Annotated in this window: 97 protein-coding genes, 1 tRNA gene, 1 pseudogene and 1 riboswitch (1 of these 100 running past the window's edge); of the genes and pseudogenes, 55 read left to right on the plus strand and 44 right to left on the minus strand. The window is 68.1% G+C overall.

The window, feature by feature from the left end; translation table 11 throughout:
* Positions 1–119: 119 nt before the first annotated feature.
* Positions 120–368, plus strand: a pseudogene (locus tag HLA91_RS10615) (integrase core domain-containing protein); the annotation flags it as partial.
* A gap of 190 nt (positions 369–558) precedes the next feature.
* Positions 559–1311 (plus strand): integrase core domain-containing protein, encoded by a 753-nt coding sequence (locus tag HLA91_RS10620; protein ID WP_170274644.1) that lies wholly within the window; start codon positions 559–561, stop codon positions 1309–1311.
* Between the two features lie 113 nt (positions 1312–1424).
* On the opposite strand, the gene HLA91_RS10625 is transcribed toward HLA91_RS10620, so the two are convergent.
* Positions 1425–1497, minus strand: a tRNA-Ala gene (locus HLA91_RS10625).
* A 257-nt stretch (positions 1498–1754) separates the two neighbouring features.
* Between HLA91_RS10625 and HLA91_RS10630 the strand changes: the two genes are divergently transcribed.
* Complete coding sequence (locus HLA91_RS10630; protein ID WP_170274645.1) at positions 1755–2972, plus strand: alpha-hydroxy acid oxidase; 1218 nt, start codon at positions 1755–1757, stop codon at positions 2970–2972.
* Positions 2973–2997: 25 nt separating this feature from the next.
* On the opposite strand, the gene HLA91_RS10635 is transcribed toward HLA91_RS10630, so the two are convergent.
* Positions 2998–3141: a hypothetical protein gene (locus HLA91_RS10635; RefSeq protein WP_170274646.1), complete on the minus strand. Its 144-nt coding sequence runs from the start codon at positions 3139–3141 to the stop codon at positions 2998–3000.
* 46 nt (positions 3142–3187) lie between these two features.
* Between HLA91_RS10635 and HLA91_RS10640 the strand changes: the two genes are divergently transcribed.
* Positions 3188–5914: a cation-translocating P-type ATPase gene (locus HLA91_RS10640; RefSeq protein ID WP_170274647.1), complete on the plus strand. Its 2727-nt coding sequence runs from the start codon at positions 3188–3190 to the stop codon at positions 5912–5914.
* Positions 5915–6008: 94 nt separating this feature from the next.
* Here HLA91_RS10640 and HLA91_RS10645 read toward each other — a convergent pair whose 3' ends face one another.
* The 3 genes from HLA91_RS10645 to HLA91_RS10655 all read right to left on the minus strand — a co-directional run bounded on the left by HLA91_RS10645 (position 6009) and on the right by HLA91_RS10655 (position 10767).
* Positions 6009–6830, minus strand: a complete 822-nt coding sequence (locus HLA91_RS10645; protein ID WP_170274648.1) for an SDR family NAD(P)-dependent oxidoreductase — start codon at positions 6828–6830, stop codon at positions 6009–6011.
* Positions 6831–6956: 126 nt separating this feature from the next.
* Complete coding sequence (locus HLA91_RS10650; RefSeq protein ID WP_170274649.1) at positions 6957–10430, minus strand: SNF2-related protein; 3474 nt, start codon at positions 10428–10430, stop codon at positions 6957–6959.
* A gap of 115 nt (positions 10431–10545) precedes the next feature.
* Positions 10546–10767, minus strand: coding sequence for a hypothetical protein (locus HLA91_RS10655; RefSeq protein WP_170274650.1), 222 nt, complete (start codon positions 10765–10767; stop codon positions 10546–10548).
* Positions 10768–10781: 14 nt separating this feature from the next.
* On the opposite strand from HLA91_RS10655, the gene HLA91_RS10660 reads away from it, so the two are divergent.
* The 10 genes from HLA91_RS10660 to HLA91_RS10705 all read left to right on the plus strand — a co-directional run bounded on the left by HLA91_RS10660 (position 10782) and on the right by HLA91_RS10705 (position 21822).
* Positions 10782–10940, plus strand: a complete 159-nt coding sequence (locus HLA91_RS10660) for a hypothetical protein (protein WP_170274651.1) — start codon at positions 10782–10784, stop codon at positions 10938–10940.
* Positions 10941–11462: 522 nt separating this feature from the next.
* Positions 11463–13067: an N-acyl-D-amino-acid deacylase family protein gene (locus tag HLA91_RS10665; protein ID WP_204514238.1), complete on the plus strand. Its 1605-nt coding sequence runs from the start codon at positions 11463–11465 to the stop codon at positions 13065–13067.
* Positions 13068–13167: 100 nt separating this feature from the next.
* The gene (locus HLA91_RS10670; RefSeq protein ID WP_170274652.1) at positions 13168–14112 is read left to right on the plus strand and encodes an ABC transporter permease; all 945 of its coding nucleotides are present in this window, start codon (positions 13168–13170) and stop codon (positions 14110–14112) included.
* Positions 14109–15107, plus strand: coding sequence for an ABC transporter permease (locus HLA91_RS10675; RefSeq protein ID WP_204514239.1), 999 nt, complete (start codon positions 14109–14111; stop codon positions 15105–15107). Before HLA91_RS10670 ends, HLA91_RS10675 begins: the two co-directional genes overlap by 4 nt.
* A complete protein-coding gene (locus HLA91_RS10680; RefSeq protein WP_170274653.1) occupies positions 15104–16210 on the plus strand; it encodes an ABC transporter ATP-binding protein in 1107 nt (368 codons plus the stop codon). The genes HLA91_RS10675 and HLA91_RS10680 overlap by 4 nt, the downstream gene beginning before the upstream one ends.
* Complete coding sequence (locus HLA91_RS10685) at positions 16207–17064, plus strand: ABC transporter ATP-binding protein (RefSeq protein WP_170274654.1); 858 nt, start codon at positions 16207–16209, stop codon at positions 17062–17064. The genes HLA91_RS10680 and HLA91_RS10685 overlap by 4 nt, the downstream gene beginning before the upstream one ends.
* Positions 17061–18617 carry an ABC transporter substrate-binding protein gene (locus tag HLA91_RS10690; protein ID WP_170274655.1) on the plus strand — a complete coding sequence of 519 codons (1557 nt, stop codon included), beginning with the start codon at positions 17061–17063 and terminating at the stop codon, positions 18615–18617. The genes HLA91_RS10685 and HLA91_RS10690 overlap by 4 nt, the downstream gene beginning before the upstream one ends.
* A 53-nt stretch (positions 18618–18670) precedes the next feature.
* Entirely contained in the window at positions 18671–20266 is a 1596-nt protein-coding gene (locus HLA91_RS10695; RefSeq protein ID WP_170274656.1) for an N-acyl-D-amino-acid deacylase family protein, read from the plus strand.
* A 118-nt stretch (positions 20267–20384) separates the two neighbouring features.
* Positions 20385–20627 (plus strand): helix-turn-helix domain-containing protein, encoded by a 243-nt coding sequence (locus tag HLA91_RS10700; protein ID WP_170274657.1) that lies wholly within the window; start codon positions 20385–20387, stop codon positions 20625–20627.
* Positions 20611–21822, plus strand: a complete 1212-nt coding sequence (locus HLA91_RS10705) for a type II toxin-antitoxin system HipA family toxin (protein ID WP_170274658.1) — start codon at positions 20611–20613, stop codon at positions 21820–21822. The genes HLA91_RS10700 and HLA91_RS10705 overlap by 17 nt, the downstream gene beginning before the upstream one ends.
* Positions 21823–21841: 19 nt before the next feature.
* On the opposite strand, the gene HLA91_RS10710 is transcribed toward HLA91_RS10705, so the two are convergent.
* Positions 21842–22432, minus strand: coding sequence for a Panacea domain-containing protein (locus HLA91_RS10710; RefSeq protein WP_170274659.1), 591 nt, complete (start codon positions 22430–22432; stop codon positions 21842–21844).
* 338 nt (positions 22433–22770) lie between these two features.
* On the opposite strand from HLA91_RS10710, the gene HLA91_RS10715 reads away from it, so the two are divergent.
* Both HLA91_RS10715 and HLA91_RS10720 read left to right on the plus strand, forming a co-directional pair.
* Positions 22771–23415, plus strand: coding sequence for a C39 family peptidase (locus tag HLA91_RS10715; RefSeq protein WP_170274660.1), 645 nt, complete (start codon positions 22771–22773; stop codon positions 23413–23415).
* A gap of 96 nt (positions 23416–23511) precedes the next feature.
* Entirely contained in the window at positions 23512–23748 is a 237-nt protein-coding gene (locus HLA91_RS10720) for a hypothetical protein (protein WP_170274661.1), read from the plus strand.
* 44 nt (positions 23749–23792) lie between these two features.
* On the opposite strand, the gene HLA91_RS10725 is transcribed toward HLA91_RS10720, so the two are convergent.
* Both HLA91_RS10725 and HLA91_RS10730 read right to left on the minus strand, forming a co-directional pair.
* Complete coding sequence (locus tag HLA91_RS10725; RefSeq protein WP_338076788.1) at positions 23793–24560, minus strand: FadR/GntR family transcriptional regulator; 768 nt, start codon at positions 24558–24560, stop codon at positions 23793–23795.
* Entirely contained in the window at positions 24545–26209 is a 1665-nt protein-coding gene (locus tag HLA91_RS10730) for a lactate permease LctP family transporter (RefSeq protein WP_170274662.1), read from the minus strand. Before HLA91_RS10730 ends, HLA91_RS10725 begins: the two co-directional genes overlap by 16 nt.
* A gap of 398 nt (positions 26210–26607) precedes the next feature.
* Between HLA91_RS10730 and HLA91_RS10735 the strand changes: the two genes are divergently transcribed.
* The 8 genes from HLA91_RS10735 to HLA91_RS10770 all read left to right on the plus strand — a co-directional run bounded on the left by HLA91_RS10735 (position 26608) and on the right by HLA91_RS10770 (position 36491).
* Positions 26608–27414, plus strand: coding sequence for a (Fe-S)-binding protein (locus HLA91_RS10735; RefSeq protein WP_170274718.1), 807 nt, complete (start codon positions 26608–26610; stop codon positions 27412–27414).
* Positions 27411–29273: a lactate utilization protein B gene (locus tag HLA91_RS10740; RefSeq protein ID WP_170274663.1), complete on the plus strand. Its 1863-nt coding sequence runs from the start codon at positions 27411–27413 to the stop codon at positions 29271–29273. Before HLA91_RS10735 ends, HLA91_RS10740 begins: the two co-directional genes overlap by 4 nt.
* Positions 29270–29911, plus strand: coding sequence for a LutC/YkgG family protein (locus HLA91_RS10745; RefSeq protein ID WP_170274664.1), 642 nt, complete (start codon positions 29270–29272; stop codon positions 29909–29911). Before HLA91_RS10740 ends, HLA91_RS10745 begins: the two co-directional genes overlap by 4 nt.
* Positions 29912–30166: 255 nt before the next feature.
* Positions 30167–31933 (plus strand): urocanate hydratase, encoded by a 1767-nt coding sequence (gene hutU / locus HLA91_RS10750; RefSeq protein ID WP_102162266.1) that lies wholly within the window; start codon positions 30167–30169, stop codon positions 31931–31933.
* A gap of 317 nt (positions 31934–32250) precedes the next feature.
* Positions 32251–33225, plus strand: coding sequence for a zinc-dependent alcohol dehydrogenase (locus HLA91_RS10755; protein WP_170274665.1), 975 nt, complete (start codon positions 32251–32253; stop codon positions 33223–33225).
* Between the two features lie 10 nt (positions 33226–33235).
* A complete protein-coding gene (locus HLA91_RS10760) occupies positions 33236–33655 on the plus strand; it encodes a 6-pyruvoyl trahydropterin synthase family protein (protein ID WP_170274666.1) in 420 nt (139 codons plus the stop codon).
* Positions 33652–35556, plus strand: coding sequence for a glycosyltransferase (locus HLA91_RS10765; RefSeq protein WP_170274667.1), 1905 nt, complete (start codon positions 33652–33654; stop codon positions 35554–35556). The genes HLA91_RS10760 and HLA91_RS10765 overlap by 4 nt, the downstream gene beginning before the upstream one ends.
* A 113-nt stretch (positions 35557–35669) precedes the next feature.
* The gene (locus tag HLA91_RS10770) at positions 35670–36491 is read left to right on the plus strand and encodes a lysylphosphatidylglycerol synthase domain-containing protein (RefSeq protein ID WP_170274668.1); all 822 of its coding nucleotides are present in this window, start codon (positions 35670–35672) and stop codon (positions 36489–36491) included.
* A gap of 3 nt (positions 36492–36494) precedes the next feature.
* Here HLA91_RS10770 and ribA read toward each other — a convergent pair whose 3' ends face one another.
* The 4 genes from ribA to HLA91_RS10790 all read right to left on the minus strand — a co-directional run bounded on the left by ribA (position 36495) and on the right by HLA91_RS10790 (position 40620).
* Entirely contained in the window at positions 36495–37850 is a 1356-nt protein-coding gene (gene ribA / locus HLA91_RS10775) for a GTP cyclohydrolase II (protein WP_170274669.1), read from the minus strand.
* Positions 37851–37860: 10 nt separating this feature from the next.
* Positions 37861–38562 carry a CDP-alcohol phosphatidyltransferase family protein gene (locus tag HLA91_RS10780; protein WP_204514240.1) on the minus strand — a complete coding sequence of 234 codons (702 nt, stop codon included), beginning with the start codon at positions 38560–38562 and terminating at the stop codon, positions 37861–37863.
* A complete protein-coding gene (locus HLA91_RS10785; protein WP_170274671.1) occupies positions 38562–39041 on the minus strand; it encodes an SRPBCC family protein in 480 nt (159 codons plus the stop codon). The genes HLA91_RS10780 and HLA91_RS10785 overlap by 1 nt, the downstream gene beginning before the upstream one ends.
* Before the next feature lie 328 nt (positions 39042–39369).
* Positions 39370–40620 (minus strand): TM2 domain-containing protein, encoded by a 1251-nt coding sequence (locus tag HLA91_RS10790; protein ID WP_170274672.1) that lies wholly within the window; start codon positions 40618–40620, stop codon positions 39370–39372.
* Positions 40621–40925: 305 nt separating this feature from the next.
* Between HLA91_RS10790 and hutI the strand changes: the two genes are divergently transcribed.
* From hutI to HLA91_RS10815, 5 genes are read left to right on the plus strand one after another with little or no spacing between them, the layout of a single operon-like run.
* Positions 40926–42143, plus strand: a complete 1218-nt coding sequence (gene hutI / locus HLA91_RS10795; protein ID WP_165884289.1) for an imidazolonepropionase — start codon at positions 40926–40928, stop codon at positions 42141–42143.
* Between the two features lie 11 nt (positions 42144–42154).
* On the plus strand, positions 42155–43753 hold the full coding sequence (gene hutH, locus HLA91_RS10800; protein WP_170274673.1) for a histidine ammonia-lyase: 1599 nt from the start codon (positions 42155–42157) through the stop codon (positions 43751–43753).
* A complete protein-coding gene (locus tag HLA91_RS10805; protein WP_170274674.1) occupies positions 43750–45015 on the plus strand; it encodes an allantoate amidohydrolase in 1266 nt (421 codons plus the stop codon). Before hutH ends, HLA91_RS10805 begins: the two co-directional genes overlap by 4 nt.
* On the plus strand, positions 45012–46397 hold the full coding sequence (locus HLA91_RS10810; protein ID WP_170274675.1) for a formimidoylglutamate deiminase: 1386 nt from the start codon (positions 45012–45014) through the stop codon (positions 46395–46397). Before HLA91_RS10805 ends, HLA91_RS10810 begins: the two co-directional genes overlap by 4 nt.
* A gap of 1 nt (position 46398) precedes the next feature.
* Positions 46399–47145, plus strand: a complete 747-nt coding sequence (locus HLA91_RS10815; protein WP_102162280.1) for an IclR family transcriptional regulator — start codon at positions 46399–46401, stop codon at positions 47143–47145.
* A gap of 136 nt (positions 47146–47281) precedes the next feature.
* On the opposite strand, the gene HLA91_RS10820 is transcribed toward HLA91_RS10815, so the two are convergent.
* The 3 genes from HLA91_RS10820 to moaA form a co-directional block, all read right to left on the minus strand.
* On the minus strand, positions 47282–48514 hold the full coding sequence (locus tag HLA91_RS10820) for a molybdopterin molybdotransferase MoeA (RefSeq protein WP_170274676.1): 1233 nt from the start codon (positions 48512–48514) through the stop codon (positions 47282–47284).
* A 91-nt stretch (positions 48515–48605) separates the two neighbouring features.
* Positions 48606–48914, minus strand: a complete 309-nt coding sequence (locus HLA91_RS10825; RefSeq protein ID WP_170274677.1) for a MoaD/ThiS family protein — start codon at positions 48912–48914, stop codon at positions 48606–48608.
* 2 nt (positions 48915–48916) lie between these two features.
* Positions 48917–50047 carry a GTP 3',8-cyclase MoaA gene (gene moaA / locus HLA91_RS10830; RefSeq protein ID WP_170274678.1) on the minus strand — a complete coding sequence of 377 codons (1131 nt, stop codon included), beginning with the start codon at positions 50045–50047 and terminating at the stop codon, positions 48917–48919.
* Between the two features lie 90 nt (positions 50048–50137).
* Here moaA and HLA91_RS10835 point away from each other — a divergent pair, with 90 nt between their 5' ends.
* Genes HLA91_RS10835 through fdhD form a run of 5 tightly spaced genes read left to right on the plus strand, consistent with a single transcriptional unit; the run spans position 50138 to position 54905 of the window.
* Complete coding sequence (locus HLA91_RS10835; protein WP_165884299.1) at positions 50138–51427, plus strand: molybdopterin molybdotransferase MoeA; 1290 nt, start codon at positions 50138–50140, stop codon at positions 51425–51427.
* Positions 51420–51914: a cyclic pyranopterin monophosphate synthase MoaC gene (gene moaC / locus HLA91_RS10840; RefSeq protein WP_170274679.1), complete on the plus strand. Its 495-nt coding sequence runs from the start codon at positions 51420–51422 to the stop codon at positions 51912–51914. The genes HLA91_RS10835 and moaC overlap by 8 nt, the downstream gene beginning before the upstream one ends.
* A complete protein-coding gene (locus HLA91_RS10845; RefSeq protein WP_165884301.1) occupies positions 51911–52951 on the plus strand; it encodes a molybdenum cofactor biosynthesis protein MoaE in 1041 nt (346 codons plus the stop codon). The genes moaC and HLA91_RS10845 overlap by 4 nt, the downstream gene beginning before the upstream one ends.
* Positions 52948–54057, plus strand: a complete 1110-nt coding sequence (locus HLA91_RS10850; RefSeq protein WP_165884302.1) for a ThiF family adenylyltransferase — start codon at positions 52948–52950, stop codon at positions 54055–54057. Before HLA91_RS10845 ends, HLA91_RS10850 begins: the two co-directional genes overlap by 4 nt.
* Entirely contained in the window at positions 54057–54905 is an 849-nt protein-coding gene (gene fdhD, locus HLA91_RS10855) for a formate dehydrogenase accessory sulfurtransferase FdhD (RefSeq protein WP_165884303.1), read from the plus strand. The genes HLA91_RS10850 and fdhD overlap by 1 nt, the downstream gene beginning before the upstream one ends.
* Before the next feature lie 29 nt (positions 54906–54934).
* Here fdhD and nadC read toward each other — a convergent pair whose 3' ends face one another.
* The 7 genes from nadC to HLA91_RS10890 form a co-directional block, all read right to left on the minus strand.
* Positions 54935–55795, minus strand: coding sequence for a carboxylating nicotinate-nucleotide diphosphorylase (gene nadC / locus HLA91_RS10860; RefSeq protein WP_170274680.1), 861 nt, complete (start codon positions 55793–55795; stop codon positions 54935–54937).
* A complete protein-coding gene (gene nadA / locus HLA91_RS10865) occupies positions 55792–56769 on the minus strand; it encodes a quinolinate synthase NadA (RefSeq protein ID WP_170274681.1) in 978 nt (325 codons plus the stop codon). Before nadA ends, nadC begins: the two co-directional genes overlap by 4 nt.
* A 98-nt stretch (positions 56770–56867) precedes the next feature.
* The gene (locus HLA91_RS10870; RefSeq protein WP_170274682.1) at positions 56868–57761 is read right to left on the minus strand and encodes an NUDIX hydrolase; all 894 of its coding nucleotides are present in this window, start codon (positions 57759–57761) and stop codon (positions 56868–56870) included.
* 49 nt (positions 57762–57810) lie between these two features.
* Positions 57811–58593 (minus strand): NYN domain-containing protein, encoded by a 783-nt coding sequence (locus HLA91_RS10875; RefSeq protein WP_170274683.1) that lies wholly within the window; start codon positions 58591–58593, stop codon positions 57811–57813.
* Positions 58594–58734: 141 nt separating this feature from the next.
* Complete coding sequence (locus HLA91_RS10880) at positions 58735–60258, minus strand: L-lactate MFS transporter (RefSeq protein ID WP_170274684.1); 1524 nt, start codon at positions 60256–60258, stop codon at positions 58735–58737.
* A gap of 197 nt (positions 60259–60455) precedes the next feature.
* Positions 60456–61271 (minus strand): glutamate racemase, encoded by an 816-nt coding sequence (locus HLA91_RS10885; protein WP_102162292.1) that lies wholly within the window; start codon positions 61269–61271, stop codon positions 60456–60458.
* 1 nt (position 61272) lies between these two features.
* Positions 61273–62013, minus strand: a complete 741-nt coding sequence (locus HLA91_RS10890) for an HAD domain-containing protein (protein ID WP_338076790.1) — start codon at positions 62011–62013, stop codon at positions 61273–61275.
* Between the two features lie 88 nt (positions 62014–62101).
* Between HLA91_RS10890 and HLA91_RS10895 the strand changes: the two genes are divergently transcribed.
* On the plus strand, positions 62102–63541 hold the full coding sequence (locus HLA91_RS10895) for an amidase (protein ID WP_170274685.1): 1440 nt from the start codon (positions 62102–62104) through the stop codon (positions 63539–63541).
* Between the two features lie 73 nt (positions 63542–63614).
* Here HLA91_RS10895 and HLA91_RS10900 read toward each other — a convergent pair whose 3' ends face one another.
* Both HLA91_RS10900 and HLA91_RS10905 read right to left on the minus strand, forming a co-directional pair.
* On the minus strand, positions 63615–63983 hold the full coding sequence (locus HLA91_RS10900; RefSeq protein ID WP_170274686.1) for a hypothetical protein: 369 nt from the start codon (positions 63981–63983) through the stop codon (positions 63615–63617).
* A 73-nt stretch (positions 63984–64056) separates the two neighbouring features.
* Positions 64057–65529: an APC family permease gene (locus HLA91_RS10905; RefSeq protein ID WP_170274687.1), complete on the minus strand. Its 1473-nt coding sequence runs from the start codon at positions 65527–65529 to the stop codon at positions 64057–64059.
* Positions 65530–65679: 150 nt separating this feature from the next.
* On the opposite strand from HLA91_RS10905, the gene HLA91_RS10910 reads away from it, so the two are divergent.
* Both HLA91_RS10910 and HLA91_RS10915 read left to right on the plus strand, forming a co-directional pair.
* Positions 65680–66999: a TrkH family potassium uptake protein gene (locus tag HLA91_RS10910; RefSeq protein WP_338076791.1), complete on the plus strand. Its 1320-nt coding sequence runs from the start codon at positions 65680–65682 to the stop codon at positions 66997–66999.
* Positions 67000–67022: 23 nt separating this feature from the next.
* Complete coding sequence (locus HLA91_RS10915; protein ID WP_170274688.1) at positions 67023–67754, plus strand: potassium channel family protein; 732 nt, start codon at positions 67023–67025, stop codon at positions 67752–67754.
* Between the two features lie 72 nt (positions 67755–67826).
* On the opposite strand, the gene HLA91_RS10920 is transcribed toward HLA91_RS10915, so the two are convergent.
* A complete protein-coding gene (locus tag HLA91_RS10920; RefSeq protein ID WP_170274689.1) occupies positions 67827–68606 on the minus strand; it encodes a DUF4352 domain-containing protein in 780 nt (259 codons plus the stop codon).
* Between the two features lie 316 nt (positions 68607–68922).
* Between HLA91_RS10920 and HLA91_RS10925 the strand changes: the two genes are divergently transcribed.
* Together HLA91_RS10925 and HLA91_RS10930 are read left to right on the plus strand one after the other, a co-directional pair.
* Positions 68923–70374: a sensor histidine kinase gene (locus HLA91_RS10925; RefSeq protein WP_259854936.1), complete on the plus strand. Its 1452-nt coding sequence runs from the start codon at positions 68923–68925 to the stop codon at positions 70372–70374.
* 73 nt (positions 70375–70447) lie between these two features.
* Positions 70448–71161, plus strand: a complete 714-nt coding sequence (locus HLA91_RS10930; protein WP_165884314.1) for a response regulator transcription factor — start codon at positions 70448–70450, stop codon at positions 71159–71161.
* Here the strand turns inward: HLA91_RS10930 and HLA91_RS10935 are convergent.
* Both HLA91_RS10935 and HLA91_RS10940 read right to left on the minus strand, forming a co-directional pair.
* Positions 71088–72503, minus strand: a complete 1416-nt coding sequence (locus HLA91_RS10935) for a site-specific DNA-methyltransferase (protein ID WP_239557111.1) — start codon at positions 72501–72503, stop codon at positions 71088–71090. The genes HLA91_RS10930 and HLA91_RS10935 overlap by 74 nt on opposite strands.
* Before the next feature lie 200 nt (positions 72504–72703).
* On the minus strand, positions 72704–74338 hold the full coding sequence (locus HLA91_RS10940) for an HNH endonuclease signature motif containing protein (RefSeq protein ID WP_170274691.1): 1635 nt from the start codon (positions 74336–74338) through the stop codon (positions 72704–72706).
* A 486-nt stretch (positions 74339–74824) separates the two neighbouring features.
* Between HLA91_RS10940 and lhgO the strand changes: the two genes are divergently transcribed.
* Positions 74825–76057, plus strand: a complete 1233-nt coding sequence (gene lhgO, locus HLA91_RS10945; protein ID WP_170274692.1) for an L-2-hydroxyglutarate oxidase — start codon at positions 74825–74827, stop codon at positions 76055–76057.
* A gap of 113 nt (positions 76058–76170) precedes the next feature.
* Complete coding sequence (locus HLA91_RS10950; RefSeq protein ID WP_170274693.1) at positions 76171–76500, plus strand: transposase; 330 nt, start codon at positions 76171–76173, stop codon at positions 76498–76500.
* Positions 76501–76521: 21 nt separating this feature from the next.
* Here the strand turns inward: HLA91_RS10950 and HLA91_RS13685 are convergent, their stop codons facing one another.
* The 3 genes from HLA91_RS13685 to HLA91_RS10965 all read right to left on the minus strand — a co-directional run bounded on the left by HLA91_RS13685 (position 76522) and on the right by HLA91_RS10965 (position 79640).
* Complete coding sequence (locus tag HLA91_RS13685) at positions 76522–77166, minus strand: DUF4333 domain-containing protein (protein ID WP_204514241.1); 645 nt, start codon at positions 77164–77166, stop codon at positions 76522–76524.
* 260 nt (positions 77167–77426) lie between these two features.
* Positions 77427–78062, minus strand: a complete 636-nt coding sequence (locus HLA91_RS10960; RefSeq protein WP_165884321.1) for a class I SAM-dependent methyltransferase — start codon at positions 78060–78062, stop codon at positions 77427–77429.
* 66 nt (positions 78063–78128) lie between these two features.
* Positions 78129–79640: a helix-turn-helix transcriptional regulator gene (locus HLA91_RS10965; RefSeq protein ID WP_170274694.1), complete on the minus strand. Its 1512-nt coding sequence runs from the start codon at positions 79638–79640 to the stop codon at positions 78129–78131.
* Positions 79641–79864: 224 nt separating this feature from the next.
* On the opposite strand from HLA91_RS10965, the gene aceA reads away from it, so the two are divergent.
* The gene (aceA, locus tag HLA91_RS10970) at positions 79865–81154 is read left to right on the plus strand and encodes an isocitrate lyase (RefSeq protein ID WP_102162304.1); all 1290 of its coding nucleotides are present in this window, start codon (positions 79865–79867) and stop codon (positions 81152–81154) included.
* Positions 81155–81304: 150 nt separating this feature from the next.
* The gene (gene aceB / locus HLA91_RS10975; RefSeq protein ID WP_170274695.1) at positions 81305–82942 is read left to right on the plus strand and encodes a malate synthase A; all 1638 of its coding nucleotides are present in this window, start codon (positions 81305–81307) and stop codon (positions 82940–82942) included.
* Between the two features lie 153 nt (positions 82943–83095).
* Here the strand turns inward: aceB and HLA91_RS10980 are convergent, their stop codons facing one another.
* The 5 genes from HLA91_RS10980 to HLA91_RS11000 all read right to left on the minus strand — a co-directional run bounded on the left by HLA91_RS10980 (position 83096) and on the right by HLA91_RS11000 (position 89322).
* A complete protein-coding gene (locus HLA91_RS10980; RefSeq protein ID WP_170274696.1) occupies positions 83096–84067 on the minus strand; it encodes a siderophore-interacting protein in 972 nt (323 codons plus the stop codon).
* Positions 84064–86238: an iron ABC transporter permease gene (locus tag HLA91_RS10985; RefSeq protein WP_170274697.1), complete on the minus strand. Its 2175-nt coding sequence runs from the start codon at positions 86236–86238 to the stop codon at positions 84064–84066. The genes HLA91_RS10980 and HLA91_RS10985 overlap by 4 nt, the downstream gene beginning before the upstream one ends.
* Positions 86239–86297: 59 nt before the next feature.
* Positions 86298–87275 carry an ABC transporter substrate-binding protein gene (locus HLA91_RS10990; RefSeq protein WP_165884325.1) on the minus strand — a complete coding sequence of 326 codons (978 nt, stop codon included), beginning with the start codon at positions 87273–87275 and terminating at the stop codon, positions 86298–86300.
* Positions 87276–87471: 196 nt separating this feature from the next.
* The gene (locus tag HLA91_RS10995) at positions 87472–88401 is read right to left on the minus strand and encodes an ATP-binding cassette domain-containing protein (protein WP_170274698.1); all 930 of its coding nucleotides are present in this window, start codon (positions 88399–88401) and stop codon (positions 87472–87474) included.
* A gap of 87 nt (positions 88402–88488) precedes the next feature.
* A complete protein-coding gene (locus tag HLA91_RS11000) occupies positions 88489–89322 on the minus strand; it encodes a carbon-nitrogen hydrolase family protein (RefSeq protein WP_170274699.1) in 834 nt (277 codons plus the stop codon).
* 288 nt (positions 89323–89610) lie between these two features.
* Between HLA91_RS11000 and HLA91_RS11005 the strand changes: the two genes are divergently transcribed.
* The gene (locus tag HLA91_RS11005; RefSeq protein ID WP_102162309.1) at positions 89611–90000 is read left to right on the plus strand and encodes a universal stress protein; all 390 of its coding nucleotides are present in this window, start codon (positions 89611–89613) and stop codon (positions 89998–90000) included.
* A gap of 18 nt (positions 90001–90018) precedes the next feature.
* Here HLA91_RS11005 and HLA91_RS11010 read toward each other — a convergent pair whose 3' ends face one another.
* Genes HLA91_RS11010 through HLA91_RS11020 form a run of 3 tightly spaced genes read right to left on the minus strand, consistent with a single transcriptional unit; the run spans position 90019 to position 93499 of the window.
* The gene (locus tag HLA91_RS11010; RefSeq protein ID WP_165884327.1) at positions 90019–90240 is read right to left on the minus strand and encodes a hypothetical protein; all 222 of its coding nucleotides are present in this window, start codon (positions 90238–90240) and stop codon (positions 90019–90021) included.
* 58 nt (positions 90241–90298) lie between these two features.
* Positions 90299–90520 carry a hypothetical protein gene (locus HLA91_RS11015; protein ID WP_146004366.1) on the minus strand — a complete coding sequence of 74 codons (222 nt, stop codon included), beginning with the start codon at positions 90518–90520 and terminating at the stop codon, positions 90299–90301.
* 18 nt (positions 90521–90538) lie between these two features.
* Positions 90539–93499, minus strand: coding sequence for an FAD-binding and (Fe-S)-binding domain-containing protein (locus HLA91_RS11020; RefSeq protein ID WP_170274700.1), 2961 nt, complete (start codon positions 93497–93499; stop codon positions 90539–90541).
* Positions 93500–93779: 280 nt separating this feature from the next.
* On the opposite strand from HLA91_RS11020, the gene HLA91_RS11025 reads away from it, so the two are divergent.
* The 3 genes from HLA91_RS11025 (at position 93780) to HLA91_RS11035 (ending at position 96886) form a co-directional block, all read left to right on the plus strand.
* Positions 93780–94100 carry a hypothetical protein gene (locus tag HLA91_RS11025; protein ID WP_146004367.1) on the plus strand — a complete coding sequence of 107 codons (321 nt, stop codon included), beginning with the start codon at positions 93780–93782 and terminating at the stop codon, positions 94098–94100.
* A gap of 17 nt (positions 94101–94117) precedes the next feature.
* On the plus strand, positions 94118–95110 hold the full coding sequence (locus HLA91_RS11030) for an inositol monophosphatase family protein (protein WP_338076792.1): 993 nt from the start codon (positions 94118–94120) through the stop codon (positions 95108–95110).
* Between the two features lie 108 nt (positions 95111–95218).
* Positions 95219–96886 (plus strand): amidohydrolase family protein, encoded by a 1668-nt coding sequence (locus HLA91_RS11035; protein ID WP_170274701.1) that lies wholly within the window; start codon positions 95219–95221, stop codon positions 96884–96886.
* Between the two features lie 9 nt (positions 96887–96895).
* Here the strand turns inward: HLA91_RS11035 and HLA91_RS11040 are convergent, their stop codons facing one another.
* The 3 genes from HLA91_RS11040 to HLA91_RS11050 form a co-directional block, all read right to left on the minus strand.
* Positions 96896–97858 (minus strand): FkbM family methyltransferase, encoded by a 963-nt coding sequence (locus HLA91_RS11040; RefSeq protein ID WP_170274702.1) that lies wholly within the window; start codon positions 97856–97858, stop codon positions 96896–96898.
* A 201-nt stretch (positions 97859–98059) separates the two neighbouring features.
* Positions 98060–99454, minus strand: a complete 1395-nt coding sequence (locus tag HLA91_RS11045) for an MBL fold metallo-hydrolase (protein ID WP_170274703.1) — start codon at positions 99452–99454, stop codon at positions 98060–98062.
* 275 nt (positions 99455–99729) lie between these two features.
* Entirely contained in the window at positions 99730–102414 is a 2685-nt protein-coding gene (locus HLA91_RS11050) for a choice-of-anchor M domain-containing protein (protein WP_170274704.1), read from the minus strand.
* Positions 102415–102663: 249 nt separating this feature from the next.
* Positions 102664–102753, plus strand: a riboswitch (glycine riboswitch).
* Positions 102754–102895: 142 nt separating this feature from the next.
* Between HLA91_RS11050 and gcvP the strand changes: the two genes are divergently transcribed.
* The 4 genes from gcvP to HLA91_RS11070 all read left to right on the plus strand — a co-directional run bounded on the left by gcvP (position 102896) and on the right by HLA91_RS11070 (position 109105).
* Positions 102896–105937 (plus strand): aminomethyl-transferring glycine dehydrogenase, encoded by a 3042-nt coding sequence (gene gcvP, locus HLA91_RS11055; RefSeq protein ID WP_170274705.1) that lies wholly within the window; start codon positions 102896–102898, stop codon positions 105935–105937.
* Positions 105934–107076, plus strand: coding sequence for a glycine cleavage system aminomethyltransferase GcvT (gene gcvT, locus HLA91_RS11060; protein ID WP_170274706.1), 1143 nt, complete (start codon positions 105934–105936; stop codon positions 107074–107076). The genes gcvP and gcvT overlap by 4 nt, the downstream gene beginning before the upstream one ends.
* A 29-nt stretch (positions 107077–107105) precedes the next feature.
* On the plus strand, positions 107106–107504 hold the full coding sequence (gcvH, locus tag HLA91_RS11065; RefSeq protein ID WP_204514242.1) for a glycine cleavage system protein GcvH: 399 nt from the start codon (positions 107106–107108) through the stop codon (positions 107502–107504).
* 140 nt (positions 107505–107644) lie between these two features.
* On the plus strand, positions 107645–109105 hold the full coding sequence (locus HLA91_RS11070) for an L-serine ammonia-lyase (RefSeq protein WP_170274707.1): 1461 nt from the start codon (positions 107645–107647) through the stop codon (positions 109103–109105).
* A 99-nt stretch (positions 109106–109204) separates the two neighbouring features.
* Here HLA91_RS11070 and HLA91_RS11075 read toward each other — a convergent pair whose 3' ends face one another.
* Both HLA91_RS11075 and HLA91_RS11080 read right to left on the minus strand, forming a co-directional pair.
* The gene (locus HLA91_RS11075) at positions 109205–109789 is read right to left on the minus strand and encodes a DUF3267 domain-containing protein (RefSeq protein WP_170274708.1); all 585 of its coding nucleotides are present in this window, start codon (positions 109787–109789) and stop codon (positions 109205–109207) included.
* A 102-nt stretch (positions 109790–109891) separates the two neighbouring features.
* Positions 109892–110398 carry a VOC family protein gene (locus tag HLA91_RS11080; RefSeq protein WP_170274709.1) on the minus strand — a complete coding sequence of 169 codons (507 nt, stop codon included), beginning with the start codon at positions 110396–110398 and terminating at the stop codon, positions 109892–109894.
* A 112-nt stretch (positions 110399–110510) separates the two neighbouring features.
* On the opposite strand from HLA91_RS11080, the gene HLA91_RS11085 reads away from it, so the two are divergent.
* The gene (locus HLA91_RS11085; protein ID WP_170274710.1) at positions 110511–111368 is read left to right on the plus strand and encodes an AraC family transcriptional regulator; all 858 of its coding nucleotides are present in this window, start codon (positions 110511–110513) and stop codon (positions 111366–111368) included.
* Between the two features lie 25 nt (positions 111369–111393).
* Here HLA91_RS11085 and HLA91_RS11090 read toward each other — a convergent pair whose 3' ends face one another.
* A complete protein-coding gene (locus HLA91_RS11090) occupies positions 111394–112605 on the minus strand; it encodes an aminotransferase-like domain-containing protein (protein ID WP_170274711.1) in 1212 nt (403 codons plus the stop codon).
* A gap of 275 nt (positions 112606–112880) precedes the next feature.
* Here HLA91_RS11090 and HLA91_RS14100 point away from each other — a divergent pair, with 275 nt between their 5' ends.
* The 3 genes in view from HLA91_RS14100 to HLA91_RS11100 are tightly spaced (each overlapping or abutting the next) and all read left to right on the plus strand, a layout consistent with a single transcriptional unit that may run on beyond the window.
* On the plus strand, positions 112881–113309 hold the full coding sequence (locus HLA91_RS14100) for an amino acid permease (protein ID WP_275587856.1): 429 nt from the start codon (positions 112881–112883) through the stop codon (positions 113307–113309).
* Positions 113273–114331, plus strand: coding sequence for an APC family permease (locus HLA91_RS11095; RefSeq protein ID WP_338076793.1), 1059 nt, complete (start codon positions 113273–113275; stop codon positions 114329–114331). The genes HLA91_RS14100 and HLA91_RS11095 overlap by 37 nt, the downstream gene beginning before the upstream one ends.
* Positions 114328–115343, plus strand: the 5' portion of a protein-coding gene (locus HLA91_RS11100; RefSeq protein WP_170274712.1) for a serine hydrolase domain-containing protein. It continues 562 nt past the right edge of the window; only the first 1016 of its 1578 coding nucleotides appear in the window; it begins with the start codon at positions 114328–114330; the stop codon falls past the right edge of the window. Before HLA91_RS11095 ends, HLA91_RS11100 begins: the two co-directional genes overlap by 4 nt.

Here is a 115343-nt window from a genome sequence, read left to right on the forward strand (position 1 = left end):
ACGAACTCCGGCCCCACGAGGCCATCTCATGGAACCGGCCCAAGGAGGTGCACCTGGGCCTAGCCGACCCCACCACCCCGACATTCAAAACCAAGGAAATCCTGCCAACTACTTGACGCGGGACAGTCGGATCGATGGGCCGGGTCGGTGCTGCCGGTGATAATGCTGCGATGGAATCGTTCTTCGCCGTGCTGCAGAAGAACGTCCTCGACCGGGGCCGATGGGACACGCGAGCGAGCTTACGTACAGCGATCGTGCACTGGGTCGAGCGGACCTATCACCGCAAGCGTCGGCAACGGCGTTTAGGTAAACTGACCCCGGTTGAATACGAGCTTGTTCATCACAAGGCCGTCGCCCTGGCGGCATAAACCCCGGAGTCAACCAAACCTTCAGCAGTCCCCAGAGACCATCGCCTGGCACCTGCAGCAGGAAGGTCTCCAGGTCCCGTCTAAGGCCACGATCCACCGGGTGCTTAAGGACGCTGGCCGGGTCACGCCCGCCCCGCACAAGCGCCCGAAGTCCAGCTACCGACGATTCGCTGCCGAGTTGCCAAATGAGATGTGGCAAACCGACATCACACACACCTTGCTCAGTGACGGCAGCCGAGCTGACATCCTCGACTTCCTCGATGATCATTCCCGCTATCTGTTACGCATCCGCGCGTTCCTGCCCTGTACCGGTGCTGACGTTGTCGCCGTGATGGACGAGCTGATCAGCACCTTCGGCCCGCCAGCAGCCACCCTCAGCGATAACGGCTTAGTCTTCACCAGCCGCATGACCGGCCGGCCTGGAGCCAAGAACGGTTTCGAAACCCTGCTGGCAGCCCACCACATCAAACAGAAGAACGGCAAACCCGGCCACCCACAGACCCAGGGCAAGATCGAGCGCTTCCACCAGACCCTGAAGAACCGCCTACAGGCCCGCTACAGCCCACCAGCATCCCTGGACCAACTCCAGCAACAGCTCGATGCTACCCGGCACTGGTACAACAACGAACGCCCCCATCGAGCTATCGGCATGCGTACACCCCGGCAAGCTTACGAAGCACTGCCCAAAGCCAGCCCTGCCACCACTTCCCAGATCGAGTACCGCACCCGCGTCGACGCCGTCGACAAAGACGGCAAAGTCACCGTCCGATACGCCGGAAGACTGCGCCATCTAGGCATCGGCCGAGCCCACCGCGGACGCCTAATACTCATGCTCATCCACGACCGCGACGTCATCACCAGCGACCGCACAACCGGCGAAATCATCGCCTACCACCACATCGACCCAGCCAAGAACTACCAGCCCAAACGAGACACCCTGTAACGAACCCCCAGCCCAGACACGACGACGGCCCCCAGGGTTTTCCCTGAGAGCCTTCCTCGTTGTCAACGATGTCCCAAGACATCTGTCAACTATGTCCCGATACAGGACACTTGTGGAGCTAAGGGGAATCGAACCCCTGACCTTCTCATTGCGAACGAGACGCTCTACCAACTGAGCTATAGCCCCAAGCCGCCGTCATCTGGACGGCGGTGACACCAGTACTTTACTCCCTCCCACCAACTGCAGCCAAGATGGCAAGGGTCGGGGGCTGCGAAACGTACCGGTGGGCGTTCTCTGCCCGATATCTCGGAACACCGCGCCTGCCAGCTGCCTACGCGGCTAGTGTGGGAAAACAGCAGACGCCAGTCCGCCAGCGCCGGCGGCGTCTGTGCGATGATTCCCAGCGGCAGCGACGGCCGACAGTGACGAAGACAGGTGATGGCATGAAGATCTCCGAGGCGCTGAGTTTGGTGCGCATGGGGCGTCCCGAGCTCAACCGAGTGCAGCGCTTTCGCGCCCGCTGCCGCACGGTCGCCGACGTCGAGGCGGCCGCCCGCCGAGCGCTGCCGCGGCCGGTCTTCGATTACATCGCAGGTGGAGCCGATGACGAGGTGACGCTGGCGGAGAACGTAGGCGCTTATACCGCGTGGCGTTTTCAGCCGCAGGTGCTGCGCGACGTCGCCGAGGTCGACCTTTCCACCGAGATCTTCGGCCGCCGGTCCGTGCTGCCGTTCGGGCTCGCGCCGACCGGATACACCAAGATGATCGCCTCGGCTGGTGAACCCGCCGTCGCTCGTGCCGCCGCCGATGCGGGGATCCCCTATGTGCTCTCGACGATGGCCTCGACGTCGCTGGAGGATCTGGCTGCCGTGCCGCCGGCCGGCCGGGCGGACCGGTGGTTTCAGCTCTACGTGTGGAAGGACCGCGGCCTTACCGCAGGACTCATTGCACGTGCCGCAGCCGCGGGCTACCGGGTGCTCGAAGTCGCTGTTGACACCCACGTCTCCGGGTTCCGCGGCCGGGACGTGCGCAACGGCCTCACCATCCCGCCGCAGCTGACCCCTGGCGCGCTGCTCGACATCGCCAGTAGGCCCCGGTACTGGACGCAGATGCTCGCCCACCCGATGATCGAATTCGCCAATGTCGCCGGATCCGATGCCGGGTACACGATTGAGAACATCTCCCAGCAGTTCGATCCGAGCCTGGACTGGGACACGCTGGCCTGGATTCGGTCGCTGTGGGACGGCCCGCTTCTCCTCAAAGGACCCGTCAGCGCTGCCGATGCACTGCGGGCGCAGCAGCTCGGCGTCGACGGCGTCCACCTGTCCAACCACGGCGGCCGGCAGCTTGACCGCTGCGTCGTCCCCCTCGACCTCGTCCCTCTCGTTCGGGCCGCGGCCGGGGAAGAGTTCACGATCCTCGTCGACTCCGGGATCCGACACGGCACCGACATCGCCGTCGCACTCGCCCGCGGCGCTGATGCAGCATTCATCGGCCGACCCTACCTCTACGGTCTCGCGGCCGCCGGCCAGTCGGGAGTCGCCCATGTCATCGACATCCTCCGCACGCAGCTCACCCGTACCCTGCAGCTAGCGGGAGTCGCGACTGTCGACGAGCTGCGCACCCACGGCCACGAGCTGCTGAACCCGACAGGGCGATGACGCGACGGCACCGCCCGTGGTGCGCTCAACCGGTGCTCTCGCCGGGCCCGGAGGTCACGCTGAGGCTGCTGCGATCCTCCGCCCAATCGCAGAACGCATCGAGCGTCTCGAAGATGGCCGCCTCTGCGTAGTGGTCAGGTTGCCAGGGCGCCCATTCGGCTAAGGTCACCGGCCTCCCGCGGCGCTTCAGCTCCCAGGGCGGTTAAGCTCAGGCCATGAGCTCTTCTCTGCTTGACGACTGTGCCCTCAGTGATGCTCACGCCCGCACAGCCGCAGACGTCGTCTCTGCACTCGACACCTCGGCGACCGCCGGACTGACGCAGGCCGCAGCCGCTGAGCGGCTCGAGCGCTGCGGTCGCAACGAGCTGGCCGCAGCGCCCTCAGAGCCGATCTGGCGGCGGGTGCTCAGGCTGCTGAACGAACCGCTGACCTACCTGCTGCTGGCGGCGATCCTCGTCTCCCTCATCGCCTGGGCCGCCGAGGGCCGGCACGGGGCGCCGATCGACGCGATCGTCATCGCCGCGGTCGTTGTGCTCAACACCGTCATCGGCTTGGTCCAAGAGCTCAAAGCCGCTGATGCGGTCGCCGCACTCAAGCAGATGACCAGCCCCACCGCTGCCGTCACCCGATCCGGGCGCCCCCAGACCGTACCTGCTGCAGACCTCGTGCCCGGCGATCTCCTCCATCTGAGCGAAGGCGATGCGGTGCCGGCTGACGCTCGCCTGCTCACCGGCAGCCGGCTGATGGTCGCCGAAGCCGCGCTGACCGGGGAGTCCGTGCCCGTGCACAAGCACACTGAGCCCGTCTCAGCTGACACGCCGCTGGCCGATCGCCTGTCGATGGTGCATGCGGGCACCGCTGTCACACAGGGCGGCGGCACGGCCGTCATCACCGGCACCGGCGCCCGTTCCGAGATCGGCCGGATCGCCGGCATGATCTCCAGCGCTGGTGAGACCGACACGCCCCTGCAGAAGGAGATGGCGGCAGTCGGCAAGATGCTCACCATCGCCGTCATCGTGATCGCGCTGGCCGTCATGGCCACCGTCTACCTCACCACCGCCGATCATTCGACGGCTTCCCTCGTGACGATCCTGCTGTTGGGCGTCTCACTGGCCGTGGCTGCGGTGCCCGAGGGACTGACGGCGATCGTGTCGGTGATCCTGGCGATCGGCGTGCGCCGGATGGCCTCCCACGAGGCGATCGTCAAGCAGCTCGACGCCGTCGAATCGCTCGGCTCAGCCGGTGTGGTGTGCACCGACAAGACCGGCACCCTGACGCTCAACCAGATGACGATCGACCAGGTCATCACCGCCGACGGCCGCCACCACATCTCCGACCCTCAGGCCGCTGGGACCCTGGAGCTCGGCTCGATCGCCTCGAACGCCCGGCTGACTGCCGATGGCCCGATCGGCGACCCGACCGAAGCTGCGTTCCTCCTCGCCTGCGCTGACGCCGGCATCGCCGTCCCGCAGACCCACCGCTTCGACGAGCTGCCGTTCTCGTCTGAGCGCAAGCGCATGTCCGTGCTCGTCGCCGGCGACACCGGTGACAGCCGGCAGCTGGTGATGAAGGGCGCACCCGATGTGGTGCTCGCCCGCTGCACCCACGTGCGCACGGCAGAAGGGGACGTCGAGGCCACCCCCGAGGTGCTCGAACGTCTCGATGAGGAGGTCACCGCACTGGCCGGGGAGGCCTACCGGACACTGGCCGTGGCCGCGCGCGAGGTGCCCGCCGCCTCGGGCGCGGGGGAGAATCCCGAGGTGAGCCTGGGAGAGGAGATGGAGCACGGGCTGACCTTTGTGGGCATGGTTGCAATGATCGACCCGCCCCGACCCGAGGCGAAGGCGGCGATCGCGCAGGCCCAGCAGGCCGGGATTCGGGTCATCATGATCACCGGTGACCACCCGCTGACGGCCGAGCGGATCGCCGCAGACCTCGGCATCGACGACCCGAAGGCGCTCACCGGCGCGCAGCTGAGCGAACTGACCGACGCGCAGTTCGCCGAGGCGGTCGAGACCACCTCCGTGTTCGCTCGCGTCGACCCGAGCCACAAGCTGCGGATCGTCGAGCACTTACAGGACCACGGTCACGTCGTGGCGATGACCGGCGACGGTGTCAACGACGCACCGGCGCTCAAGCGCGCCGACATCGGCGTGGCGATGGGCATCACCGGCACGCAGGTCTCGCATGATGCGGCGACGATGGTCCTCGCCGATGACAATTTCGCTTCGATCATCACCGCCGTCAAACAGGGCCGCGGCATCTACTCCAACCTCAAGAAGGTGCTGCGCTACCTGCTGTCGTCGAACATGGGCGAGGTGTTCACCGTCTTTGGCGGTGTCGTGTTCGCCGGGGTGCTCGGCCTCGTCCAGGCCGACGGTGCGGTGATCCTGCCGCTGTTGGCCACGCAGATCCTGTGGGTCAACCTCGTCACCGACTCCACGCCGGCGCTCGCGCTGGGCGTCGATCCGGTCGATGAGCGGGTGATGACGAAACCGCCGCGCCGGCCCGACCAGCGAGCGCTCGACGGCCGCGAATGGGCGCGGATCCTCAGCACCGGATTCGTCATGGCTGTGCTGTCGCTGCTCGCCCTCGACGCGTGCCTGCCCGGCGGGCTCATCGCTGGTGACGACGATGCGGCCACCGGCCGGACGGTCGCGTTCACCGTGCTCGTCGTCCTGCAGCTGGTGAACACGCTGTCGGTCCGGCACGCACACACGACGATGTTCGCCGGCCTGTTCACCAACCACTGGCTGTGGCTGGCGCTGGCCACCGGCCTGCTGCTGCAGCTGCTTGTCGTCTACCTGCCGATTCTTAACACCGCGTTCTCGACGGTGCCGCTCGACGGGGAGCACTGGCTGCTCGTCATCGGCTGGGCGGTCGTCTTCATCATCGTCGAAGAGCTGCGGCGGGCGGTCGTACGGATCGCCGGGCGGGGCTGAGTCGGCTCGCTGCTCATGTGCTGATGGCAAGACGGCTGCCGCACCAGTGCGGTGCGGCAGCCGTCCGCCGTTCCCGAGGTGTGGGGCCGGAAGCTCAGACGCCGGCCCAGCCGCCGTCGCTGGCGATGATCGCCCCGGAGATGTTGGTGGAGTCGTCGCTGAGCAGGTAGGTGATGAGCGCCGCCTGCTGCTGTGCGGTCGAGGGCAGGCCCGGAACGAGGCTGAAGTACTTCGGCAGGCGCGCGGCAGCGAACTCGGATCCGAAGTTCACCTCGATGCTTGTGGCCACACCGCCGGGACAGACCGCATTGAAGCGCAGGCCTTCCTCGGCGTACATGAACGCACTGTTCTTCGTCAGCCCGTTGAGCGCATGCTTCGAAGCGGTGTAGGCGGCACCGGCGGCTGAGCCGCGGAGACCAGCCTCGGATCCGACATTGACGACGTTGCCGGCCTTCTGCGGCAGCATCACCGTCACGACCGCACGGGTTAGCTTCATGACGCCGGTGAGGTTGACCCGCAGGACCGCGTCCCAGATGTCGTCCTTGACGTCATGGACGGGGGAGAAGTCGTCCATGATGCCGGCGACATTGGCCAGACCATCGATGCGCTCGCCGGCCGCGTCGACGATCTTCGCAACGTCGCCGTCGTCGCTGACATCCCCGGCGACAGTCGTGATCGCCAGTTCGGATGCCTCCTGCTCCAGGTCTGCGAGTCGGTCAGCGGAGATGTCGCAGGCAATGACCTTCCCGCCTTCGCGGGCGATGCGCAGAGCTGCTGCACGGCCGATGCCGGCTCCTGCCCCGGTGACGATGACGGTCTTGTTCTCGAATCGGCCGGGGGTGATCTTCTCGTCCCACTGCTGCACCTGCGGTGCGTCGGTGGCCTGGGTCTGCTGGGTTTCGGGTGCGTCGGTCATTGGGCGTCCTCCCTGGAGGCAGTCGTAGCCATGAGCCGTCTCGCGCAGTTGCGCGATGCAGTCGATCGACTGGAGTCGATCGGGGGTTGTGGGCCGGCTCACACGCAGTCTATCGAGAGGCTGTGCCTAGTCTGCCGGGGTGAACAGCTCGCGGACATCGTCGGCAGTCAGCGCGGTGCTGAAAGCTCGTCCGTTGTCCATGAGGGCGTCGAAGAGCCGCGCCTTCTTCTGCTGCAGGGCGAGCACCTTCTCCTCGATGGTGCCGGCAGCGACGAGCCGGTAGACCATGACGTTCTTCGTCTGCCCGATCCGGTGTGTGCGGTCGATCGCCTGCGCCTCGGCAGCCGGGTTCCACCAGGGGTCGAGGAGGAAGACGTAGTCCGCCTCGGTCAGCGTGAGCCCGAATCCGCCGGCCTTGAGGCTGATGAGGAACACCGGTGCGGTGCCGGAGCGGAATCCGTCGATGACCTCGCCGCGGTTGCGTGTGCTGCCGTCGAGGTATGCGTAGTCGACGCCGATCGTATCGAGCCGCTCGGCGACGAGTCGCAGGCACGAGGTGAACTGGGAGAAGACGATGATCCGGTGCCCTTCGCTCAGCACCTCGTCGAGGCCGGAGAACAGCGCTTCGAGCTTGCTGGAGGGCACATCGGCGTATTCATCGCTGACGATCTGGGGTGACAGCGCGAGCATCCGCAGGAGGGTGAGCGACCGGAAAACCGTCATGCGGTGCTTGTCGAGATCGCCGACCATGCCGAGGACCTTCTTGCGCTCACGCTGGAGAACGAGGTCGTAGAGCTTCTTGTGCTTGGGTTCGAGCGGCACATGCAGTTCGTGCTCCTGCTTCGCGGGCAGCTCCTTGGCGACGAGGTCCTTCGTGCGCCTGAGCATGAACGGCCGCACCCGCCGGCGCAGCCGCTCCAGCCGAGCCTGCCGTCCGACATTGAGACGCTCCTGCACCGCCGCATCGTCGTCCGCAGAAGTGAGGACGCCGGACTCTGCAGTAAGCGCAGCGCCCTTCTCAATCGGCTTGACGTACTCCTCTTTGAACTTCACCGGTGAGGCGAACAGCCCCGGTGCTGTCAGGGAGAGCAGCGACCACAGATCCGTCAGCGAATTCTCCATCGGCGTACCGGTGATGGCGAGCGTGAACGGGGAGCGGACGTCACGGGCGACGCGGTAGGTCTTGGCGGTCTGGTTCTTGACGAACTGTGCCTCATCGAGGACGAAACCGCCCCACGGCAGTGCGGTGAATTCCTCGCCGTTGATGCGGAAGATCGTGTACGAGGTCAGCACGACATCGGCTCCGGCAATCGCCTCGGCGACCGGCTGCTTGCGTTTGTGCGTCGTCGTATCGAGCACTGCCACCTTCAGGTCCGGGGTGAAGCGGGCGGCCTCAGCCTGCCACACCGACACCACCGATGACGGGGCAACGACGAGGAACGGCGGCATCGTCTCACCGGTCTCAACGGCTCGCGCGCGAGCGTGAGTGATGAGGGTCAGAGTCTGCAGCGTCTTGCCCAGGCCCATATCGTCGGCGAGGATCCCGCCGAGGCTGTGCTCCCACAGGAACGCCAGCCACCGGAACCCTTCGAGCTGGTAGCCGCGCAGCTCGGCACGCACCCCAACCGGCACCTCGGGCGCGGGAAGCTCCTCCAGCGAACCGAGCCGGCCGATCGACTCCCGCCACTCACGCGCGGGGACCGCCTCATCGGCGAGTTCGACGAGCTCATCCCAGATCGAGACCTGGTGGCGGCTGATCTTCGAGCGCTCCGGCTCCCACTCGCCGAGTGCCTCGGCCTCCTGCAGCAGTTCGCGCAGCCTGTCGAAGGCCGGATGGTCGAGGGAGAAGAATGTGTTGTCGACAAGCTGCAGGTGCGACTTGTGCTGGGCGAGTGCCGCGAAGAGGGGAGCGAATGGGATCCTCTTGCCGTCGATCGTGACCTCGAAGGCGAGGTTGAACCAGTCGCGGTCGTCTGTCGCCTCGGTCGTCACCCGCACCTGCGGGGGTGCGGTGAGCTCGGTGTAGTCGACGCGCTCGCCGCTGATGTCGACGACGACCTCGGGATGGTCCTCGAGTCGCGGCAGCGCCCGCACCGCGAACTGGGCGGCGTCGATTCCGATCAGATGCTCCTCATCGACGGTGGCGGCCGTCGGCCAGATCCGGCGGATCTCCTCGAGTACGGCGAGTTCGAGATCCGGCTCCCGGTGGTGCCAGCGATTGTGCGCGATCGGAAGGCGGCGTTTGGGGCCGTAGTACTCCCACGACCAGGTCAGCAGCAGGGACTGCTTGGGTTCGAACTCAACCTCAACGTGCAGGCGCGGGTCCCGGAACTCCGGCAGCTCTGCCGAGGCATCGTGGCTGGTGAGCGTGGCCAGACCGCGCAGCTCGGGGAGGAACTCGGTGAAGAACACCTCGGCGTCGTGATCGGGGACGCCGAGCGTCGTGCGGGAGGCGAGCATCTCACCGAGCGGTTCGGAGACTGGGGTGGATGTTTCGGCCAGGGTCAGGCGGAGGGTGTTGCCCGGCAGTCGGTCGATGAAGGCGATGGCGTTGTCCCCGATGCGGAACACGTTCTCCGGTACGGTGCCGGCGAAGTCGATGAGGGCGGTGAAGGCGTAGCCGCCGGGCTGGCGCACGACGTCGACGATGACGTCGGCGGTCTCGATCGTCTTCTCCGTTCCCGAGGCGGTGGTGAGGGTGAGTGGGGAATGGGAGCTGACGACCCGCACTTCTGAGACGACACCGTGGCCGGTCAGCTCGATGCCGGTGTCCTGAGCGCGGGCGAGCAGCAGCCAGACGAGGGAGGGGTCGAAGGCAGAGAATACGGCGGTGTCGGGGTCGCTTCCGTAGGTGTAGCTGCGGGTGGTGTTCTGAGCGTGCAGCTGGCTCAGCGCTGCGGTGTGGTCACGGCGGATCCCGGGTGGGTCGGCCAAGCCGCGGGTGAAGTTGCGCCAGCCGAGCCCGCCTTTGATCCAGTTGTTCCGAGCACCGCGGCGCAGCGGTCGCAGGGTGACGCTGAGGCTGCCGAGGTCGATGTCGGAGAGGTTGACGACATCGGCGCTCGCGAGAGGGCTGCGGTGGCGGCCGTGGAACCAGCGGCTGGTGGTGCGCTCGATGTCGAAGCCGATCGCCAGCGGTGTGTCCTCGGGGCGCGATGTGTGTGCGCGGCGGCGGACCTGCAGCTCTGTCAGCACGGTACGCCAGTCGTCGGGGCGCTGTGGGGTGACGGCGCGGTGCGGCATCACATGCTCAAGGCCTGTGCGCGGGCTTGCGGTGTCGTCGCTGTCCCCGTAGTCGGCGATGGAGTACAGGACAGCGCCGACGTGCTTGCAGTCGTAGCCGACCGGGCAGCTGCAGTCGCTGCTGGTCGGTTCGAAGCAGTCCGGCTCACTCAGCACAGCCTGCGTCAGGCGGATGGCCACGCGGTAGATGTTCGAACCGCTGCCGAGGACCTCGCCGCTGAGAGTCGACTGCTCGGCATCCCAGCTCACGCGGCGCACGCGCTGGTCCTCGGCATAGTCCCGGCCGCGTTCGGCCATGACGTCGGTGAGGTATTCATCGACATCCGGGGCGAGCACGCGCGGCAGCTTCGAGATCACGGAACCATCGTGCCACGAGGCGCGGACATCACCATGCTGAGCACGACGGAACTGTGGACAGCCCTGCCGATCGCACACATGGTGTGGAACGACAGGGCTGCCGTGGTTCAGGCGATCAGATGATCGAGCGGTGGATCGACAGTGCCCGCAGCTGAGCGGCAAGGCGTTCGCGTTCCACCTGCTCGCTGGCGCTGCGTCGCAGGATCGCTGCGCGGTGCAGCTCGGCGTGGCTGGGGGCGCGACGGGATTTCGGCTTGCGACGAGCCCACCGCAGCACCGAGACGGCAGCGAAGATGGCCCACCGGCGGTGTATCGGATAAGCATGAGCAAATGACATGAGAAAGTCCTTGGATGACCATTTCAGGCAGGACGAATAGCCTGCCGTCGAAAACGGAAGTGATGAAAAGAAAGGGAGTCGGCGCGTTTCAGGAAGACAGCAGTGAATGGCAATTCATGGCATTCGATCACCTATTGATCTGTGTTCTCAATGGTGACGAAGTCGATGAATGACAGATCTTCGACGATGCGTGCGGAACGGGTCCGGAGGTCGTCAGGAAGGGGGTGCTCGCTGTGTACCTGGCGCCGAGTTCTACGCGGAGAAGCGAGGCGGGACGCGGCGGCTGCCCGCCGGGTTGCCGAGATCGGCAGCTCCCGTGGCCGTGAACGTGGTGAAGATCATCATCGTGCCCGCCTCCTTTCAATTCATTCAGGCGATGTCATTAAGCGACAGCGAATGATGTGGAATCTGTCTGCCGGTCGCATCAGAATGATGTCAAAGAGCATAAGAAGATTCTGCGACAACGGTAACACGGATCTCTGAGTTTGCACACCTGGATTCGAGATTTTTTGAATTACTCGCCCGTACCCGGTCCGGCGCGATTGAGCACGTGCGGTCACGGGCGGCGGAAGAAGCTGCCGTCTCTTCAGGTGAGAACACTCGTGGGGTTTACCGGAACTGCCGTACGGTGATCGAACAGTGATGCGCATCACAGTGAGTGGCGAGTCAGGCGCGCGAATCGAATGAGCACGACAATGCGGTCGTGGGAAAGCAGCGGGATGTTCGACATCAGGATTGTAGGCGGCATAGTTGTCGACGGCACCGGAGTGCCGGCCGAACCCGGTGATCTGGGCATCACAGATGGAAAGATCACCGCCGTGGCTGCGCCTGGCGCCATCCCCGCAGAAAGTGCGGCCGAGACGGTGGATGCCTCCGGCCGGATCGTGACTCCTGGTTTCATCGATCTGCACAATCACGCGGACTTCACGATCCACGGCTGCCCGGAAGCGCCTTCGCAGATCAGTCAAGGAGTGACGACGCTGCTGCTGGGCAACTGCGGATCGTCCCCATTCCCAGCGCCCAGCCTCGATGAGGTGCGGCACACATGGGGCCATCTCAGCCCGGTCTTCATGACCGAGGCCACGGATGCGGCAGGCTTTCTCGCGGCCACGGCTGCGCTTCCCCTCGAAATCAATGCTGCCTTCCAGGTCGGTTTCTCAGCTCTGCGCCGCATGGCCATGGGCAACGCCTCTCGACCCGCTGCCGCCGAGGAGAGGCAGCACATGATCCGCGGCGTCCGCGCTGCCGCTGAGGCTGGAGTCCGCGGATTCTCCACCGGTCTCATCTACGCGCCGGGTGCCTATGCGCAGCCTGACGAAGTGGCCGAAGTCGTCGCAGCTGCCGCCGAATGTGACCTGTTGTACTCCACCCATATGCGCGATGAGGCCGACCATGTGCTTGCGTCGGTCCGCGAATCGATCGACGCCGTGGCAAGCACCGCAGGGCGCCTGCAGATCTCCCATCTCAAAGCGACCGACCGCCACAACTACGGCCTCGTCTCTGACGCGCTGACCCTCATCGAGCAGGCACACGCTCGCGGCATCGACGTGACCGCTGACGTCTACCCGTACACTGCCTCAAGTACGACGCTGACCTCTCTCCTGCCGGGCTGGTCCCTCGAGGACGGACGCAATGGCCTGCCGAGCCGGCTTGCCGACGCGGATCAGCGAGACCGCATTCGCACAGCCCTGGCAGACACCATCGACGGGCGTTCCGGGGCTGAGGCCGTCGTCATAGCCGCCGTCAGCCCGGACGGCCCCGGAGGGTACGAGTGGGCCGTCGGACAGAGCCTGGCCGAGATCGGCGAGCGGGACGGCTGCACTCCGGCCGAAGCCGCGCTGCGCATGCTCGCCGCTCACGCCGGAGCTGTCGGCATCATCCACCATTCGATGTCCGAAGACGACATCCGGGCCGCTCTCGCCCACCCGCTGGTCGCCGTCGCCTCTGACGGTCACCAGCTTGCCGCAGAAGGGCCCGGCCGACCCCATCCGCGCAGCTTCGGCACATTCACGCGGGTTCTCGGTCACTATGTGCGCGACGTCGGTCTGCTCAGCATCGAAGAGGCAGTGCGCAAGATGACGTCCCTGCCCGCCTCTCGGATGAAGCTCGACGACCGCGGAGTCCTTGCACAGGGAATGGCGGCCGACATCGCGGTCATCGACCTCAACGCCGTCGCTGATCGATCAACCTACGATGACCCGTGGCAGCTCTCCGCTGGCGTCGACGACGTCATCGTCGGCGGCGCGTTCGCTTCCCGGAACGGCCGACTCGTGCGCGGTCACGGCGGACGCGTCCTGTGATCACGAGAAGACAACGAATCTGCGTGTCGGTTGCCCCGCCTGCACCGCTGATGCCAGTATGTGAGCTACGTCACTCGAATGTTCCCCTTGGAGTTGCGACATGCTGAGCTATATCGTCAAGCGCATCCTCGCACTCATCCCTGTGCTTGCCGTCGTCGCGATCGTCGTCTTCTCCCTCGTCCACCTCACCCCCGGTGACCCGGCCTCGGTGATGCTCGGGCCCAACGCCACCTCCGACCAGGTTGAGGCGCTGCGCTCCGAGATGGGGCTCGACCGACCGCTCGTCGTCCAGTTCTTCGCGTGGCTCGGCGGCGCGCTGACCGGTGACCTCGGGTACTCCCACTTCATGGGAGCGGCCGTGACATCAGTCCTGATGGACCACCTGGGACCGACGCTGTCACTGGCGATCCTCGCCGAGGTCGTTGCGCTCATCATCGCGATTCCCGCCGGCATCATCGCCGCCCGCCGACGCGGCTCGGCTGTCGACCAGGGCTTCATGGCCTTCTCACTGCTCGGCATCTCCGTGCCCAGCTTCCTGCTCGGTCTGTTCCTCATGCTGATCTTCGCCGGCTGGCTCGGCTGGCTGCCGGTCGCCGGCTACCGCGGCCTGGAGGAAGGCCTCGGCACCCATCTGCGCTATCTCATCCTCCCGGCGCTGGCCCTCGGCGCAATGCAGGCCGCACTGACCGCCCGCATGACCCGCTCGTCGATGCTCGACGTGTTCCGTGCCGGATATATGAAGACCGCTCTGGCAAAAGGCGTGTCCGAACGCAGCCGCGTGTACAAGCACGGGCTGAAGAACGCCTCGTTCCCCATCCTCACCGTCGTCGGCCAGTCGATCGGCACCCTCATCGCCGGCGCCGCCGTCATCGAAACCGTCTTCAACATCCCAGGCATCGGGCAGCTCATCGTCAATTCGGTCGAACGCCGCGACTTCATGGTCATCCAGGGTGTCGTGCTCATGATCACCGTGTCCTACATGCTCATCAACCTGCTCGTAGACATCCTCTACGGCTTCCTCGACCCACGGGTGCGACTGTCATGACGAAACCAGCCCACACCACACCACAGCGCCCCGAGCCCGAGGCGGGCCTCACCGGTGAGACCACCGGCGCCTCGGGACCGGCAGGAGCACCCGCCGCCGCCCAGCCCGGATCGACCGTCGGACTCGAGCGCCTCAGCATGCGACAGCTGATCTTCCGGAGGGTGACGAGCAACGGCCTCATCATGACCGGCGGCATCATCGTCATCATCATCGTGCTCCTGACGACGTTCGGCCCCATGGTCATCTCCCGCGGGCCCCTTGAGCTCAACATCCAGGACCGGCTGCAGGGCCCCAGCGGCGACTACCTGCTCGGCACCGACAACTACGGCCGCGACCTGCTCTCGCGAGTGCTGCACGGGGCACGGGTATCGCTGTTCGTCGGCTTCGCCGTCGCGATCCTCTCCACCGTCATCGGCTACATCATCGGCATGTACTCGGCCTACTTCCGGTGGGCCGACGCGATCCTCATGCGGATCTGCGATGGCTTCATGGCCTTCCCCGCCATCCTGCTGGCCATCGCGCTCATGGCTGTGCTGGGAGCCAAGACCTCGAACGTCGTCATCGCGCTCACCGTCGTGTTCACGCCCTATGTCGCGCGCGTCGTGCGCTCCTCGGCCCTGGTGGTCAAGGAGCAGACCTTCGTCGAAGCACTGCGCGCGCAGGGCGCCTCATCGAACCGCATCATCTGGCTCAACATGGCGCCCAACGTCGTCTCCCCGGCGATCATCCAGGCGACCTTCATCTTCGCCGACTCGATCATCACCGAGGCCGCACTGTCCTTCCTCGGCGCCGGCGTGCCGCCGCCCGCGCCGTCCTGGGGCAACATCCTGCTCGACGGCAAGACCCTGATCTTCAACAACCCGTGGATGACGATCGTGCCCGGTGCAGCCATCATCCTCACCGTGCTCGGCATCAACCTCCTCGGCGACGGCCTGCGCGACCTCTTCGACCCGCACACAGGCAAAGCCGTGCGGAAAGGCGGTGGACGGAAATGACGACGACAGTCGAGCCGGGCGGCGCCCACGGCGCCACCGGTCCCGAGGCGCCGGCCCGGGTGATCACAGTCAGCGGGCTGACGACACGGCTGGCGACCGAGCAGGGCGATGTCACCGCTGTCGAAGACATCGACTTCCACGTCGACGCCGGGGAAGTGCTCGGAATCGTCGGCGAGTCGGGCTGCGGGAAGTCCGTGACCGCGGAGTCCGTTATGCGGCTGCTCGATGAGAAGACGGCTGCCTACTCCGGCACCGTCGAATTCGACGGAACGGACCTCCTGTCAGTCAGCGAGGCCCGGATGCGTCAGTATCGCGGCGGCCGCATCGCGATGATCTTCCAGGATCCGATGAGCTCGCTCAACCCGGTGTTCACCGTCGGTCAGCAGCTCATCGAGACGATCCTCATCCACCAGCCGATGTCGAAGGAGGCTGCGAAGCAGCATGCCATCGATGCGCTGGAGCAGACCGGCATCGCCGACCCGCACGCGCGCATCGACGACTACCCGCACCAGCTCTCCGGAGGCATGCGCCAGCGCGTCATGATCGCCATGGCGCTCATCTGCGAACCGGCCCTGCTCATCGCCGACGAACCGACGACGGCCCTCGACGTCACCACCCAGGCCCAGATCCTGCGGCTCATCGACGATCTGCGCCGGGCACACGACATGGCCACCATCCTCATCACCCACGACCTCGGAGTCGTGGCAGAGGTCTGCGACCGGGTGATGGTGATGTATCTCGGTGAGGCTGTCGAGGCCGGGCCGGTGCGCGACATCCTCGACAACCCCCAGCACCCCTATACGCGCGGGCTGCTGGCCTCCACCCCGGGAGTGGACACCGACCGCACGCATCCGCTGCCGACCATTCCCGGACGTGTGCCGACTCTCTACGATGTGCCAGCCGGGTGCCGGTTCGCCGCTCGGTGCCCCTTCGCGGAGGACGCCTGCCGCGAGAACCGCCAGCAGCTGATGGAGATCGCGCCGGGCCGGTCGGTGCGCTGTTGGAAGGCAGTCGATGGTCTCATCGACGCCGAGGCGGAAGTGCCGCACGATGCTGCTGAACCGTCAAGGGCAGGCCGCGGGGCTCAAGGAGGCGAACGATGACCGAGAACGCGGCTGTGCTCGAGGCTCAGCAGCTGACGAAGACGTTCACGCTGCGCAATGCGATCGGCTTCCGAACGTCAGAGGTCCACGCCGTCGACGGTGTCAGCTTCTCCATTCAGCCTGGAGAGACGTACGGTCTCGTCGGCGAATCAGGTTGCGGCAAGTCCACAACGGGCCGGATGCTGCAGGCCCTCATCGAACCGACCTCGGGGAACATCCTGTTCCACGGTCAGCCGATCAGCGAATGCAACCGCGCCGAACAGCAGACCTACCGCTCGAAGGTCCAGATGATCTTCCAGGATCCGAACTCGTCGCTCAACCCGCGCAAGCGCATCGGCTCGATCCTCAACGAGACTCTCGTCATCCAGGGGATCCGCGATCGAGGGGAGCGGAACAAACGCATCGTCGCGGCGATTGAGGAAGTCGGATTCGGTGAAGAGCATCTGGTGCGCTATCCCCACGAGTTCTCCGGCGGTCAGCGTCAGCGCATCGGCATCGCGCGTGCGCTGGTGACGCACCCGGAGGTGATCTTGTGCGATGAGGCCGTCTCGGCTCTCGACGTCTCGATCCAGGCACAGATCCTCAATCTGCTCAATCGCATCCAAGACGAGCACGGTCTCAGCTATCTGTTCATCTCACACGACCTGTCTGTCGTCCGCTACATCGCTGATCGGATCGGAGTGATGTGCAAGGGCAGACTCGTCGAAGAAGCCCCGGTCGATGAGCTCTTCGCACACCCGAAGGACGACTATACGAAGAAGCTGCTCGACTCGATTCCACACGCCCACCCACGTGCGACAGCGGCGGTCTCAACCACCTCGGGCGCCACTGCAGGGGAAGGAGGAGCGCTATGAGCACGCACCGACCACGCCTGCTGCGCGTTCTGGCCATCGCTGCCACTGCGGCTGTGCTGGCTGTCAGCGGTTGCGGAGCCAAAGCGAGTGACCCGACCTCGGAGTTCCATTATGCGCTCAATGCCCAGCCGCCGCTGCTCGACCCGCTTCTGAGCACTGCAACGGCCACCGCAGAAGTGGCCCGCCTGATGTTCGAGCCGCTGCTGACGCAGGATGCCGACTTCCAGGTGCAGCCGCACATCGCCGAATCCTGGGAGGAATCCGACGACGGGAAGACCACCACCTTCACCATTCGTGAAGGGCTGACCTTCCACAGCGGCGCTCCGGTGACAGCCGAGGACGTCGAAGCCAGCCTCGACCGGTGGATGGAGATCTCAGGGGTCGGCCAGCAGTTCTTCGCAGGAGCCGACGTCGAAGTCGTCGGAGACCGCGAAGTCGCCGTGCACACACCCGAGAAGATGTACACCCTGCTGTACTTCCTGTCCGACCCGGGCCAGATGACCGCGATCATGCCGAAGAAGGTCATCGACGAAACACCGGCAGAAGGCCTGACCGAGTTCGTCGGAACAGGGCCATTCGTGTTCGACACGTGGCGGACGGACCAGTACATCCAGCTGCACAGATTCGAGGACTATCAGTCCCCAGAAGGCGAGCCGAGCGGACTTGCGGGGCATCGAGAGGCGAAATCCGACACGCTCATCATCGATCTCGTGACTGACTCCTCCACCCGGCTGGCCGGTCTGCAGACCGGCGAATATGACGCGGCAGCCGGCATCCCATTCGACAACTCCGGACTGCTCGAGAAGGACACGACCCTGCAGTCCATCGTCGGAGAGAACGGCTTCAACGGTGTCGCCTTCAACAAGAAGGCCGGCATCATGGCCGACAACACTATGCGCAACGCCGTGGCAGCTGCGCTCGACCACGAGGACATCCAGCTCGCGGCATTCGCCGCCGACGAGTTCTACGACGTCAACGGAGCTATCAGCCTGCCCGGACAGCAGTTCTACACCGAAGCGGGTCTCGAGCTCTTCAACCAGCAGGACCCAGACCTGGCGAAGCAGCTGATGGAGGAGGCCGGTTACAACGGCGAACCGGTTCGCATCCTCACATCGCGCGAGTACGAAGACCACTACAATTCCGCGGTCGTCGTCGAGGAGAATCTCAAAAAGGCGGGCTTCAACACGCAGATGGTCGTCGTCGACTGGGCGACCCTGCTGAGCATGCGCGCTGATGAGAACGCCTTCGAACTGTTCACCACCGGGTGGTCGGTCAACGCCGTGCCGGTCACGCAGGTGTTCCTGCTCGGGTCGTGGCCCGGCTGGACAGACGATGATGAGCTGAGCCAAGCCATGAATGAGCTGACCTTCGCCGCTGACGACGAGGCGGCGGCTGAAGCCAACGATCGACTCCAGACCCGAGTCTACGAATACCGGCCGATCATCAAATACGGCAACAAGCGCACGATCGTCGGCGCCTCGGTCGATGCCGAAGGAGTGCAGTTCGTCCCCGGTGCCGGCATCGTGCTCTGGAACGCCCATATGACGAAATGATCTGACGCGCCGGTGGACGCCGGCGCGTCAGACAGAGGAGGAATGGACAGGGAATGGCGCAGTCGACCGTGCTCAGCGGAGCCACCGTCTACGACGGCACAGGATCTGCTGGTCAGCCGTTGGACCTGCTCATCACCGGAGACAGGATCGCTGCGATCTCACCGCCCGGGCGCTTCCGGGGAATGACGCACTCTGCTCGCACGATCGACGTCACAGGGCTGAGCATTGCGCCGGGATTCATCGATGTGCACAGCCATTCCGACAGCTCTCCGCTCATCGACCTGGACGACACCTCGAAGATCCTCCAGGGGGTCACCACCGAGGTCAACGGCAACTGCGGTTTCGGGCTCGCCCCGATCAACCCGGCGTTCGCCGACGACTTCACCACCCTGGCCCTCCGCATCTTCCCGCCGCTCGACTTCGACTGGCGGAGTCTCGACGAACTGCACGAGCGCGCTGCGGCAACGGGCTTCATCACCAACTTCGCCTTCCTCGCTGGGCACAACACGCTGCGTGTCGCCGCCATGGGATCCGACGAGCGCGCACCGACTCCAGCTGAGATGACGGTGATGAAAGACCAGCTCTATCGCGCGCTCGAAAGCGGCGCCGCCGGGCTCACCACAGGGCTCATCTATCCACCGGGAATCTTCAGCACAACCGAGGAGATCACCGAGCTCGCCTCCATCATGCCGGCGACAGCCGTGTATGCCAGCCATATGCGCAACGAATCGTCACGCGTCCGCGAGAGCATCGAGGAAACGGTGAGCGTCGCCTCGCACGCCGGTGTGCGCTGTCACGTCTCCCACCTCAAGGTTGCGGGCCGACACCTGTGGGGGCAGATGGGCGAGATCATCGAGACACTCGACAGCCATCGCGCCACCGGACTCAGCGTCACCCACGATGTCTACCCCTACACGGCCTCCTCGACGATGCTGACAGCTGTGCTCCCTCCTTGGGCCCACGACGGAGGAGCTCCGGCGCTGCTGCAGCGACTTGCCTCACCGAGTGAGCGTGCCCGGATGGCGCAGGACATCGCTGAACCGTCCGGGAGCTTCGAAAGCCATGTGCGCTCGACGGGCTGGGAGAACATCGTCATCGCCAGCACCGCCAGCCACCGATACGAAGGGCTGTCGTTAGCCGCGCTCGGAGCCCAGCACGACAGACATCCACTCGATGCCGTCGCCGACCTGCTCATCGACGAACAGCTCAAAGCGACGATGATCATCCACGGTATCGGTGAGGAAGACGTGCAGACTGCGCTGCGCAGCCCCTACACCGCGATCGGCTCCGACGGCCTGCCGGTGGGAACAGGCGGCAAACCGCATCCGCGAGGCTATGGAACCTTCGCACGCATGCTCGATGTCTACGTGCGCCGCGAGAAGCTGATGGGCATCGAGGAGGCGATCCGGCGGATGACCTCGCTGGCCGCAGACATCTTCTCTCTGCCTGACCGCGGCCGCATCGCAGCAGGCAGCAGTGCCGACCTCGTCATCTTCGACGCCGAGGGCCTCAACGACCATGCGACCTTCGATGACCCGATGCGCTCACCGTCGGGAATTCACGCTGTGTGGGTCGGAGGCGAACAGGTGGTGAAGGACGGCGCTTACCTCGGTCGGCGAAATGGCACTCTGCTCAGCGCCCGCCACTGAAATGGAGAATACCGGTTGATCTTAGAATCCAGATCAACACCATCTGATCTGGATTTCTTGATCATGCTGGTATGATCTGATTTATCCGATCAATTCGGTGCGACAGTCGGAGGTGCCCATGGACCGCTGGTCGAGGATCATCGCCCCAGAGGACCTGGGGGAGACGATCCAAGCTGCGCGGATGGACAGAGGTTGGTCCCAGCGGGACCTCGCACGGATCTCAGGGATCGCGCAGAGCGCCATCTCCGACATGGAATCCGGCAAGCACACTCTCTACGCCGAACGGCTGTTCGCCCTGCTTGAGGAGTGCGGCGTCACCCTGCGTGCAGAATGGACGACCGACGATGCGCCTGGCAGTTGAGCTCTACGGCGTGATCGTCGGTCATATCGATGCGCAGGGGCCGCAGGACTTCGATTTCACGGCGAGCACAGAAGCCATCAGCCGCTTCGGCATCAACAGCGATGTGCTCTCAGTCGCCGTTCCGCTGACCGATCGACCGCCGCGCCACCACGCCGGCAGGCGGCGGAACTTCTTCAATGAGCTGCTGCCCGAAGGTGACATCCTGACCTGGATGCTTGAGCGCAGCGGCCTCCGCAGAGGCGATACGCCGGCGTTCCTCGCCCGCTACGGTCGGGACATCGCAGGGGCCGTGCAGATCTGGGATGTCGACGATCCCAGTGAACCGCCGACGCCCGAAGCCAGTCCCGTGAGCGACCGCGAGATCCGGTCACTGCTCGAAAGCCCGATGGCCGACCCGCTCGCGAACCGACGACGGTCGGGGAGGACCTCGCTGGCCGGTGTGCAGCCGAAGATCGTCCTGGCTCAGCGAGACGGCCGCTGGCATCGTGTCGCAGGCGGCTATCCTTCAACGCACATCATCAAGCCGAGCCTCTCGGCGCACCCGACGGTCATCGGTGATGAGGAATACGGCTGGCGCCTCGCCCGCGCCCTCGGTCTGGCGGACTATCGAGTCGAGCTGACCGCGTTCGCAGAGCTGCCAGCGCTCGTCATCGAACGCTTCGATCGAGGCGCTCAGGGTGAGCGACTCCACCAGGAGGACTTCAATCAGGCACTGGGAGCCGCCGGTGATGAGAAATACCAGGAGGTCGGCGGAGCAGTGACGCTCAGACGAATCGCTGAGACCGTCCGCCGCCGCTGCCCGAGGCCAGAGCTCATCCAGCTGGCCCGCCAGGTCGTCCTGTGCTGCGCGATCGGCAACCTCGACATGCACGCGAAGAACCTCGGCCTCATGCATCTGCCAGACCAGAAGACGCTGCTGGCTCCCGCCTACGACATGGTGCCCATGGCTCAGCATCGCGATGCCGATGGCCGGCTGGCGCTGACCGTTGACCGGCACTACCGGCTGGCCGACGTCAGCCACAGCAGCCTCGTCAGCGAAGTCGCATCATGGAAGCTCAGCGATGCCGAACGGATCGTCACTGAGGCCCTCGAAGAGATCCGCACAGCCGTCGGGGCGGAGACACCCGACCCCTCAGCCTCACCTGACCTGCAGGAGTCGATCGGGCAGCGCACTCAGCGGCTGCTCGAGCACTGACCCTGTGCGCTCGGCCGCCTCAGTGCTCGCCGACGAGCGGGTCGCGCAGCACCGGCTCCCGGAGCGCCGCCGTCCCGGCAGGGGAGGCGCCGCCGCCGAAAGTCGGCTCGCGCAGCGCCATCTGGCGGCGCAGCTCCTTGGCCTTGATGCGCTGCTCGGCCGACTCGAGATCATCCGAGGTGGGCCGCTGCGGCACCTGGGCTGTCGCCTCGGCGCCGGCCGCAGCCCAGGCATCTGCCTCACGCATGGCGATCTCACGCAGCTCATCGAGCGTCAGCGTCCCGCTCGTGCGGCCGTCGACGGCCAGCCGGCCGAGGTCGACGAGCCTGGTGGTCGGCAGGCGCATGTAATGGCTGATGATCGCCTCGAACTCCAGCTGCTCGCGCAGGTCGAGTTCGGGACGCCTCGGCATCGCCTGCGGAAATCCGTCATGGGCAGCGGCCACAAAGGGTCCGTATTCGCCGATCGCCGTCTCGTCTTCGAACAGCGGCTCCTCATGCCACGCCAACCACCAGGCCTGCGCGCAGACGAGCAGCAGATCGGCTTGAGTCTTCGTCACACCCGGCTGCAGGAACTTCAGCCAGGCGAGCACTTCACGCGCGGTGCGCATGGCACAGCTCCTCTCGCCAGCGAGCTCTCCATTGATGTCTCGCCTGATACCACCCTAACCGCCCCGCGCAGACGGTCGATCCTCAAAGCCGCATGATCGGCTGTGATTTTCGTCCAAGGCCACCTGCCGACTGACGGACACAGAGCCGTCATGGAGCCGCTGAGGCTGATTGCAACCTTCGTGCAGGTCTACGCCAAAGGTGCAGTGCCGAATCCATTGACGCAGACATCCCGTCTTGCTTCCATGAATATGTGAGCAGTTCGGCCGTCCCCTCCACCTCAGCTGAACGCCACCGCCCCGATCATCCCTCGAACACCCCGTCCAAGGAGAGATCCCCCATGCGTCACGCACGCACCATCCCCACCCTGGTCGTCGCCGGCACCCTGGCTGTCGGCAGCCTGCTCGGCACCTCGGCAGCGGTCCTCCCGACCGCCGAGGCGGCCCCCGCCTCGGCGGCGGTCGCCACCCAGGCCGGCGAGAAGGTCCTCGACTACCGCTGGGAGCAGCAGGATGACTACTACAACTGCGGGCCCTTCGCCATGCGGATCGCGCTCTCGGCCTTCGGGCATGACGTCCCGGCCAACGACCTGGCCGCCGAGGCCGGCACGACGACTGCCGGCACGAACTTCGGCGCCATCGAGCAGGTGATGAACGCCCGCCTGAACACGACGTTCTACGAGACCAAGTGGATCAGCGAGGAGCCCACCCAGGAGCAGAAGGACCTGTTCTGGCATGATGTGCAGTACGACATCGACCGCGGCCACCCGGTCATCGTCGACATCATGACCGGCCCCGGCGCCTCCCCGGACTGGTACCCCAAGGACCAGGGCCTCATCTACCACTTCTTCACCGTCGTCGGCTACAACACCGACACCCGCGAAGTGAAGATCGCCGACCCGGCGAACTTCGGCGGCGTCGGCGAGTTCTGGCTGCCGGCCGACCAGGTCGCGCTCATGGCAGGCGGCCGCGGCTACACCGGCTGACCCCTCTGACCCCGCGCCCGAGGCGGTGGCCGGCACCTGTGCCGGTCACCGCCTTCCGCTATGGTGACGGGCCGGCGGCTTCGCTATTGTCAGGTCATGGGAATCGGGCGCATGTTCAAGCGCAGGTGGCGGACCGTCACGCTGCTGGCATGCGCTGTCGTCATCTGCACGCTCTTCGTCATCCGCCCGTGGGCGCAGGAGCCGGCAGCCGGCTGGGAGCTGCTCGTGCAGATCGCCGCTGTGCTCACCGCTGGGCTGGCGCTGTTCGGGCTGTTCGTGCCCGCCGCGCCTGGAGGCAGAGCCCGCCGCGAGGGCCCCGGCCGTGAGCGGTGAGCTTTCAGTTCAGGCGTGCTGCCGGTCTTCAGCACCGCGGTGCCTCACCTCTCCAGATGCTCGAAGGCCCTCCGGTAGAACCACTCGACGTGCGCGGTGACCGCGTCCGCGGCAGCCTGCGGGTCGCTGCCGGTTACAGCCGCGAGGATCTGCCGGTGCTGCTCCTGCAGGCGCAGCCTGACCTGCGGCCAGTCGGTCAGCAGCCGCACCCCCTCCTGCACATAGCCGACGGTCGCCTGGCGCAGCGAGCCGAGAATCGTCGTCGTCACCGCATTGCCGCCCAGTGAGGTGATCGTCAGGTGGAACTGTGCATCGAGTTCGTGGAACGTCTCATCGGGCAGAGCCGGGTCATCGAGGGCAGCGAGGATCTCAGCGGCCCGTGCAAGAGTCTGTTCCGCCTCGGGATCGGAGGCGGCCTCACGCCGGGCGGCTGCGGCAGCGGCATCGGCTTCGAGCAGCCGGCGCACCGCGACAACGTCGACGACCGGCAGGAAGCTCGACGCCAGGTGCATCCGCAGCCCCCAGCCGAGAGCGGCCGAGGGTTCGGAGATGACGATCGCCCCAGCGCTCGGGCCTGAGCCGACCCCCGAGCGCACGAGCCCGAGCGCGTCGAGGATGCGGATCGCCTCGCGCACGGAGTTTCGGGAGATGCCGAACTCCTCGGCCAGCGCCCGCTCCGAGGGCAGCCGGTCGCCGATGCGCAGCTGCCCTGTGCGCAGCCGGTCTTCGACAGCGTCGAGGATGGCGGCATAGGACTTCGCGGGAGTGCGGCGTTCGGGGCCCATCTGGTGAATGCTCAGGGAAGCATCCACGCGAGCACATTCGACTGCAGGAACACGAGGCTGCAGATGATGAACAGCAGCCCGATGCTCCACGGGATGACCTTCTTGAAGATCTCGGACTCCTTGCCCTCCATCTGCACCGCCGTCGCTGCGATCGCCAGGGATTGCGGGGAGATCATCTTGCCCACGACCCCGCCCGAGGTGTTGGCCGCCAGCAGCAGCTTCGGGTCGATTCCGGCGTTGGTCGCCGCGGTGTGCTGCAGGTTGGAGAACAGCGCGTTGGCGGAGGTGTCGGAACCGGTGACGGCGGTGCCGAGCCAGCCGAGGATCGGGGAGAGGAAGGCGAAGATCGCGCCCAGCGACGCGAGGTAGGCGCCGATCGAGACAGTCTGGCCGGAGAAGTTCATGACATAGGCCAGAGCCAGCACGGCCGCGATCGTCAGTGCCGCCCACCGCATCCGCCAGGCGCAGGTGCCGATGAGCCCGAGTGCTGCACCCATCCCGAGGCGGTAGCGGCCGTGTTCGCTGAAGATCGTGTAGATCGCCGCGACGACGAGTCCGGTGATGAGCAGGATGGTGCCCGGTGAGGACAGCCAGGCGAGCTTGTAGGTGGTGGACGCGACGACCGATCCGTCGGCGGTGAGCAGGTGCTCGGACAGCCCCGGCCACGGGATCTCCAAGGTGGTGGACGCCAGGGCGGCCGGGACGTCGATGCCGAGCTTCCACATGTTCGCCACGGCGAAGAAGGCGACGACGAGCAGGTAGGGCAGCAGGGCCATCCACACGCGCACCGGCTTGAGCTCGGTGGTGCTCACCGGCGCGGTGACGCCGAGGCGCTCGCGCACCTCTGCGGTGCCGCGTGGGGTCCAGACCTTGAGGAACAGCACTGCGGCGCCGAGCGAGGCGAGGCAGGCGACGATGTCGGTCATCTCGTAGGAGAAGTGGGTCGCCGACCACCACTGGGCGATGCCGAAGGACAGGCCGATGACGAGCGCTGCCGGCCAGGCGTCCTTGATGCCGCGCAGTCCGTCGAGGACGAAGAGCAGCACGAAGGGCACGATCCAGGCGACGAACGGAGCCTGCACACCGACGATCGCACCGATCGCTGCCGGGTCCTCACCGGTCAGGGAGCCTGCGGTGGTGATCGGAATAGCGAGTGCACCGAAGGCCACCGGCGCGGTGTTGGCCAGCAGCACGGCGATGGCCGCGCGCAGCGGAGCCACGCCGAGGGCCATCACCATCGTGGCGGTGATTGCGACCGGGGCGCCGAAGCCGGCGAGGGCTTCGAGCAGGCCGCCGAAGCAGAAGGCGATGAGGATCGCCTGGATGCGCAGGTCGCCGCCGCCGATGCGGTCGAAGAGCAGACGCAGGTCCTCGAAGCGGCCGGACGTGACGGTCAGCTCGTAGAACCACAGTGCCATGACGATGATCCACACGATCGGGAACAGCCCGAAGGCTGCGCCCTGTGTTGCGGACAGGGCCGCCAGTCCGAGGGGCATCTTGAAGCCGAGCCAGGCGACGAGCAGCGCCGCGGTCAGCGCGGCCAGCGCCGAGGTGTGGGCGCGGGCTTTGACGCCGAGCAGCATGGCGAAGAAGGTCGCAAGCGGGATGAGGGCGACAAGGGCGGACAGACCCAGTGACCCGCCGACGGCGTCGGTGGCTGCGGTGAAGTTCTCCACGGGGGCTCCTTGAGACGGGAGGGCGCTCGGATGCGGGCGCGGCCAGTGAGGTGCGTTCAGCAGTGAACGTGATCCACGCCGGTGCTGTGTGCTACATTACAGTATGTGGTGGGACCACAGCTTACACGCGTTCGGGACGAGCACAAATCCGTGTCAGGTTAAAGGCGTACGATGGCACACAGCAGCACCTCATCAGAGCCGCTCCCGGCGCCGACCTCGCTCCGGAACCATGAGCGTGCTGCCGCCGAGCTCCTGCCGGCAGGCGGGACGTCAGAGGGGAGTAGACAATGACATCGGCCACCCGGCCCAGCCCGCCCGGTCCTGTGCAGTCAGCCCAGGCCCCGACACCGGGGCAGACCGCCGCATCGGCGCAGCCCGCCACATCGGCGCAGACCGCGCTGCGGATCGCGATCTTCCCGACCTGCATCGTCGACGCGATGTACCCCCGAGTCGCCGAAGCCATGGTGCGGATCCTCGAACGCCTCGGCCACGAGGTCGTCTTCCCGCCCCAGCAGACCTGCTGCTCGCAGATGCACGTCAACTCCGGTTACTTCGCAGACGCCTACGACATCGTGCGCAACCACGTCGAGGCCTTCTCCGACTACGACTACGACGTCGCCGTCGCCCCCTCTGCCTCGTGCGTCGTGTCCCTGCAGCACCAGCAGCCCGACATCGCCCGCCGCGCCGGTGACCCAGCCTGCGCCTCGGCGGCGGAGGCCATCGCCGGGCGGACGTTTGAGCTCTCGAAGCTGCTCATCGACGTCCTCGGCATCACCGATGCCGCCACCCAGCTCGACTCCTACTTTCCGCACCGGGTGACCTTCCACTCCAGCTGCCACGGGCTGCGGCACATGAAGCTCGGCACCCGGCAGTCCGATCTGCTGCGCACCGTCGCCGGCATCGACTACGCCGAGCTGCCCGGGCTGGAGGATTGCTGCGGCTTCGGCGGCACCTTCTCCTTCAAGAACGCCGGCACCTCTGGGGCGATGACCGCCGACAAAGTCGCCGCGATCCAGTCCACCGGGGCCTCGATCTGCGCCGGCGGCGACGTCTCATGCCTGATGAACATCGGCGGCGCCGCACAGAAGCAGAAGACCGGCATCACCACCGTCCACTTCGCTGAGATCCTCGCGAGCACCCGGGAGAATCCCCTGCAGGTCTCCGGCGACGTCGCCGTCTCCGGGGGCGGAAGGAGCTGCGCATGACCACCGTCAACCTCGGGATGCCGACGATCCGCCACGGCCGCGGCAACCTCTTCGCCGACGAACCCTTCACCTCGGGCGCGGCCCGGGATCTGAAGAACGAGACCCTGCGCGGCAACCTCAATTTTGCGATGCGCAAGATCCGCGGCAAGCGCGCCGCCGTCGTCAGCGAGATGCCCGACTGGCAGCAGCTGCGCGCCGCCGGCTCGGCGATCAAGCAGAACGTGCTGGCCGACCTGCCCGAACTCCTCGAGCAGTTCGAGGCCTCCTTCACCGCTGCCGGCGGCCACGTCCACTGGGCCCGTGACGCCGATGAGGCCAATGCGATCGCCCTGCGGCTGATCCAGGAGCAGGGAGTGGACGAGGTCAACAAGATCAAGTCGATGGCCACCCAGGAGACCGGCCTCAACGAATACCTCGAAGCCCACGGCATCACCGCTGTTGAGACCGACCTGGCCGAGGAGATCGTGCAGCTCGGCGGCGACAAGCCCTCCCACATCGTCGTGCCGGCCATCCACCGCAACCGGGAAGAGGTCCGCGACATCTTCCTGCGCGAGATCGACGGCGTGCGTCCGGATCTGACCTCCGAGCCCACCGACCTGGCCGACGCATCGCGCGAGCGCCTGCGCGCGAAGTTTTTCGACAACCGCGTCGCCGTCTCCGGGGCGAACTTCGGGATCGCTGAGACCGGCACACTGACGATCGTCGAATCCGAAGGCAACGGCCGCATGTGCCTGACCCTGCCGGACACCCTCATCACCTTCATGGGGATCGAGAAGGTGCTGCCGCGCTTTGCCGACCTGGAGGTGTTCCTGCAGCTGCTGCCGCGCTCCTCAACCGGTGAGCGGATGAACCCCTACACCTCCCTGTGGACCGGCGTGACTCCCGGCGACGGGCCGCAGAACCTCCACGTCATCCTCATCGACAACGGCCGCACCGCCACACTGGCCGATGAGGTCGGCCGCCAGGCCCTGCACTGCATCCGCTGTTCAGCCTGCCTCAATGTCTGCCCCGTCTTCGAGCGCGCCGGCGGTCATGCCTACGGCTCGGTCTATCCGGGCCCGATCGGCGCGATCCTGTCCCCGCAGATGACCGGCATCGAGGCCGCGGCGAACAACTCGCTGCCCTATGCTTCGTCCCTGTGCGGGGCCTGCTACGAAGTCTGCCCGGTCAAGATCAACATCCCCGATGTGCTCGTCCACCTGCGCGGCGCCGACGTCGAGGCACGCCACAGCGCGCGCAGCACCGCGCCCGAGGCGGTGGACGTTTCGCCTGCCACCGACGCCTCTGCTTCCGGCGCCTCCCGGCGCTCCCGCCTGACAACGGCCGCCCGCACCGGGGCTGCCCGCATCGCCGGGGCGGTGGCCCGTCGGGTGCCCGATCAGATGGATGCCCTCATGGCGGCTGCCAAGACCGCCTTCGCCAAGCCCGGGCTGCTGAGCATCGGTGAACGGGGACTGCCGCTGGGCAGGATCCTCGGCGGCAGGGACGGGAAGATCTCCTTCCTGCCCGGTCTCATCGGCGGGTGGACCGAGCATCGGATCATCGACGCACCGCCTGTGCAGTCCTTCCGCCACTGGTGGAAGCGCAACCGCACGAGCGCCCCAGTGCGCCGCGCCCCCGAGCAGAGGGCCGATGTCGCCGCTCTCATCGCAGCCAACCGCGGCAAGGCCGCCGAACTCCATGCGCGCTTCGCCGCACCTGCCGATGACTACACCCGGCTCATGGCCGCCGAACGGGCAGGGATCCAGCACCACGACGCCACCGGTGCCGCCGTGGCCGACTATGCCCGCGGCACCGAGACCTCGGCGACCACCGCCTCGGGCACGGACGACGGACGGATGAAAGGCGAGAGAGCATGAGTGAGCAGACCACCTCAGCGAAGGCCGAGATCCTCGCCCGCATCCGTTCGGCGCTGGCCGACAATCCGCAGCCGGCCGCACCCGTGCGCAACTACCGGCAGCGCAGCAGCGCCGATGCGCAGGCGGTGCGCGAGATGTTCATCGATCGGATCGTCGACTACAAAGCTCGTGCATTCATCGAAACCGCAGAGACGATCGCCGGGCGGATCGCCGAACTCCTCGGCGAAGATGCGCGGCACGTGGTGCCGGAGGGATTCCCGGTCGGCTGGCTGCCCAGTGACGGCTCTGCTGGTGAGAGGATCGTTGACACAGCAGACCAGCCGCTCAGCCACGCCGAACTCGACGCGGTCGACGCCGTCGTGACGTCTTCGACGGTCTCGTGCGCGGAGACCGGGACCGTGTTCCTCAACGCGGGGCCTGCCGAAGGGCGTCGGGCGATCAGTCTCATCCCCGATCACCACATCTGCGTGGTGCCGGCCGAATCGCTCGTCGAGCTCGTGCCCGAGGCGCTCGCCCGCATCGACCACAGGCAGCCGGTGACGATGTTCTCCGGACCGTCGGCGACCTCGGACATCGAGCTGCAACGTGTCGAGGGGGTCCACGGTCCGCGGAAGGTCGACATCATCATCCTCGACTGAGCTGCAGATCTCTCCGGCAGGCAAGCCGCGACCCGAGCTCTCGGACCGGGGCGGCGCGGACACCGGGGCGGCACAGACGATGAAGGCGCGGTTCGAGGCAGCGAAAACGCCGCATGAGGCCGCCGCCTGTCCGAGATTCCGGACAGATCGTGCTTCGGCTCACTTTCGGCTGCTTCCACCTGCGCGCAGACTGGAAGCAGAACCGTTCGCACCCCGCGCCTGACTGCAGGCGTCCCGAGAGCCGGAGGAAGACGCATGACGACGTCACACGCATCCGAAACCACAGACACCGCAGCTGCGAAGGAAGCAGCCGCGAAGCAGACGTTCACCCGCCACGACCCGGAACGCGTCGTGCGGGCTCCGCGCGGCACCGAGATCACGGCCAAGACCTGGTCGACCGAAGCCGCCAAGCGGATGCTCATGAACAACCTCGATCCCGAGGTCGCCGAACGCCCCGAAGACCTCGTCGTCTACGGCGGCACCGGCCGTGCCGCCCGCTCATGGGAGGCCTTCGACGCGATCGTCAAGACTCTCGACGACCTCGAAGCCGATGAGACCCTCCTCGTCCAGTCCGGCAAGCCGGTCGGTGTGCTGCGCACCCACGAATGGGCCCCGCGGGTGCTCATCGCCAACTCCAACCTCGTCGGCGACTGGGCCAACTGGGAGCACTTCCGCCACCTCGAAGCTGAAGGCCTCATGATGTACGGCCAGATGACCGCCGGTTCCTGGATCTACATCGCCACCCAGGGCATCCTGCAGGGCACCTACGAGACCTTCGCCGCGGTCGCCCGCAAGCGCTTCAACGGAACCCTGGCCGGCACCCTGACCCTCACCGCCGGCTGCGGCGGCATGGGCGGTGCCCAGCCGCTGTCGGTGACCCTCAACGGCGGCGCCTGCCTCATCATCGACGTCGACAAGTCCCGCCTCGATCGCCGCCAGTCCAAGCGCTACCTCGACGAGGTCGAGACCGACCTCGAGGTCGCTCTCGAAAAGGTGCTCAAGGCCAAAGAGGAGAAGCGTGCGCTGTCCGTCGGCCTCGTCGGCAACGCCGCAGACATCGTCCCCGAGCTGCTCGCTCGCGACGTGCCCGTCGACATCGTCACCGACCAGACCTCGGCTCACGACCCGCTGTCCTACCTGCCGCTGGGTGTCAGCCTCGAGGACTGGCAGGCCGAAGCTGATGAGGATCCGGAGAAGTTCACGCTGCGGGCTGAGGAGTCGATGGCCAAGCACGTCGCCGCGATGGTCGGCTTCCAGGACAAGGGAGCCGAGGTCTTCGACTACGGCAACTCGATCCGCGACGAGGCCCGCAAGGCCGGCTACGATCGCGCCTTCGAGTTCCCCGGCTTCGTCCCGGCCTACATCCGCCCGCTGTTCTGCGAGGGCATGGGGCCCTTCCGGTGGGTCGCGCTCTCCGGTGACCCGCAGGACATCAAGGTCACCGACCAGGCGCTCAAGGAGCTCTTCCCGGAGAACGAGTCGCTGCATCGCTGGCTCGACGCCGCCGATGAGTACGTCGAGTTCGAGGGCCTGCCCGCCCGCATCTGCTGGCTGGGCTACAAGGAGCGCCACCAGGCCGGTGTGCTCTTCAACAAGCTCGTCGCCGAGGGCAAGGTCTCCGCACCGATCGTCATCGGCCGCGACCACCTCGACTCCGGCTCCGTCGCCTCGCCCTACCGTGAGACTGAGGGCATGCTCGACGGCACCGACGCGGTCGCCGACTGGCCGCTGCTCAACGCCCTGGTCAACACCTCCTCGGGCGCGACGTGGGTGTCGCTGCATCACGGCGGCGGCGTGGGCATGGGCCGTTCGATCCACGCCGGTCAGGTCTCGGTCGCCGATGGAACCGAGCTGGCGGAGCAGAAGCTCACCCGCCTGCTCACCAACGACCCGGGCATGGGCGTCATCCGCCATGTCGACGCCGGCTACGACCGCGCCGTCGAGGTCGCCAAGGAACGCCACATGCGCATCCCGATGAATCCTGAGCTCGACAAGCGCGACGAGGAATCCGCCGCGAACTGAGCCCGCCGAGGCGCACACTGACGCCTCCGGAGGGCAGTCCAGAGAAATCTGCGGAGCCACTCATCTGCTGCAGACCCGCAGCAGATGGGTGGCTCTGCGCACATCGTCAGGTAACCGCAGGCCCGCCACACCCGAGGATCCGGAAAGTTAGCAAAGTTATTCATGGTTTCAGGCGCGAAAACCATGAATAACTTTCCTAACTTTCCCCCTCAAGCCCACGTTCTCTCCCCTCAAGCTCAAGCCCGCGGGCCCCACCTGCGGAAAGCCGACTCGCCGGCGCGGAGCGCACCTGCAGGTCGAGCGCGTACATTGGAACCATGGCCTGGGAATTCTGGATCGAAGAGGCACGCCGCGGCCGCTGGCGCGAGGTCGACGAACCGCACGCCGCCAGTGGGCAGCTGCGGGTGCGCACCACCGCCTCTGCTATCTCCCGCGGCACCGAACGCCTCGTGTGGGAAGGCCGGGTCCCCGACTCAGTCGCGGGTCTCATGGCCGCCCCCGCTCAGCGCGGCACCTTCCCCTTCCCCGTCTCCTACGGGTATCTGGCCGTCGGCACCATCGACGAGGGCCCGGCCGACCAGCTCGGCCAGCGCGTCTTCGGGCTGCTGCCGCACCACACCCATCACATCGTCGGCCCGGCTGACGTGCATCCCGTGCCCGAGGCGGTGCCCACCTCGCGTGCGCTGCTCGCCGGAGCGGCCGAGACCGGGATCAACATCCTGTGGCAGGCTCCGCCCCGATTCGGCGACCGCGTGGCCATCATCGGCGCCGGCATGATCGGTGCGGCCACCGCGCTGTTGGCCGACCGGATGGGGCTCTCCCGCCTCGAAGTCATCGACACTGACGCCGCACGCCGCGAGATGCTCACCGGCCTCGGCCTGTCCACCGCGACCCCAGATGAGGCCAGCGGCGACTGCGATATCGTCATCCACACCTCGGGAACGGAAGCCGGCCTGGCCACGGCACTGGCCCTCACCGGCGACGACGGCACCGTCGTCGAAGCCTCCTGGTACGGCACCGACGCCCCGCGCGTGCCGCTCGGCGCGGACTTCCACGCCCGCCGGCTTTCGATCATCGCCAGCCAGGTCGGGCAGGTCGCCGCCGGCCAGCGCGCCCGCCGCACCCGCGCCCAGCGGCTTGGCCAGGCACTTCACGCCCTGCATGACGAGCGCTTCGATGCGCTCATCACCGGTTCCACCGACTGGTCCGAGCTGCCGGTCGTCATGGATCGCGTGCTCACCGACCCCGCCAGTCTGTGCCACATCGTCGACTACCGCAGCCTGCCCTGCTGAGAGGAGAGCCATGTTCCGCCTGAGCATCAACGACCACATCATGATCGCCCACAGCCTGCCCGACCCGTTCTTCGGCCCGGCGCAGCACATGCACGGTGCCACGCTCGCCGTCGAGGCCCACTTCGAGACCGCCGAACTCGACTCCCACGGCGTCGTGCTCGACATCGGCCGGGCCGGTGAGATCCTCTCCGCGGCCCTCGACCCGCTGCGGTATGCCAACCTCGACGAGCACCCCGACTTCGCCGGGAAGATCTCGACGACCGAGGTCATCGCCGCCCACATCGGCAACCGTCTGCGCGAAGCGCTCGCCGACCGGCCCGACATCAGCATCGCCGTGACCCTCGATGAGAACCCCAACGCGCGGGTCACCTACACCGTCCCGCCGGCGCCTACCCTGCACCCGGCTGACCCGGGGCCCCGGCAGGTATGAGCTCCCGGCCGGTCCACCTGCTCGAACCGGCCCTCGGCCGAGCCTCCGGTGGGGCCCGCTACAACTGCGCCGTCACCGATGCCGCCGCCCGGCTGCGCCTGCACTCCGTGCCCGGCGGCTGGCCCGACCCGTCTGCCGCCGATGAGGCTCGCGTGCACGACCTGCTCGCCGAGCTCGACGGCCCGGTCGTCCTTGACGGGCTGCTGGGATGTGCGCTGCGCACCCCGCCGGTGTACACTGGCCCGCTGCTGCAGCTCGTCCACCTGCCCCGTGGCCGAGGCGGTGGCGAGGCTCTCGCTCGTGAGCGCGCCTGCCTGCAGGTCGCTGATGGCATCATCGTCACCAGCCAGCACGCCGTCGAGGACATCGCCGGTCTCTACGGGCTGCGCGCCGCTGTCGCCCGGCCGGGGACCGAGCTTCGTCCGCTCACCGTGCCCGAGGCAGCGGGCACCCGCCTGCTGTGCCTCGCCTCTGTCGAGGAGCGGAAGAACCAGCTGCTGCTGGCCGAAACACTCACCACCGTGCAGGCAGCCATGCCGGATGCCGGGATCAGCTGCGTGTTCGCCGGCCCGATCACCGAACCTGACTATGCCGAGCAGCTGCGGCAGGCCCTGACCCGCCTGCCGGCCGGCAGCTGGAAGATCACCGGCGAACTCGACGAACACGGCGTCGACGCCGCCCTCGCGGCCGCCGATCTGCTCCTGCTTCCCTCGGTCCACGAGACCTTCGGGATGGTCATCACCGAGGCCGCTGCCGCCGGCATCCCCGCGTTCGTCACCGCAGGCACCGGCGCGCAGGAGGCCCTGCAGGCGGGCCGGTCCCTGCCGCCGGAACCGGGAGCCTGGGCTGAGGCACTCATGGCATGGCTCGGCGATGAGCATGACCGCACCCAGCTGCGGGAGCAGGCGCAGCGCACCCGCAAGGATCTGCCCGGGTGGGACGAGACCGCGGCGGCGCTGCTTGCTGCCGTCGATGCGGTTGCTCGTACAGCGGATGCGTCTGCGGCTGGCCCGTTCTCTCCCGAACACGGGGACTGGCTCGACATGCGCATCGCGTATGACAACACCGCGCGCACTGCCTCCCTGCCGCTCGTCGACGCCGCGCTCGAGGCGGTGGCAGGCCGCCGGGGGACCGCACCTGCCGCTCCTGCCATGCCGGCTGCTCCTGCCGTGCCGGCTGCTGAAGACCGACGGCTGCGGATCTGCGACATCGGCGCCGGCACCGGCAACTCCGCACTCTGGTTCGACTCCGCGTTCGGCGAGCGCGGAATCACCGACCGGACATGGCTGCTCATCGACGACGACCCAGACGCACTCACCCAGGCTGCTGCCCGCATCGGGGCTACTCCCGACCGCCGCGCTGAGACCCGGCGCGCACCGATCGCCGAGCTGCCACGCATCCTCGACGTCAGCCAGCCCGTCGACCTCATCACCGGCAGCGCCGTGCTCGACGTGCTGCGCCCCGCTGATGCCGCAGCCCTCGTCGACACGCTGGCAGCGACCGGGGCGCCGGGTCTGTTCCTGCTCACCATCACCGGCGACTGGCACCTCAACCCCGTGCACCCGGCAGACCGACAGATCGCCGGTGCCTTCGCCGCTCATCAGCAGCGCGAGGGCCGGCTCGGTGCCGCTGCCGCTTCCCACCTGCAGGACGCTGCCGAAGCCGCCGGCATGCGCGTGCAGTCCACCGCCAGCCCCTGGCAGCTCAGCGCCCGTGAGGATCACGTGTTCCTCACCCGGTTCCTCACCGACCGCGTCACCGCTGCCAGCGAACAGGATCCCGGCTCCGCGGCCCTCTTCTCCGCATGGCTGGGCGACCGGCTGGCTGACGAGACACTCACCGTCACCGTCGACCACCGCGATCTGCTCATCCTGCCCACCACTCCAGGGGAGGGGCGATGACCCAGGTGCCCGGCACCTCGGCGGCGGCCCGCACACGCACCGGCTCGCGCGCCTTGCCAGCAGGCGAGGCGCCGAGACGCACGCGAACCCAACGGGGTGGGCGGTGGATGCGTGTGCTCGCAGTGATCGCCAGTGTCGTGCTGCTCGTCATCACCGCCCGGCTCATCGGCGCGCAGGCGCTCACCGCCGGATTCACCGCGCTCGGGCCAGTGAGCGTCCTCGCCGCCGCTGTGCTCGGGTTCGCAGCCACCGGTGCGCAGGCTCTGCGCTGGCACCTGCTCGCCGCCGCCGGCGGGATCCGGCTCGGGCTCGGCCGGGCGCTGGCCGACTGCTACGCCTCCAGCTTCGCGAACATGGTGCTGCCCGGCGGGCTGGCCGGCGATGCCGTGCGCGCAGCGGTCTACCGCGACCGCGGGCGCCGTCGCTGGCTCTCACCGCTCCTGGCGGTCGGGGCGGAGCGGCTGAGCGCGACAACGCTGCTCTTCGCAGCCGCCGCCGTCATCCTCTCGCTGCACACCTCGCCGGCGCTCATCGCCGCAGCCGCAGCTGCGACTGTGTCCTTCGGATGTGCGATCGCCGCCGTCGTGTGCATGCGCGGAATGGGCACCCGCCGGCAGCTGGTCGTGTGGGCGACCTCTGCGCTCAGCGTGGCAGCACTCGTGGCGCTGTTCCTCGTCGCGATGCGCGCCCTGGGGGGCCGGATCGAACCGATCGTGGCGATCATCGGGCTGGCGGCGATGAGCCTGCCGGTCGGGGTCGGCGGGTGGGGTCCTCGTGAACTGTCCGTCGGACTGCTCGCCGGACCCCTGGCCCTGCACGCCGAATCCGCCGTCAGCGCCGCAACCGCCTATGGGCTGCTCGCAACTGCATCGACCCTGCCGGGTCTGGCCGTGCTGCTGTGGCATTGGCTGCGCCAGCCGCGCCAGCAGGGCTGAGCTTCAGCTCTCCAGCAGTCCCGAGGTGCGCTGCTGGGCAGCCGCGCTGAGGACGAACTCCGTGCACACATCGGCGTCGAACAGGTGCCGCCGGAACGGCACCCGCAGCGCCTCGGCCATCACCGGCGAACCGGAGAACCGCAGCCCCGGCACCCCATCGCCGATGAGCACCGGCGCCAGGGTCAGGAACAGCCGGTCGAGGACACCTGCAGCCAGGAAGTCCGACACGGTCCGGCCGCCGCCCTCGATGAGCACTGCGCCCGGCACCTGCTCACGCACGACCGCCAGCACCTGCTCTGGCGACACCGGCGCACCGCCGGTCTGCGGCAGCCGGACGACGGCGACATGACCGGCCAGGTCAGCCGGCACCTCGGCGGCGGGACCGACCAGCCACAGCGTCCTGGCCGCCCCATCGGTGAGCACCTGCCGGTCGGCCGGGATCCGGGCGTGCGGGTCGAGCAGCACCCGCACCGGGTTCTCGCCATCAACCGCCCGCACGGTTAGCTGCGGGTCATCGGCGACGACAGTCTGGGCGCCGACGACGACTGCGGCGACAGCGGCGCGCAACCGGTGCAGATGCGCCCGGTCGGCCTCCCCGGAGACGAACGCCGCATCCCCGCTGCGGGCGGCGATGAATCCGTCAGCGCTCTGCGCCAGCTGGGCGACGACCTCGGCGCCGGCGGTGATCGCTGCGTAGTCCGGGCCCGAGGTGCCGGTCGCCTGGGCAGCCGCGACCGGCACCTCGGGCACGGCGCGCGGCCGGTCGTGGTGCATCCGGCGGCGCTTCGTGTCGAGGTAGCCTGCGTTCTCCGGCCGGTCGGCGACCGGGAGCATCCGCCGCTCGATCACCTCGATGCCGAGCGCTTCGAGCGCGGCGGCCTTCGTCGGATTGCTCGACAGCAGCCGCACCCGGGTGATGCCGAGGGCCTCGAGCATCTGGGCGGCGGCGGTGTAGTCGCGAGCGTCATCAGGCAGGCCGAGGCGCCGGTTGGCATCGACGGTGTCGAGCCCGGCATCCTGCAGCTCATAGGCCTCCAGCTTCGGGCCGAGCCCGATGCCGCGGCCCTCATGTCCGCGCAGGTAGAGCAGCACACCGCAGCCGGCATCGGCGATCGCGGCCAGTGCCGCCTGCAGCTGGTCGCCGCAGTCGCAGCGATGCGAGCCCAGCGCATCGCCGGTGAGGCACTCGCTGTGCATCCGCACGAGCGGGGCGGTCGCAGCAGACGGGTCACCGGCGACCATCGCGACATGCGTGGTGCCGGCGGCGTCGAAGGCGTAAGTGGTGAAGACGCCGTGATCGGTGGGCAGCATCGTGCGTGCCCGCTGGTGAAGCGCGGTGCCGGATTCGGAGATGGCCATGGATGACAGTCTAGGCCTGGTTGACCTCGGCGGCACGGCCGCGTTCGAGGATGCGGATGTCGAGGGCGAAGGAGACGAGGAGGCTTGCCACCGCTGCGATCGTGCACACCCACCCGAAAGCCGGCACCGCCAAGCCCGGCGGGGAGCCAGCGGCCAGCAGCAGCGGGCCCTGGAAGGCGGCCACCGTTTTGCGCCGCCACGACGGCGGCAGCTCGGCTCTCCAGGCCGGCCGGATCGCGGCTCCAGCCCGGAACGCGAAGTGCGCCAGCCCGCTGATGAGGCACCAGGCGCCGTAGAGCGGCACGAGCGCTGCGGAGAGCACGAGCACGACGGTCGCGTCGACCTGCTCATCGAAGCGGGCGCCGGCGGCAGTCGTGACGGTCGCCCGGGCGATGAGCCCGTCGACGAGGTCGAGGGCGAGCATCGGGATCGCGATCGCGACCGCCAGCCACCCGAAGCCCGGGTCCGGGTGCACGGCGATCGCGGCGATGACGACAAGCAGCATCCCCAACCGGAAGCTGGTGACGCAGTCGGCCCAGTGCCAGCCGCTGGCCGTTCCCGAGGCGGTGGCCGGCTCACGTGGCGCGAGCAACGGCCACGCGCCGAGGATCCCGGTGCCGGCAGCCAGGATGACCGGCACCGTTGTGGCGGCCAGCCACCCGGCCGTGCCGAGTGCGACCGTGAGGATGAGGATGACGGTGAGCCGACGCATCAGCACCCGCTTGACGGTGTGCCCGGGGACAAGTGGGCAGCCAGGCCGCGCTCGCCTGCGGCCATGACATGGCGGTGCGCCCAGCCGGCGAGCAGGCTGCAGGCGTTGACTGCGATTCGACGGGAGCACACCGCCCACTCGAATGTCATCTGGGTGCCCGACCCATCGGGTGCGGCACGCCATGTCCCGGTGCCGGTCAGGTCACCGCTGACCGCCAGCTTCGCGGTATGCGGGGCGGTGGCAGACGTGAGTCTGAGCAGGAGATCGAGATGGAAGCCCAGCGGGCTGCCGACGACCACCCGGGCGCGGGTGTTCGGGGCAACCGTGCCGGTCGCAGCGTACAGCTGTGCCTCCCGTACGCCAGGCCACCAGGCTGGCCAGCCGTCAACGGCACACAGCGCCTGCCAGCACCGGTGCGTCTCAGCTGGGATCTGCCACTGTGAGACGAACCGGTACCGGCGCGGCGCTGTGAGGGTCATCGTCCCAGCCTATGCCCAGGCGCGGGGCTGCCGGCACCGGAGTCGTCATTGTCCTGACCCTCGGGTAGGGACTCCCACGAAGTCGGCAGCAATGTGGTGGGGGAGCAGGTGAACGCCTTCTCCTGGGCCGTGAAGCCGCGGATGCGGAACTGCTGCGGGTTGCCCTTGAACGTCTGGAGCTTGTGCGCGAAGGCAGCGTCGTGCTCTGGGTTTCGCCGATGATGCGGCCCAGGGGGCGGACCCGGATCGGCGTGTGCGCTGCGGATGGCTCGAGGGGCCCAGCTCATCTGAGCTGGGCCCCTCGGTATTCGGGTGTGCGAACAGTCTCTCAGCTTGCTGAGGCTGTCCAGCTGCCGTCGGCTTGCACGATGAGAATCGACGGGCCTGACCTCACGGGAACCGAGCCGTCGTAGCTGCCGATCTCGTTGATGAGCAGGTCGGGTCCGAAGTCGGAGCCCGAATTCTCGTACACCACGAAGTTGCTCTCCCCGTCATGAGTGAAGCTGATGGTTGCCGCGCCCTCGGTGTACTGCATCACCGTGTCCCCCGAGCCTGATTCGGAGAATGCGGCTGCCGTGGACACCGGTGACAGCGTGATCTCAAAAGCGCCGGTGGCAGTGACCTGCAGCTTCGATGTGGCGTCCCAGCCGTCTGCGCTGACGAAAGTCGTCCCCTCATAGGCGCCGATCGCATTGACCGGCAGCGCTCCGCTGTTCCCATTCGACTCGTCGAGGCCTTGGATGATGAAATTGCCATCGCCGCTGTACTTCGCGGTGATGAGCACGCCGGAGGCGCCGGCGGGCATATCGATGACCGTGTCACCGCTGCCGGTTTCGGTCACCGGGTCGAACGTGCCGAAGGCTCCGTCGGCCCAGGAGGCGAAGTCGGCGCCCGAGCTGTCGGCGTCATCGGTTTCAGCCGCCGATTCCTCCTCGGCGTCGGCCTCCTCGACTGCAGGCGGTTCTTCTTCCAGCGCTGAGTCGGCAGGATCTTCTGGTGCTGACTGCGACGCCGGCTCGTCAGCCGGTCGCACGGTCGAAGCGCTCTGCGCACCGAAAAGGCCGGCGACTCCCATGATGATGCCGAGGACGAATCCGAGTGCGACGAGGATGGCGGTGACGATCCACGCGGTCTTCTTGTGCTGCTGGTAACCGGCCAGCGGGCGGCCCTGCTTGTCGCGAGTGGCGCCGACGAGGACCATGATGAGGTCGACGAGCGCCCAGATGCCCAGTCCGCCGGCGGTCAGCAGCTTGGCGATCGCCGTGCCGATTTTGCCGAGGTAGAAGCGATCGGCGCCGAAGGAGCCGAGGAAGTATGCCAGCAACCAGGTGACGAGGAAGCTCTTATCTGATTCGCCTGCAGGGTGCTCCGGTTGCGCACCGTAGCCCGGAGTCTGCGCGCCCGGGTGTGGGGAGGGTGTTCCGTATGCCGGTTGCGGCTGCGAACCATACTGAGGTGCGGGGCTGTAACCGGGCTGGCTGCTGTGTGCATCGGCTGGAGGCTGATAGGCGGACGACGGGTCGTGAGGCGGCTGCTGTGGGAAGCGGTCGGTCTCGCCGTCACCGGGCTGATACGACATCTGATGCTCTCTTCTCTCGACTGCGCATTGCACAGTTCCTACTCAGTCAGCTTTCAGTTTATATCCAGATTCGACTGCTGTCCCTGGCGGCCGGCGGTAAGCGATTCACAGGTGCTGGGTGCCGCGTCGGCACTCGCTGCGAGGTTCTCGATTCCGGCATTTCAGACGATAATGGCATGAGACCGGTGCCTTCACGCCGCTCAGGATGGCACCCTGAAGACGACTGCCGTGTGCACGCCATCCACGCGGCTGGACGCCGAATGGCTGGGGGTGATGACGCCGCCGGCCAGTGCAGAAGGGAAACCATGGGCACCATTCTCGTGACCGACATTTCGGAGCTCGTGACCAACGACCCGTCAGCCGCCGCTGCCGGCCCGGCCCCCGCCTCGGCGCCGGACGGCTATGAACGTCTTGGCATCATCACCGACGCTGCGATGCTCATCGACGGCGACATCGTCCGCTGGGTCGGCCCAGCTGACGAGGCCCCCGCCGGCGCCACCACGATCTCCGCGGCCGGCGGCGCGGTCATCCCCGGTTTCGTCGACAGCCACAACCACCTCGTCTTCGCCGGCGACCGCTCCGCCGAGTTCGCCGCTCGGATGGCCGGTCAGAAGTACTCCGCCGGCGGCATCGCCACCACCGTGGCCGCCACCCGCGCAGCCAGCGACGCCGAACTCGAAGACAACCTCACGACGCTCATGCGCCAGGCCGAGCACTCCGGCACGACGACGTTCGAGATCAAGACCGGCTACGGCCTCACGCTGGCGGACGAGATCCGCCAGCTGGAGATCATCAACCGCCACACCGATGAATCCACCCTCATCGCCGCCCACGTCGTCCCGCCGGAGCACAAAGACAATCCCGAGCGCTACGTCGACCTCGTCATCGACGAGATCATCCCGGCCGCCGCCGGCAAGGCCAAGTGGATCGACGTGTTCTGCGAAGAGGGCGCCTTCACCGAAGACCAGACCGCCCGCATCCTCAATGCCGGCGTCGCCCACGGCATGCGTCCGCGCCTGCACGCCAACCAGCTCACCGCCGGCGGCGCCCTGCAGCTGGCCGCAGCGCACGGCTGCGCGTCTGCCGACCATGCGACCTTCGCCTCGGACGCGGACCTCGCAGCCCTCGCCGAGGCCGGCACAGTGGCTACCCTGCTGCCCGGTGTCGAATTCTCCACCCGCCAGCCCTACCCCGATGCCCGCCGCTTCCACGCCGCCGGCGTCACCGTCGCGATCGCCAGTGACTGCAACCCTGGCTCGTGCTTCACCAGCTCGATCCCGTTCTGCATCGCCCTGGCCGTGCGCGATATGCACTTCACTGTCGAACAGGCGATCTGGTCGGCCACCGCCGGCGGTGCCGCGGCACTCGAACGCAGCGACATCGGCCGGCTCAGCCCCGGCGCCCGCGCCGACTTCTCCATCCTCACCGCACCCAGCTACCGGCACCTGGCTTATCGGCCCGGCGTCAACCTCATCCGTGAGGTCCACCGCGCCGGCCGTCCGATCGCCGCCAACCCATCGTGAAAGGCACCCACATGACCGTTGACACCCCCACCGTCGCCCTCGATCCTGATGCGCTGACCTTCGCCGACGTTCTCGCCGTCGCCCGCCACGACGCGCAGGTCACCGTGCCCGAGGCGGTGGCTGAGAATGTGGCCGCCAACCGCTCCGCAGTCGAGGCCCTGGCCGAGGCGCCCCGCCCGGTCTACGGCGTCTCCACCGGGTTCGGCGCGCTCGCCCAGCGGCACATCGCCCATGATCTGCGCGCCCAGCTGCAGAAGTCCCTCATCCGCTCGCATGCCGCCGGCGTCGGCACCCCGGTCGAGCGCGAAGTCGTCCGGGCGCTCATGCTGCTGCGCGCCCGCACGCTGGCCACCGGCCGCACAGGTGTGCGCCTGGAGACGCTCAACACCTATGTCGCGATCCTCAACGCCGGCATCACCCCGGTCGTCTACGAATACGGCTCACTCGGCTGCTCCGGCGACCTCGCACCGCTGTCGGCCTGCGCACTCGTCGCGATGGGCGAAGGCGAGGTCCACGCACCCGACGGCACCACCGCCTCGGCCGCCGACGCCCTCGCTGCAGCCGGCATCGAACCGCTCGAACTGGCCGAGAAGGAGGGACTGGCGCTCGTCAACGGCACCGACGGCATGCTCGGCATGCTCATCCTCGCCCTTCACGACATCGAGAACCTGCTCACCACCGCAGATCTCACTGCGGCGATGAGCGTGGAGGCGCAGCTGGGCACCGACCGGGTGTTCATGCCCGATCTGCACGAGCCGCTGCGCCCGCACCCGGGCCAGGCCGCTTCGGCAGCGAACATGCTCAAAGCCCTCGACGGATCGCCGATCGTCGCCAGCCACCGCGAGTCCACCCACCTCGTCCAGGACGCCTACTCGCTGCGCTGCACCCCGCAGGTCACCGGTGCCGCCCGCGACGCCGCCGCCTACGCCGCCCAGGTCGCCGCCCGCGAACTCCGGGCAGCGATCGACAACCCGGTCGTGCTGCCTGACGGCTCGGTGTCCTCCAACGGAAACTTCCACGGCGCACCGCTCGCTCACGCGCTCGACTTCCTCGCCATCGCCGTCGCCGATGCCGCCAACATCGCCGAACGCCGCACCGACCGGATGATGGATGTGGCCCGCAACGAGGGCCTGCCGCCGTTCCTCGCCGATGACGCCGGCGTCGACTCCGGGCTCATGATCGCCCACTACACGCAGGCCGCCCTCGTCTCCGACCTCAAGCGTCTGGCAACCCCTGCCAGCGTCGACTCGATCCCCTCGTCTGCCATGCAGGAGGACCACGTGTCGATGGGCTGGTCGGCTGCGCGGAAGCTGCGCACCGCGGTGACGAACTTCGCCTCCGTGCTCGGCATCGAACTCTACGCAGCCGCCCGGGCCACCGACCTGCGCGAGCACGACCCGGCCGCCGTCACCGGCGCGGTCATCAGCCTGCTGCGCCAGACCGTGCCCGGCCCCGGCCCCGACCGGTTCCTCTCACCGGAGCTGGCCGACGCGATCGAGCTCGTGTCCTCCGGGAAGGTGACGGCCGCCGCCGAGGCGGTGGCTGGCCTCACCCATACGCTCACCGACACGGATGGCACCGTGCTGAATGGACGGAGTGAACAGTCATGACCGATGTCACCAGCCTCATGGGCCAGATCGAAACGGTCGGCACCGACCCGCGCGGGCCCGGCTACCTGCGGCCGGGCTACTCGCCGATCGAACGTGAGCTGCGCGACTGGTTCGTTGCCGAAGCCGAACGCCGCGGCCTTGACGTCGAGATCGACGCCAACGGCATCGTGTGGGCCTGGGCGACCGCTCCGGGTGAGAACGCCGTCGTCACCGGTTCGCATCTGGACTCGGTGCCCGGAGGCGGCCAGTTCGACGGCCCCCTCGGTGTCGCCTCGGCGCTGGCCGCCTACGACGAACTCGAAGCCCGCGGCACCTTCGATCGGCCCACTCGGCCGTTCGCGCTCGCCGTGTTCCCCGAAGAAGAGGGCTCCCGGTTCGGGCTCGCCTGCCTGGGCTCGCGGCTGCTGACCGGTGCGGTCGCCGCCGCGGACGCCCTGGCGCTGACCGACCAGAACGGCGACACACTCGCCGATGTCGTCACCCGCTACGACCTCGACCCCGCCCGGATGGGTGCTGACCAGGACCGGGTCAACCAGATCGGGTCGTTCATCGAACTCCACGTCGAACAGGGCGTCGGGCTCATCAACACCGACCAGCCGGTGGCGATCGGCTCTTCGATCGTCGGCCACGGCCGCTGGCACTTCCGCTTCACCGGCCAGGGCAACCACGCCGGCACCACTCCGATGGCCCACCGCGCCGACCCGGTTGCTGCCGCCAGCCGCCTCATCGGCGACATCCCGGCGTTGGCCGACGGCTTCGATGAGGCCGTCGCGACCGTCGGACGCACTTCGATCCACCCTGGCGGCACGAACGTCATCGCCTCGGCGATGGACTTCTGGCTCGACATCCGCCACGATTCCGATGACGTCGTCGCAGAGGTCCTCGAGGCGATCACCACTCGCGGCAAGGAGCGCGCCGCAGAAGCCGCCGGTACCGGTGCGCGGGAGAACGGCGTCGAGGTCGGCCTCGATGTCAGCCGAGAATCCTACTCACCGACGACGCACTTCCATCGCGAACTGAACGACCGGCTGCGCGCCGTCCTGCCCGAGGCGCCCCTGCTGGCGACCGGCGCCGGGCACGACGCCGGGATCCTCGCCGCACATGTGCCCTCGGCGATGCTGTTCGTGCGCAACCCCACCGGCGTCTCCCACGCCCCGGAGGAAGCCTGTGAAGACGACGATGCCCGTGCCGGCGCGAAGGCGCTGGCCGATGTGCTCGCCGCCGAACTCACCCACGGCCTCGACAACGGAACGGCATCATGACCGGCTCGCTGCACTTCGAGACCGCCTGGTTGGCCCCGGGCCGGTACGCCCGTGACGTGCGCGTCAGCATCGACGATGACGGCATCATCACCGCGATCGAGGAGGGGGCAGACCCTGCCGCTCCCGAGGCGGGGGACCGGCTGGCAGGGTTCGCGATCCCAGGCGCCGTCAACGCCCACTCGCATGCCTTCCACCGGCTGCTGCGCGGCCGCACCCACGGTGACGGAGGGACGTTCTGGACGTGGCGCGAGGTGATGTACCGGGTGGCCGGCCAGCTCGACCCGGAGAACTACTACCGGGCCGCCCGCGCCATCTACGCGGAGATGGTCACCGCCGGTTACACGGCCGTCGGCGAGTTCCACTACGTCCACCACGCCCCCGGCGGCGCACCCTACGCTGAGCCGCACGCGATGGAGCGCGCCCTCGCCCAGGCGGCGCTTGATGCCGGGATCCGGCTCGTCCTCCTCGACACCTGCTACCTCACCGGCGCGATCGGCGAAGAGCTCAATGCAGAGCAGCAGCGCTTCGGCGACGGCACGATCGACGGCTACCTGCAGCGTCACACCGGCCTGGCCGAGATGCTGGCCGCTGACTTCCCAGCCCATGCCACCGCGGGGGGAGTGACCCTCGGTGCTGCGATCCACTCGGTGCGCGCCGTCCCCGCCGCAGCTCTGCCGGCCTTCACGGCACTCGAGGGCCCGCTGCATGTCCACCTGTCCGAACAGCCGGCCGAGAACGACGCCTGCCGGAAGGCCTACGGCACGACCCCCACGCAGCTGCTCGCTGACGCAGGTGTCGTGACCGACCGGCTCTCGGCCGTCCACGCCACCCACTTAACCGACGAGGACATCGAACTGCTCGGTGACGCCGCCTCCACAATCGTCATGTGCCCGACAACCGAAGCCGACCTGGCCGACGGCATCGGCCCGGCCCGCGCCCTCGCTGACGCCGGTGCGGTCATCAGCCTCGGCTCCGACCAGCACGTCACCCTCGACCCGCTGCTGGAACTGCGCGGGCTCGAAGCCGGCGAACGACTCGGCTCCGGCCAGCGCGGCCGCTTCAGCCCTGCTGAACTGCTCGCCGCACTCACCTCCGGCGGCAGCCGGTCTCTGCACCTCGGCGACACCAACGCAGAGCCGGCCATCGCCTCGGGCGCGGGACTGACCGTCGGCCAGCCTGCCGACATCGCCGTCATCGCCGCCGACACCCCGCGCACCTACGGATCCAAAGGCGAGCAGATCATGCTCGCCGGCACCGCCGCCGATGTCACCCACGTGTACTCCGCCGGCCGGCTCGTCGCCGCGAACGGCGTGCACACGAGCCTCGGGCCAGTCGGCGAGCTCTACCGGGAGGCCTACCGGGCCTTCGACTTCGGAGACTGAGATGGCCGAAGTCCCAGCCCTGCGCCGCGCTGTCGCGATCCTGCGCGCGCTGGCCGGATCGAACCGGCCGATCACCGCAGGTGCGATGGCGCGTTCGCTGTCGATCCCGCGCTCATCGATCTACGAGATCCTCTCGGTGCTCGAAGAACTCGGGCTGGTGGCGAAGACCGGCGGCGGGTACATGCTCGGCGCCGGTGTGTCCGAACTCGGCAGCGCCTATGTGCGGGCCAACCCGCTGCAGCGGCTGTCGGCTCCGATCATCCGCCAGCTCGCCGAGGCGACCCGCGGGACGGCGCAGCTGGCGGTGCTGCGCGGCTGGGAGACCGTCTATGTGCTCAAGGAGCAGTCGGTCGAATCCGTGGCCGTCATCACCGCGACCGGCGTGCGGATGCCGGCCTACCTGACCGCCACTGGCCGGGCGATCATGTCCGCGCTGCCCAAACGCGATGTGCTCGCACTGCTCAGCGGCGAGGACGTCTTCGTCTCCCGCACCGGCGCCGGGCCCACCTCGATGCGGCAGCTGCTCAGCCAACTCGCCGAGACTCGCCAGCAGGGCTTTGCGCTCGAACGCGGGGAGATCACCCCAGGTGTGTGCACGGTCGCCGCGCCGGTCTTCGATGTGCTTGACCGCCCGGTCGCCGGCGTCGGGGTCAGCATCCCGGATGCTGAGCAGAGCGACGCGCGGGTGAGCGAAGTCAGAGACCGTGTCAAGGCCGCGGCCGATACGATCACCTCACGGCTGCGCTGACACGCCGACTGAAAGGCCAGCGTCAGCTGCTGACCAGGACGGACGGGTGTTCACGTCGATGCGGTGCTGCGCGGTGATGACATCTGGTCGTGGAACGACCCACAGCCCCAGAGCTGAGGGCAGCGAAGACGAACCGTCACCGCTGCGGCCAGGGCAGGTCGAGCACCTGTGCCTGCTCGCCGGCGCGCAGACCCGCAGTCGGCACGGTGAGGAACCCGTCGGCCTCGGTGAGTCCGCGCAGCATGTTCGCCCCACGGGCATCGCAGGGCTCCCAGCGGTTGCCCTCGCGCTGGCGCGCCGGCATGAGTGTGCTCACGCGCACCGGCCGCACCTCGACGGCGACCTCCACCGAACGTGCCGAGCGCAGAGGGCGGCCGAGCATCCCGCACAGCAGCGGTTCGACGACGACGCGCATCGCCGTCATCGCCGCCAGCGGGTTGCCCGGCAGCCCGACATGCCAGGCTCCCGGGTGCCCACCGAGCTGCGCGAACGTCGTCGGATGTCCTGGCCGCATCGCCAGCTCCGGGAAGAGCAGCTCACTGGCCAAACGTGCCGACTCCCGCCTGACGTGATCGGCATCCGAATGTCCGGTCCCGCCGGTGGTGAGCACGACATCAGCGGCAGCCAGCGCCTCGTAAAGCGCGACCCGGGTCTCCTGCGCATCGTCTGCGATCCGCCGTACATCGATCACGTCTCCGCCCAGGCCTGCTACGAGTCCCGGCAGCGCCGGTCCGAAGGTGTCGCGCACCTGCCCGGGTGCGGGCTGACCTGCGGTGATGACCTCGTCTCCGGTCATCAGCAGCGCCACCCGCGGCCGTCTGCGCACCGGCAGCGCATCGAGCCCGGCAACGGCCGTATAGGCCAGATCGGCCGGTGAGAGCACCCGTCCGCCTTCCAGCAGCACCTCACCGGCGCGGGTCTCCCGGCCGGCTCGCCGGATGTTGCGCGCCGGTGCCAGATCCGTTGCCGGGGCATCAGCGCGCAGCCGCAGCACTGTCTGCCCGGCCGCGTCGGCTCCCATCACCTCGGCGTGTTCGCAGCGCACGATGCTCGTGGTGCCTGCCGGCACTGCGCCGCCGGTGAGGATCGGCCGTGCCCACCCTGCCGCCAGCGGACGGGCGCCGGATGCGGCGTGGGCATCCGCTCCCGAGGCGGTGCTCGCCTCGAGCTGCCAGGGGGGTGGGCCGGACACGGCGAAACCGTCCATCGCCGAGGAGTCGAAATGCGGGATCGCGCGGCCGGCTGTCACCGTGTGTGCGAGCACCCGGCCCAGGCATGCCGGCAGCGGCTGTGCTGCGGTCGGCTGGAGTGTCGAGGCACCGGCGCGCGCGGCGATGGTGATCGCCTCGGCCCAGTCGGGGTGGGTCATGGTGTCATTCTCACATGACCCCGGCCGGCCGCACATGATCCCGGTCAGCGCCGCACCCGCTCAGGCCACCGCAGGCGCTGCCTGTGCCCGCTCACCCGCCGGCGAACGGCGGCAGCACATCGACCCGCTGACCAGGGTTGATGAGCGTGCCGTCGAGCACGACGAACCCGTCGACGAAGCTCGAGCTCTCCGCCAGCACAGTCTTAAGCGCCGGCTCCCCAGCCGGTGGTTCCGGGTGCCGTTCGGCCAGCAGCTCGAAGAGCTGCGCCTCACTCACCGGCTCATTAAGCGGCACCTGCTCTTCGGCGATCCCACCGGCGGCAGCCCGGGCGGCGGCGAAATACCGGACGGTGACCTCCCAGCCGTCCCCCGCCTCGGGCGCGGTGTGCTGCTGACCCATGCTCACCCTCCGATCGCGCTCATCGAGCGCTCCGGCTGGACGTACTCGTCGCTGTCGAGGCCCGGCCGGCCCATCCCGTGGGCGCGCGGCTTGAGCCACATCGCCTGCCGCCACGCCTGCCCGACAGCGGCATCATCGGCATCCGAGCGCAGCAGCAGCGAGAGGTCGAACTCCTCATGCGAGAACAGGCACGAGCGGATCTTGCCCTCGGCGGTGATGCGAGTGCGGGTGCAGTCGCCGCAGAATGGCTCGGTCACCGAGGCGATGATCCCCACCCGGCCCAGTGGTTCCCCGACCGTTCCCGAGGCGGTGCTTGCGTGCGGGTAGACCCGCCACCGCTGAGCTGGGGCGCCGGCGCGCGGGACGTCGTCGGCGATGAGATCCCAGTGGGCGCTCAGCTGGGTACGGATCTCCTCGGCGGTGACCATGTTCGCCCGCGTCCAGCCGTGATCGCCGTCGAGTGGCATCTGCTCGATGAACCGCAGCTCCAGACCGCGGTCGAGCGCGAAGGCAAGGAGGTCGGCGGCCTGATCGTCGTTGACCCCGCGCATGAGCACCGCGTTGATCTTCACCGGAGACAGGCCCGCGGACTGCGCGGCGTCGATGCCGTCGAGCACCTCGGTGAGCCGGTCCCTGCGGGCGAGCTTCGCGTAGGTGTCTGCGTCGATCGTGTCGAGGGAGATATTGATCCGCGACAGCCCGGCCTCGGCGAGCTTCGCTGCGCGGGCGGCTAAGCCGATGCCGTTGGTGGTGATGGCGATCGGCAGCGCGGCGTGCTCGGCGCGGATGCCGGCGATGATCGCCTCCAAGTCGGGTCGGATGAGCGGTTCGCCCCCGGTCAGTCGCAGCTGGGTGACCCCGAGGTCGCGCACAGCGATGCGCACAAGACGCACCACCTCAGCGGCGGTGAGCAGGCTCTTCTGCGGCATCCAGTCCATGCCCTCAGCAGGCATGCAGTAGGTGCAGCGCAGATTGCATTTGTCTGTCAGGGATATGCGCAGGTCGGTGCCGGCCCGGCCGAACTGGTCGAGCAGCGGCCCGGAGGCAGGGGCATCGGCGGCCCGGCGGGCCAGCGACGCGGCGACGCTGCCAGCAGTGGGCCTGACGGTGGGAAGTCCCAGCTCAACAGACATGCATCAAGTCTAGCAACGGCGCATGTGTCTCGGCTAGAAAGGCCCGGGGCGTCCACCGGGCGTGGAGCTTCGGGGACTAGGCTTGAGTCCATGATCACGACTGCAGACGGCTGGCCGGCGACGGGTGCACGCTCGGTTACCGCCCACATCCGTGCCGTCGCCGAGGCGGTGGCCGCCCAGGCCAGCGCGCGCACCGCCGGCGGGGAGCGCGTGCGCACCGAAACCCTGCCGCTGGCGGCAGCCGCCGGCCGGGTGCTCGCCGCTGATGTCACCGCCACCGGAGACCTGCCCGGTTTTGACAACTCCCAGATGGACGGCTTCGCCGTCTGCGCAGCCGACACGCCCGCCACCCTGCCGCTGGCACCGATGATCCCGGCCGGCCACTGGCCCGACCCGCTGCCGGATGCTCACGCCGCCCCGATCATGACCGGCGCGCCGATCCCCGCCGGGGCCGATGCCGTCATCCCGATCGAAGACACCGACGCCACGAGCTTCGACGCTGCCGTGACGGCCGGTCAGGTCACCGTGCCCGAGGTGTCAGCCGGGATGTTCGTGCGTCCCACCGGCTCCGACGCCCGCACCGGGGACCTGCTGCTGGCTGCCGGCACGCGCCTGACCGTCCCGGGGCTCGGCACCATCGCCGCACTCGGACAGACCGAGGTGGCAGTCCACGCCAGGCCGCGGGCCGTCATCTACACCGGCGGTGACGAAGTGAGCGCCCCGGGCACCACCCCGCTGCGCCCGGGCGCCCTGTACGACGCGAACCTCACGATGCTCGCCGCCTGGCTGGACCGCAACGGCGTCACCGTCGCCGCCTCCCGGCTCATCTCCGACACCGTCGCCGACTTCGCCGCCGTCCTCGAAGCCGACGTCGCCGCCCACGCGCCTGATCTCATCATCACCTCCGGCGGGATCAGCGCCGGCCGCTACGAAGTCATCCGCCAGGCACTCGAAGGGTGTGCGGCCTTCGGATCGGTGACCATGCAGCCCGGCGGCCCGCAGGGCCTCGGAACCCACACCTCGGGCGCAGTCATCATCTGCTTCCCCGGCAATCCCGTGAGCACTTGGGTCTCAGCCGAGATGTTCCTCAGGCCAGCGCTCGCCGCCGGCTACCGGTGCACGTCGGCCCACCGCTGGCAGCCGGCGGAGCTGAGCGGGGACGTCACCCCCTTGGCCCGCCGGGAGCAGATCCGGCGGGGCACCTGGCACACCGACGACACCGGTCACACCACCGCGGCCGCCTTCTCCGGCACCGGCTCCCACCTGCTCGCCGGGGCCGCACAGGCCACCGCACTCATCCGCATCCCGGCTGGTGACGAGGTCGTCCCCGCCGGGTCCACCGTCCAGATTCTGCCGCTTGAGGAGGCCCACGGTGAGTGAGCTCAGCCATGTCCGCGCCGACGGCACCGCCCATATGGTCGACGTGTCGGACAAGCCGGTGACCGCCCGCACCGCCGCCGCCGAGGCGGTCGTGGCCACCACCGCCGACGTCGTCGAGCAGATCTTCGCAGGCACCGCCCCGAAGGGCGATGTGCTCGCCGTCGCCCGGGTCGCCGGGATCATGGCCGCGAAGAAGACCCCCGAGCTCGTGCCGCTGTGCCACCCGCTGCCCATCAGCGGGGTCACCGTCGACTTCACCCGGCTGCCGGCCGGCGTGCACATCCGCACCCGCGTCAAGACCACCGCGGTCACCGGAGTCGAGATGGAGGCCCTGACCGCCGCCTCGGTCGCGGCCCTGACCGTCTACGACATGATCAAGGCTCTCGACAAGGCCGCCGAGATCACCACCACCCGCGTCGTGGCCAAGACCGGCGGCAAGAGCGGCGACTACCACCGCGCCGCTGATGAGAAGGGAGGCCTCCCATGAGCAAGGCTGATGAGTTCGCCTTCCAGCCCGGCCGCCGCATCAAGCGCAAGCCGGACTTCGGCGCCGGCGACTGGGCGGCTGTCATCGTCGTCTCGACCGCCGCCGCCGAAGGTCGAGCCGCCGATACGACCGGGCCGCTGCTGACCGACTGGCTCACCGGCCACGGCTACCGCGTGCCCGATCCGATCATCGTCGCCGACGGAGCCCCGGTGCGCACGGCACTGCAGCGCCTGCTCGTCGACCTGCCGGCAGGCGAGCGCCCGCGGTTCATCTTCACCACCGGCGGGACCGGCACCAACAGCGACGACACCACCCCCGAGGCGACGGCTGAGTTCATCGACCGGCCCGCCCCCGGGATCATGCACGCGCTGTGGGCCTATGGTCTGCAGAAGCTCGACGAGGCGATGATGAGCCGCGGGAGGGCCGGGCTGTGCGGGCAGACCTTCATCTGCAACCTTCCAGGCTCACCCGGCGGGGTGCGCGACGGCATCACCGTCCTCGACTCCGTCCTCCACCACCTGCAGGCACAGCTCGCAGACGTCCGCGACCACGACGACTCCCACCGCCACCCTGCTCAGCCGGCCCCCGCCTCGGGACCGGCAACCGGAGTCGTCCACACATCCATCACCGAGGACCCTCTCACAGACGACGCCGCCGTTGCGGTCTTGAGCCCGCAGATGGGTGCGGTCGCGAGCTTCCGCGGGGTCATCCGCAACCACGACTCCGGCCGCGACGACGTCACCGGGCTTGACTACACCGCCCACCCGCAGGCCGGTGAGATCCTCGCCGCGACCTGCGCGGCAGTCGCCCAGGAGTTCGCGGCTGAGTCCGGTGGGGTGCGGATCTGGGCTGCTCACCGGATCGGCAGCCTTGCCGTCGGTGAGGACGCACTCGTGGTCGCGGTCGCCGCCGCTCACCGGCGCGAGGCGTTCGCCTGCTGCGCCGAACTTGTTGACCGGATCAAGGCCGAGGTGCCGATCTGGAAGCAGCAGCACTACGCGACCGGCGGCCACGATTGGGTGGGGATCGGCTCATGAGCCACCCCCGCTATGCGCGGCAGATCACCGTCCCCGGTGTCGGGGTCGCCGGCCAGCATGCGCTCGGCCGGGCGCGCGTGCTCATCATCGGCGCCGGTGGACTCGGATCGCCGGCAGCCCTGTATCTCGCTGCCGCCGGTGTCGGCACGATCGGCATCGTCGATGACGATGAGGTCGAACTGTCGAACCTGCACCGGCAGATCCTGCACACCACCGCCGACGTCGGCATCGAGAAGACCGTCTCGGCTGCCGCGACCGTCAATGCGCTCAACCCCAACGTCACCGTCGAGATGCACCCGATCCGCCTCGACGCCGGCAACGCCTACGAGATCATCAGCGGCTACGACATCGTCATCGACGGGGCGGACAACTTCGACACCCGCTATCTCGTCTCCGATGCCACCACGGTCGCCGACATCCCGCACGTGTGGGCCTCGGTGCTGACGACCGGCGGGCAGCTGAGCGTCTTCCACGCCTCCCGCGGGCCCGTCTACCGCGACCTGCTGCCCAGCCAGCCGGCGCCCGGGGCGATCCCCAGCTGCGCGGAGGCCGGCGTGCTCGGGGTGGTCCCCGGCATCCTCGGCGTCGCCCAGGCCGGTGAAGCGCTCAAGCTCATCCTCGACTTCGGTCGGCCGCTCATCGGCACCGTGCTCATCTACGACATCCGCACTGCCGGCTGGGAGCGGCTGCCGCTGCGCGCCAACCCGGCCGTCCGCCGCCCGGCCACCGCCGCCGAGGTGGGTTTCGACCTCGTGCCCGCCCTCAACTGCGCCCAGCTGCAGGAGGAGGTCGATGCCCTCGAAGTGCAGGGACGGCCGCTGGTGCTCGTCGATGTGCGCGAACCCTATGAGACCGAGACCGGGATCATCCCCGGTGCCCGCCTCATCCCGGTCGGCGAGTTCACCCAGAAGTCTCCCGCCGGCAGCGAGGCGGTCGCTGAACTCCTCGACGAGGCGAAGTCCTCTGACGCCGAGGTGGTGCTGTACTGCAAGTCCGGCGCCCGCTCCCAGGCCGCCGCCCGTGTCCTCCTGCAGTCCGGCGCCCAGGTCAAGCACCTCACCGGCGGGATCGACGCCTGGTACAAGCACCTCGACGAGGGGCTGTGATGCGCCGGGTCGTCCGCTCCCGCGTCCATCGCTTCGACGCCTCCGGCGAGGTCCGCGCCCGCGCCGACGCAGTTGCCGGTGAGGAGCCGCTGGAAGTCCGCCTCGACGGTGAGCAGTTCACCGTCACCATGCGCACCCCCGGGGACGACGTCGAGCTCGTCGCCGGCTTCCTGCTGACCGAAGGCGTCATCACGTCGATGGCTGACATCGTCGAGGTCGACTTCGCCTCGGGACTCGACCCCGATGGCAGCCGCAACTACAACGTCGCCGCCGTCCGCCTGCAGCCCGGCGTGTGGGACCGCGAGACCTTCCGAGCCCGCCAGGTCTACACCTCGAGTGCCTGCGGCATCTGCGGCACCGCCTCGATCGAAGCCGTCCGCAAGGAATCCGCCTACCCTGTCGCCGCGCCGGAACCCGGGTTCATCAGTCCATCCGCAGTGCTCGCCCTGCCCGAGCTGCTGCGGTCGCACCAGGGTCTGTTCGATTCCACCGGCGGGGTGCACGCGGCAGCCCTGTTCGCCGCTCCCGAGGCGGGGGAGGATGGCAGGGAACCGGACCTGCTGGTTCTGCGAGAGGACGTCGGCCGGCACAATGCCGTCGACAAGGTCCTCGGCTGGGCACTGGAGCAGAAGCTGCTGCCGGCTGACCGGGCTGTCCTGCAGGTCTCGGGCCGGGCCTCCTTCGAACTCGTGCAGAAGGCCGCGATGGCCGGCATCCCGGTGCTCTCGGCAGTTTCGGCCCCGTCAGCACTCGCCGTCGACCTCGGGCGAGAACTCGGTGTCACCGTCATCGGCTTCAACCGCGGTTCCACCTTCAACGCCTACTCCCACGAACAGCGCCTGCACTGATTCCAGCAGAGCCGGTGAGACCAGGCCCCTCACACCTGAATGTCCAGCCCGATGTCGAGTACCGCAGCCGAATGGGTCAGCCAGCCGGCGGAGATGAGATCAACGCCGGTCTCAGCGATCGCCGGTGCCGTCTCGACTGTGATCCGCCCTGAGGCCTCTGCTGTCAGGCGGCCGTCGATGAGCTCCACGGCTTCTCGCAGCTGAGCTGGCTCCATGTTGTCCAGCAGCACCGCGTCAACACCATCGGAGATCTCCAGCAGCTCGCGCAGCTGATCGAGCGTGTCGACTTCGACTTCGACGGCGACGAGATGTCCGACCTGGGCGAGCACCTGCTCGACTGCGGCCGTCACGCCGCCGGCCAGCGCGATGTGGTTGTCCTTGATGAGGACCGCATCGTCGAGCCCGGTGCGGTGGTTCATTCCGCCGCCGCAGCGCACTGCATACTTCTCAACCGCCCGCAGCCCAGGCGTCGTCTTCCGCGTGCAGGCGACTGCACACCTCCCGGCGACTGCATCGACGAGGGTCGCCGCGGCAGTGGCGATCCCCGACAGATGTCCGAGGAAATTCAGGGCCACCCGTTCACCGCTCAGCAGCGCGCGGGCATCGGCGGTGATCGTGGCGATCTCCTCACCAGCACCCACCCGGCAGCCGTCGCCTTTCGAGACCACCACCTCGGCGGCGGGGTCGAGCAGCTCGAAGGCGAGAGCGGCCAGGTCGAGACCGGCGACCGTCCCAGGCTGGCGGGCGGCAAGGACAGCGCTCGCCCGCATCCCGGCAGGCACCGTCGCCGTCGTCGTCAGGTCGCCTGCGCGGCCGAAGTCCTCTAACAGCGCATTGCGGACGAGACCTTCGATCATCACCTTCGGCAGCGCAGCCCGCTCACCGGTCATGAGATCGCAAGCATCCGGTCAACGGCGGCGCGGGCGCGGTCGGCGACCTCGGGGTCGATCGTCACCTCGTGCTGCATGCCCTCGAGCGCGTCCCGGATGTTGGCCAACGAGTTGCGCTTCATGTGCGGGCACAGATTGCACGGCCGGATCATCTCGACGTCGCGGATCTCGGCGGCGATGTTGTCGCTCATCGAGCATTCGGTGATGAGCGCGACGCGCTTGGGCCGCTGCTGCGCGACGTGGGCGAGCATCTGCGCGGTCGAACCGGCCATGTCGCTGGCGGCCACGACATCCGGCGGGCACTCCGGGTGGGCCATGACGAGTACGCCCTCGTGGTCGCGGCGCACCTGTTCGATGTCGGCGGCGGTGAACCGGTCGTGGACCTCGCAGCGGCCCGGCCACGTGATGACCTCGACGCCGCAGTCGCGGGCGATGTTCGCCGCCAGGTGCTCATCCGGGATCATGATGACCCGGTCGGTGCCGAGGGACTCGATGACTGCTTTCGCATTGCCCGAAGTGCAGCAGATGTCCGATTCTGCCTTCACCGCCGCCGATGTGTTGACGTAGGTGACGACGGGAACGCCGGGATTGTCCGCCTTGAGCTGCCGGACGTCGGCTGCTGTGATCGATTCGGCCAGCGAGCAGCCGGCGCGCAGGTCGGGGACGAGGACGGTCTTCTCCGGATTCAGCAGCTTGGCGGTCTCGGCCATGAAGTGCACACCGGCGAGCACGATGACATCGGCATCGGCTCTCTCGGCCTCGCGGGCCAGTGCCAGGGAGTCGCCGACGATGTCGGCAACCCCGTGGAAGATCTCCGGGGTCTGGTAGTTGTGGGCGAGGATGACGGCGTTGCGCTCCTCCTTGAGTCGCCAGATGGCGGCGATGTCGTCTTCCATCGTCGCCCACTCGATGCGGGGGATGACGGAGTCGACGCGCTGGTATAGGGCATCGGTGTCGATCGTCACGGTCGGCATGCGGCTCCTTCGCTCGGGCTGCCTGAACTTATTATGCTCAGTATGAGCATAAAGGCGCGAGGGAGCAAACCGGCTGGTCAGCGTGGGTGGGCTGACGGTTACTTCACGCGGGGGATCGGCAGCTTGGTGCCGGCTGCGGCGCGCTCATCGAGGACGCTGCGGCGGAACCGGACGAGTTTGGCGGGCCTGCCACCGGTGCTGGAGGCGACCTGACCGGAGTCCTCGACGAGCTGCTGCTGGGCCACGAGCCGGCGGAAGTTCTGCGTGTGCAGCTCCTGGCCGGCGATCGCCTCGACAGCAGTCTGCAGACCGGAGAGCGTGAAGGTCTTCGGGAGGAGTTCGAAGATGACCGGCTGATATTGGATCTTCGAACGCAGCCGGGCGATCCCGCTGGCGAGGATCCGCCGGTGATGCGGAGCCATCGGCCGGCCCGGCACAGGATCTTCGGCGCCGGCTTCGGGGACGAGCCCGGCCTCGTACAGCAGCTCATAGCGCGCTAATGCCATGTCCGGATGCCACGGCCGGCCGGCCAGCCCGAAGGCCGCCTCACAGCGCACCCGGCGACCCTCTCCGGCATCCCCGTCAGTCGTCTCCTCGGCCCAACGTCCGAGAGCCGGCGCGATGATCTCGTCGACGACCACAGTGCCGTCCCTGCGGTCCTCCCAGGGGAAGAACTCGTACCAGCTGCGCCACGCCTCGGCGCCGGGCTCCATCGTCGTCAGCCCGAGATAGGAGACTTCGAGGGCGGGACCGGAGCCGCGGTTGCGGTCGGCGAAGGTGTAGAGCTGCTCGATGTAGCCGAGCTCGCAGCCAGTCTGGCTCAGCACCCACGCTCGCATGCCCTCCTGCATTGAGCGGTGGCTGCGCTGCAGTGGACCGGCCGGCAGCGTGGTGCCGCCGCCGGTGGTGAGGACGAAGGGGACGCCGTCGCGCACGGCGGTGATGACGGCGACGAGGTTGCCGCTGACGAGGTAGGACTGGCCTGCGCTCATCGTCTCGACTCCCTCTCTGCATGCGGCAGGCGTTCAGGGCTCCCGGGGTCTAACGTGGCACGTCCTCGTTGGGCTGCTCTTCCGGAGCCTCATTGTGCATGCTATCTGAGTGAAGGGGATCGTCGAGATTCCGAGGTGGCCGGGTCACGCATGATTGGACACCATCGACGTGCTCGTAGAGGCTTTCGGATACTTGCGCCCACATGGGGTCGAGGACGAAATCGATACCTTCGCGACGAGCGTGCTTTGCTGCAGGAACGAAATCGCTGTCTCCGGAGATCATGATGATCTGATTGACATCTCGTCTTTGAGCCAACGAAGCGATGTCCAAACCGATGCGCATGTCGACACCCTTTTGTGTGATATCCAAGCCGAAGTCAGTCTCGGCGAGTTCGGAGACGGTAATCTTTTCACTGCACAGGCGTTTTAGGGCTTCGTGCTTCAAATGGTAGCCGTGTTGGGTTTCGAGCTCCTCACCGCGGCGAAGAGCTACTTTGCGCTTTCGGACGATTGCGGCGAGGAAGTCGGTCATCCATTCGTATTTGGGAGTCTTGCGCAGATTTACGTTGGTGCGCGTTAAGGGGTGAAAGAGCACTTTGTCCGACGGCGGGCAGTCGTAGTAGAAAATGCGGTATAGGTGGCTTTGGGATCGTAGTACATGACGAAAGCAGTAAGTGACGAGCTCTTGAGCACGTTGATCCGGTTCCTTGTCGCCAAACAACCGACGTGCGCGCCGCCGGTAGAAACCACCGTCAACGAGGATCGCTGTGACAATCTCTCGAACGGGAGCTGAAGCAGGCGGCGCGGCCTTTTTCTCTTCGTTGACGCTCATGTACAACCACCTGGTGGAGAATAGTAAAAGCTTCTGTCATCGACAACGCTCCCTATCAGCGGAGGGTCAACGGCAGAAGCTGTTGACGCTAATGTAGCAGTTGCAACCCGGGATGACAATGTTCAAACCCAACCTCGTGGATCAGAACAGCGCGGCGGCCTTGATGACCGTCTGCACGAGTCCGTAGAGCAGGCCGGCGCACACGACACCGGCGAGAACCACGGCGATGGTGGCGTGGAAGCCGCCGTTCTGCGCGTTCTCATCGCGCCTGTGCGCACGCGTCTCTTCAGCTGCCACGGCGCCCGGACCCGGTCGGCCCTGCGCAGCGGCGACGACCTCCTCGGACTCATGGTGCTTGGCATCAACCGGGCGGACGAGCGCGTTGGCGATGAAGCCGATGGCCAGCACGCCGACCATGATGTACAGCGAGAGGCTGTAGAGGTCCTGGCCGGATTTGCCAGCCGCGGCCTGCGACTCGACGACGAGGTTGACGATGAGCGGGCCGGCCACGCCGGCAGCCGCCCAGGCGGTCAGCAGGCGGCCGTGGATCGCACCGACCTGGTACACGCCGAACAGGTCGCGCAGGTAGGCCGGGATGGTGGCGAAGCCGCCGCCGTAGAACGACAGGATGATGAGGGTGGCGATGAGGAACAGGAACAGCGATCCGCCGCCGACGACGGCCACCGCGAGGTACAGCAGCAGCCCGAGGCCGAGGTAGACGATGTAGATGTTCTTGCGCCCGATGTAGTCCGACAGGCTCGACCACACGAAGCGGCCGGCCATGTTCGTCAGCGAGAGCATGCCGACGAATCCGGCGGCTGCGGCCGCGGTGATCTGCGGGAAGTAGTCCTGGATCATCGGCGCGGCGTTCTCCAGGATGCCGATGCCGGCGGTGACGTTGGTGAACAGCACGATCCACAGCATCCAGAACTGCGGGGTCTTGATCGCCGAGTTCGCCGAGACGTTCTTCGTCGTCTGCAGCGGCTTCTCCTTCACCGTCGTCGGGTCCCAGCCGGCCGGCTTCCAGTCCGGGTGCGGCACGCGGATGCAGTAGGCGCCGCCGGTGATGACGAGCGCGTAGACGATCGCCAGGGTGATGAACGTGGGGATGATGCCGTTGACGAGCTGCTCGGGATCGGGCCCGCCGCCGAAGTGAGTCATGAGTGCGTTCGAGGCCGGACTGGCGATGAGCGCACCGCCGCCGAAGCCCATGATCGCCAGGCCGGTCGCCAGGCCCGGACGGTCGGGGAACCATTTGATGAGCGTCGAGACCGGGGAGATGTAGCCGATGCCCAGGCCGATGCCGCCGATGAATCCGTAGCCGAGGTAGACGAGCCACAGCTGTCCGGTCGAGATCCCGAAGGTCGCGACGATGAAGCCGCTGACCCAGCACAGTCCGGCCAGCGCCATCGACTTGCGCGGCCCGGCCTTCTCCACCCAGGTGCCGCCGAAGGCGGCGGAGAGCCCGAGCATGAGGATCGCGAGCGAGAAGATCCAGCCGACGGCCACCTCGCGCACGGCGAAGTGGTCCATGAGCGGAGCTTTGAAGACGGAGAAGGCGTACACCTGGCCGATGCACAGGTGGATGGCCAGGGCCGCGGCGGGAATGAGCCACCGATTGAACTTGGGAGAAGCGACGATGGCTTCGCGGTCGAGAACACCCACTGAGGAGACCTTTCAGAAGTGGTGGGGCACGCAATCGCCGCTCGAGAACCACTGCGGTGTGGGAATGTCGCCGGCGCATGCGCTGGGGTAGTGTTTCGACGTTATCCAGCTTCTCGGACGCCGGTCAACAGCGTTCGGTTTCAATCCGGTGACGGTTCTCACCTGCGCCGCCGGCCCGACTGACCGCGCGCAACGGCTCAGTTCTCGATGGCGCGCAGCCGCACTCCCGCCGGGTAGGCGTCCAAGGCGTCGGGCAGCCCGGCGCGCCGGCCGGACATGTAGGTTGCCAGCACCCGCCCGGTTTCGGTGGCTTCCGGCGCCGAGGCGTCGGTCACCGGGGCGAGCCCGAGGCGATTGAGGGTCTGGCGGGCGACGGCGTGGGGGGAGTCGAACAGGGCGCTGGTGCCCGGCCGCTGCTGCAGGATCCGGTCGGCGACGAGCCCGAAGTGCGTGCAGCCGAGCACGATCCCCGAGGCGGCCGGGGGAGTGGCGGCCACGGCGGCGGCGATCGCTTCGTCGATGCGGGCCTCATCGGCGGCATCGATGGCGTCGGCTAAGCCGTAGCAGGGCACCTGGTGGACGGTGGCATCGGAGGCGAATTCGGCGATGAGCCCCTCCTGATAAGCCGAGCGGGTCGTCGCTCGTGTCGCCCAGACGGCGAAGTCCTCCCCGGTGGCAGCGGCGGATTTGATCGCCGGCACAGTGCCGATGATCGGGGTGCCGGGCTCGTAGACTTCGCGCAACCGCTCCAGGGCGTGGACGGAGGCGGTGTTGCAGGCGACGACGATCGCATCGGGCTGCCAGGGGCTGAGCGCATTGGCCGACTGCAGTGCCCGCTCAGCCACCACCTCGGGGTCGAGTGACCCGTAGGGCATCCAGTCCGGGTCCATTGCGAGCACAAGGTCGGCGGCCGGGCACTGGTGGTGAAGTGCGTCGGCGTAGCTGACGAGCCCGAGCCCGGAATCGATGATCCCGATGACCGGGCGGGCGCGCGTTCCGGGACTGGGTGTCATGTCAGGCCTTTCCATGGTAGGTCGTGCCGATGCCGGCGGGGAAGTCGTTGGTGACCGCGGCGTTGTCGCCGGCGAGGCTGTCGGTGCTCGTCAGGCCGGGTGCCGGCACCTGGACGGCCGCAAGCTCGCCGGTCGGCTCTGTGGTCAGGAGTGTGCGGCGTGCTGGAGCCGGCACCGCGCGGCGGTAGGTGAAGTTGCGGATGAGGGAGAAGTGGTCTTCGCTCAGCCCCTGGGAGAACTCGGGGGCGATCATGAGCAGCCGTGAACCGTACTTCTGCTCGAAGTGCGCTCGGGTCTCAGGGGCGGTGAGATCGTCGTCGATCCAGATCGCGCGGCCCTCCTCGTGCGCGGCGAACCACTCCTCGACGGCGCGGGCTTTCCACCATTCGTGCGGGTCGTTGGCGAACCGGTTGTAGGTGTCATCGGGCATCGGGATGACCTCGAAGCTGGAGCGGAATCCGAGCTTCGGCTCGATCTCGGTGCGGCAGCGCTGCGACCACGTCGACAGCCACACGATGTCGACGAGCCGGCGGCGGGTGAGCCGGTCGAGGAAGCGCACGACCCGCGGCCGGAAGTGCAGTTCGTAATGCCAGGCGCGGACCTTCCGGCGGCGTTCGCGCAGGAACCGCAGTCCAGTGACGGGGTAGGAATTCAGCACTCCGTCGACGTCGAGGAACAGGGTGACATGACGGGCGGCACGGCGCGCTGAAGCGCCGGTGTCTCGCAGGTCTTCGGACGTCACGCCATCTCCCTCCTCACCTATAGCCTAGTTCGGGCCCGGCTGCGAGCGAAGCCCCTGGGTCAGAGGCCGGCTGTGCCATCATTCGGGTATGACGATTCACGATGCTTCCCTGCACACACTCACCATCGCCGAGGCGGTGGCCGCCTTCCGCACCCAAGATCTCACCCCCACGGCGTACCTGGAGGCATGCATCCGGCGCATCGAGGCCCTCGATGACAGCTTCAACGCCGTCATGGACATCATGGCCGAACCTGCCCGCGAGGCCGCAGCCACCGCAACTGAGGCCTACCGTGCTGGCGGGCGCGACCTGCCGCCGCTGCTGGGGATCCCGCTGCTCGTCAAGGAGCAGCACGACGTCGCCGGCTGCTCGGCGACCCGCGGGTCGCAGGCGCTCGCCGGTCGCATCGCGGCTGCCGACCATCCGATCGTCGCCCGGTTGCGGGCTGCTGGAGCGATTCCGTTCGCCCGCACGACCACGCCCGAGATGTCGTGTGCGACCTTCACGCAGACCCGTGAGTGGGGCATCACCCGCAACCCCTTCAATCCCGAGCGCACCCCCGGCGGATCCTCCGGCGGCTCCGGTGCAGCGGTCGCGCTCGGCTACGCGCCGCTGGCCACCGCCAGCGATATCGCCGGCTCGACCCGCATTCCGGCGGCGTTTTGCGGGCTGCCCGGGTTCAAGACCCCTTTCGGCCGCACCCCGGCGACCCCGCCGCTCAACCAGGACTGGTACCGCGGTGATCACATCCTCGCCCGCACCGTCGCCGACACCGCCCTGGCCACCGGCATCATCTGCGGTCTCGACCCCACCGACCACGGCACTGTGCCGACGCCGCAGCCCTACCCCGGCGCTGAGCTCACCGGCGACCTCGTCTCAGGCGAGCTCACCGGTCTGCGGATCGGCATCAGCCCGGACCTCGGCTGCTACGACGTCGACCCGGATGTCGCCGCCGGCCTGCAGCGTGCCGCTGATGCGCTGGCTGCCGCGGGTGCGCAGGTCGCCGACATCGACCTCAACCTCAGCCTCGCCGACATCACCGATGCGTCGATGGCCCACTACGGGCACTTCCTGGCCGGCAACATCCGCCGCATGAGCGACGGACGCACCGAACTGCTCGAACCGTACACGCAGCGCTTCCTCGAACTCACCCAGCGCTGGGCCAGCCGGTTCTCTGTCGTCGACTCCCTCGTGATCGAGAACCGCATCCAGACCCAGATCGCTGCCGTGCTCTCCGACGTCGACGCGTTCCTGACTCCCACCTCGGCGGTGGCGAGTCTGCCTGTCGACGACTTCTTTATGGACGGCCTCGATGGATGCGAGTTCTACTGGCAACGGCACATGACGGTACCGTTCAACATCGCCAACCGGCTGCCGGTCATGGCGATGCCGACCGGGGTCGCCGCCGACGGCGTGCCGACGAGTGCGCAGGTCGTCGGCCGCGCCTATGACGATGCCACCGTCTTTCGGATCGCCGCCGCACTCGAAGCCCGGTTGCCGGCCCTCACTCCTGAGGCGTCACCGCGGTGATGTCGGTGACGACCCTGTCGTCGCCGTCCTCTGCGCAGATCGACCTGCCACACCTGCCCGCTGCTGTTGACAGTCAGCAGGGCTGGGCTGACTGCCCGATCGTCGAGATCCGCTCACTCGGCAGCTCCTCCGCTGCGACCCCGGAGCCGTCGGGTGTGAAGGCGAGGTAGCTGTCGCGCGGGATATCGCGGTCGATCGAGTTCTCGGACACGACGACGCTGAGGGTCCCGTCGCAGTTCGACAGGCTGGTGAACTCTCCGCACAGCACGTGCCGCTTGAGCTCACCAGGAGCGTTCGTCGCCATCGCCACCGACTCCGGTTCGGGGTGGTCGTAGGTGACGAGCTCGTCTGAGAGCACAGAGTCGTGCCCGGCATCGGAGTGGAAGATGTGCCCGTCGGCAGAGGCGACCGTGCCGGTCTTGATGCCACCGGTCCGGTGCACCGAACAGGTGCCGTCGGCATGGACGAGGTGGAGCGTCCCGGCTTGGCCGCCCGGCCACCGCCTCGGGCCCGGTTCACCAGGCGGGACCGTCGGTGCCGCGGCGGGCCCGGATCTTCTCCAGCAGCTGGTCCTCAGCATCGGGGCCTGCGTGGATGCCGCCGGGGACGCGGAGCATCAGCGCGACGCCCACGAGCATCCAGACGCCGAACATGAGGTAGGACTGCCAGTCGAGGGTGACCGAAAGCGGGGTGAGCTCCGGGATGTACATGACGAACAGCACCGCGGTGAGCACAACAGCGATGACGCCGATGACTATGCCGCCGTTGCCGGCGCCGCCGATGCGCATCGGGCGTTCCATGTCAGGTTCGCGGCGGCGCAGGATGAGGAAGGTGATCGAGACCATGCAGTAGGTCAGCACGATCATCGGCGAGCCGGCGTCGACGGCCCAGCCGAGCATCGCGGTGCCGAGGAACGGGGCGGCAGCGGAGAGCACGCCGATGAACAGCAGTGCGTTGACCGGGGTGCCGTACTTCGGGTGGAGGACGGCGAACCACTGCGGGATCATGCCCGAACGTGCCATCGCCCACATGAGGCGGGAGGAGCCGATGAGGAATGCGATCCACGAGGTGATGATGCCGGCCAGACCGCCGGCGATGACGATCTTGCCCATGAGGTCCGAGCCGAACATCGCCGCGACCGCATCGGCGGTGGCGAGATCGAGGCCGACGAGCTGATCGGCCGGCAGGGCGAGTGAGGTCGTGAAGATGACGACGAGGTAGAAGACGACGGCCATGACGACGGAGAAGACGACGAGGCGGGCGATCCTGCGCGGCGGGATGCGGATCTCCTCAGCCGACTGCGGGATGACGTCGAAGCCGACGAACAGGAACGGCACTACGGCCAGCACGAGCATGAACCCGCCGACTCCGCCGTGGAAGAGCGGCTGGGTATTGGCGGTGTCGCCGCCGACGAATGCGCCGGCGATGAGCACGAGGGCCACGAGCAGCAGGAAGGACACGACGAAGGTCTGCACCAGCGAGGTCATCTTGATGCCGCGGATGTTGAGCCAGGTGAGCAGCACCGCTGTGATCGAGCCGATGAGCGCCCAGGTCAGGTGGACGTCGAAGCCGGCGACCGTCCACAGGTGGATGTGCTCGATGTTGGGCACCAGGTAGGTCATGGTGCGCGGCACGGCGACGGCCTCGAACATGACGACGCCGATGTATCCGCCGGTGATGCCCCAGGAGCCGAGCATCGCCAGGCGCGGGCCCATGCCGCGCATGAGGTAGTTGTGCTCACCGCCGGCATGCGGCATCGCGGCGACGAGCTCAGAGTAGACAACGCCGACGAAGCCCATGATGACACCGCCGGCGGCGAAGGCGAGCAGCGCGCCGAGCGTTCCGGCGTCATCGAGCCAGCCGCCGGTCAGCACGATCCAGCCGAAGCCGATCATCGCGCCGAAGCCGATGAAGAGGACGTCGATCGTGCCCAGTGCCTTGACGAACCCGTGGCCCCGATCCTCGGATGCAGAGTGTTCGTGAGTCATGAATCCAACTTCCTTGTCGCTCTCATCGGCCGAGGCTTGCCGTGGCCGAGAAAAATCACCGTGCTGCTGAGCACAGCGGCCAGTCTGTGACTAGGATTACGCTGTGCTGAGAGAAACGATAGCCCATCGCCTATCCCGGTCTGGACAGTAGTGTCCCCTCCGGCTCGGATCATCGTCGGCTTCGCCGTGGTCATCACCATCGGCTCGGCCCTGCTCATGCTGCCTGCAGCCACCACGGCCCCGGGCGGCATCGGCGTCATCGACGCGCTGTTCACCACCACCTCGGCGTTCTCCGTCACCGGGCTCGTCGTCCTCGACACGGGTCAGGACTTCACGCTCTTCGGCCAGCTCGTCATCCTCGCGCTCATCCAGATCGGCGGGCTCGGCGTCATGGTCTTCACGATGCTGCTGGCGATGCTCGTCGCCCGCCGCACCGGCCTGCAGCTGCGTCAGACGGTCGCTGCCGAGACGAAGACCGAGGACTTCGGCGGGCTGCGGCCGATGGTGCTGCGGATCCTCGCGTTCTCGGCCGTGACCGAGGCGGTGGTCGCCTGCCTGCTCAGCGTCCGGTTCGCCACCCGGTATGCCGACACACCCGGTGAGGGGATCTACCACGGCATCTTCCATGCGATCTCGGCGTTCAACAACGCCGGGTTCGCGCTGCGGGCCGACTCGATCATGCCCTATGCCGGGGACCCCTTCATCAGCCTGCCGATCTGCTTGGCCGTCATCATCGGCGGGATGGGCTTCCCGGTGCTCACCGAACTCGCCTACCGCTACCGGTTCCCGATGCGCTGGTCGATGACAACCCGCATCGTCGTGTGCCTCACCCCGATCATGCTCGTCGCAGGCACCCTCTTCCTGCTCGCCCAGGAATGGTCGAACGAGGCGACAATGGGTCACCTCAACGGCTGGCAGAAGCTGCTGGCGGCGTTCTTCCAATCGACGATCGCGCGGACCGCCGGCTTCAACTCGATCGACATCGCCGAGATGCACCCGGTGTCGTGGTTCGGCCTCGACATCCTCATGTTCATCGGCGGCGGCCCGGCCGGCACCGCCGGCGGTGTCAAGCTCACCACCGTCGCGGTGCTTGCGGCGATGACGTGGGCGGAGATCTCCGGCCGGCGCACCGTCGTCCTCTTCGGCCGACGGGTCTCCCGCTTCGTCCATCGTCAGGCGACGACGGTCATCGTGCTGGCGCTGACCCTCATCGTCTCGGCGACGATGGCGATCATGCTCATCGACCCGCACCTCGGGTTCGATCAGGTGCTCTTCGAAGTCGTCTCCGCGTTTGCGACTGTCGGTCTGTCGACGGGGATCACCGGCGACCTGCCGCCGGCTGCGCAGTGCATCATCATCTTGGTCATGGCCACCGGCCGCATCGGCCCGGTCATGCTCGCCTCGGCGCTGGCGCTGCGCCGCCACCGCGAACAGCACGAACTGCCCAAGGAACGCCCGCTCATCGGCTGAGCGGCGCTGAGAGGAAACCTGTCATGACCGACCCGCACGCACCCTGGCACTCCCGCGCCCGCACCTTCTTCACCGGCGACCCGACGCCGATGGCCGAGCACGGCGCGGTCGTCGTCATCGGGCTCGGCCGCTTCGGCGCCTCGCTGGCCCGTGAGCTCACCTCGCTCGGCGTCGACGTTGTCGGCATCGACTGCGATGAGGCCATCGTCGAGAGCCTGCGTGATGAGCTTCCCTTCGTCACCCGCGCCGACGCGACCCAGGATGCAGCGCTCACCCAACTCGGAGTGCCCGAAGCCAGTAGGGTCATCATCGCGATCGGCTCAGACCTGGAGGCGAGCATCCTGGCGGCCTCCCGCATCCTGCGCAGCGGCAACGACCGGGTGTGGGCCAAGGCGATCTCCGAACCGCACGCTGAGATCCTCGCGCAGCTGGGCGTCAAGCAGATCGTCAACCCAGAAGACGATATGGGCCGCCGGCTGGCGCATCTCATCCGCGGGCACATGTCCGATTTCCTGCGCATCGACAGCGATTACGCCATCGTGCGCACGACCCCGCCGGTGCGGGTGCTCGGCCAGCCGCTGAGCGCGCTCGGGCTGCGCGGGACGCATGGGGTCACCGTCATCGCCGTCAAGCATCCCGGTGCCGGGTGGGCGAACACGGACGGTGGGACGGTGCTGGAGGCTGATGATGAGATCATCATCGCTGGTGCCCCCGATGCCGTCGAGCGCTTCAGCGCCCTGGACAAACACGTCTGAGCCTGCGGTGCAGCTGAGCCCGCCGCGACCTCGGCGGCGGGCTCAGCGCAGGTGGACTCGGCGAACGAGTGCTCAGGACAGCGCGACCTCGACGGGGGTGGAGAAGAAGCCGCCTTCGAAGATCAGCCGATCGGGCGTCACATCGGCGGGGACGTCGAAGACGATCGTGCCCGAGGCGGTGTTGCCCGGGTTGATCTCCTCTAGCAGCAGCGAATCCTCCCCGGCGTAGATCCCGGCCTCGGAATCCGAGGAGTAGGTGTTGCCGGCGTCGTCTGCGAGCTTGATGCTGTCCTCGAAGAAGTACTCCGGTGAGCTGGAGGTGTTCTTCACCGACATCTTCACGGTGACGAACTGTCCCTGCGCCTGCGCGTTGAGGAACTCGTCACCGACTGTCGAGATGCCGTCCTCGACGCTGCTGACGGTGATCTCCCAGCCGTCGGCTTCAACGGTGTCGCCGATGCCGTACGTCGCTGCCGCCGGCTCCTCGTCGGCAGCGTCGGCCTCACCGGCTCCGGATTCCTCGGCCGAGGTGTCGGCTTCCTCCGCAGCGCCCTGCTCGTCGGCTGGTCCGGAGGTGTCATCGCCGCCGGCGATCGAGCTGATGATCGCGATGAGGACGATGCCGATGATGAGCCAGAACCACCAGCGCTTGAACAGCGGCTTCTTCTGCTTCACCGGCGGCTGCGCGCCCCACTGCTGCTGGGTGCCCACGGGCGCGGTCTGCCCATCGACCTGCCCGTACGGGCCCTGCTGACCATACGGTCCGGTCTGCGCGTGCTGAGGGTGCTGTGGGCCCGGCTGGCCCGGCTGGGAATCCGGCTGCGGCTGTGCGGGGTCGTAGGGGTTGGACATGACGCTCCTTGATCGAGTCGAGCCCGGTGCCGCCGAGTGGCCGCGCTGCGGGCGCTGGTGGCAGCTGGAGTCCAGCTGCCGGGGTGATGATTCTGACCTCTCCAGCCTCATCGAGCGCCGGGTGCTGCGCGTCCGCCGATCGGCTCGACTGCGCGAGCTCATCGGTGGACACAGCATGAGCCGGTTGGCCGACTGGCAGGTCTGTGCCGGCGGATACGATGCAGTTGTGTCAGGTCATCCATCCCAGCCGCCAAGCCGCAGGCCAGCAGCCCCGCGGTATGCGCCTCCAGCTCACGGTCCGGAGGCGCCTGCCGGCGTGCCAGGATCACCTGCGCAGGGCAGCGGTGGGCACGCGGGCAGCGCACCGCACCCAGCCACCGCCTCGGGCCCGGCTGCCGCGCCAGCACCTCCAGCCCGGACGGCGGACCGGCAGCTGCCGGGCAGCCGGTTTCCGCGCTGGCTGCGCATCGCCACGAGCATCGTCGTCGGCATCGTCACCTACCTCATCGGCCTCATCATCTCGATGATGGCGCTCATCGCTGCGCCCTGGGCCTTCGATGACGGGCAGCTCGGCAACCTCGGCGTGATGACCGTGCTCGTCCTCGTGCCGCTGTGGGCAACCGTCTTCGTCCGGCATCGGTGGCCGTGGGCGCCGTTCATCGTCGGTGCGATGCTCGCCGCCGGCTGGGGCGACTGCCTGCTCATGCTCATCGGCATGTTCCACCTGCTCATCCGCAGCCCCCGTCGGCAGGCTCTCATCGCCGCCATCGCAGGCGGTCTGCTCACGACGGTCTCCACGCTCCGGCTGTGCCTGAACCGCACTGAGCTCAACCCGTACTCCATCCTGTTCATCGACCCCGGCATCCAGCCCACCGGGCTCGCCACCGCCGCGCCGCCCCCGGAGTCCGCCACTGCCGTCAACGGGCTGACGATCGCCGTTGCGGCGGTGGCGTTCGGGCTCAGCCTGGGATTCGGTCTGCTGCTGCGCCGCACCCGCCGGATGCAGGCCGTCGAGGCCTTCGCCTCCCATGAAGTCGAGCTCAACGCGGCACTGACAGCCGAACTCGCCCGGCAGTCCGAACGCGAGCTGCTCGCTCGCGAACTCCACGACACGCTCTCCCACCGGCTGTCGATCATCTCGCTGCACAGCGGCGCATTGGAAGTCGGCTCAGACTCCGCAGCCGATGTCACCTCCACCGCCTCAGCGCTGCGCCGGGAGGCGCACGCCTCGCTTGAGGAGCTGCGCCACCTCGTCGGCGGGGTGCGGGCTGGGACGCTTGCCGGCGTGCAGGCCCGGCGCCACGCCTCGACCCCGCCCAACCTCGCCTCGATGCGGTCCCTGCCTCAGCTCATCGCCTCCGTGCAGGCGACCGGCACCGTCATCCGGCAGACGATCATCATCGAAGACCTCGACAGCGCCCCGACTCCCGTCGACCGCGCCGCCTATCGGATCGTGCAGGAGGCGCTGACCAACGCGATGAAGCACGCGCCCGGTGCGCCGGTCGAGCTGAGTGTGACCGCCTCGGCGGCTGCCGGGGTGCGGATCCGGGTGTCGAATCCGGTTCCCGCGGCCGAGGCGGCAGGCACCTCGGATCTCTCGTACACCGGTTCAGGTGCGGGGCTGGAGACGATCCGCGAGCGTGCGGCCGCGTTCGGCGGGCACGCCCAGCTCGGGGTGCACGGCGGCGAGTTCGTCGTCGATGTCGTCTTCCCGCCGTTCAACCGGCCGGCACCTCCGCTCGCCCCGGCCGACCCTTCGGGCCCCTGACCTGTCTCCACCCAGTCCTCGCACCTCCCGTGCTGCTCCGGAGTGGGCCGGGTCCTCCGGTAATGTTGCAGTCATGACCGACACCGATGCCCCGATCCGTGTCGTCGTTGTCGACGACGATCCGATGGTCGTCACCGGCATCAAAGGCATCCTGGCCGCCGCTGCCGGCATCGATGTCGTCGGCTCGGCGCTCAGCGGCGAAGAGTCTCTCGAACAGGTCGCCCTGCACTTTCCCGATGTGGTGCTCATGGACATCCGGATGCCGGGCATCGGCGGCATCGAGGCGATCGAGCGCCTCGTCAACGGAGTCCGCCCGCCCACTGTTGTGGCACTGACGAGCTTCGACAGCGACGACTACCTCTTCCGCGCGCTCGCGGCAGGGGCCGCCGGCTATCTGCTCAAGGACATCGGCCCGGTCGACCTCGCCGAGGCGATCCGCACCGTCCATCGGGGCGAGCCGATCCTCTCACCGCATTCGCTGCGGCAGGTGCTCAACACCGTCGTGGCGAACCGCGATCAGCAGCTGCAGCGCGACGCCGTCGAGCTGCTGGCCGAACTGACGGACCGGGAGCTGGAGATCGCCGCGCGGGTGGCCGAAGGGCTGTCGAATCAGGAGATCGCTGAGGCCACCTTCATGAGCCCGGCGACGGTCAAAACCCACCTCAACCGGATCAACGCCAAGCTCGACACGAGCAACCGCGTCCACATCGCCGTCATGGTTGAGCGGGCGCGGATGTCCGGGACTGCCCCGCCGCGGCTGCACCCTGCGCCTCGCCGGCAGCCCTGAGGCTCGCAGCATCCAGGTCGCAGCCGGCCACCGCGTCACCGGCAGCGTCAGCCTCACTCTCAGCGCGGCCCTCAGCCTCGCCAGCCGTCACGGTCACCGCGATGAAGTCTCCGCTGGCCCGCTTCACCCGCTCGGCCATGAATGCGCTGATCGTAGGGAACTGCGCGACCGCCTCGGCATCGGCGTGTGCGCCCACCCTGGCGCCGCCGGCGGCCCGGATGGGCTCGGGCTGCTGGATGAGCACGAATCGGCGCGAGCCGCCGTCACGTCTGTTGAGCTCGATGACGGCCTGCGCGGTCGTGCCGGAGCCGGCGAAGAAGTCGAGCACGATCGCCTCGGGGTCGAACATCGTCTGGGAGGCGATGAGAGCGGTGAGCAGCTCGACGGGTTTGGGGTAGGCGAAGATCCCGCCGAGACCGAGGTCGATGAGGTCCTGCCGGCCGGTCTCGCCTAGTGCGCGGATGATCGAGTACATCTTCGAACTCGCCAGATGCGCCGGCGTCAGCCGCACCACCGCGTGCTTGCCTTCGCCCCATGGCCGCAGCTGGTAGTGCCCGGCAGCGATTCCGGCATCGACCTCGTCCTTCTTCGCCTGTCCGCGTACTGCGACGATGTCCTCATACATCAGCCGTCGCTCGGTTCCGCGCGTGTACTTGCCGAAGCTGACCCTGAGCACATCGTCTTCGACGAGCATGAGCTGTCCGTCGATGCGCTCGTACTTGGCCGGAGGCCGCTTCTCGGTGGTGAAGCCGCTGGCCTGTGCAGCGTCCTTGGCCCAGACGTGGACGTAGTCGTGGCCGCGGACGAAGAACTTCGCGTTCCCACCGCCCTTGGCGCGCTGGTGGACGAGCGTGCCGAGGAAGTTCTCCTCGCCGAAGATCTCATGGCACAGCAGCTGCACGGCTGCCGATTCCCGGTCGTCGATCGAAACGAAGATGACTCCGTCGGCGCGCATGAGGGCACGGGCATGGACGAGCCTGGGATACATCATCGCCAGCCACGCATCCCTGCTGGTGACAGAGGCATCTGCACGCGCGCGATCGGCGTAGCTCAGACTGCTGCCGGTGTTGTACGGCGGGTCGATATAGACGACCTTGACCCGCCCGGCAAGCGTGGGCTGCAGCAGCTTGAGGGCTGGCAGATTGTCGCCTTCGATGAGCAGGTTCGCATCCGCACCCACCCGGGTCTCCACCTCGGGCTCCATGGCCGTTTCCGAGGCCCCAGGCACCTTCCAGCCGGTGAGCCGGGCGCCGGCCTGGGAGTGCACCTCGGCTGCGGCCTGCTCTCGCAGCGGCCACAGCAGCTGCGGGCGGCCGATCGGTGTCAGCTCCACGTCAGTCATCTCGCTCATAATAAGGCGACGTGCATCGCTCGGACTCAAGGCGGGGTGCATCCGGCTATCGGGGTGTGGTCGGGCGCCTGCCATCGCTGGCCGGCGCCCGACCGTTGCCTCATCTCTATGGAGTTACTGAAGAACGTTCTGTCACTGCCCGGTGGGGCAGGCAGACGCTTGGGGCGGGGAAGGATAGGTGGAGCTGTCGGTCACACTCGGTTGAGCAGTTCCGCGTGTGCCTGATTGATGGGGTGGCTGGGCGGTTCGGATGTGGTGGTGACACCTCCGGGCAGCTGCCAGCTGAGCAATCCAGTCAGAGAGTCACGGGTGACAGAGATCTTCCGCTCGGTCTTCATCTGGTGGTGCTGGCGGCAGAGCGGGTGGAGATTCTGCATCGTCGTCAGCCCGCCTTCCCTCGGGCTGCTGTGGTTGAACGGGATGATGTGGTCTAGTTCGGCCTTGACGGCGGAACGGTCGCACCCCGGAAGAGTGCAGAACTGCCACTTCTCGACGAGCGCGGTTCTGAGCGGATCGGGAATCGTGTACTTTTCCGCTGCGTGGTCCAGCACGACTCCAGTCACTGGGTCGGTGAGGAGCCGGTACACGGTTGAGTGGCCGCTTCCTACCAATTGCCGGGCGGCGTCCGGTGCCACAGGGGCGCCGTTGACGGTGCCCGGCACCCCGACTGCGGATCGGTCTCCTGTGCAGCGTTCGGTGCTGGGGTTGCCACTGAGGAGTGTGAGCGCCGGTACGGTGATCGTGACGCGCGCCTGGCGCTTGAGCCAGTCGGATTCCGTCGGGCAGCTGATGCCGACTTCGCGGTAGTGCCTGCTGTAGTTCTCAGCCGTGGCATCGATGTCGATGCCGGCCGGATTCGCTGCCGGCACCGTCAGCCTGTCTGCCGTCGGTGGATCACCCGTGGCACCCGCACGAGCGGAGCCACCCGGGTTAACGGGTGCGCAGTCGTCGGCGGCAACCGTGACGGTTCCGGCCGGCAGGGAGTTGGCCAGGAAGTCGAAGATGAGCTCGCGCAGGGAACGATCGTCAGCGAGTTCGCCGGCATTGACGATGCCGAGACTTGAGGTGTTGCCGGTGATGACTGCCCGGGCGACACCGGTGAGGCGTGCTTCGAGGAGGGCGATGGCAGGCGACGGCCCACGAGCCACCATGGTGGCTTCTCCATGCGGATCGTAATGGAAGCTCACCCCTCGGCGCTGGCGGATGTGCTTGGTCTGGGATTCGCGTGTTGAGAGGCGGGCGACGAGCTGGCTCACCGCACGTTTGAACGCGGCCATGTCAGAGGCGCGGATGCGCACGAGCCCGTCGTCGTACTCCGGCAACACTGACGTGTCGAGGCTGCGCGCTCGCCGGGTGGCATGGGCATACCGCTCAAAGGAGAGCAGCTGCTTGGCGGCCTGCTCGGTCGCCTGGGGCAGGCAGATCATCCCGAGTGCCGCCGACCGGACCCGGTTCCCGATCTCGCTGGGCGTCACATCAAGCAGCTGAGCCGCATGGATGAGACTCGTGGCAGGGATGAGGGACTCGATCCACTCGTATGCTGCGCGTCGCCGGGCGTTGACAGCCTCACGTTCGGCCGGTGCCGTATTGACGGACGGCGCCACAAGTTCGCGCACAGCGGCCAGCTGTTCGGCATGGCTGTCGGGGTTGTCAGCGCTGATGCGGCTGAGGAAGAGCTCGAAGAGGTTCTTCAGCTGCGCGAGGAGGTAGCTGTCGATGCTCCTGTGCGTCAGCTCGATCGTCGTGAGTGCGGCACTGAAATCCGACAGCTCGTCAAAGGCGGGATCATCGCGGTGGGTTCTGCGCGTGAGTGTCGGCACGTCCATCAACTCCATCGTTCGGTTTGTGCGTTCGATAACAACAATCGTACAGAGATGGTGTATCTCTGTCTATATATGTCCATGAATATTTTCTTCTCCCAAAAAACTCATATATTGCGACTTGTGGTCATTAGGTGCTGTGGATAGGGAATTCGCTCCGCGCCCGGAGCGGTGGCGCAAGAGCAGTGCACTCGAGTCGATCTCATCACCGCAGGTGAGCGAATCGCAGGGGAGGGCCGCTGGCTCGCCGTGTGAGGGCGGAGCGCCGTCCCCGAGTCGCCGCAGGCTCGACTTCGGGCCGCGAATCAGCCTTTCCATCCACACCCGCAGACGCCCGCATCCACACCCCCAGCCCGGCGCATCCACACCCGCCACCTCCCCCACGACGGCGACCGCCGCCTCGGGAGCGGGCGAATCCGCGGTGCGCGCACGCGGTCGTGGAGGGCTGGGATGACCCTGGCAGGGGAGCGGGGCGGGTGACATGATGGCGTCATGAAGATCTCACGCATCGCCGTGGTCGGCGGCGGCATCATCGGCACGGCCGTCGCCCGCGAGCTCGCCCACCGCTTCGACGACGCCACTGTCACCCTCTTCGAGAAGGAACCGCATCTGGCCGCTCATCAGACCGGCCACAACTCCGGTGTCGTCCACGCCGGCCTGTACTACGAGCCCGGCAGCCTCAAAGCGAAGCTGTGCCGGGCCGGGGTGGAGAAGCTCGTGCGCTACGTCCACGAGCGCGGCATCCCCTACCAGGAGTGCGGCAAGCTCGTCGTCGCCCACGACACGATGGAGGTCGAGCGGCTGGAGAAGATCCACGAGCGCGCCACCGCCAACGGGGTCCCGCACGTCAAGCTGCTCGACCGGCATGAGATGCGCGAGGTCGAACCGAATGTGCGCGGAGTGCTCGCGCTGCACTCGCCGCACACCGCGATCGTCGACTTCGCTGCGCTGACCGAGGCGCTCGGCGCCGATGTCGAGGCCGCCGGCGGGCAGCTGCGCTTCAACTCCGAGGTCGCTCAGCTCGACACGCTCGGCAGCGAGGTCCGGATCCGCCTGGCGATGCCCGGCGCAAGCGAGTCGATGGTGACCGAGGACGCCGGGTCCTTCGACCTCGTCGTCACGTGCGCCGGCCTGCAGTCGGACCGGCTGGCGGTGAATTCCGGCCTTGATCCGGTGCCGAAGATCGTGCCCTTCTACGGCGACTACTTCATCATCGATCGTCCCGCCGCCGAGGTGGTGCGCGGGCTGATCTATCCGGTCCCGGATCCGAAGTACCCGTTCCTCGGCGTGCACCTGACCCGGCGGGTCGACGGGGCGCTCATGCTCGGGCCCAACGCCTTCCTGTCGATGGGCCGGGAGTCGTACTCGAAGGGCGGGTTCGACCTGTCCGACATCGGCTCGACGCTGGGCTTCAAGGGGTTCTGGAAGTTCGCCTCGCAGAACATTGGGGCGGCCGCCCGCGAGGTGCGCACCGCGCTCAGCCCCAAGGCCTTCATCGAGGAGGCCCGCAAGTTCGTGCCCGACATCGACCCGATGACGGTGCGCAAGGGCCCGCGCGGCGTGCGCGCCCAGGCGATGGACGCCCAGGGCAACCTCGTCGACGACTTCGTCATCACCACCCGCGGCCGGCTCACCCAGGTGCGCAACGCACCGTCGCCGGGAGCGACGAGTTCGCTGGCGATCGCCGAGCACATTGTCGACCAGGCGGTCGCCGACCTGCGCTGAGCCCGGTCAGTGCCGAGGCTCGGGGAGGTGCGCCTGTGCGGCAGTTGACCGGCCGGCCACAGGCCGGTGGTTAAGCTGGAGAGACCCGCACCCTCGACCCCAGGAGCACCGTGATGGCAGGCACCCGACAGAACTACCCGGCTGAGTTCAAGGCCGATGCGGTCCGGCAGGTGCAGTCGTCTGCCCGGCCGGTCGCCGAAATCGCCCGGGACCTGGATGTCAATCCTCGCACGCTGCGCGGCTGGGTGGCAGCTGCCGAGCGCACGGCTGCCGGTTCTGCCGAGGCTGCCCGTGGTGCGGCATCGGATGCGATGCGCGAGGAGCTGGCCGCGCTGCGCGCTGAGAGCGAGCAGCTCAGGGCCGAGAACGCCGAGCTGCGCCGGCAGCTGGAGACGCAGCAGCGCTCCCGCCCGGCAGATGCCTACCGGCTGCGGAAGCGCTGAGTTGCCCTGCTCTCGGCGTGATCAGAAGTCGACGCCGGGGAACTTCAGTTCGTACTTGACGTAGTTTCCGTCGATGCTGGTGACCTTGGCCAGCGGGAAGTACTTCTTGTCACCGGGGACGTCCATCGTGCAGCTGGTCGTTGCGCCGACGTAGTCGGCACGCAGGTCGTTGCAGTCGACGGTGATGCCGCTGATGCCCGACTGCTGCTCAGCCTGCTCCTTGATCGACTTCTCCAGCTGGTAGTCCTTGATGACCGGGGTGCCGTCGGCAGCGGTCGAACCGCTGTTGGAATCCGAGTTGGTGTTCGTGCCCGTGCCGGTGCCTGATCCGGTGCCCGAGCCGGCTCCGCTGCCTGCGTCGGAACCAGAGCCCGATCCGCTGCCCGAGCCCGAGCCGGAGCCAGAACCGCTGCCGGAGCCCGATCCCGAGCCGGTGTTCTGGTCGGTGCCGGAGTCGGTGCCCTGCTGGTTCTGCTGGTCCAGGCTGCTGTTCTGGTTCTCGTCGTTCTGCTGCTGGTCCTCGGGGTTGCGGTCGCGGGTCTGCTCTTCCTGCTGCTGACCATGGGTGTTGCCGAAGCTGATCTGGAAGCCGCAGGCCGACAGGCTCAGGGCGGCGGCTCCGCCGGCGATGACGGTGGCGGTCTTGGTGATGATGGACTTACGCATGGTCGTCTCCTCACGGTGGTGGGAGATCACTGGGGACCTCCACTCATTTCTTCAACTGCCTCCACCGTATGAAGACCTCAGGTGCTGCCTGCGTCGCCTGTGTGCCCGTCACGTGTTCCGTGTGTCAGGCTCGTGACATCCCGCCCACTGGCGGTCTGATCAAGCAGAACCTGCCGTCGACCGAACCGCGAGCAGCCGGCCCGAACCGCGTGCAGCCGGCTCGCGCCTCGTTGGCTCGGACCGGCTGCACTCACGCCCGGTCAGTCGCGGCGGGTGGCGGTGAGGATCAGGTCGGTGAACTGCTCGTCGCGCACCACTGTGTCGACCTGCACCGCAGTGAGGAATTCCACCGCCGAGGCCTCGGCGAGGATCTCCTCGGCGCTCGGTCGCGCCACGGCAGGCGGCGGACCGTGCGGGGACTCCGGTGCGTGCAGGATCCACAGCAGCTGCCCGCCGGGTGCCAGCAGTCGGGCCGCGCGTGTGATCGCCGTGTCGATGCCGTGCAGATAGCCGGCGACGACGAGGTCGTAACGCTCAGCGGTCGTCTCCATCCACGGCACCAGGTCCGCGGTGATGCCGATGAGCGACTCATCCCAGCCCTCGGACTCCGCCCGCTCGCACAGCCGGGCGATCGCTGAGGGTGCGAAGTCGATCGCGGTCGTCTGCAGGCCAGCCCGGGCCAGCGGCGCGGTGTTGCGTCCGGCGCCGCTGCCGAGGTCGATCGCCTTGAGGGTGGCAAGCGCGTTGCCGCGCTCCTCGCCACCGGGGCGAGCCGAGGCATCGGGGAACAGCCCGGCGATCGCCTCCTCAACCTCGGGGTTGGGGTCGGTGCCGTCGACATCGGAGTCGTGATCGGCCCATCGTTCATTCCACATGCTGCGGTTGTCTCGGTCCATCCCCCGATTCTATCGCTCGATACCCTGACGGGTATCAGCCGTTCTCTCAGCCGGTTGTCATCACTCTCAGTCGCCGGACCGGCGCTCGAGGAACTCGTAGACTTCAGTCGTATCGACACCGGGGAACACGCCCGGCGGCAGCGCGGCCAGAAGTGAGGCGTGCATGCGCGCCGACGGCCACGAGGCGTCGGCCCACTTCTCCTCCAGCTCATCTGGAGCCTGGCGGCAGCAGCTCGGGTCCGGGCAGCGGGACTGCGAGCGCTTCGTCGTCTCGCGGCCATCGAACCAGCGCACATGCTGGAACGGCACTCCGAGGCTGACGGAGAAGTCGCCGGCGCCCGGCAGCACCCGGGCGGTGCACCAGTACGTGCCCTTCGGGGTGTCGGTGTACTGGAAGTACGGGCTGAACCGGTCAGAGACCGTGAACACCTGCCGGGAGGTGAACCGCTTGCACCCGTACTGGCCCTCGATCGCTCCGAGCGGATCGGTGGGAAACGGCAGCCCGTCGTTCGAGTAGGCCTTGTGGATGGTGCCCGACGAGTGCACCTTCATGAAGTGCACCGGCAGGCTCAGGTGCTCGGTGGCGAGGTTGGTGAACCGGTGGGCGGCGGTCTCGTAGCTGACGCCGAAGAAGTCGCGCAGCTCCTCCAGAGAAATCCGGCGATTCTTCTTCGCCTCCGTCAGGAACGGCACCGCGGCCGATTCCGGCAGCAGCAGTGCGGCTGACAGGTAGTTCGCCTCGACCCGCTGGGAGAGGAACTCGCCGTAGTCGTGCGGCGGTTGATGGCCGAGGATGTGCGAGGCGAGTGCGGTGAGCAGGTAGGAACGCGGGTCGTGCTCGGCCAAATCCTGATTCGACAGGTACAGCCGCTTGTTCTTCGTATCGGTCACCGACCGCGTCGACTTCGGCAGGTCCGAGACATAGTGCAGGCTGAAGCCCAGATGTTCGGCCAGCCGGGCGGCCTGCGCCTGCCGCAGCGGCCCATCGTCGTAGTCGATGACGTCGAGCAGCTCGGCCGCCGTCTGCTCCAGACCGGCGAAGTAGTTGTTCCTGGCGCGCATGTCCTCGCGCAGCCGCTTGTTCGCCCGCCTCGCTTCCTCCGGTGTGGCCGCGCGCCGGCGCACGAGCTGACTCAGCTGCCTCTGCAGACCGACGATTGCTTCCAGGGCATCCTGCGGCAGCGACTTCGCCCGCACCTGCGGCAGCTGCAGGGACGTATAGAGCGGCGAGGACTGCGCGCGCTCCAGCTCCAATTCCAGGGCGCTGCGCTCATCGACCGGCTCCGGATCGAGCAGCGCATCGGTCGTCGTGTCGAGCGCCTTGGCCAGGGCGGACAGCATCGACAGCGAGGGCTCGCGCTTGCCGTTCTCGATCGTCGAGATCTGCGAGGCCGCGCGGTCGACCCGACGGCCGAGCTCATCGAGCGTGAGCTTCTTGCGCCGCCGGTAGTGCCGGACCTTCTGCCCGATGCTCAGCGCGTCGGCCCCGGCCTGGTGCTCACCGGAGACGCCCGCGCCCCAGGCGGTGGCTGGGGTGCGTGAGGCGGCGATCGCCTCGGTTTGGATGATGTTGCTCATGCTCTTCATTGTGACACACGGCACGAAAAAGCGTGCAGAAGACCAGAATTTCTAACCAGCAGAAGAATGATAAATCTTCTATCCATTTTCGATGGAAATCATGTGGTGCGGGGCACAAGACTAGGGAACACAGCAGAAGAACCGGCCACCGCCTCGGCGGCGGCCACGACTGACAGAGAACCTCAGCGCCAAAGATCCGGCGCAGCTCGCAACAGGAGGACACCATGGCACAGGACAACCAGCAGAATCTGCACGACGTCGACGCGCTGCGCCGCGAATGGGCATCGAGCCCGCGCTGGCAGGGCATCGCCCGCGACTACAGCCCCGAGGACGTCGTCACGCTGCGCGGCTCGGTCATCGAAGAGCACACGCTCGCCCGGCGCGGTGCTGAGCGCCTGTGGGACCTGCTGCACAGCGAGGACTTCGTCAATGCCCTCGGTGCGCTGACCGGCAACCAGGCCGTCCAGCAGGTCAAGGCCGGCCTCAAGGCCATCTACCTCTCCGGCTGGCAGGTCGCCGCCGACGCCAACCTCGCCTCGCAGACCTACCCGGACCAGTCGATCTACCCGGCAAACTCGGTGCCGGCCGTCGTGCGCCGCATCAACAACGCGCTCATGCGCGCCGACCAGATCGAGCGCTCTGAAGGCATCTCCAGCGTCGAGGACTGGCTCGCCCCGATCGTCGCCGATGCCGAGGCAGGCTTCGGCGGTGCACTCAACGTCTACGAGCTCATGCGCGGCATGATCGCAGCCGGCGCCTCGGGCGTGCACTTCGAGGACCAGCTCGGCTCCGAGAAGAAGTGCGGCCACCTCGGCGGCAAGGTCCTCGTGCCGACCGCCCAGCACATCCGCACCCTCAATGCCGCCCGCCTGGCCGCCGACGTCGAGAACGTCCCGAGTCTCATCATCGCCCGCACCGATGCCGAGGCCGCCACCCTCATGACGACCGACATCGACGAGCGCGACCAGAAGTACCTCACCGGTGAGCGCTCGGCCGAGGGCTACTACAAGGTCACCAACGGCATCGAGCCCTGCATCGACCGCGGCCTGGCCTTCGCCCCGTACTCCGACCTGCTGTGGATGGAGACCTCCACCCCGGACCTCGAGGTCGCCAAGCGCTTCGCCGAGGCGATCAAGAGCGAGTACCCGGACCAGATGCTGGCCTACAACTGCTCGCCGTCCTTCAATTGGAAGGCACACCTCGACGAGGACACGATCGCGAAGTTCCAGCGCGAGCTCGGTGCGATGGGCTACAAGTTCCAGTTCATCACCCTGGCCGGATTCCACGCACTGAACTACTCGATGTTCGATCTGGCCCACGGCTACGCCCGCGAGCAGATGAAGGCCTACGTCGAGCTGCAGGAGCGCGAGTTCGGCAGCGAGGACCGCGGCTACACCGCCACCAAGCACCAGCGTGAGGTGGGCACCGGCTACTTCGACCTCGTCTCCACCGCCATCAACCCGGAGTCCTCGACCACCGCCCTGAAGGACTCCACCGAAGCCGCGCAGTTCTGATGCCCATCAGACGGTTCTGACCCCGCCAGAACTGCCGCGCCGCCGGCCGGTCCACCCGGCCGGCGCACCCCACACTCGTTCGACCTCGGCCCTGACGTTATTAGGGGTTCCGTCAGGGCCGGGGTCGATCGGACCTAGGAGAGATTTCCCATGTCACACATGATGATCACCGGCCCCATGCAGCGCGGCTACGAAACTGTGCTGACCCGTGAGGCTCTCGACTTCGTCGCCGCGCTGCACGCGAACTTCTTCGCCCGCCGCCGTGAGATCCTCGCCGCCCGCGATGTGCGCCGGGCCGCGATCGACCACGGCCGGCTGCCGGACTTCAAGGACGAGACCCGCGAGATCCGTGAGGATCCCGGCTGGCAGGTCGCCGGCCACCGCGGCGCCCCTGGCCTCGAAGACCGCCGCGTCGAGATCACCGGACCGGTCTCGGCACCGATGGCGATCAACGCACTGAACTCCGATGCCAAAGTGTGGCTGGCCGATCTCGAAGATGCCACCAGCCCGACCTGGGACAACATCGTCACCGGCATCGGCAACCTCAGCCAGGCAGTCCGCGGCACCCTCGAATTCACCGATGAGGCCAAGGGCAAGCACTACGAAGTGACCAATCCGGCTCCGCCGACGATGGTCGTGCGACCCCGCGGCTGGCACCTGCCGGAGAAGCACCTGCGCTACGTCGACGACCACGGCACCGACACCTCGGCATCGGCCTCACTGGTCGACTTCGGTCTGTTCTTCTTCCACAACGCCCAGGCGCTCATCGACGCCGGCCGCGGCCCCTACTTCTACCTCGCCAAGCTCGAGGCCGCCCGCGAGGCGAAGCTGTGGGACGACGTGTTCAGCTTCGCTGAGGACTACCTCGGGCTCAGCCACGGCACGATCCGAGCGACCGTGCTCATCGAGACGATCACGGCTGCCTTCCAGATGGAGGAGATCCTCTACGAGCTGCGCGACCACTGCGCCGGACTCAACGCCGGCCGCTGGGACTACATCTTCTCGATGATCAAGAACTTCCGCAGCCACCGCGAGTTCGTGCTGCCGGACCGGTCGCAGGTGTCGATGACGGTGCCGCTCATGCGCGCCTACACCGAACACCTCGTCAAGGTCTGCCACAAGCGCGGGGCGCATGCGATCGGCGGAATGAGCGCTTTCATCCCCAACCGCCGCCAACCGGAGGTCACGGAGAACGCCTTCGCCCAGGTGAAAGCCGACAAGGACCGCGAGGCCGCTGACGGATTCGACGGCTCGTGGGTCGCGCACCCCGACCTCATCCCGATCGCCAGGGAGTCCTTCGACGCGGTGCTCGGCGACAAGCCCAACCAGCTCGACCGGCAGCGCGACGACGTCGAGACCACCGCAGCCGACCTGCTGTCGATGGAGGGCCTCGATGCCCAGCCGACCGAAGCCGGCGTGCGCGCCAACATCCGGGTCGGGCTCGGCTACCTCAACGCCTGGCTCTCAGGCACCGGGGCGGCAGCGCTGAACAACCTCATGGAGGATGCTGCGACCGCTGAGATCTCCCGCTCGCAGATCTGGCACTGGATCCACCACGGCGTCATCCTCGAAGACGGCCGCCCGGTCACCCGCCGGCTCGTCGAGCGGATCATGGCCGAGGAGCTCGCAACGATCCGCCGTCACCCGGCCGACCACTACTGCGACGCCGTGCAGATCTTCCGCGAGACCGCACTGGACGACGACCTGCCCGACTTTTTCACCACACCGGCCTACAAGCAGTTCCTCGTCCACCGCCACGCCCGGGAGTACGGGGCGCTGGCCGCATAGCTGAGATCGACCGTCGGAGGATGTCTCCGGCCCTGCAGACAACAGCTGCCGCACCGTGCGAGCCGGTGCGGCAGCTGTTCTGCGTCCAGCAGCTGGTGAGTGCGTGCCGGCAGCGCGCGGCAGGGTGCGTGCCCGCAGCGCGCGGCAGGCCGCTCAGTTGCCGGAGACTCCCGGCTTCCAATAGCCCATGAACGAGCACTGCCGCTTGTCGAAGCTGTGGTCGTTGAGCAGGATCCGCCGCACCTGCTTGACCGTCGGTGCGTCGGCGGCTACCCACGTATACAGCGCGCCGGCAGCCTCGGCTTCCTCCCACAGAAGTGCCTCGCCGCTGTCAGGTTCGGTCTCGCCCGTTCCCGAGGCGGGAGTCGCCATCCGTGCATCCCCAGCCGCCGCATCCGGCCCAGCCCCCGCCTCGGCGCCGGCTGCGGAGTGTGCTGCGGCCCAGGCCGCGACGGCTGCGCACAGCTGTTCCCCGCGCGCGGCTGTCGGCGCGCCGGATTCTGCGAGGCGCGGCAGCCAGGTGATGACATCGTCAGCCCGGCAGTCGAGATCGAGGATGTCGGCTGAGGTGGGCACCTCGATGAAGGCCCGCAGGCGAGCCGGACTGCCGTCGCGCTGTTCGCAGGCGTTGGCGATCGCCGGGACGGCAGTCTCATCGCCGATGAGGACGATCTGCTCGGCAGCACCGGGCCGATAGGCCACGCCGCTCGTGTCATGGCCCGGCACTCGCGCGTCGGGGCCGACGAGGATGACCTCCTGCCCCAACGCCGCGGTGAGGGCGAAGCGGCTGGCGGGACTGGAGGTGCCGTGGGTGACGAAGTCGACGACGACCCGGCCGGCGGCCTGGTCGACTGCCCGCACCGTATAGGTGCGTATCTGCGGGCGGTCCTCCGCCGGCTGCTCACGCCACCAGGTCAGCCAGTCGGGCGCGGCCAGTGCGGCGGCACGCTGACGGTCATCGGCGAGAACGAGCTTCATCCGCTGGTCGAGGCGGGTGCCGCCGAAGGCCCGGAGCGCATCGCCGGCGAAGGTCAGCCGGGTAAAGTGCGGGCTGAGCTGGGTGCGTTCGACGAGTGCGGCAGGGAATGCCGTGTAGGGGTTCTGGGAGCGGTCGGCAGTGGTCATGAGCGGCGCATCCTCCATAGGAGCCAGATGAAGTAGGGACAGCCGATGACAGCAGTGATGAGGCCGGCCGGGATCTGCGACGGGGCGATGACGGTCCGGCCGATGGCATCGGCGATGGTGAGCAGCAGCGCGCCGAGCAGCCCGGCCAGCGGCAGCAGGTAACGGTGGGTGCGCCCGATGAGCAGGCGCGCGGCGTGCGGTGCGACGAGGCCGAGGAAGGCGATCGTGCCGACGCTGATCGTGGCCGCGGCGACGAGGACGAGGGCGCAGGCGACGAGGACGCTGCGGGTGCGTCCGACGTGCACACCGAGCACCTGCGGGGTGGTGTCGTCCATCTGGACGAGGTCGAGGTCGCGGGAGACGGCGGCGAGCACGGAGCCGGTGACGACGATGGCGATGATCATCGGCAGGCACTCGACGGCGGTGGCGCCGTAGGTCGAGCCGGCCAGCCACGTCATCGCCTTCGTCTGATTCCACGGATCGGTTTGCACGAGCATGAGGGTGGTGAGTGCGGTTGCGGCAGCGGAGATGCTGATTCCAGCGAGCACCATGCGGGCATGGTCGAGGCCGGTGCGCGCTGAGATGCCGAAGAGCACCAGACCCACTGCCGAGGCGCCGGTGAGTGCTGCGCACAGGATCGCCCAGAAGCTGGTGGTCCCGGTGATGACGATGACGGCGACCGCCCCAGTGGCTGCGGCGGCGGAGATGCCGAGCACGCCGGGGTCGGCGAGGGGATTGCGGGTGACGCCCTGCAGGATCGCACCGGCCAGTGCGAGGCTGAGCCCGCCGAGAACGGCAGCGAAGACACGCGGCACCCGGGTCTCCAGGATGATCTCGATGCGCACGCTGGCCTGGTGGGTCAGCCAGTTGACGACATCGCCGCCAAGCAGCATCGCATCGCCGACGAGCACCGAACCAGCGATCGCCGCCATCAGCAGGCCAGTGCAGATGGTGATGAGCAGGACGGGGTGGCGCAGACCGAATCCGGTGCCGGCGCGCATCGTGACAAGGGAATCGGAGTCGAAGCCGGAGCGGGCGGTGCAGGCGAGTGCGGCGAGGAAGACCGCGCCGATGATCGAGGTGACGACACCGGTGGGGACCGAGACACCTTGCTGGGAGCCGAGCAGTGCGCGCATGAGGACATCGGCACCGATGACGAGGAAGGCGCCGAGCAGCGCGGAGACGACGATGAGGCTGCGCTGGCGGGTCAGGCCGGGGAAGAATCCCACGAGCAGGCGGGTCAGAGCCGGAGCACACAGGCCGACGAAGCCCACCGGGCCGGCGATCGTCACCGCCACCGCCGTGCACACGACGGCGATGACGAGGAACACCGCCTGCCAAGCCCGCACCCGCACGCCCAGGCTGGTCGCAGCGTCGTCGCCGAGCTGGAGCGCATCGAGGCGTCGGCCGAACAGCAGCAGCGCCGCAGTCGCGCAAGCCAGGACCGGCAGCAGGGTGGTGACCCCCTGGATGCCGGCCTGGCTGAGGCTGCCGGCCCCCCAGGCGAAGAGCCCCTGTGTCTGCCAGGGGAAGAACAGCAGCAGCATCGAGGTCACGGCTGCAAGGCCCAGGGCGATGACCGAGCCGGCCAGCACCATCCGGATCGGTGAGCTGTGCGGTCCGGTGGAGAGGCCGATGACGAGACCTGCGGCGAGCAGCCCTCCGGCGAACGCCACTCCGGCGCTGGAGATGAACGGCAGGCTGACGCCGAAGGCAGCGACGGCGGTGAGAGCGAAGTAGGCCCCGGCATTGACTCCGAGGGTATCGGGCGAGGCCAGGGAGTTGCGGGTGATCGACTGCAGGATCCCGCCGGAGAGCCCGAGGGCGGCACCAACGGCCAGCCCGGCGAACAGCCGCGGCAGCCGCGCATCGATGATGACCGCGCTCGCCTCAGCCGTGGAGCCGGTGAGGGTGCCGGTGAGCGCCTGCCACACCTCGGCCGGACTCAGCTCCGATGTGCCCTGCAGGAGATGGAGCAGGCTCAGCAGCGCCAGCAGCACCGCGACCGGCGTGGTCAGCAGCCCGAGGCGCAGCGCGCGCCGCGACCGGACTGCCCGCGGCGCTCGAGCCGCAGCCCCGGCGTCCATTCCGGCCCCCGCCCCGGCTTCTGCTCCAGCCCCTGCCCCCGCCGGCGCGGCCGACCGACCTGCTGTCGTGGTGCGAATCGTCATGTTCGTGTGATGCCTGTCGTGTGTCGGCTCTGCGTTTCAGCCCTCGGTTCCCCGCCGCGTCACTGCTCGGCGACGATGCCGGCCACCTCGTCGGCGAAGGCTCCGAGCGAGGTGGTGCCGCCGTAGAGCCAGATGCCCGTCCCGGCTGGGGCGACGCGGTCTGCGGTGACGAACGGCAGCCCGGTCCACACCGCGTTCTTCTTCAGGGTCTCCATTGGGTCGCCTTCGTCTGCGTCGACCCAGTACAGGAAGTGCGTGTCGTCCGGCAGCGTGCGCAGACCCTCGACATCGGTCGTCGTCAGTCCGTAGGCTTCATCGCCCTGCTCTGTCGAGGCATCGGTCAGGCCGATCGCCCGGCCCACCTCCGAGGACGCCGATCCGGGGCCGTGGAGTCGGAAGGTCATCGAGTTCGCCTCGTTGTACGGGTACGCGAAGACCATCGGGTCGCCGGTCTTGCCGGCCTCCTCGACACTCTCCTTCGCCTTCTGCAGGGCGGCGTCGAAATCCGCCTCGAGCTCGTCTGCCTCGGCTTCCTTGCCCAGCAGCGTGGCGACATCGTGCTGGTTCTTCTTGACGAGGTCGAACAGGCCATCAGCAGTCGCGGAGTTGAACACGGCGACGGGGGCGATGCGCTCCATCTGCTTCATCGCCTCCTCGGGGATCGAGGAGGTGTCGGCGAGGATGAGGTCGGGTGCGAGGTCGGCGATCGCGTCGATGCTCGGCTCGGTGCGCATCCCGACGTCGACCGGGTCCCCTGACAGCGGCACGCGCGCGGACCACACCCCGTACCCCTTCGGGTCGGCCACGCCGATTGGGTCGACGCCGAGGGACACGGCGTATTCGGTGACGGACCATTCGAGTGTGACGACCTTCTGCGCGGGGGCGTCGAGGGAGACGGGGACTCCGCGGGCGTCGGTGATCGAGACGGGGTCGCCGGTGGCGGCAGTCGGATCGCCGGCCGGCGCGTCGGTCGTGCCGCAGCCGGTGAGGGCGAGGGTGCTAATGAGGGCTGCAAGCCCGAGTGTGCGCAGTTTCATGCTGTTCCTTCTGATGAGGGTTCCCGCCAGCGCAGCTGCCGGCAGGTGGGTGCGGTCGTGGAGTGAGGGTGCCGGTTCCGGCGCCGAGGTCGCAGCGCCGGTGGCATGCGGGCCGGCGCCGAGGCGGTGCTTCCTGGCGCGGCCGTATGTGTGCCGATGCCCCGCCCAGGGCACAGGCGCAGGTGGCGTTTCGGTTTCAGGCCGAGGCGGCGATGGACGGGCCGGCGATCGGATCAGCGGCTCTGTGTGCAGCGGCGCTGTGATCAGCGATGCAGGGCCGCCCAGGATCGAGATCCGTGGCGCTGGGCCGGGCTGCGCCGCTGCGCCGGGGCGGGCGGGGACGCACCTCGATGCGCTCGGCTGCGCGGCTGTAGTCGGTGGTGATGTCGATGCCGTAGACGGTGCTGAGCACCTGGCCGTCGAGCACCTCGGCCGGAGTGCCTGCGGCGGCGATGCGCCCGGCGGAGAGCAGGACGATGCGGTCGGCGACGGCGGCGGCGTGGTTGAGATCGTGAAGCACCACGCCGATGCACACGCCGTGGTCGTGGGCGAGGCTGTGGAGGAGTTCGAGGAGTTCGACCTGATACTTCAGGTCGAGGTGGTTGGTCGGTTCGTCCAGAAGCAGCACCTCGGTGTTCTGCGCCAGGCAGGAGGCGAGCCACACGCGCTGGAGCTGGCCGCCGGAGAGCTCGTCGACGGGGGAGTCGGCGACGGCGGTGACGCCGGTGAGCGCCATGGCGCGCTCAACGACGGCGGCACCATCCGGATCACCGGTGCGGATCCGGCCCTGGTACGGGTGCCGGCCGAGGGCGACGGCCGCGCGCACCGGCAGTCCCTGAGGGACCGGCCGGGACTGCGCAAGCATCGTGAGCCGGCGGGCGAGCTGGCGAGAGGGAAGAGCGGCAGCATCGGTGCCGTCGGAGAACGTCACGCTGCCAGCCGACAACGGCTGCAGTCGGGCGAGTCCGCGCATGAGCGTGGACTTCCCCGAGCCGTTGGGTCCGACGAGGGCGGTGACCCGGCCCGGCTGCAGTTCGAGGCTGACATCGGTGACGACGTCGCCGCGGGAGTAGCCGATCCGCAGCTGTGTGCCGTGCAGACCGGAATGAGTCGAAGATAGTTTCACGTTAGTAAGTTAGGCCTTACTAACGAAGACTGTCAACCGCTGTTCAGGCGCTGTCCCGCCCTGCGGACGACTGCGCCCCGACGGCGCTCAGGTGCGGGCGACCTCGTGAGCGGCTTCGAGACGCGAGTTCTCCAGCACCGGGATCCGCGCCCGGATCTCAGCGACGGAGTCGGTGTCGAGTTCGGCGACGAGCAGCTCGGTGTCCTCCCCGGCGGCGGCGAGCACGCTGCCATCCGGTGCGCTGATGAAGGAGTGGCCGACGCCGGTCGGAGCCTTCGGGTGCACCTCGACGCCGGTGACCTGCGGATCCGCCTGATCGCAGGCGAGGACGAAACTCGTCGAGTCGAGCGCCCGCGCCCGCCCGAGCAGCTGCCACTGCTCGACTTTGCCCTCACCGGCGCCCCACGACGCCGAGGCGACGATCACCTCGGCCCCGGAGCGCGCCAGGGCGGTGAAGAGGGCTGGGAAGCGGATGTCGTAGCAGATCGTCAGCCCGACGGTGACGCCGTCGATGTCCACCGCGGCGAGCGTCTCGCCCGGGGTGACATCATCGGATTCGCGGTGTCCGAAGGCGTCGAAGAGGTGGATCTTGTCGTAGTGCGCCTCGACTCGTTCCCCGGTGGAGTCGACGCCGGTGAGGAAGAGGGTGTTGATGACGCGCTCGCCGGTGCCGGGCCGGAACATGCCGACCGCGGCCACCAGTCCGGCCTCGGCGGTGAGCTCGCGCAACCGCTGTGCGAACGGCCCGTCGAGCTCCTCGGCGTTGGCCTCGAGGTCCGCGCCGAAGGGCACCATCGTCGCCTCCGGGAAGACGACGAGCCGCACGTGCTGAGCTGCCGCATCCTGCAGCTTCTCGGCGATGAGCGCGAGGTTGGCGTCTTTGTCCGGAGTGGTGTTGATCTGAGCGATGGCAACCTTCATTGCGGCTCCTCTTCGGTGGATCTGGGTGCGGATGTGTTCGGTGGACCTGGGTGCGGATGCGGTGCAGGGCTCAGCAGAGCATGTATGACTGCCAGGCTAGGCTGAACAATCCGGTGATTCCAGTGGGGCCCGCTGGGCGGTCGGCGGCACAGGAACGTCGCCGGGTGATTGTGCTCGCAGACCTGAGTATGCACGTCACCTCTCTGGTGAAGTCCTCTCGGGCCACGGGTCGTGGGAACCCGACGGCCTGTTCCTGTGGGCAGGCGCCCCGACGCATATACTGAAGCTATGACGATCCTCATCGGTTACCTGCCCGCGCCGGAAGGCGAGGCCGCCCTCGAAACCGCGTTCGCAGAAGCGAAGCTGCGCAACACTGACGTCGTCGTCCTCAACTCGCCGCGCCGCGGAACCACGGACAGCATCACCCAGATCCAGCAGGAGGATGCTGAGCGCATCCTCGCCCAGGCCTCCGAGCACGGCGTCACCGCTCGTGTCGAACAGCCTGCTCACGAAGACGATCTCGTCCAGACCCTCAACGAATGGGCCGAACAGGAAGACGCCGACCTCATCGTCATCGGCCTGCGCAAGCGCAGCGCGATCGGCAAGTTCATCCTCGGCTCGCAGGCCCAGCGCATCCTGCTCGAAGCCGATGTCCCTGTGCTGACCGTCAAGGCCTGAGCCAGCACGCTACCTGACTCAGCCGCCGCTGGGCTGCCAGTCGCTGCCTGTCGAAGACGGCGCCGGCGTCGACGGGTCATCGAAATCAGCGCCGGGGCTCACGAGGAAGAAGGCAACCGCGATCGCGACGCCGAGGACGATGAGGGCTACGACGGCAGCGACGAGACCGATGAGGCAGCCGCAGCCGCGGTTGCCGCGGCGCCGGTCGTGGGTGTAGCCGCCGTAGGGATAGAAGCTCATGACCCCATTGTGCCCACTCGCAGGCGTGCGCGCTCAGCTGCCGCAGCACCCGCCTGACTCACCCGCCGCTGGGCTGCCAGTCGTCGCCCGTCGACGACGGCGCAGGTGTCCTTGGGCCGGTTCCGGAGGAACCGTCGTGCGTCATCGCCGTGATGAACACGATGACGGCAATCGTGATCGCGAAGATGAAGGCGATCCCCAGCATGACGATCGCACAGCCGCAGCCGTGCATGCCGCGCCGCCGACGATAGGGACCATGCCCCTGGGGATAGAAGCTCATGCTCCCATTGTGTCCAGCTCAGTACCGATCCGCGGCACTCGGCGTGTGCCAGTCCTGCGACAGCCGTGAGGCCAGCAGCTCAGCCAAGTGCACACCCTTGCGCTCGCTCAGATCGCTGATCTGCGTCCGGCACGAATAACCGTCGGCCAGCACCACCGTCTCCGGCTCGGCCGTCCGCACCGCCGGCAGCAGGGCGACCTCGCCGACGGCCTCGGAGACCTCGTAGTGGCCCTCGGTGACCCCGAAGTTCCCGGCCAGCCCACAGCAGCCCCCGAGCACCTCGACGTCCATCCCGGCCCGGGTCATGAGCTCGCGGTCGGCGGCGAATCCCATGACCGCGCTGTGATGGCAGTGCGGCTGCACCACAGCCGAGACCCCGGTCAGGTCGGGCAGCTCGGCGCCGGAATCGAGCAAGAACTCCGCCAGCGTGCGCACCCGCCCGGCCACCCGCGCGGCGGCCTCGGTGCCGAGCAGCCGCTCGGCGTCCTCACGCAGGGTGGCAGCACACGAGGGTTCGACGACGATGATCGGCACGCCGGTCTCGCCTGCATCCGTGCCCGAGGCGGTGGGCGCGGTGGCATCGAGAGCAGCGACGGCAGACGTGAGGCTGGCACGGGCGGTATCAAGCTGACCGGTGGAGATCCACGTCAGCCCGCAGCATTCGGTGCTCGGGATGACGTGCACGTCGACACCTGCGTGGCGCAGCACCTCGACGGCGGCAGCGAGCACCCTCGGGGCGAAGAAGTTCGACCACGTATCGGCGAACAGCACCACCCGCTGCGGGGCACCCTCATCCACCGCTGGCATCACCCGCTCGACCCCGGCACGCTGGGCGAACCAGCGGGTGAACGGCAGGGACGTGAACGTCGGGATCTGCCGGCGCACATCGATGTTCGCGGCCTTCTTCGCCCACCGGCCGAGTGCCGGCAGTCGCTGCGGCAGGTTCGCGAGGCCGGCGATCGGGGCGGCCAGGCGGGCGAGCTTCGGCAGCCAGCCGAGCACATAGTGATCCATCGGCCGGAGCCTGCCGCGATAGCTCTGATGCAGCACCTCGGCCTTGTAGGTCGCCATATCGGTGCCGGTCGGGCACTCCGAACCGCAGGCCTTGCACGACAGGCACAGGTCGAGCGCCTCATGCACCTCCGGGGACTGCCAGCCGCCGTCGACGAGCCGCCCGTCGACCATCTCCTGCAGCACGCGGGCGCGTCCACGGGTCGAGTGCTTCTCGTCCTTCGTCGCCTGATACGACGGGCACATGACCGCTCCCGAGGCGGCGGCATCGGCTCGGCATTTGCCCACCCCGGTGCAGCGGTGGACGGCAGTGGCGAAGTCGCCTTTGTCCGAGGCGAAGGAGAAGCCGAGCTCCCGGCGGGCCGGCGGCATGTCCCCGGGCCGGACGGTGGCCAAGCGGATGCGCTCATCGAGCGGATCGGGATCGACGATGATGCCGGGATTCAACAGCCCGCGCGGGTCGAAGAGATGCTTGACGGCGGCGAAGAGCGCGATCGCCTCGGGGGAGTACATGCTCGCCAGCAGCTCACCGCGGGCGCGGCCGTCACCGTGCTCACCGGAGACCGAACCGCCATAGGCGGCCACGAGCTCGGCGGCAGCGAACATGAAGTCGCGCATCACTTGCCGCCCACCGTCGGCATCAAGCGGGAAGTCCACGCGCATGTGCAGGCAGCCATCACCGAAGTGCCCATAGGGCAGCGCCCACAGGCCGTGCTCCTCAAGCAGGCTCATGAGATCGCGCAGATAGTCACCCAGCTTCTCCGGTGGGACCGCGGAGTCCTCCCACCCGGCATGGCAGTCCCGCCCATCCGGAGTGCGCGAGACCAGGCCGGCGCCATCAGCGCGGATCTTCCAGATCGGCCCGGACTCCTCCCCGGGCAGCACCATCGCATCATCGGCATGGGAGGCATTGATGAGCTCAGCGGCCTGCCGCTCCAGTGCTGCGGGATCGTCACCGGCGAGCTCGACGAGCATCCAGCCGCCACCGGCAGGCATCGGCGGGACGGCATCCGGGCCCTTCTCCTCGATGAGCCGGTCGACCATCCGCCGGTCCATCCCCTCACAGGCGGTGACCGGGAACTGCGAGAGCACCGGCACATCATCAGCAGCCGTGGGCATATCCGCATAGCCGAGCACCACAGCAGTGACATGCGCCGGATCGGCCACCAGCTGCATCTTCGCAGCCAGCACCACACCCCAGGTGCCCTCGGAACCGGCGAAGGCCCGCCGGGCATCACAGCCGTTCTCCGGCAGCAGGTGCTCGAGCCCATACCCGGAGACCTGCCGGGAGAAGGTGCCCAGCTGCGTGCGGATGAGCCCGAGGTGGTTATTCACCAGCTGGCGCAGGCGCGGGAAGACATCCCCGTCATCACCGGTGAGCGTGACGACCGAACCATCGATGAGCATGACACGCAGCGCAAGGATGTTGTCGACGGTGCGCCCATAGCCCATCGCCCGCGGACCGCAGGCGTTGTTGCCGATCATCCCACCGATCGTGCACCGCGAATGCGTCGAGGGATCCGGGCCGAACCGCAGCCCGTAGGGCTTGACCGCCGCCTGCAGCTGGGCATGCACCACCCCTGGCTCCACCCAGGCAGAGCGCTCCTGGGCATCGATGCCCAAGATTCGGTTCATGTGCACAGCGAAGTCCAGGACGATGCCCGGCCCGATCGCGTTGCCCGCCAGCGTCGTCCCGGCCCCACGCGAGGTGACCGGCACCCCGAGTCGCCGTGCGACACTCAGCGTCCGACCCACCTCGGCGGCGGTGCGCGGGAAGACCACAGCAGCCGGAACCACACGGAAGAGCGAACCATCAGAGGAGTACGCGGCCCGTTCGACGGCCGCGGTGCGCACATCGGCGATGCCCGCCGCGCGCAGGGCGGCGCCGACCTCGTTCACGCGCGCGGCAGACGCCTCGGAATCAGTGGTCTCGCGGGAGAGTGCAGCGGCAGGTGCGTTGGCGTCCATGGCCTCATTGTGCCAGGCGGCAGCGGGCCCGGCTTGGAATCTGCATGATGGATGCGTCTGCTGTCGATTCCGGGGGCACCGAACGTCCCGTCTGGCTGAGTGGCACCGACCTCCCAGTCTGGTTATACTTTGTGTCTCAGACTGTTCCGATGTCGCCTCGGGCCGCAGCCGGGCGGACGAACAGCAACACGCGCGGGTTCCCTCCCGCAGGCCGGGCTCTGCTCCCCGACGGGCAGCTGGCGGTCGATGATGCAGCACTGAAGTGGGTAGATTTAGAAGCATGGCACGCCGACCCCGGGCACTGACAGCCGAACAGAAGGCCGTCGTTCAGGCAGTACGCCGGATTGCGAAGCAGCGCCAACGCGTGAATTCCAACTACGTATCGGCGATCCTCAGAGCCCGGGAAGAGGGCGTCACCTACGCGGCGATCGCTGAGGCGGCCGGCACCTCATCCCAGGCAGTCCAGGAGATCATCCGCCGGCACTCCCCCCGCCAGGCCGTACACCCCTCCAGCCTCTCCTCTGCCGGCGACATCGCAGCCGTCGCCAGCCCCAAAGTGGAGGACGACAAGGACAACCTCAACGGTCCCACCCTGCTGTGAGGCGCTACGGTGGAGGCGTGGACTCCGCCGATCTCCTCGCAGACCCCCTGCTCGCCCTCTGCCGCGACGCTGCCCACATCGCCACCGCCCGGATGCGGCACTGGCGTCAGGAGCTGAGCGCAGCCGACGTCGAGGCCAAGGGCGACCGCAACAACCTCGTCACCGCCGCCGACGCTGAGATCGAGGCACTCGTGCGCTGGTACCTGGCCTCCCGGCGTCCCGGTGACGCCATGATCGGCGAGGAGAACGCCGCCGCGCTTTCCGTGACCGAGGTGGCAGGCGGTGAGCAGATCGCCGCCGGCCTGTGCGTCCCATCGGCCGCCGGCGCTGCCGCCGGAGATCAGCCGCTGGACTGGCATGTCGACCCGATCGACGGGACCGTGAACTTCGTGCGCGGCATCGAAGATTACGCCTTCTCCATCGGGGTCCGAACCCCCGACCCAGGCGACCTCGACGCGACCGGTCCGGACACCTGGCTCGCCGGCCTCGTCGCCGCCCCGGAGCTCGGCAAGGTCTTCCTCGCCCGCCGCGGTCAGGGCGCGTGGATGTTCGAAGGCCAGGTCAGCGACCTGCAACCGGTCACCCATGATTCCGGTGGTCTGTCCGCTCCTGAGGTAGCGCTCACCCGTCTGCAGGGTCGCAACCCTGGCCAGCGCGGCCGGCTCGTGGCCACCGGCTTCGGTTACGCGCGCGCCCAGCGCGATGAGCAGTTCGCGGTGCTGCCCGAGGTCATGGAGGGCTTCGACGACATGCGCCGGGCAGGCTCTGCTGCGATCGACCTGTGCCAGGCCGCAGCGGGCCGAGTCGATGTCTACTATGAGCGCCGGCTGGGCCTGTACGACTACGCCGCCGGCGCCCTCATCGCCGAAGAGGCCGGCCTGCACGTCCGCAGGCCCTCCCACCACCACGGCACCGGTGATGGCAGCGACCTGTGCATCGCCGCCGGCTCGCTCGAGGACGTCGAGCGGATCGAGGCGATCCACCGCCAGCAGCGCACCGGTCAGCCCTGAGAACCGGTGCGCCCTCACCGCCGCACACCGCGCCTGGAGTACCGTGAGCAGTGACGGCCGGCAGGCTCGCCTGCCCGGCCAGCCCTGACCGACGGACTCTGGAGACCCGTGCCCACACTCCTCACCGGTGCCAATGTGCACACGCTCGACCCGGCCCATCCCCACGCCACCGGCGTCCTCATCGATGCAGGACGCATCGCCGCTGTCGGTGACGATGCGCAGCTGCGCGCCACCACCTCGGGCGCGGACATCATCGACTGCCGAGGCCAGACCGTGCTGCCCGGCCTCGTCGACGCCCACATCCACGCCACGATGTACGCCGACTCACTCGCCGAGGTCGACTTGCGCCAGGTGCGCAGCCTGCCGGACGCCGTCGAGGCGGTGCGCACCCACGCCGAATCCCTGCCACCGGGCGTGTGGGTCACCGGCGGGCGCTGGGACTGCAACACCTGGGAGACCCCCGGCCAGCCCGACCGGGAGCTGCTCGATGCCGCCCTGCCGGATCGGCCGGTGGCGCTGTGGTCGATCGACTACCACACGCTGTGGTGCAACGGCGCGGCCCTGCGCGCGGCCGGGATCGACGAGCACACCCCGAGCCCGCGCGGCGGCGAGATCGTCCGCGACGCTGATGGGCAGGCGACCGGAATCCTGCGCGAGGACGCTGCGACGATCGTCGAACGCCTCGTGCCCGCCCCGCCGATCGAGATGCGCATGCAGCGGATGCGCGCAGCCCAGCAGCAGTGGCTGTCCGAGGGCCTGACCGGCATCCACGACATCGACGGGCAGATCTCCTCGGGCACCTGGGCGGCCCTGCGCGAACAGGGGATCGGTGCCGGCGGCGGCCAGCTCATGCGGGTGGTGAAGTACCTGCGCCTCGACGAACTCGACTGGGCCAAGGGGATCGCCTGGCGCACCGGCGACGGGGACGCGTGGTTCACCCGCGGTGGGCTCAAACTGTTCTCCGACGGGGCGCTGGGATCCCAGACCTCGTACATGTCGAGCCCGTATCCGGGCACCTGCGATCACTACGGCATGGAGATCGCCAGCGAGGATGTGCTGTGCGAGCAGATCACCGATGCGCTCATGTCCGGGCTGTCACTGGCCATCCACGCGATCGGCGATCAGGCCAACCACCACGTGCTCTCCGCCTTCGCCCGCACCCGTTCGATCTCCCGCGAGGCTGAGCGGATCTACTCACGGCGCCTGCGCCACCGCATCGAGCACGTCCAGTTCGTCCAGCCCGATGACATCGCCCGCTTTGCCGAGCTCGGCATCGTCGCCTCGATGCAGCCGAGACACTGCATCTCCGATCTGCACCTGCTGGAGGCGCTCAGGCCCGATCCGCAGCTGGCCGCCTACGCCTGGGGTGAGATGGCCGCTGCCGGCGTGCCGGTGGCCTTCGGCTCCGATGGGCCGGTCGAGCCCTCCGACCCCTGGGCGGCGATCTACGCGGCGATGACCCGGGCCGACATCAGCGGTGATCCTCCCACGACCTTCCAGCCGCACCGGCGCATCAGCGCTTATGCCGCCATCGAAGCCCACACCGCCGGCGCCGCCTACGCTGCCGGGCGGGAGAAGCAGTCCGGACGGATCATGCCGGGCATGGACGCCGACCTCATCGTCGTCGACACCGACCCGATCACCGGACACGCCGGCTCAGACAGCATGACCGGGACGTACGAGTCCGAGGAAGCGCTGTTCGAGCACGCCTGTGCGGTGCGCGATCTGCAGGTCGACCTCAGCATCGTCAACGGCGAGGTCGCCTTCGCCCGCTGAACCGCAGGCTCAGTCCCGCACCGGCACACCGGCGGCAGCGAGCTCACCGGGCGTCGCGGTGGTGAAGAACCAGTCGCGGAAGTCCTCATCGGGCACGATCCGCTGCCGGTGCTCCAGCACGCCCTCGCCCACCAGATAGTAGGAGTACCCGTGCGGGGCCAGCAGCTTCTCGAGCTCGCGCGGCTGCGCGCGGGCCGGCAGCACCTCGCACAGGATCTCCGGGCGGTGGGCGGCCAGCAGCTGCTGGCCGAAGCCGAAGACAGTGTTCTCCGCGCCCTCGACATCGACCTTGAGCAGCACGCGATCCCCAGGACCGAACTGCTTAGCGAACCCATCGAGGCTGCGGCAGGACACCTCGGTCCCGGAGGAGAACTCCATGTCGACCGAGTAGAACGACGGCAGCGCGGACCCGCCGTCCCCGCACGGCACGCTGAGCACGACATCCGGGTCGCCGACCCCGATCCGGTGCAGGGCGATCTGCTGACCGAAGCCGTTGCGTTCAATGTTGGCCTGGCACGCATCGGCGACCGCGGGCACCATCTCGAAGGCGTGGATCTCCAGGTCAGCGTGGGCAGCAGCCAGGGCGAGGGAGAAGATGCCGGTGTAGGCGCCGATGTCGAGGAACACGTCGGCACCAGCGGCGCGGGTGGCCATGAGGTCGAGGGCGAAGGCATCGGCAGCTGAGGTCCGGCGGCCGGCGCCCCAGTACATCTCCTTGGCGATCTCGCACCGATCGGGGCGCAGCAGCACGAACTCCGCCGCATCATCCGGTGCCCCGAGTGTCCGCACCCGGCCGGTCACCTCGGTCAGGTGGGCCGGCGCCGGCAGGCGGCCGATGGTGATGCCCGGCAGCCGGGTGGCCGGCCTGAGCAGCGGGTGGAGGAGCGGGCTGGCGAGCGCGCGCTTGGCCGCAGGCTTGAGACCGAACCACTGCTGGCGTCGGCCGAGGAACGTGCGCCGGTAGTCACCCATAGGTGTCAGCTCCTGGTGCTGGGGCCTGGTTCTGCCAGTCTATCGACTCTCGGTCCCGGCGACAGGTGTCCGGTGGTCCCGGCGACAGGTGTGCCACCGCGCCCGAGGCGGAGACGGCGACAGCCTCCCGGCGCACCGTGGGTGCGGGGAGGCTGTCGATTCCGTTTGCTCACCTGAGGTGTTCAGGTGCCGGTGGGCTGATCAGGCGGTGGCGGAGCGCTTCCAGTTTGACCAGCCTTCGAAGCTGCCGTCGATCTCGATGACCTCGTAGCCGGCGCGGCGCAGGGCCTGTGCTGCGACCGTGTTGCGCATGCCGGACTGGCAGTAGCTCACGATCGTACCGTCTGCAGGCAGCTCGTCGAGGTTCCACAGCAGGCGGCCGACATTCAGCTGCGCCGAACCGGGGATGTGGCCCTCGGCGTGCTCGGTCTTGTTGCGCACATCGAGCAGCAGGTCGTAGTCGGTGTGGTCGAGCTCGGCCGGGGAGATGACCTCCGGCTTGTAGTCGGCCAGCGTGTCCAGCGAGGTGATGTAGCCAGACACGTCGTCGATGCCGACGCGCACCAGGTGATCCCAGATGCGCTGGGCCTCGGCGGCATCAGGTGCCAGCAGCACGATCGGCGTCGACTCCGCCTCAGGGTCATACGACCAGGCGCCGTAGGTCGCCGGCTTGTTCGCCGGGATGGCGAGCGCGCCCTTGACGGTGCCGTCGTGGATCTCATCGGGCGTCCGCGTGTCGGCGATGACGACCTTGCCTGCCTCGAAGTCCTTGGCGACCTGCGCGAGGTCGAGCTCGGTCAGCGGCTGGCGGCCGCCCATGACCTTCGGGCCGTCGCGGTTCTCGCGCTTCATCCGCCCGAAGTAGGCGTGCGCATCCGGCTGGCCGTCGAGCAGCTCGTCGATGAAGCCCTGTTCGTCGTCGTTCTTGACGTGCTTGGCCCACCAGGCGAAGGCCTTCTCGTAGCCGACCGTCGATGTCGGCACGGCGCCGAGCGCCTTGCCGCAGGCCGAGCCGGAGCCATGCGCCGGCATCACCTGGATGTAGTCCGGCAGCGGCATGAACTTCTCCTTGAGGCTGCGGAAGAGGTCCTTTGCGCCCTGGAAGCGGGTGTCGACGCCGCCGGCTGCCTCGTCGAGCAGGTCGGGCCGGCCGAGGTCGCCGACGAAGACGAAGTCGCCGGAGAGCAGGAAGCCGGGCTCATCTGTGAAGCCGCCGTCGGTGAGCAGGAAGCTCAGGTGCTCGGGGGTGTGGCCGGGGGTGTGGACGGCTTCGAGGGTGAGGTTGCCGACGGTGATGGTGTCACCGTCATTCAGGCGCTCGGCTTCGAAGCCGTACTGCCAGTCCTGGCCGCCTTCGCCGGAGACGTACATCTTCGCGCCGGTGGCCTCAGCCAGTTCGCGGGTGCCGGAGAGGTAGTCGGCGTGGATGTGGGTTTCGGTCACGGCCTTGATCGCCATGTTGTTCTTCGCGGCGTACTCCTGGAAGAACTCGACGTCGCGTCGGCCGTCGACGACGATTGCCTCGCCGGTCGCCTGACAGCCGATGAAGTAGGCGGCCTGCGCCAGGTCCTCGTCGTAGATCCGTTCGATGAGCATGTGTCCTCCTCGTCCGTCCCGCTGCGCGGGCCGGAGGTTGATCACGGTTTCGCTTTCCTGCGCCACAACAATGATACCCCCAGAGGTATTCCCGGATGTGCTGCGGAGGGGGCCGCAGGGCTGTGGCCGCGTGGCCGGTTGCCCTCAGTGTATCGACGCCGGAGGGGTAATGACCAGACATTTGCGGCGGCCGGATGAATGCATCTCGGCCGGCAGCAGCGTCTGCTCCTGCCGGCCGAGAATCTGGTCATGCCGCGGTGATCACTGCCGCCGCATCACCGCCTGCGGCGTCGGGCGGCGAGAAGGAGGGCGCCGCCGGCGCCGAGCAGCGGAAGGGCCAGCCCGAGGGCCATGAGGCTGCCGCCGGTGCGCGGCAGCGCACCGATGGAGTCACCACCCGCCGAACCGCCGGCCTTCGCATCGCCGTTGGAACCGGAACCGGATCCGCCGTTGCCGGAGCCGTCACGATCCGAATCGTCACCGTCCGGGCCCGAGGTCTCGGTCGCCTTGGGCGACTCAGACGGATCGGCGGTCTCGGTCGGCTCGGCGCTCTGGCTCGGATCCGCCGTGGGCTCAGTGCTCTCGGTCGGCTCCGACGTCGGTTCAGCTGTCGGATCCGAAGTCGGATCAGTCGTTGCCGTCGGCTCCGCCGTCGGTTCGGGCGACGGCGTCTCCGTTTCGGTTCCGGTGCCTAGGCACTTTTCGATCGCTGCCTTGCCGACGTGCACGTGCAGCGTCTGCTTCTCGCCGATCAGGTTCTTGCCGTCTGCTCCCGTTGCCGAGGCCTGGAAGGTCAGCTCGTAGGCGCCGGGCTTGGTGAACACCCACATCGGGTGGGCGTGGGTGGCGAAGGTGACCGGGAATGAGGTCTTATCCGTGCCCGACTGCAGGCGCAGCTCAGGCTTGCCGCCGAAGCCCGATCCCTGCTCTGCGAGCGCGAAGTGCGCGCCCTCCGGCGTCTTCGCATCCGTCAGCGACAGCGTCACTGGGCCCTTGAGCTTGGCGAAGTCGATCTCCTGGGTCTTGTATCCAGGCCACAGCAGCCCGCGCTTCTGCACGAACGGCAGCGCATAGTAGGTATCGCCCTGCTTGCCGAGGAAGTCGAAGGCCGGATCGGCCTGATCGGCTCCGCGCTTGCCCACACCGGAGTCGCGCACGCCGAAGGCGACGTCGGCAACCGCGTGCTCAGTCGGCTTGCCCGAGGTGTGGATGCCGGAGTCGTCATGCATCTTCAGCTCGATGCCGGATCCGGCTTGGCGCATCTTCAGATCGACATGCCCGTCATCGAGCAGTTTCCGCCCGTCGGTGCACACCGGCGGGATCGACGGATCCTCGGTCGGCGAGGCGGTCGGGGAACCTGTCGGCTCAGCCGTCGGAGAGCCCGTCGGGCTCGGTGAGGGGGAGAGGTGCTTGTCCGGTGTCAGCTCACCGGAGTGCGTGATGCCCTTCTCCTTGGTGTACGGTGTGTCGAGCTTGATCGTCGCGCCCTCGGCGCGGACCTGCGCGTGCGGGATGATCGTGATGTTCGGGGTGTATCCGGCATCGGGCTTGCCGATGAGCCAGTCGTCCTCGTTGTGCTCCCACACGCCGTTGACGAGCGTGCCCTGGAACTCCTCGGTCGGGTACTTGGAGTCTGGCGTTTCCATCATCCCGCCGGTGACATAGCCGCGGAAGCTCTTGTCATGCATCTCGACGCGGGCCTTGTAGGTGCCGTTGCCGTTGTCGGTCAGCGAGAAGTCGTAGCCGAGGTCGTCAAGCGTGATGTCATCGGTGTTCAGCCGCGTATTGGCTGGGTCGTTGACCTTGCCCATGAGCTCAGCCGAACCGTTCGCGGAATCCACCTGGGTGCTCTGCTGACCCGGACCGTAGCCGAGCTTCGGTGAGATCCACTTGCCCGGCTTGCTCCCATCGGGGGTGAAGACGACCTGGAAGTCCGAGGTGCGCGGGCCGATGTGCTCATCCCACGTCCCAACGCCCTTCTCCACGCGCATATCGGTCAGGTGGTAGCCGTTGATGAGCACGGTCGCCGTGCCCGTGACCGAGGCGTCGCCAGCGTCGAAGGTCAGCGTCGTGAGCTTGTCGTCGCCGTCCTTGGCCTTGTCCGCCTTGGGTGCGGCGGTGAAGGTGTAGGTGCCGGGCACCGGTCCATCCGGGGCCGAGGCGTAACGGTCCTCTAGACTCGGGCTCGCCTCGGCGGCCGGTTCTTGTCCACCGACCTGCCAGCGGAACTTCGTGTCCTTCGAGGCGATGATCTTCCCGGACGTGTCGTCGCGGGCTACAGCCCGGTAGGTGATGTCGTAGGTGCCCGGACGGGAGAATGTCGTCGTGTTGTGGGTGTGGTCGCCGCCGACGAGGCGGGCCGAACGCAGGCCGTTCTCCGAGGAGGACATCAGCCGGTTGACGAACACCTTCTCCGGATCCTCGTAGGTGGTGAACAGCTCGAAGGTGCCCGGCCCGTCGACGTCGAGGACATCGAGGCTGAAGGAGGCGTTGCGGAACCGCTTGGCCGGGATCCCGGCCTCAGCGCCGAACCCGATCCACGTCGGCAGGTGGTTGCCCTCCGGCAGGATGGGCGCCTGATAGAAGGTCTCACCGGGCTTGCCGAGGAACTCCAGGCCTGGCTTGTTCGGCACCGTGAACTGGTACTGGGACTTGCCGCTGCGGGCACTCCACCCCTTGCCGACCCAGTTGACGGTCGTCGGCGCCTCATAGGCCTTCGAACCGACCTTCGTCTTGAGGTCGAAGCCGTTCGCCTCGGAATCCCAGTACACCTGGGGGCTGTCGATATGCGCGCGAGCGGCGACCTTCATGCCGTCGCTCGGCCCGGCGTGAGCCGGATCGGCCGTCAGCGGCAGTGTCGCTGCGGCCGGGCTGATGAGGGCGGCTGCCACCAGCGCCGCCGCGGCGACCCGGAGTCGCCTGGAGGGCGCACGGAGCGTGCGCGTGAGAGGAATTCGCATGATCTGCTTTCTGGCTCGAAGCCCGGCGCTCTGCCAGGCTCAGCTCGGCTGCGCCGCGTCGGCGCGGCCAGAGTATGAAGAGTATGAGCTGAAAGGTATCGGCCCAGCTCACCTATGGTCATGTCGTCATATGCCGATGGATACATGGACGCGTGATGCGCATGAGGCGGGGTCCCCGGCGGGGTGTCCGGTCTCACAGGAGCTCCTGTAAGACCGCCGCCGAGACGTGTAGAATCGTGGGAGCCGCGACGACATGCTTCGGGAGAGCCGCCCTCAGGCGGCGCCGTAGGTGCAATTCCCTCCCCGGGAAACTCTCAGGCCCAGTACCGGAGCATGCAGGCACCTCTGGAGGACTACCAGCAGGCGGGCAACCGCCTCACCGGCACAGGTTTCGCACCTGCGCAGGTCTGACAGAGCGGGGAGGAACACCCGGCACTCGTGTGTTCGTCACCGCGACGGACCATCAAGCGTGAGGATAAGCATGACGACTGGTTCCCTTGCCCATACGACTCCCGCCGCCGGAGACGCGCCCCGGCCGTTCTCCGACCGGCACATCGGCCCGCGCGCCGCACAGGTCGAGCAGATGCTCGCGGCCCTCGGCTACGACTCCCTCGATGCACTCGCCGCAGCCGCGCTGCCGAAGAACATCGCCCAGGAGCGCGCCCTCGGCCTCGATGCCGCGCTGACCGAAACCCAGGTCCTCGCCCGACTCAAGGAGCTCGCCGGCAAGAACGTCATGCGCACCCAGATGATCGGGCAGGGTTACTACGACACGATCATGCCCGCGGTGATCCGCCGCAACGTCGTCGAGAACCCCGCCTGGTACACCGCCTACACCCCGTACCAGCCCGAGATCTCCCAGGGCCGGCTCGAAGCGCTGCTGAACTTCCAGAACGTCGTCCAGGATCTCACCGGCCTCGATATCGCCAACGCCTCCCTGCTCGATGAGGCCACCGCCGTCGCCGAGGCGGTGCTGCTCATGCGCCGGGCCAACAAGAAGGGCTCGGTCGTCGTCCTCGACTCCGAGACCCACCCGCAGACCATCGCCGTCGTCCGCGCCCGTGCCCGGGCAATGGACTTCGAAGTCCAGGTCGCCGACCTCTCCGAAGGCCTCGTCGGCGAAGATGTGTTCGGCATCGTGTGCTCCCAGCCGGGCACCTCCGGAGCGATCCGCAGCTTCGACTCCGCTGTCGCCACCGCCAAGGAGCGCAGCGCCCTCGTCACCTTCGTCTCCGACCTGCTGGCCCTGACGATGCTCAAGGAACCGGCCGCCCAGGGTGCCGACATCGCCGTCGGCTCCGCCCAGCGCTTCGGCGTGCCGCTGTTCTTCGGCGGCCCGCACGCCGGCTTCATGGCCGTGACCGAGAAGCTCAAGCGCATGCTGCCCGGCCGGCTCGTCGGCGTGTCCGTCGACGCCGACGGCAAACCCGCCTACCGGCTGGCCCTGCAGACCCGCGAACAGCACATCCGCCGCCAGAAGGCCACCTCGAACATCTGCACCGCCCAGGCGCTGCTGGCCGTATGCGCCGGCATGTACGCGGTCTACCACGGCCCCGTCGGGTTGGCGAAGATCGCCTCGCGCATCCACCGCCTCGCCACCGCCTTCGCCGAGGCGGTCGGCACCTCAGGTGCCGGCACCGGCGCGGCAACCGGCGCCTCGGGTGCGGTCAGCGTCATCACCGCGGACTTCTTCGACACCGTGACCGTGCGCGTACCCGATGCCGATGCCGCGATTGCGGCTGCCGATGCCGCCGGAGTCAACCTCGGCCGCTTCGACGCCACGCATGTCACCGTCTCCTTCGGCGAACCCCACACCCCCGCCGATGCCAACGCCGTGCTCGCAGCCCTCGGGATCGAGGCGCGCGTCGATGAGAACCTGCTCGGCGCCTCGGGCGCGGGCACCACCGGGGCAGGCGGTGCCGGCCACGGCGGCTTCGGGCCTGCCCAGGTGCCGGCCCCGCAGTTCGCCGCCAGCCTGCACCGTAAGAGCGACTACCTCACCCACCCGGTGTTCAACACCTACGGGTCCGAGACGCTCATGATGCGCTACCTGCGCACGCTCGCCGACCGCGACCTCGCGCTTGACCGGACGATGATCCCGCTGGGCTCCTGCACGATGAAGCTCAACGCCGCCGTCGAGATGGAGGCCATCACCTGGCCGGAGTTCGCCAGCATCCACCCGTTCGCACCCGAGTCGCAGACCGCCGGGTGGCGCGAGCTCATCGGCGAGCTCAACGACATGCTCGTCGACATCACCGGCTACGATCAGGTCTCCATCCAGCCCAACGCCGGCTCCCAGGGCGAACTGGCAGGCCTGCTCGCGATCCGCGGCTACCACCTGTCCAACGGCCAGCCGGAGCGCCGCGTGTGCATCATCCCGCAGTCCGCCCACGGCACGAACGCCGCCTCGGCCGTGCTCGCCGGGCTGAGCGTCGTCGTCGTCGGCACGGCTGCCGACGGCTCGATCGACCTCGACGACCTCGATGCGAAGATCGACCAGCACCGCGACACCCTCGCCGGCATCATGATCACCTACCCGTCGACCCACGGCGTGTACGAATCCGATGTGCGGCTGGCGTGCCAGAAGATCCACGACGCCGGCGGCCAGGTCTACGTCGACGGCGCCAACCTCAACGCGCTGTGCGGCCTCGCCCAGCCCGGCGAGTTCGGCGGGGATGTCTCTCACCTCAACCTGCACAAGACCTTCTGCATCCCGCACGGCGGCGGCGGACCCGGAGTCGGCCCGGTGGCGGTGCGCGAGCACCTCGCCCCGTTCCTGCCCGGTGACCCGCGCGCAGCCGCGCTCGTCGCCGGTGAGCGCGACAGCCTCGACCTGCCGGTCAGCGCCTCGCTGTACGGCTCGGCCGGCGTGCTGCCGATCTCCTGGGCCTACCTCAAGCTGATGGGGCCCGACGGGCTCGTCGAGGCGACGAAGACCGCGCTGCTGAGCGCCAACTACGTCTCCCACGCCCTGGCCGAAGAGTTCCCGACGCTATACACCGGTGAGAGCGGACTCGTGGCCCATGAGTGCATCCTCGACCTGCGCGAGATCACCGCGAAGACCGGTGTGACCGCTGAGGACGTCGCCAAGCGGCTCATCGACTACGGCTTCCACGCCCCGACCCTGGCCTTCCCGGTCGCCGGCACCCTCATGGTCGAACCGACCGAGAGCGAGGACCTCGGCGAGCTCGAGCGCTTCATCACCGCGATGAAGTCGATCCGCGCTGAGATCGACGCGATCGGCGACCAGTACTCCTACGAGGCCTCGCCGCTGGCCGCCGCCCCCCACACCGCCACCTGCGTGATGGACGACTGGGACGCCGCGTACAGCCGCGAGACCGCCGTGTTCCCGGTGCCGGGTCTGAAGCTGACGAAGTACTTCCCGCCGGTGCGCCGCATCGACGGCGCCTACGGCGACCGCAACCTCGTCTGCTCCTGCCCGCCGCCCGAAGCCTTCGAAACCGATACCGACACCGAGGCGGAGCTTGCCGATGCCGCCGATGCGAAAGGTGACAACGCATGACCAAGCACACCCCCCTGCATGATGTCCACGCCCGCCTCGGCGCCTCGTTCACCGATTTCGGCGGCTGGGACATGCCGCTGAAGTACGGCTCCGAACTCGCCGAGCACCGCGCGGTGCGCGAGGCCGCCGGCATCTTCGACCTCTCCCATATGGGTGAGGTGCGGGTGACCGGTAGCGATGCCGGCGCGCTGCTCGACTACGCGCTCGTGGCGAAGTACTCGTCGATGGCCGTCGGCAAGGCGAAGTACGGTGTCCTCCTCGACGCCGCCGGCGGGCTCGTCGACGACCTCATCACCTACCGGATCGCCGACGACGAGTTCCTCGTCGTACCCAACGCCTCGAACACCCCCGCCGTCGTCGAAGCGCTTGAGGCCCGGGCCGAGGAGTTCCGCACCGAGATCGTCCCCGACGCCGCCGCCGAGGTGGCCGACGAGTCCGCAGACACCGCCCTCATCGCCGTGCAGGGACCGCAGTCCCAGGCGGTCCTCGAAGCCGCCGGCGCGAGCGAGGGCGGCGCACCGCTCGACGAGCTCGGCTACTACGCCTGGCAGCCGCTGACCCTCGACGGGGTCGAGATCATGCTCGCCCGCACCGGTTACACCGGTGAGGACGGTTTCGAGCTCTACCTGCCCAACGCCTCGGCCGAGGCGATCTGGGAGCTGCTCTTCTCCGCTGCCGAGAAGGTCGACGGGGAGGTGCTGCCGTGCGGTCTGGCCGCCCGCGACTCGCTGCGCCTGGAAGCCGGCATGCCGCTGTACGGCAACGAGCTCAGCCTCGAGCACAGCCCGCTCGATGCCGGACTGGCGCGGATGGTCGAACTCAATGTCAGGAACAAGGAGCACCTGTTCGCCCGCGAGGCGCTCGAAGGACTGCTGGCCCAGCAGCCGGCACGCGTGCTCACAGGCCTGACCTCACAGGGCCGGCGTGCCGCCCGCCAGGGCGCGACCGTGTTGCTGGACGGTGAGCAGATCGGTGAGATCACGTCCGGTCAGCCCTCGCCGACGCTCGGCCACCCGATCGCACTGGCCTACCTCGACCGCGAACACACCGAACCCGGCACAGCCGTCAGCGTCGACATCCGCGGGAAGTCCTACGACTTCACCGTCGCCGAACTGCCGTTCTACCGCCGCGAGAAGTGACAACCTCACCCATCTGAAAGGAACCCATCATGGCTGAACTGCCCCCGCTGCCACAGGACTTCACCTATTCGAAGGAACACGAATGGGTCAACGCCAAGGCTGATGCGATCGTCGGCAACACCGTGCGCATCGGCATCACCGCCGTCGCCGCCGATGCCCTCGGCGAGGTCGTGTTCGTCGACCTGCCCGCCGTCGGCGACACCGTCACCGCCGGTGAGACCTGCGGTGAGGTCGAGTCGACGAAGTCGGTCTCGGATCTCTACTGCCCGGTTACCGGCACCGTCACCGCCGTCAACGACAACGTCGATGACAACCCCGGTCTGCTCAACTCCGATCCGTACGGCGAGGGCTGGCTGTTCGAAGTCGACGCCACTGAGCTCGGCGAGGTCATGGACGCGGCCGGCTACGCCGAGGCCAACCACATCTGATCGGCTGGGTGCCGCCGCTCCACCTCGGCGGCGGCACCCGTCCCGGCCCGGTGCGCACTCTGCGCCCGGCCGGCCCGGCGAGCGGCCGGGAACCCACTCCTGGGCAGCGCTGCCCACCCTGAGCGAAAGTTGGTGTCACCATGGCGATCAGCGTATTCGACCTGTTCACCGTCGGAATCGGCCCCTCCAGCTCCCACACCGTCGGGCCGATGCGAGCCGCGGCGACCTTCGTCGAGCTCATCGGTGAGCGCGTCGACGACGTCGCCTCCCTCGACGTCGACGTCTACGGCTCCCTGGCTGCCACCGGCGCCGGCCACGGAACCTTCGATGCCATCCTGCTCGGCCTGGAGGGCTGCCAGCCCGAAGCCGTCGAACCCAATGAGGTCGACGAGCGCACCGCCCGGATGCATGAGACCGGCACGCTGCAGCTCGGCGACCGCAAGGAGATCGCCTTCAGCGTCGACGACATGCGCCAGCGCCCGCTGACCGTGCTCGAACGCCACACCAACGGCCTCACACTCGCCGCCCGCGACGCCGCCGGCGAGGTCATCGCCGAGGAGACGTACTTCTCGATCGGCGGCGGCTTCGTCGTCAGCCAGTCCGAGGAGGACGCGCTCATCGCCGAGGCGCGTGAGCAGCACCCGGAAGACGACAACGTCTCCGCCGATGAGCTCGCCGCGGTGGCCGCGGCCCATGATGAGGGACCGCAGATCCCCTACCCGTTCTCCACCGGTGCTGACCTGCTGCGCATCAGCAAGGAGACCGGGCTGGCGATCTGGGAGATCATGCTCGAGAACGAGAAGGTCCACCGGTCGGTGCCCGACATCCGCCGCGGCCTGCTGCACATCTACGGGGTCATGGACCAGTGCGTCATGAACTCCCTCGACCGCTCCGGCAATCTGCCCGGCGGGCTCAAAGTGCGCCGGCGCGCACACGACTGGTACCTCAAACTCAAAGAGGAGGACCCGAGCGGCGACCCGCGCTTCTACCAGGAGTGGGTCAACCTCATTGCCCTGGCCGTCAACGAGGAGAACGCCTCCGGCGGGCGGATCGTCACCGCCCCGACCAACGGCGCGGCCGGGATCGTGCCGGCAGTGCTGTACTACGCGCTCAACTACGTTCCCGAGGTGGCCGACGCGCCTGCGTCGTCGAACGCCCGCGAGCATGCGATCGTGAAGTTCCTGCTCACCGCTGGGGCGATCGGCGTGCTGTACAAGGAGAACGCCTCAATCTCCGGTGCCGAGGTCGGCTGCCAGGGCGAGGTCGGATCGGCCTCATCGATGGCCGCCGGTGCGCTGGCACAGGTGATGGGCGGGACGACCGAGCAGGTCGAGAACGCCGCGGAGATCGCCATGGAGCACAACCTCGGGCTCACCTGCGACCCGATTGCAGGGCTCGTTCAGGTGCCGTGCATCGAACGCAATGCGATCGCTGCCGGCAAGGCGATCAATGCGGCGAAGATGGCGCTGTTCGGCGACGGTGAGCACCGGGTGAGCCTCGATGAGGTCATCGCGACGATGAAGGCCACCGGCGAGGACATGAGCCACAAGTACAAGGAGACAGCGCTCGGCGGCCTGGCCGTCAACGTCGTCGAATGCTGAAGTGCGGCTGCCCGGTGCAGCACTGAGGCCGGGCTTTCCGGTGGAGCGCTGAGGCTGAGCTGCCCGGTGCAGCGCTGAGGCGAAGCTGAGAGCCGAGGCTCAGCGGTAGAACTTCAGGCCCGCCGGGAGCTCCTCGATGAGGGTTCTCGGCGGCTGCCGCAGCGCCGCCCCGGCCAGGACCACATCGCCGACGCAGCCAGCCAGATGCACGGCCGCCGGCACCACCAGCCAGCCACCGAACGGGACAACGGCGACGATGAGCGCGCACCCGCCGCCGATGACGACGAGCGGTGCCAGCGCGATCGCAAGATACTGGAGTCTGGAGAACCGGGTGCCGGGGGCAATGCAGTAGACAGCCGGGATCTTCCCGCCGATCCGCGTGAGCCCGACCCGCGGCCGTGCGCCGAAGACCCGCATCGACACGGCGTGCATCGCTTCATGGGCGACGAGCAGCACCGCGATGAGCGCGAGGGTCACAGCTATCCCGAGCAGCAGCTGGGCTATGCCGAAGCTCCCGCCGCCGGCAGCCCGGCCGCGCGCCCACAGGAAGAAGTAGAGCACGAAGCCGGCAGGCACCACGAACACGCCGATGATGTTGACGAGGGCCGCAGCCGTGCGTCCGGGGATCCACTGCCGGGCGGCGGCGCCGGGTGGCTCGTGATCGGGTGCGCTCAGAGCTCTCATCTCCTTCACCCTCACGATAACGCCGACAGCCTATTGTCGCCGGCCAACGCCGCGGTCACGGGAGTGGCACTGACCAGCTCGCGGAATCAGGCGGCCGGCAGCTCAGCCCTCGTTCATCGACTGCGCCCACTCGGCGACACGGGCGGCCGACTCCTCATCCGAAAGATCCTCGACGCGGGTGAGGATCGCCCAGCGCCGGCCGAACGGATCGATGATCGAACCGTACCGATCCCCGGAGACGAAATCGGCGATCGGCTCGCGCTCCGTGGCACCGGCCGCCTCGGCGGCGGCAACGACCGCATCGGCATCAGCGCAGTACAGGCACAGCGACGCACTGACCGCATCCCCGGCTTCGGGGAGCGCGAGCCCGTAGTCCGGGTTCGCGTCCGCCAGCTGCAGCCGGCCCTGACCGAAGTCGAGCTCGGCGTGGAGGACGCTGCCGTCGGGAGAATCCATCCGGCTGATGAGCCGGGCTGAGAAGACGCGGGTATAGAAGTCGATGGCGGCCGCGGCGTCGGTGACGACGATGAACGGGGTCAGCGAGGTGAAGCCGTGCGGGATGCCGTTGGTCGTGTGTGCGCCGGTGGCCGGCGAAGCAGGAGGAGTCATGCACCTATCGTGGCGGCCAGCTGCGCCAGCGGTCTTGAAGATTCGCGACACCGCACCACGGCACCCTGGATGAAGGCTGGCTCTTCGGCTGCAGCTGAGCTTGAATGCATCTATGGATGCCCGGGACCGCAAAGCGATCGACCTGCGCGGACACCTCACCCCGCAGCCGGTTGAGCTGCTGCGCTGCCCCGCGCCCGAGGCAGTGGCGGACCGGGTGCGATGGGCGTGGGTGCCGCGGTGGTCTCTGCCGGACGGGCAGTCTGTGACTCAGCAGGTCATCGAGTTCCCCGGCGGGAACCTCGTTGTCGAACCGCATGAGACCCGCTTTCACCCACCCGCACCGGCGATGTCGAAGAAGGACCTGACAGGTGCTGGCTGGGCGGTCGGGCTGCTGCTCCAGCCGGCGTGCGGCGCGCTGCTGCGCAGCACGGCCGCATGGGCCGAGGGAGCAGACCTGGATGGCCATGTGCCGCATCCCCGTGCCGAACTGAGCGGCCGGGCAGAGCTGCAGGCCGTGAGCCGGAGGATCCGGGCGCAGATGGCCGCCACGGCAGACGACCACACCGCGGAGGCGGCAGCATGTCTGCTCCTCGACTGGGCCGACTGCCACCTCCCCGCCCCCGATGCGGACGGGCAGCTGCTCAACGCGATCGTGGACAAGGTCGAGACGGATCCCGAGATCCTCACCAGCAGTCAGCTCGCCGCAGCAGCTGGGATCGGGCAGCGCCGTCTGCAGCGCCTCGTCTCGCGGGCGCTGGGCTATTCGCCGACGTGGCTCATCCGTCGCAGACGCCTGCAGGATGCCGCCGCGCGCATCCGCAGCGGTGAGTCAGCGGCGGAACTGGCAGCTGCGCTCGGCTACGCCGACCAGCCGCACTTCCAGCGTGACTTCACGACCGTGACCGGGCAGACGCCGGGAGCATACCGTCGACTTGTCAGCGGCAGCAACCGCCTCGGGCACGGCGGCTGACCAGGACAGACGCGGTCGTCGGCGGCTAAGCCGACTCGATCAGCGGCCGAGGGGTGCCGAGCACCGAGGCCAGCCGGCGCACACCCTCACGTGTTGCCTCGACGCCGTTGGAGACGAACGAGAAGCGCAGCGTGCGCGGGTCCGGGTCAGCGACGTAGAACGGCGGGCCGGGCACATAGAGGACCCCGGCCTGGGCGGCTTCGAAGACGAGGGCCTGCGTGTCGAAGCCCTCCGGCAGGCGCGCCCACACGAACATCCCGCCAGCCGGCTGATTCATCACCGATCCTGCAGGCAGCACCAGTGAGAGCTCCTCGACGAGCGTGAGCATGCGCGCCTGGTACTCCGCGCGCACCGGTGCGAGTACCTCTTCCATATTGTGGGTCGCAAGGTAGTGGGCGGCGGCGAGCTGGTCGACCGTCGAGGTCTGCAGTGCGGTCGCCTGCTTCGTCACGCCGATCCGCTCACGGGCCTCCTCATCAGGGCAGCGGATCCAGCCGACGCGCACACCGGGGGAGAGGACCTTCGAGAGGCTGCCGAGCAGCAGCGAACGGTCATCCAGCCGCGGGTCGGCGCTGATCGGGGTGAGAATATCGTCGGTGAAGCGCAGCTCCGCGTACGGGTCGTCTTCGATGAGCCAGACATCGGAGTCGGCAAGCACATTGGCGATCTGCTGCCGGCGCGAGGCCGGCATCGAGATCCCGGTCGGGTTCTGGAAGGTCGGGATGAGATAGACGGCCTTCGGGTTCCACATCTCGATCGCCGCCGCCAGCGCCTCGGGCACGATCCCGGCTTCATCGCCGTCGAGTGCCTTGAGCTCGACGCCCTGGACGGCGAAGGCCTGCAGTGCGGACATGTACGTCGGGTTCTCCACGAGCACGACGTCACCGGGATTGAACAGGGCCTGGGCCACGAGCCCGAGCCCCTGCTGTGAGCCTGAGGTGACTATCACCTCGGCGGCGGAAGCCGGCACATTCGCCTCCTGCAGGCGACGGGCGGCAGCCTCGCGCATCTCCGGCTCACCGTCGGTCGAACCGTACTGCATGGCGCGCGGGCCGTCGGTGGCGAAGACATGGGCGTAGGCCGCAGCGAGCCCGTCGACGTCGAAGAGCTCAGGAGCCGGATGCCCGCCGGCGAAGCTGATGATGGATGGATCGGCGGCGATCTCGAACAGCCGCCGGATCGGGGATTCGCCCACCGCCATGACATGGTGGTTGAGCGTGTGGCGCAGTGGTGTCATGAGGTCATCGTAGAGCCGGAACGCCACAGGTGACGACCCCTCTGAGAGGGTTTTTCGGCGGCTGTCGACGAGCGCCAAAAGGGGGTGGTGAATCTGTGGCTCAACGCATGTGCTACAGGCCCGCCCGGTGGGGGTCTCCTTCCTGGTCGCAGGGCCGCCGATGCCGATGTCTGTGACGTGTGGCACGATAGGCGGCAGGCGTGCTGGGCGGGTGCGCTGGGCACGTGCGAGACAGCCGGCGATGCCGGAACGCGACAGTGGAGAGCGAGGATGCGATGGCTGAGCTGAAGAAGTCACTGGGCATGCTGCAGCTGCTCGCCTTCGGCGTAGCAGGTGTGGTCGGCACGAGCTGGATCTACACGAACTCCACCCTGTTCGGCGAATACGGTGCAGGCGGTGTCGTCTTCGGCCTGGCCGCCGGAGTGCTGCTCGCCGCGTGCGTGGCACTGGCGTACTCGGAGCTGACGACGACATTCCCGCGCGCCGGCGGCGAGGTGGTGTACTCGTATACGTCGATGGGCCGCGGGGCGGCGTTCTTCACCGGCTGGATGCTGCTGGGCGCCTACGTCTCCTCCTTGGCCTTCTACGTCACCGCCTTCGGGTTCCTGCTCGGCAACTTCTTCCCGTCTTCAACACCATCCCGCTCTACACCATCAACGACGAGACCGTGTACCTGCCGGTGCTGCTCGTCGGCATCGCGCTGACCGCGCTGTTCTTCGCACTCAACTGGTTCGGCATCGAGATCGGCGCCCAGGTGCAGCTCGCGATGTTCGCCGCCATCGTCATCATCGGCGCAGCGCTCGTCGTCGTCGGCTTCTCCACCGGCTCGCCGGAGAACTTCTTCCCCGCCTACTATCCTGACTCGATCCCGGTCTCCGACACGCTGCGCTTCATCATCCCCGGCATGACCTTCCTCGCCGGCTTCGGGCTCGTCGCCGTGCTCGCCGAGGACGCCAAGATCTCCGCCCGCAAGGTCGGCCGCGCCGTCGTGCTCACCGTGCTGGCCGCCGGCACCTTCTACTGCCTCGTCCTCGCCGCCACCGCCTGGGTGCTGCCCTGGGAGGACGTCGCCCAGATGGACCTGGGCACCGTCTCGGCCTTCCGCGAAGCAGGCTTCCCGCTGCTCGGCGCCGGCGCCTACCTCATCGCCTTCCTCGGCCTGCTCACCAGCTTCCTCGGCCTCTTCGTCGCCAGCTCTCGCATCATGGTCGCCATGGGCCGCGCCCATCTGCTGCCTCCGCAGCTGGCCGACATCCACGACCGCCGCGGCACCCCGCACAAGGCACTCATCGCCACCGCCGCCATCACGCTCGGCCTCGGCTGGCTCGGACCCGGCGCGGTCGTGTGGTTCCTCGACACCGGCGGCGTCTACCTGGGCATCGTGTGGTTCATGGTCGTCCTCGCCAAGTACCTCACCCCGCGACGCTACCCCGAACTCGAACGCCCCTACCGCACCCGGCTCGGCTTCCTGCCGGCGATCGGCGGCGTCGGCGCGCTGCTGGTCATCATCTGGGCGATCGTGCCCGGCACCAGCTCGTCTCTCGTGTGGCCGGCCGAGTACATCATCCTCGGTGTCTGGTTCGCCATCGGCACCGTGCTGTACTTCGTCGCCCGCGCCAAGCAGATCGATCGCACCGAAGGACTCCACGCCATCCTCGGTGACTCTTACGACCACCTGCACCGCCACGAGATCGCCGCCCAGCAACGCCGGGGAGAGGACACATGAAACTGACCGACGACGCACTGACCGCCGCACGCGAGGTGGTGGTCGCCGAAGCCGCGGCCGCATCCGTTCCCGAGGTGTCCTACGGCATCGTCTCGGACGGCCAGCTGGCCGCCGGGCAGGGAACCGACCGGATCTACCGGATCGCCTCGATGACGAAGTCGTTCACTTCCGCAGCGGTGCTGGGCATCTGCCGTGGGCTCATCCCCGTCGTCGGCCGCAGACCCAGCCTCGATGACCTGCTCGCCGACTGGCTGCCAGCACTGAGCACCGGTGAGTGGGCTGCGGAGATGACGATCCGCGATGCGCTGACGATGTCGACCGGCCTGCCGAAAGACGACCCCTGGGCCGACCGGCTCGAATCGATGCCGATCTCCCAGATGCAGCGGCTCATGCAGGGTGAGGCGCTGGCGAACTTCCCGGCCGGGGCCGGGTTCGAATACGCCAACTACGGCTACGCGATGCTCGGTGCCTTCGTCGAAGGCGCCACCGGACATGCCTTCACCGAGGTCGTCCATCTCCACCTGCTCGCACCCCTCGGACTGACCTCGACCGGGTTCGATGTCCGCCAGCTCGATGCCGACCGGCTCGTCACCGGCTACCGGCGCACGAGCGACGGTGAGTTCGAAGCGCAGCCGATCAGCCTGCCCGGAGCGTTCTCCGCCATCGGCGGGCTCGCCTCGACCGTCGACGATGTCGCGGTCTGGGTGACCGCGCTTATCGACGCGGTGACCTCGACTGAGCCCGGGGATGCCTGCCGCGCTCTCGGACGCACCGCGGCGGAAGCCCGCGCCTGGCGGCGGGTGCTCGCCGACCTGCAGCAGACCCAGCGGCCGATCAGCATCCAGCACGCTGACGATCACACCGTGTCGATCGGCTACGGCTACGGGCTGCGCTGCTCCTTCGACACCCGCTACGGGCACATGGCCGGACACTCCGGCGGCTACCCCGGCTTCGGGCTGCACATGCGCTGGCATGCCGCCACCGGTACCGGTGTTATCGTGCTGGCCAACCT

Source organism: Brevibacterium luteolum, assembly GCF_013004595.1.
Taxonomy (GTDB): domain Bacteria; phylum Actinomycetota; class Actinomycetes; order Actinomycetales; family Brevibacteriaceae; genus Brevibacterium; species Brevibacterium luteolum.

Bases quoted from the DNA above. Each gene is read 5' to 3' on its own strand.
- lhgO (WP_170274692.1), top strand. From the start codon at position 74,825: ATGAAGATCTCACGCATCGCCGTGGTCGGCGGCGGCATCATCGGCACG.
- HLA91_RS11050 (WP_170274704.1), bottom strand. From the start codon at position 102,414: ATGCGAATTCCTCTCACGCGCACGCTCCGTGCGCCCTCCAGGCGACTC.
- HLA91_RS10670 (WP_170274652.1), top strand. From the start codon at position 13,168: ATGCTGAGCTATATCGTCAAGCGCATCCTCGCACTCATCCCTGTGCTT.
- HLA91_RS11010 (WP_165884327.1), bottom strand. From the start codon at position 90,240: ATGAGCTTCTATCCCTACGGCGGCTACACCCACGACCGGCGCCGCGGC.
- HLA91_RS11000 (WP_170274699.1), bottom strand. From the start codon at position 89,322: ATGAAGGTTGCCATCGCTCAGATCAACACCACTCCGGACAAAGACGCC.
- HLA91_RS11045 (WP_170274703.1), bottom strand. From the start codon at position 99,454: ATGCTCATCGAACGGATCTACGACGAGGACCTGGCGCAGGCCGCCTAC.
- HLA91_RS10705 (WP_170274658.1), top strand. From the start codon at position 20,611: ATGCGCCTGGCAGTTGAGCTCTACGGCGTGATCGTCGGTCATATCGAT.
- hutH (WP_170274673.1), top strand. From the start codon at position 42,155: ATGACCGTTGACACCCCCACCGTCGCCCTCGATCCTGATGCGCTGACC.
- hutI (WP_165884289.1), top strand. From the start codon at position 40,926: ATGGGCACCATTCTCGTGACCGACATTTCGGAGCTCGTGACCAACGAC.
- HLA91_RS11005 (WP_102162309.1), top strand. From the start codon at position 89,611: ATGACGATCCTCATCGGTTACCTGCCCGCGCCGGAAGGCGAGGCCGCC.
- HLA91_RS10780 (WP_204514240.1), bottom strand. From the start codon at position 38,562: ATGCGTCGGCTCACCGTCATCCTCATCCTCACGGTCGCACTCGGCACG.
- HLA91_RS10665 (WP_204514238.1), top strand. From the start codon at position 11,463: ATGCGGTCGTGGGAAAGCAGCGGGATGTTCGACATCAGGATTGTAGGC.
- HLA91_RS10835 (WP_165884299.1), top strand. From the start codon at position 50,138: ATGATCACGACTGCAGACGGCTGGCCGGCGACGGGTGCACGCTCGGTT.
- HLA91_RS11040 (WP_170274702.1), bottom strand. From the start codon at position 97,858: ATGGGTGACTACCGGCGCACGTTCCTCGGCCGACGCCAGCAGTGGTTC.
- nadC (WP_170274680.1), bottom strand. From the start codon at position 55,795: ATGACCGGTGAGCGGGCTGCGCTGCCGAAGGTGATGATCGAAGGTCTC.
- HLA91_RS10990 (WP_165884325.1), bottom strand. From the start codon at position 87,275: ATGAAACTGCGCACACTCGGGCTTGCAGCCCTCATTAGCACCCTCGCC.
- aceA (WP_102162304.1), top strand. From the start codon at position 79,865: ATGGCACAGGACAACCAGCAGAATCTGCACGACGTCGACGCGCTGCGC.
- HLA91_RS10980 (WP_170274696.1), bottom strand. From the start codon at position 84,067: ATGACCACTGCCGACCGCTCCCAGAACCCCTACACGGCATTCCCTGCC.
- HLA91_RS10760 (WP_170274666.1), top strand. From the start codon at position 33,236: ATGTTCCGCCTGAGCATCAACGACCACATCATGATCGCCCACAGCCTG.
- HLA91_RS10675 (WP_204514239.1), top strand. From the start codon at position 14,109: ATGACGAAACCAGCCCACACCACACCACAGCGCCCCGAGCCCGAGGCG.
- HLA91_RS10710 (WP_170274659.1), bottom strand. From the start codon at position 22,432: ATGCGCACCGCGCGTGAAGTGCTCGCCTGGCTGAAGTTCCTGCAGCCG.
- HLA91_RS10870 (WP_170274682.1), bottom strand. From the start codon at position 57,761: ATGAGCGCAGGCCAGTCCTACCTCGTCAGCGGCAACCTCGTCGCCGTC.
- HLA91_RS10810 (WP_170274675.1), top strand. From the start codon at position 45,012: ATGACCGGCTCGCTGCACTTCGAGACCGCCTGGTTGGCCCCGGGCCGG.
- moaA (WP_170274678.1), bottom strand. From the start codon at position 50,047: ATGTCTGTTGAGCTGGGACTTCCCACCGTCAGGCCCACTGCTGGCAGC.
- HLA91_RS10790 (WP_170274672.1), bottom strand. From the start codon at position 40,620: ATGTCGTATCAGCCCGGTGACGGCGAGACCGACCGCTTCCCACAGCAG.
- gcvH (WP_204514242.1), top strand. From the start codon at position 107,106: ATGGCTGAACTGCCCCCGCTGCCACAGGACTTCACCTATTCGAAGGAA.
- gcvT (WP_170274706.1), top strand. From the start codon at position 105,934: ATGACCAAGCACACCCCCCTGCATGATGTCCACGCCCGCCTCGGCGCC.
- HLA91_RS10850 (WP_165884302.1), top strand. From the start codon at position 52,948: ATGAGCCACCCCCGCTATGCGCGGCAGATCACCGTCCCCGGTGTCGGG.
- HLA91_RS10965 (WP_170274694.1), bottom strand. From the start codon at position 79,640: ATGAGCAACATCATCCAAACCGAGGCGATCGCCGCCTCACGCACCCCA.
- nadA (WP_170274681.1), bottom strand. From the start codon at position 56,769: ATGCCGACCGTGACGATCGACACCGATGCCCTATACCAGCGCGTCGAC.
- HLA91_RS10740 (WP_170274663.1), top strand. From the start codon at position 27,411: ATGACCACCGTCAACCTCGGGATGCCGACGATCCGCCACGGCCGCGGC.
- HLA91_RS10950 (WP_170274693.1), top strand. From the start codon at position 76,171: ATGGCAGGCACCCGACAGAACTACCCGGCTGAGTTCAAGGCCGATGCG.
- HLA91_RS11080 (WP_170274709.1), bottom strand. From the start codon at position 110,398: ATGACTCCTCCTGCTTCGCCGGCCACCGGCGCACACACGACCAACGGC.
- HLA91_RS10765 (WP_170274667.1), top strand. From the start codon at position 33,652: ATGAGCTCCCGGCCGGTCCACCTGCTCGAACCGGCCCTCGGCCGAGCC.
- HLA91_RS10755 (WP_170274665.1), top strand. From the start codon at position 32,251: ATGGCCTGGGAATTCTGGATCGAAGAGGCACGCCGCGGCCGCTGGCGC.
- HLA91_RS11025 (WP_146004367.1), top strand. From the start codon at position 93,780: ATGGCACGCCGACCCCGGGCACTGACAGCCGAACAGAAGGCCGTCGTT.
- HLA91_RS10895 (WP_170274685.1), top strand. From the start codon at position 62,102: ATGACGATTCACGATGCTTCCCTGCACACACTCACCATCGCCGAGGCG.
- HLA91_RS10660 (WP_170274651.1), top strand. From the start codon at position 10,782: ATGACCATTTCAGGCAGGACGAATAGCCTGCCGTCGAAAACGGAAGTG.
- aceB (WP_170274695.1), top strand. From the start codon at position 81,305: ATGTCACACATGATGATCACCGGCCCCATGCAGCGCGGCTACGAAACT.
- HLA91_RS10920 (WP_170274689.1), bottom strand. From the start codon at position 68,606: ATGTCCAACCCCTACGACCCCGCACAGCCGCAGCCGGATTCCCAGCCG.
- HLA91_RS10930 (WP_165884314.1), top strand. From the start codon at position 70,448: ATGACCGACACCGATGCCCCGATCCGTGTCGTCGTTGTCGACGACGAT.
- HLA91_RS10680 (WP_170274653.1), top strand. From the start codon at position 15,104: ATGACGACGACAGTCGAGCCGGGCGGCGCCCACGGCGCCACCGGTCCC.
- HLA91_RS10815 (WP_102162280.1), top strand. From the start codon at position 46,399: ATGGCCGAAGTCCCAGCCCTGCGCCGCGCTGTCGCGATCCTGCGCGCG.
- HLA91_RS10685 (WP_170274654.1), top strand. From the start codon at position 16,207: ATGACCGAGAACGCGGCTGTGCTCGAGGCTCAGCAGCTGACGAAGACG.
- HLA91_RS13685 (WP_204514241.1), bottom strand. From the start codon at position 77,166: ATGCGTAAGTCCATCATCACCAAGACCGCCACCGTCATCGCCGGCGGA.
- HLA91_RS10630 (WP_170274645.1), top strand. From the start codon at position 1,755: ATGAAGATCTCCGAGGCGCTGAGTTTGGTGCGCATGGGGCGTCCCGAG.
- HLA91_RS10690 (WP_170274655.1), top strand. From the start codon at position 17,061: ATGAGCACGCACCGACCACGCCTGCTGCGCGTTCTGGCCATCGCTGCC.
- HLA91_RS10960 (WP_165884321.1), bottom strand. From the start codon at position 78,062: ATGGACCGAGACAACCGCAGCATGTGGAATGAACGATGGGCCGATCAC.
- HLA91_RS10745 (WP_170274664.1), top strand. From the start codon at position 29,270: ATGAGTGAGCAGACCACCTCAGCGAAGGCCGAGATCCTCGCCCGCATC.
- HLA91_RS11020 (WP_170274700.1), bottom strand. From the start codon at position 93,499: ATGGACGCCAACGCACCTGCCGCTGCACTCTCCCGCGAGACCACTGAT.
- fdhD (WP_165884303.1), top strand. From the start codon at position 54,057: ATGCGCCGGGTCGTCCGCTCCCGCGTCCATCGCTTCGACGCCTCCGGC.
- HLA91_RS10885 (WP_102162292.1), bottom strand. From the start codon at position 61,271: ATGACACCCAGTCCCGGAACGCGCGCCCGCCCGGTCATCGGGATCATC.
- HLA91_RS10695 (WP_170274656.1), top strand. From the start codon at position 18,671: ATGGCGCAGTCGACCGTGCTCAGCGGAGCCACCGTCTACGACGGCACA.
- HLA91_RS10620 (WP_170274644.1), top strand. From the start codon at position 559: ATGTGGCAAACCGACATCACACACACCTTGCTCAGTGACGGCAGCCGA.
- HLA91_RS10820 (WP_170274676.1), bottom strand. From the start codon at position 48,514: ATGACCCACCCCGACTGGGCCGAGGCGATCACCATCGCCGCGCGCGCC.
- HLA91_RS10700 (WP_170274657.1), top strand. From the start codon at position 20,385: ATGGACCGCTGGTCGAGGATCATCGCCCCAGAGGACCTGGGGGAGACG.
- HLA91_RS10875 (WP_170274683.1), bottom strand. From the start codon at position 58,593: ATGAGCGTCAACGAAGAGAAAAAGGCCGCGCCGCCTGCTTCAGCTCCC.
- HLA91_RS10985 (WP_170274697.1), bottom strand. From the start codon at position 86,238: ATGACGATTCGCACCACGACAGCAGGTCGGTCGGCCGCGCCGGCGGGG.
- HLA91_RS10935 (WP_239557111.1), bottom strand. From the start codon at position 72,503: ATGACTGACGTGGAGCTGACACCGATCGGCCGCCCGCAGCTGCTGTGG.
- HLA91_RS10915 (WP_170274688.1), top strand. From the start codon at position 67,023: ATGACCGACCCGCACGCACCCTGGCACTCCCGCGCCCGCACCTTCTTC.
- HLA91_RS10715 (WP_170274660.1), top strand. From the start codon at position 22,771: ATGCGTCACGCACGCACCATCCCCACCCTGGTCGTCGCCGGCACCCTG.
- HLA91_RS10655 (WP_170274650.1), bottom strand. From the start codon at position 10,767: ATGTCATTTGCTCATGCTTATCCGATACACCGCCGGTGGGCCATCTTC.
- HLA91_RS10905 (WP_170274687.1), bottom strand. From the start codon at position 65,529: ATGACTCACGAACACTCTGCATCCGAGGATCGGGGCCACGGGTTCGTC.
- HLA91_RS11090 (WP_170274711.1), bottom strand. From the start codon at position 112,605: ATGACACCACTGCGCCACACGCTCAACCACCATGTCATGGCGGTGGGC.
- HLA91_RS11075 (WP_170274708.1), bottom strand. From the start codon at position 109,789: ATGAGAGCTCTGAGCGCACCCGATCACGAGCCACCCGGCGCCGCCGCC.
- HLA91_RS10825 (WP_170274677.1), bottom strand. From the start codon at position 48,914: ATGGGTCAGCAGCACACCGCGCCCGAGGCGGGGGACGGCTGGGAGGTC.
- HLA91_RS10845 (WP_165884301.1), top strand. From the start codon at position 51,911: ATGAGCAAGGCTGATGAGTTCGCCTTCCAGCCCGGCCGCCGCATCAAG.
- HLA91_RS10940 (WP_170274691.1), bottom strand. From the start codon at position 74,338: ATGGACGTGCCGACACTCACGCGCAGAACCCACCGCGATGATCCCGCC.
- HLA91_RS14100 (WP_275587856.1), top strand. From the start codon at position 112,881: ATGGCTGAGCTGAAGAAGTCACTGGGCATGCTGCAGCTGCTCGCCTTC.
- HLA91_RS10785 (WP_170274671.1), bottom strand. From the start codon at position 39,041: ATGACCCTCACAGCGCCGCGCCGGTACCGGTTCGTCTCACAGTGGCAG.
- HLA91_RS11070 (WP_170274707.1), top strand. From the start codon at position 107,645: ATGGCGATCAGCGTATTCGACCTGTTCACCGTCGGAATCGGCCCCTCC.
- HLA91_RS10805 (WP_170274674.1), top strand. From the start codon at position 43,750: ATGACCGATGTCACCAGCCTCATGGGCCAGATCGAAACGGTCGGCACC.
- HLA91_RS10645 (WP_170274648.1), bottom strand. From the start codon at position 6,830: ATGACCGACGCACCCGAAACCCAGCAGACCCAGGCCACCGACGCACCG.
- HLA91_RS11015 (WP_146004366.1), bottom strand. From the start codon at position 90,520: ATGAGCTTCTATCCCCAGGGGCATGGTCCCTATCGTCGGCGGCGCGGC.
- ribA (WP_170274669.1), bottom strand. From the start codon at position 37,850: ATGGCCATCTCCGAATCCGGCACCGCGCTTCACCAGCGGGCACGCACG.
- HLA91_RS10640 (WP_170274647.1), top strand. From the start codon at position 3,188: ATGAGCTCTTCTCTGCTTGACGACTGTGCCCTCAGTGATGCTCACGCC.
- HLA91_RS11085 (WP_170274710.1), top strand. From the start codon at position 110,511: ATGGATGCCCGGGACCGCAAAGCGATCGACCTGCGCGGACACCTCACC.
- gcvP (WP_170274705.1), top strand. From the start codon at position 102,896: ATGACGACTGGTTCCCTTGCCCATACGACTCCCGCCGCCGGAGACGCG.
- HLA91_RS10720 (WP_170274661.1), top strand. From the start codon at position 23,512: ATGGGAATCGGGCGCATGTTCAAGCGCAGGTGGCGGACCGTCACGCTG.
- hutU (WP_102162266.1), top strand. From the start codon at position 30,167: ATGACGACGTCACACGCATCCGAAACCACAGACACCGCAGCTGCGAAG.